Source organism: Nitratireductor sp. GZWM139 (assembly GCF_030068685.1).
GTDB classification, from domain to species: domain Bacteria; phylum Pseudomonadota; class Alphaproteobacteria; order Rhizobiales; family Rhizobiaceae; genus Nitratireductor; species Nitratireductor aquimarinus.
Genome location: NZ_JAMQML010000008.1, coordinates 1 through 113,613 on the forward strand (window position 1 = coordinate 1; position 113,613 = coordinate 113,613).

Here is a 113,613-nt window from a genome sequence, read left to right on the forward strand (position 1 = left end):
TTAGCAAAGCTGCAGAACTGTCCGAAAAAGTGGGACCACTTCAGGCTAATCATGTCCGTCCGCAAGCGCACATGGACCAACGGGAAGGGCGAAGAGAAAACCGCTTGGGTCGTTGACTATGTGGACACCAAGGGCAAGCGCCGGCTGAAGACCTTCAAGCTGAAGAAGGAGGCCGACCAGTTCGCGAGTACCGCCGCAGTTGAGGTGCGAGAGGGCGTGCATATTGCAGACAGCGACAGCGCCACGGTGAAGCAAGCCGGCGACCTCTGGATCAAAAGCGCATCACGCAGGGTCGAGCGCGGCACACTGGTGCAGTACCGGCAGCATCTTGATTTACATATCGTCCCCTTCATCGGAGAGACCCTGCTTTCCCGCCTGACCGTTCCGGCCGTACGCGATTTTGAGGACAGCTTGCTTGACGCAGGGCGCTCGCCCTCGATGGTGCGCAAGGTGCTCGTCAGTCTTGGATCGCTGCTCGCAGACGCGCAGGAGCGAGGATTGGTCATTCGCAATGCGGTTAGGGAAAAGAGCCGCGCGAGGCACAAAGGGCGCGACAGGCGTCACGAACGCCGTCAGCGGGGCAAGGTACAAGTGGGAAGAGACATTCCCACGAGAGAAGAGATCAAAGCCATCATTGGCGCGCTGCATGGGCGTTGGCGCCCTATGCTGCTGACCGCGATCTTTACCGGCCTTAGAGCTTCGGAGCTTCGCGGCCTGCGCTGGCAGGATGTCGATTTCGAACAGGGGGAAATTCAAGTTCACCAGCGGGCCGACAAGTTCAACAGCATCGGCAGGCCGAAGTCAGAAGCTGGCGAGCGAAGAGTGCCTATCCCGCCGCTGGTGGCGAACACACTCAGGGAATGGCGCTTGGCCTGCCCACGGCCCAAGACAACCCAGAGGGACCAAGACGGCAATGCCATCATGGAGGAAATCGCGCCGCATCAGCTGGTGTTCCCGAACGGCCAGGGGAAGGTCGAGGCGCTGTCCAACATTGTGAAGAGAGGGTTCCTGCCAGCACAGGTCGCAGCGGGTGTTTCGCTTCCGACTGAGGAAGTCGGCAAGGATGGGAAACCCATCATGAAAGGCAAGTACACCGGCCTGCATTCCCTCCGCCATTTCTATGCGTCCTGGTGCATCAACCGGAAAGAGGACGGCGGCTTGGGATTACCGCCGAAGATGGTTCAGGAACGCCTTGGCCATTCATCAATCACACTGACGATGGACACCTACGGGCACCTGTTCCCCCGAGCGGACGATGCAACGGAGTTGGCCTCTGCCGAAGCCAGCCTGCTCGGATAACCCCAGAATGAACGCAACACGGACGCAACATGAAGATCTCAAACCCTTTTAACAAAAGGCATAGAGGAAGCTTCATAATCTGAGGGTCACAGGTTCGAATCCTGTCGGGATCGCCAAAAAACCTCAAGACTGTACGCTACACAGATCTGCAACTTTATGTTGCGCTTTATTGCTTCTGACGATCATTGATTCCCGGGGAATCTCGTACAACTCAGCAATTCTATGCAACATGGAATGAAGATTTGCCTGATCGCAAATTAACGCCGGGTGTCAGATTTATAGTGCAGGTCACCACAGGGCGGGTTAGCACCGCGCGGCACTTCAGGCGCGATAGATCAATCGCATGCCGCCTTCCAGGCCGGCCTTTCCTCCCAATTGGATGGGACCCCCATTGCCGCCGGATCGGCGAGCGCGCAGGAATGCATAAGCTCTACGACCTGCTGCCGCCAATGATTGCCCGGCGCAACAATGCCCATCAGATACCCGAGAACGGCCAGCGTATTGTAGATACGCCCTGGCGCTGCCGAATTCATAGCGAGCTTCAGACTTGCCGGATAGCTAGGCATCTTCATTTTTACAGTGATTTGCTTATTCCAAAGACGCCCATGATGCGCGCAGATATTCCGGATGTACGTGAGGTGATGGGCGAGAGAGACAAGGATTTTTTCGTCGATGCCATAGGGCTTGGCAATAGCCTGCCGATCGGATCGATGCTTCAGGTTGCTGAGCCACATTGAGAGCTGCCCGAGGGAAATAACTTCGGCGGTCATCCAAACTGGCGGGTGCTCTGGATCATCGTACTTATTTTTGTAATGAAGGATAAATGTATCTTTTGATTTCTGGATTTCTTCTATGAGTCTGGTGAAAGACTGAGCATATCGATCAGCTCGATAATATAGGGTCGGATCAAGGTAGCCGTGCGCACCGTATTTCATCGCCAAGTGATGCGCCCAGCCCCCACGCAATGACACCTCGATGCGCTCAATAGCGTCCATAATTAGAAGCCGGAGACGCCGATCAAAAACATAGAGCTCCAGAACATCGTCGAAACAGACCCCGTCTTTAAACTTGTGCTCGCCATCCGCAGGAGCATCGACTTCGAAGGGTAGCCAATAAGCGCGAAGCCTGTAGTAGCTGATGTGGTAGAGGGACCTGGTTGCAAGTGCATGGTCGGCGACGGCCATGCCTCGTCCTTCAATGCGTGCAATCTGATCAGCGACGGAAAGCGGTGGTTTAGCAAACTTCATACCGTCTCATAGACGAATACTCGATCGCCAAAAAGAAAAAACCCGCCGGGGTGCGCATCGTTGAGAGGCGTGGCGGGTGTTGTTGGTGGGAGATATGACCCATTCGAATTAAGAAGGCAATAACGTGAGCGCTTAAAAAACGATCCAAAATGCCGCATTCGAAGGCAACCCATTGATATGGATTCAGATTTTTTTGCTGGCCGCTGCCAGCCCCCCCTTTTTCCCTTTTAGCGGCCCAGCCCGTCGCGCAGCCGCGCCCAGGCCACGGCCGCCGCGACCGCGTAGCGGCGCATGAAGTAAAACGGGATGGGCTTTACCTGCGTCACGGGGAAATCGAGCTCCGCCTCCGGCACGCCGCGCGCGGCATCCGCGATCACCTTGCCCAGCGCCGTTGCCATCGCCACACCGCGCCCATTGAAGCCGCAGGCCGCCCAGACATTGTCGTCCATGCGCAGAAGCTGCGGGTAATGGCTCACGGTCATGGCGACATAGCCACCCCAGTGATGCACCCAGCGCGCCTGCGCCAGCTGGGGGTAGAGCCTGACGCTCGCCTTGCGCAGCACCTCGAACTGATGCTCCGTTCCGCCCTGCGAATAGTCGCCGCGTCCGCCCATCACGAAGCAGTCGCCCGGACCTTTGCGGAAATAATGAAGGAGCCGCCGCGTGTCGGAAGCCGAATGCCCCTGCGGGAAGATCGAACCGGCGATTTCCGCCGGCAGCGGCTCTGTCGCCACCTGGATGGAGCGGATCGGCACCACCGTCCGGCCAATCGCGCCGGAAAACCCATCGGCATAGCCATTGGTGCAGACGAGAATTTTGCCGGCGCGCACCTGCCCCTTTGCGGTGTGAATGCGCACACCGCCGCCTTCATGCTCCCAGCGCTCCGCGCGGCTGTGACCGTGGATGCGTGCACCGGCACGCGCCGCAGCCTCTGCAAGACCAAGCGCATAATTCAGCGGATGCAGATTGCCGCCGCGCTGATCCAGCATACCGCCAAGATAGGCGTCGGTTCCAAGAAGTGCGGCGGTTTCCTCACGGTCGAGCATGCGCATGGCGGCATCGCGCCGCTGCCACTGGTCGAAGCGCTTGCGCACGGTGGTGCGGGCTGCCTCGCTGTGGATCGGCTGGATCCAGCCGGCGCGCGATGCACCGCAATCAATGCCCAGACGCTCGATCAGGTCGAAGACGAAATATCCTGCATTGCCAGACAGCCGCACCATGCGCCCGCCGAGTTCGGAACCGAAGCGCCGCTCGATCTCATCGGGGTCTTCCTTGAGGCCCGGAACAACCTGTCCGCCATTGCGGCCCGATGCGCCCCAACCGGGCGTCTTGGCCTCCAGAAGACAGACGCTTACCCCCGCCTCCGCCAGGTGGAGCGCTGCGGAAAGCCCGGCAAACCCGCCGCCGATCACAGCCACATCGCATTCCTGCTCGCCGACAAGCGCCGGATAGTCTTGCGACGGATTTGCCGTCGCATTCCAGAGCGAGCGTGAAATGAAACCCTGTTCGTTGGCGATCACGGCTTCGGTCATGAACTTCCCCTCCTCAACCTTTCCGCAGCATCTCGCGAAAACCGCCGCTGCATCATTAATGTGGATTACCCATGTGCATCCGGACGGACGCCTGGCGATCCAGAGCGTTTTTGCGCAATTCCGGACGGAAAACCGGTTTCCACTTTTCCTGGAATTGCTCTAGTAAACCGCTGGCGTGACGATCCAGAACGCTTCGGTTTCCTCCTGCCCCTCACACCAGAACCGGATCAATGCGCTTGCCGGAAAGGCGAAGCTGTCGCCCGGCTTCAGAAGCACGGTGCGGCCGTCAATCTCCAGTCCCAGCGTTCCGTTCAGCACCGTTCCGCATTTGGCGCCCGTCTCGTGGCAATAGGGCGTGTCCCCCGTCGAGCCGCCCGGCTGGATGATCAGCCGCATCATCTGGATGCCGGTGATGTCGTCCGGCGTCATCAATTCCTTGCGCATGCCCTTTGCGCCAAGATCGAGCACACGGCGCTGGTGCGCGCGCACGACATATCGCTCCTGCGGATTGCCACCCGGATCGAACAGCCAGCTGACGGGCATTTCGAGCGCATTGCAGATCGCGCTCAGGGAATGCACCGAGGGCATGGTGAGGCCGCGCTCGATCTGGCTGAGAAGACCGATGGAGACATCGGCGCGTCCGGCCACGACCTGCAGGGAGAGACCACGCACCTTGCGCCTTTGCCGCAAACGAGCGCCGATCGCATCGCTGCTCCATTCGGTCGTTTCCGCTCCGCCCACGGGCTTCTCCCCTCTTTGCTTATCGTCTGAAACTCTCGACTGAGCCGCCGCGCGATCTCCGACTTTATCGATCATGCCGTTGACAAGCCTCCGTTTCTTCAAGCATCATGAAATAATGATCCAAAAATTTCAATCCGAGAGTAAAAAAATAACGACTGCCCTCGGATTGGCGCTTCAGGAGAGGAGAGTAGCATGAGCTTGAATGGCTTTTTCACCAACCGTCGCGGCCTTATCGGTCTGGGCGCGGCCGCCCTTATCGCGGCATCGGCAGCATGGGCGCCGGCCAGCGCAGAAACCCCGACCTACAAGGTGGGCTCGACCCCGACGGGCGTTCCCTTCACCTTTCTCGACGTGAAATCCAACAAGATCTCGGGCGTGATGGTCGACATCATCACCGCCATCGGTGAGGAGGAAGGTTTCACGCCGGATGTGAAGGCAACCCAGTGGTCGGCGCTGATCCCGTCGCTGACCAGCGACAAGATCGACATCATCGCCGCCGCGATGTACGCGACCGAGGAACGCGCCAAGGTCGTCGATTTCACCGACACGGTCTATTCCTACGGCGAGGGCCTGTTCGTCTCCAAGGATGACGAAACCGAATACAAGACCCCGCAGGATCTTGAAGGAAAAACGGTCGGCGTGCAGGTCGGCACCGCCTATATCGAGCCGATGAAGGCGCTGGGCGTTTTCAAGGAAGTGAAGATTTACGACAGCATCCCCGACATCATGCGCGACGTGCAGCTCGGCCGCATCGATGCGGGCTTCGGCGACCGGCCCATCGTCGCCTACCAGCTCTCGCAGGGGGCTGCGAATGTGCGGCTGGTGAAGAGCTACGACTCCACCATCACCGGCGATGTGGCGATGTCGGTGAAACCGGGCAATGACGAACTGCGCGCCTCGCTCAATGAGGGGCTCAAGAAGATCAAGGCTTCGGGCAAGCTCGACGAGATCCTCACCAAATGGGGCCTGAACTGATTTCAGGGCAATTGATCTGAACGGCGCGGGAGCCCGTCTCCCGCGCCATCCGTTTCTTCGAACATTACGCAGGAAATACCATGTCCGAGGCTCTCTCACGTGCCGCTGACTATCTGCCAGTCCTGATGGAAGGTGTCTGGGTCACCATTGCGGTCACCGTTCTGTCCCTGCTCGTCAGCACGGTTCTGGGGCTCTTCTGGGCCATTCTGGGCTGGACCAAGGTGCGCGCATTCCAGATGATCAGCCGGACCTTCATCACGGTCATTCGCGGCATTCCGATCATCGTCCAGCTTTTCTACATCTATTTCGTGATGCCCGATATCGGCATCAACCTGACGGCCTTTCAGGCCGGCGTGATCGGCATGGGCATCGCCTATTCCGCCTATCAGGCAGAGAATTTCCGGGCCGGCATCGAAGCCATCGACCGGGGGCAGATCGAGGCCGCCCAGTCCATCGGCATGAGCGACAATCTGATCATGCGCCGCGTGATCCTTCCGCAGGCCTTCCGCATCGCCCTGCCGCCCTATGGCAACACGATGATCATGATGCTGAAGGACAGCTCGCTGGTGTCGACGATCACCGTGGCCGAACTGACCCGCCAGGGCCAGCTCATCGCCTCGTCCACCTTCGACAACATGACTGTCTTTACGCTGGTTGCGCTCATATATCTGGTGATGGCGCTGCCCCTCACCTACCTCGCCCGCCAGCTTGAGAAGAGGTACAAAAACGCATGATTGAGGTCAGGGACATCCACAAGAGCTACGGCCCGGTCGAGGTCATCCGCGGCATCAGCTTCGATGTCGAGCCGGGTGAAGTCGTCTGCATCATCGGTCCGTCGGGTTCTGGCAAATCCACCATCCTGCGCTGCCTCAACGGGCTGGAGACCTATCAGAAAGGCGACATCCGGATCGACGGGCAACGCGTCGACCCGGAGGACAAATCCATCAAGGCGATCCGCCAGCGGGTCTCCATGGTGTTTCAGCGCTTCAATCTCTTCCCCCACCGCACGGCCATCGAGAACGTGATGGAAGGGCCGGTCTACGTGAAGGGCATGTCCCGCGCGGAAGCCCGGGAGATGGCCGCCGGCTATCTGAAGAAGGTCGGCCTCGAAGACAAGATGGAGAGCTATCCCGGCAATCTTTCGGGCGGACAGCAGCAGCGTGTAGCCATTGCCCGGGCGCTCGCCATGCAGCCCGAGGCGATCCTGTTCGATGAACCGACATCGGCGCTCGACCCCGAACTGGTGGGCGACGTGCTCAGCGTGATGCGCCAGGTGGCCGAGGAAGGCATGACGATGGTTGTCGTCACCCATGAGATGGGCTTCGCCCGCGAGGTGGCGGACCGGGTGCTGTTCCTTGAGGGCGGCGTAATCGTCGAACAGGGCTCTGCGGAAGAGGTGCTGCGCAATCCGCAGGAGCCGCGCACCCAGAGCTTCCTCAAGCGGGTGCTCAATCCGCTGATCTGACGACAGCTATCCTGAGCGGATGGGAGACATTTTTCCCATCCGCGCCACGATCCGATCCATTTGCGTTGCTATCGAGATCTCGTTTTGAGACCTTCCCTGACAAAATCAGGCAGCGTGGAGACGGACCGTGACATCGAAGAAATCCCAGAATGTGACCCGCGAGATCGCACGCGCCGCCCTGTTCGGCGCGTGTTTCGCCTTTGCATCAGCCGCTCAGCCGGCCTTTGCCCAGGTGGCCGACAGCGGGCGAATCGAAGCGATCACGCTCTCCTCCGGCGGTCTGGCCGAAATCCGGCGCACGGCCCGGATTGATGGCAACGGCACGCTGCGCATCGAAATCCCGCTCGACCAGGTGGACGATTTTCTGAAAAGCCTCGTGGTCCGTGACCCGTCGGGCACAATCGATGCGGTGACGCTGGACGGTCTCTCCCCCGTCGAGGAAACATTCCGTCGCCTCCCCTTCAGCGCCAGCGAAATGGGCTCCGTGCCGGCGCTGGCAGCCGCGCTTCAGGGCGTTGCCGTGCGCGCCACATCCGGCGGGCGCACGGTGGAAGGCATGATCCTGGGCGTCGACACGCAACAGGCCGGCAGCGAAGCAGCACCACGCACCGAGCGCGTTCTCTCTGTCATGACGGAAGCCGGCACGGTGGAGATGCTGAAGCTTGGCGCCGACACCGAGCTCGACATTCGCGACGAGGCCATGCGCGAGAAGCTGCGCCAGGCCGCAAAGGTGAGCGGGCGCGGGCGCACCGACACGATCCGCTCCGTGGCAATTGATCTTACGGGAACCGGCGCGCGCGACATCACGCTTTCCTATGTGGTGCCCGCACCGGTCTGGAAATCCGCCTATCGGCTTGTTTCAGGCGAAGGTGAAAAGGCGCGCCTGCAGGCCTGGGCGGTGATCGAAAACGCCACTGGCGAAGACTGGAGAGGCATCGGCCTGACGCTCTCGTCCGGCGCTCCCGTGACGCTCGCACAGCGCCTGCACCAGCGTTACTGGAACGAGCGACCGGAGATCCCCGTCGCCGTGGGCAACGCCGCGCCACCCCGCCCGGACGAGGCCAGCGCCATCGAAATGTCCGAGATGGACGTGATGCCGCTGCGCAAGCGCGCCTTTGGCGCAGCACCCGCGCCTGCCATGATGGCCGACATGGCAATGCCCATGCCCTCGGAGCCGACCGACCGAAGCCTGCCGCGCGAGGGCGAAACCAGCGCCACCTATCGCCTGCCGAACGCCATTGACCTTGCCGCAGGAAAAAGCCTCTCCGTGCCCTTCGTGGATGCGGAAATCCGCGCCGAGCGCGTCTCGCTCTTCCAACCGGAGAGCCGCAGAATCCACCCCGTTGCGGCGGTCTTCCTGAGCAATGATACGGAAGCGAGCCTGCCGCCCGGCATCGTCACCGTCTACGACACGGCGAGCGGCTATGTGGGCGATGCGCAGCTCACGGGCATTCCTGCCGGTGAAAGCCGCATGGCGAGCTTTGCCAGCGACCGCAAGGTCGAGATCGCAACGGAGACCAATCCGGACGAACGCGTGAGCGAGGTCTCCATCGTCGATGGCACGCTGCACACGACCACCGTATCGCGGATCACCACCAGCTATGCGATCAAGGGCGCACCGGACGCGCCGCGCACGATCCTGATCGAGCATCCGCGCCGCGACGGCTGGAAGATGGCCTCGACCGCCCTCGACAGCGCCACGCCGTCGCATTATCGCCTGCGCGCCAAGGTGGACGCCGGCGGCAAGGCCAGCGTGAAAGCCGTGATGGAACGCAGCCATACGGAGAGCTTTGCCCTGTTCGACGCCAGCGCGGACGCCGTCTATGTCTGGGCGGGAACGGCAGCCGACACGACGACGACAGAGCGGCTCAGGACGCTTGCAGCCATGAAGCGTGAGGCCGCAACGGCGGAGCGCAAGGTGGAGAGCATCCAGCGCGAGCTGGAGCGCACGACCGGCGATCAGGCCCGCATCCGCGACAATCTCGGCTCGGTTCCCGGCGAAAGCGCGCTCGGCCAGCGCTACATGCGCATGCTGGAAGAGCAGGAAAACCGCATCGCCGGACTTTCCGACAGGAGAAGCGACGCGGAAGCAGAACTCCAGCGCCTTGAAAAAGACATGCGGGATTTCATCGCCAAGCTTTGATTGGGCGGCTGAATTATACGTCTTCCACGGAGCCGGCTCCAAACGCCACGCCGGCTCCAACGGGAACCAGAAGATTGCTCTCACCATTGCGATCAACAAGACGCGCAATCAGGAAGCGACGCAATCCGAAAAGCGCCATGACCGGCAGTGCTATCGTCGTGAGCGGCCCGCCATCCACCACGAAGAATGACCAGACTATCGCCAGCGCAGACGCAAACAAAAGCGCGAACGAGTAGGGTCGAAGGCCTTTTGACACCCCGTCGACACCAATGAAGCCCGCACGTGTGAACGTCAGCACAAACCCGGTCAAAAAGACCGTGATCAAGACGCCACGATACGCAACTTCCAGAATAGCGTCACTCCAGACCGGCAGCCCGATCTCGTAAAGACCGATAATGAGCGGCGTGATTATGAGAAGGTGGATATTGATGCCGAGGAGAACAGGGTGAAAGCGAAGACGACAGGCGCGAAACCCGATAAGTACACAGGCAGCTAGCGCCACGCCGATCCAACCGGTCAGTTCCTGATCGAAACCGCTACGCCAGAGCGTAATGAAAATGAGAGACGGCAGACTTTCGAGGATGTCCGACACCCATTCGCGCTGCATTGAACCTCCAGTCATGTCACTTCCTCTATTTGCGATCCACCGCCCCGACATCCAGCAGCGGCGCGGCGTCCAGCGCGCCAGCGTTGAGCATTGCGCCGACGCGTTCCAGCGCGGCGACGATCATGCCCTGCTCCCAGTCAGGCAGGGCCTGAAACTGCTCGGAAAAAGTCTTCTGGAGCGGGTCGGGCGCGGCTGAAAGAAGAGCCTTGCCCTCCTCCGTCGGCGCCACCCATACGACCCGCTTGTCGCGCTCGCTGCGCGTGCGCGTCACCAGCTTGCGGGCCTCCAGCTTGTCCACCAGCGATGTGGCGGTGGCCTGCCCGACACCGGCCTTGCCGGCAATGTCCTTGGGCGTGGCGCGACCGGCGGCCACGACGATTTCAAGAACGATGAGCTGCGGCGTGGTCAGCCCGGTGGCGCGCGCCAGCGTGCGCGCGTTCAGCTCGGTTGCGCGCAGGATGCGCCGCAGCGCGATCAGGCTTGTTTCCGTACGATCTTCCATGCCGCCATTCCCCAAAAAACGCGGTGGCCACTCGGCGATTCTCTGTCGCCCTCCCCATCGGCACATGGATAGCAGAGAAAATATAATTTGATTAGCGAATAAAACTTCGCCGAAAATTCCCATGCAATTCAATTATTTGCGGATCACACGGAACCATTTTTGATTCCGACGGTTGAAATATCCTTCGATAGTCATAATATCCGGCGCGCTATGAGGAGACCAATGGCCATCACTGACATCAAGCTTGTACGCAAGCGATCGCCCGAAATTGTCTATCGTCCGCCTGCCAAGGAAGACGGCGCGGATGTGTGGCGGCTCATCCAGTCCTGCGAGCCGCTCGACGAGAATTCCCTCTACTGCAACCTTTTGCAGTGCGACCATTTCGGCGACACATGCATCGCCGCCGAAAGAACCAGCGACGGAGCGCTGGTTGGCTGGGTATCCGGCTATCTGCTGCCTGACGAAGACAACACTCTGTTCGTCTGGCAGGTCGCCGTGGACCAGAGCGTCCAGGGTCAGGGCGTCGGCAAGAAGCTGCTCGCCGCGCTGCTCCAGCGCGATGCCTGCGAGAATGTGCGGGCGCTGAAAACCACGATCACCTCCGACAACAAGGCGAGCTGGGGACTTTTCAACTCGCTTGCGCGTTCCCGGGGCGGCGAACTCAGCCACGAGCCCTACTTCCGCAAGGATGCGCACTTCGACGGCAAACACGCCACCGAACATATGGTGACGATTGCATTCGCGGACGACGCGTCTGCGGGCATGCGCGGAAACTGGGTTTCCCTGCGCAACGCCGACGAGGCTCGGAGCGACGATGCCGCCTGATGGCGGCATCACAATCTGCCTCCCCCGATTCGCCCCTTGCTAATTCGCACGACCGAACAAAAATCCGAAGGAAAACAGATGACGACCGTTACGACGGACGACAAGCAGATTTTCACGCGACGCGAATCCGAAGCGCGCAGCTATTGCCGCAGCTTCCCCAGCGTGTTCGCCAAGGCCCAGGGCGCGACCCTGACCGACGCCGAAGGGCGCGACTATATCGATTTTCTGGCCGGCTGTTCGACCCTGAACTACGGCCACAACGACCCGGACATGAAGGCCGCGCTGATCGAGCATATCGAGCGCGACGGCGTGACCCACGGGCTCGACATGCACACCGACGCCAAGGCCGACTTCCTGAAGGCCTTCGAGCGCATCATCCTGCGTCCGCGCGACATGGACCACCGCGTCATGTTCACCGGCCCGACCGGCGCGAACGCCATTGAGGCGGCGCTGAAGATCGCCCGCAAGGCGACCGGCCGCCAGAACGTGATCTCTTTCACCAACGGCTTCCATGGCGTCACGCTCGGCGCGCTGGCAGCAACCGGCAATGGCTACCATCGCGGTGGTGCCGGCGTGCCGCTGAACCACGTCACGCGCATCCCCTATGACGGCGCGATGGGCGGCGACATCGACACGGCGGATCTTCTGAACCGCATGCTCTCGGAGCCCTCCAGCGGCGTCGACAAGCCGGCGGCCATCATGTTCGAGACCGTGCAGGGCGAAGGCGGGCTGAACGCCGCGTCGCGCGAATGGGTGCGTCGCGTCAGCGAGATCGCCAGGGCGCATGGCGCGCTGCTCATCATCGATGACATTCAGGCGGGCTGCGGCCGCACCGGCCACTTCTTCTCCTTCGAGGAGATGGGCATCTCGCCGGACATCGTCACCATGGCGAAGTCGCTGTCGGGTTATGGCCTGCCCTTCGCAGCGCTGCTCGTGAAGCCGAAATACGACGTGTTCGGCCCGGCCGAGCACAACGGCACGTTCCGCGGCAACAACCACGCTTTCGTCACCGCGCGCGTTGCGCTGGAGAAGTTCTGGGCAGACGACGCGTTCCGCGCCACCATCGCCGAGCGCAGCGCCTATCTGGAAAAGCGCCTCAACGAGATCGCAGCGCTCCTGCCGGAGGCCCGTGTGAAGGGCCGCGGCATGATGATGGGCGTCGATGCGGGCTCGGGCGAAACGGCAAGCGACATCTGCAAGCGCTGTTTCCGTGACGGCCTCATCATCGAGACCTCCGGCGCCTATGACGAGGTCGTGAAGATCCTCTGCCCGCTCACCATCGAGCAGGACACATTTGCGCGCGGACTGGACATCCTCCAGTCTGCCGTCGCTGAGACAACTCAGAATACGAAAATTGCAGCGGAGTAACGAACATGATCGTGCGCGACCTTAACGAAGCGAAGAACACCGAACGTCACGTCCATTCGGAAGGCTGGGACAGTGTCCGCCTTCTCCTGAAGTCGGATGAGATGGGTTTCTCCTTCCACATCACGACCATCCATGCCGGCGCTGACCTGACCATGCATTACAAGAACCATCTTGAGTGCGTCTATTGCGTCGACGGCACCGGCTCGATCAAGGATCTGGCCACCGGCGAAACGCACCAGATCAAGCCCGGCGTCATGTATGCGCTCGACAAGCACGACAAGCACATTCTGCGCGCCGACGCCGACAAGCCGATGATCATGGCCTGCGTCTTCAACCCGCCGGTCACCGGCAATGAAGTGCACCAGGCTGACGGCTCTTACGCGCTGGAGGACGCCTGATCCAATACGGACGAAGCGCCGCGCCCGCTCATGAGGCGCGGCGCTTCGGAAGCTGCATCCGCCGGCGAAAACCCTGAAAACAGAAGGAGACCGACCATGACAGCGATGTCAAAGGAACGTGACCCGAAGGGCGAGCGACGACAGGATCCCTATCCAAGCAGGCTGCCGAAAGAGCATTGGCTGCCGCGCCAGGACAGAACCGTGTGGAGCCAGTGGCGACCCGACGCGCCGCTCACCGCACAGCAGGCCGACCAGTTCGACCGTGACGGCTTTCTTGTTCTGAAGGACCTCTTCACGCCGCAGGAAGTGGAGGCGCTGAAAGCCGAATCCGCAGCCCTGCGCGGTGGCGAGCGCGCGCTGATGGATGACAGCGTCATTACCGAACCCGGCTCCAGCGAAGTGCGCACCATCTTCAAGCTTCCGGAGCAGAGCCCTCTTTTTCACCGTCTCGCCAGCGACCGCCGCATTGCCGGCATCGCGCGCTTTCTTCTCGGTGACGAGGTCTACATTCACCAGTCGCGCCTGAACTACAAACCGGGTTTCACCGGCAAGGAATTCTACTGGCATTCGGATTTCGAGACCTGGCATGCGGAAGACGGCATGCCGCGCATGCGCGCCGTGTCCGCCTCGCTTCTCCTGACCGACAACGACGCCCTCAACGGCCCGCTCATGCTGATGCCGGGCTCGCACAAACATTTCATCGCCTGCGCCGGCGAGACGCCGAAAGACAACCACAAATCCTCGCTGAAAAAGCAGGAAGTGGGCGTCCCTTCGCATGAGGCGCTGACCAGCCTCGCCAAAGAGCATGGCGTAACCGCAGCCACCGGCAAGGCCGGCACGCTGGTTCTGTTCGATTGCAACACGATGCATGGCTCCAACGGCAACATCACGCCGTTTGCCCGCTCCAACGCGTTCTTCGTGTTCAACGCCATGTCGAACCGGCTGCAACGGCCCTTCGGAGCCGGCAAGGCGCGACCAGACTTCCTCGCCGACCGTGGCGAACCCAACCCCGTGGCCATTCAGACCGGGAAACTGGCGTAAGCCAAAGAAACATTGGACATCATGACTGACCGACAAAACGAGGGTGCGGCCGATAACGGCCGTACCAACCAGCAACCGCTTGGCGACCACACCGTAGAGAAGATCGGCGGCACCTCCATGAGCCGTGCCCGCGAACTGCTCGACACGATCCTTATCGGCAAACGCCGCGAGGACGCGCTCTACAACCGCGTGTTCGTGGTGTCCGCCTTCGGCGGCATCACCGACAAGCTGCTGGAGCACAAGAAGTCGGGCGAGCCCGGCGTCTACGCGCTGTTCTCCCATGCCGACAATGAACATGGCTGGATGGAGGCGCTGAGCGCGGTGAGCCGCGCCATGTACGCCATCAACGAGAAGATGTTCGACGAGGCCGCCGACCGCCACGCATCCGACGACTTCGTGCGCGAGCGCATCGAAGGCGCACGCGGCTGCCTGATCGACCTGCAGCGTCTCTGCTCCTACGGGCACTTCCAGCTCGGCGAGCACATGCAGACGATCCGCGAGCTTCTGTCCGCCCTCGGCGAGGCGCACTCGGCCAACAATCTGGCCCTGCTTCTGCGCCGCGAGGGCGTCAATGCGCGCTTCATCGACCTGACCGGCTGGCGTGACGAAACGCAGCCAAGCCTCAATGAGCGCATCGAGCAGGCTTTCGACGAAATCGACCTGACGCGCGAACTGCCCATCGTCACCGGCTACGCCCAGTGCCGCGAGGGCCTGATGCGCGAGTTCGACCGGGGCTATTCGGAAGTGACATTCGCCACAATCGCCGCGCTGACCAGCGCGCGTGAGGCGATCATTCACAAGGAATTCCACCTTTCGAGCGCCGACCCGCGCCTTGTCGGCACGGAGAATGTGCGCAAAATCGGCCGCACCAATTATGACGTCGCCGACCAGCTCTCCAATATGGGCATGGAAGCGATCCACCCGAAGGCCGCGAAGAAGCTGCGCCAGGCCGGCGTACCACTGCGCGTCGCCAACGCCTTCGAGCCGGAGGATCCCGGCACGCTGATCGACGCGGAACCGGCCACCGCCGCCGGCGTCGAGATGGTCACCGGCCTGCCCGTCACCTCGCTCGAACTGTTCGAGCAGGACATGGTGGGCGTGAAGGGCTACGACGCGGCGATCCTCGAATCGCTGACGCGCCACAAGGTGCGCATCGTGTCGAAAAGCTCGAACGCCAATTCCATCGTGCACCATCTGGAAGCGACGCTGAAATCGGTTCGTCGCGTCGAGCGCGATCTTGCAGAGCGTTATCCGGCCGCCCGCATCACGGCGCGCCGCGCTGGCATGGTGTCCGTGATCGGCCGCGACCTGACCGGGCTTGGCGTTATGCTGGAGGGCCTCAAGGCGCTGGATGAAACGGGCGTCGAACCACTCGCCTCGCAGGAGACGGGACGCGGTGTGGATGTGCAGTTCCTCGTGCGCAGTGAAGACCTGGAAAAAGCCGTCAAGACGCTGCACCGGGCCTTCATCGAAGAGGGGGAGGAGACGTTGAAGGCAGCGGCCTGAGCGTCGCTTCCTTCAACGTCACCCAAGCACGCCTCACCCATCCCGCCCTACCGGGCCAGAACGTCGCTCCATTCGGGATGCCGGCGAAACTGGGCCGCTGCGAAGGGGCAGAGCGGTCTCACCTTCACGCCATTGCGGCGCGCGTCCTCAACGGCGCGCGTCACCAGCGCGAGCCCCACACCCTGCCCGCGAAAAGCGTCGGGAACGCCGGTGTGATCGATGATGATCTGGCTCGTTCCGACCTTCGAAAAGGTCATCTCGGCCTCATGGCCTTCCGCACGATAGACATAGCGTCCCTTGCTGCCTTCTTCCTCCAGCATGATCGGCCCGATGTCGCTCATGCCTCATCCTTTCCACGCGCGAGGAACAGCGCAAGAAACCGACCTGCCGCCGTGACTTCGCCGGGCCGCAACTCGTGCCCGCCCGTGTGCCATTCGATCTGCGTGTCAGCGCCAGCCGCCTCCAGATAGCTCAACAGGCGCGCCGTAAGCTTTTCCGGGCAGATGGGATCATGCCGCCCGGCGGTAACGAGAAAACGCGTCATCACCGCGCCCTCGCCCCAGTCGGGCTCGAAGGGGATGAGCGGATGCATGAGTACCGCCGCATCGAAAAGCTGCGGTGCAGCGAAAGCGACCGACGCCAGAATGTTTGCGCCATTGGAATAACCGAGCCCCAGAACGGCGCTCGGCTTTTCGCGCTCCACATGGGCCGCCACGAAATCCCGCATGCGTCCGGTGGCGCGGGCGAGGTCGTCCATGTCGTAGACGCCCTCGCCGGTGCGGCGAAAGAAGCGCGCCGCGCCCTGTTCGTTCACATCGCCACGCGGCGACACCAGACCGGCGCCGGGCGCCAGCTCCGCACCCAGCTGCAGGAGCTGACGCTCGTCGCCGCCTGTTCCATGAAACAGGAACAGGAGCGGCTTGCCCGGCCCCACAGAGGCCAGGTGATGCACATAATTGTCGACTGCCATCGATCAGCCTCCGATTTCCGGCAATGCCTTTTCGAGCTGTGCGCGCAGATGCGCATGCTGTTTTGGCAGCTTCAGCGCTTCGCCCAGATGCGCCATGTCCTCGTCATTGTCGAAGCCCGGCACATTGGTCGCGATCTCAAACAGGACGCCGCCCGGCGCACGGAAATAGATCGAATGAAAATAGTCGCGGTCGATCACCGGCGTGACCCGGAAGCCCTCGGCCTCCAGCGCCGCGCGCACGGCCAGCTCGGCCGGATCGTCTGCGACGGCAAAGGCGATGTGATGCACGGAGCCCGCGCCCTGTCGCGCCACCGGCGCATCGGGGCTGGTTTCCAGATCGATTAGATCCGCACCATTGCCGCCCTCGCGCTTCATGCGCAGGATGCCGCCATCTTCGGCAACCGGCGTGTAGCCCATCAGCGACAGAAGCGCCTTCGAGCCGCCGTTATCGCGCAGGACGAGCGATGCCGAGTGAAAACCGCGGATCGCGACATCCGCGTCAATGCCCGCACCGTCCCATGGCGCGCGCGCATCATCCTTCGTCTCCACCAGGGCGAAGCCATCGCCATCGATGCCGTCGAAGCGCAGGCGCGTTTCGCCGAAGCGGGTTTCGCGCGCAACGCCGGTGACATTGTGCTCATCGAAACGTTTCGTCCAGTAATCGAGACTGCCCTCGGGCACGGCGTAGACGGTTGTTCCCACCTCGCCAGCGCCGCGGCTGCCCGCCACGATGTTGGGGAACGGGAAATAGGTCATCACGGTGCCCGGCGCACCAACGCCATTGGCGTAATAGAGATGATAGACATCCGGCGCGTCGAAATTGACCGTCTTCTTGACGCGGCGCAGGCCGAGCGTTCCGGTGATGAAGCGGTCGGTTTCTTGCGCATCCCGCGCCATGGATGTGATGTGGTGAATGCCTTCGACCTGGGTAAGCATGACAAATCCCTTTTTGAGTTTGCCGCAACGTCTCCACGGCTGAGTGTAGCACCAAGATGGCGATGCGTGAGCGTCCATGAAAGCGATGACGGGAAGACGCATTGTCAACGCTGCATAAACAAAGAGCCCCGCGCTTGGCGCGGGGCTCCTTCATCGATGCGGTACGCGCAGATTACTGAACCTGCATCCGCATATCGTCACGCTGCTCGCCATAGACCGCCTCGTCATAGGCCGGCTGCTGCTCGAGCTCTTCCTGCGTGAACTCGGTGTAGAGATAGAACGAGCCGCTGCCGTCGGTCATGAAGGCGAGATTGTCCATGCCAATGGCAACCTCTTTCTCGCCAATGCCCAGGAAGCCGCCGACATCGACGATGATGGCGTCGACCTGACCATCCTGCGTGACGATCACGTCACCGATCTCGCCAATGTTCTCCTCATTCGCGCCGTAGACCGTGGTGCCGGTCAGCTGCTCGGTGCTGATCTGGTCGGTCGGCATCTCGTCAAGGCTCGAACGGTCGATGGCCGAGGTCATCGTGTCGTCGGTCATCGGCGCTTCAGCGTCCGGAGCCTGTGCGGTCTCGTCCATACCGGCGGCCGGGGCTTCCGTGCCTGCCATCTGGTCGTCAGAGCCGGAAGCATCCGGCGCGGGGGCAGCCGCCATGCCGTCGCCGCTCGCCGCATCGCCCATAGCGTCTGTAGTCGTGTCGGACGCCGGAGCCATGGCGGTCTCGCCAGCGCCTTCCTCGCTCTCGACCGGCGCATTGGCCAGATCATCCTTGGAGGCAGGCTTGGTAATCGACACATCGGCGTCTGCCGGCATCGGACGATAGGCCGAACGGTCAAACTCTTCCTGCGCCTTCAGAGCGTCGGCGCTGGTTTCGATCACCAGCCAGCGGTCGCCATCCTGCTCGGCCCACTCGGCCATCTCATATTCGAGCGCAACTTCCTTCTGGCCAATGCCCAGGAAGCCGCCAACGCCGACAACCAGCGTGGTGACGTCGCCATTCTCATCGAGAACCAGATCGGTCACCTTGCCGATGTTCTCGGCATCTTCGCCGGCGCCGTTATAGACCGACTTGCCGATCAGATCGGTGGCCAGATGGCCATCGGCGCGCACCACCATTTCAGTGGGCTGCTCGGTGGGGGCCGCAGCCGGTGCGCCGGTTGCGGGGGCCGTGGATGTCTGAGCGACCGCACCGGTCGCGACAAGCGTTGCAATTGCAGTGGTCGCCAAAAGGTTGCGGAACATGATAAGCTCTCCGTGTGCAGTGTTTCTGTACAGGCCGCGCTCCGAACCGAACTTGCCAGGGAGGATCGGTGCGTGGCCGTTTGCACCCTTAAAACGCACCGCCCTCATTCTTGTTCCGCGTTTTTCCGAACGCATTGCCAAACTTTGCCCGGGAACCTTTCGACCAGCCGCTCCTTAACGGTCGAGCACAACACAATCGCGCAGCAAAACCTCAGGGAACCCTCCAATGCATGTTCTGGCTGTCCTAAACTGCAATGGGGGAACCCTGCGCAGCCTTGATACCGAAGCGCTGGCGCGCGAGATGAAGGGCATCTTCGAGGCGGCTGGCCATACCATGGACATCAGCCTTTGCAGGGGCGACGAACTCGTCGCAACCATGGAAGATGCCGCGCGCGACGAGACGGCGGACATCATTCTGGCCGGCGGCGGTGATGGCACCATCTCGCTGGCGGCGGGCCTGCTTGCCCATTCCGACAAGGCGCTCGCCATTCTTCCCGCAGGCACGATGAACCTCTTTGCGCGCAGCCTCGCCATACCGCAGGATCTGCGCATGGCGATGGAAGCGCTCGCCCATGGCGACATCAAAAATGTCGACATTGCCGATGCCGACGGACACTATTTCGTGCATCAACTTTCCATCGGCATGCATCCGAAACTGATCCGGCTGCGCGAACGGATGACCTTTCGCTCGCGGATCGGCAAGATATTTGCCTCGGTGCGCGCCGCGATGGCGACGATGATCCGGCCGCCCAAACTGGACGTGGAGCTGGAGCTCTCGGAAACGAAAGTCCGCACCACCACGTCAAACCTGGCGATCACCAACAATCTCTATGCAGAAGGCCAGCGCCTTCCCTTCACCGACCAGCCCGATGGCGGGCAGCTGGGCGTCTACATCACCCATGCCCGCACCCGCAGCGAACTGATCCTCTGGCTTCTGAACATGGGGATCGGTCGCTGGCGGCAGAACGAACAGATGGAAATTCACGAGGCGACGGAAGTGACCGTGCGCATCTGCTCGCGAAGGCGACGCTTCAAATGCGCCATCGATGGCGAGTTGCGGCCTTTGCAGCGCGAGACCCGCATCAGGCTGCATCCGGGCGCGCTCCGCGTGGTGATGCCCCGGCCGGCCGACCAGAGCCTTTGGCCCTTCTAGGCGCAATTCCAGAAACACGCAGGCGCAGAACGACAAAAGCCCCGACCAATCTGGCCGGGGCTTTTTTTGATGCCGCGCGTTTCTCACACGTTAGTCGGCGATGATCGAGCGCAGCATCCACAGCGCCTTCTCGTGGAAGGTCAGGCGCTCGGTCAGCATGTCGGCGGTGACCATGTCACCCTTTTCATCTGCGGCAGCGCCGATGTCGCGCATCTTGCGAACGGCTTCCTCATGGTCCTCAACCAGATCCTGCACCATCTCAAGGGCCGAGCGGCCCGAGGCGCGAAGCTCGATGGACGTGTCGACACCCTTGCCCGCCAGAATGGGCGCGTGATGGCCCAGCGCACGAACCCGCTCGGCGATGATGTCCGTCGCTTCAAACAGGGCGTTGTACTGCTCCTCGGTCAGAACATGGATCGAATGGAACAGCGGGCCGACGACATTCCAGTGATAGATGTGGGTCTTGATCAGGAGCCTGTAGGTGTCGACGAGGATCTCCGAAAGCCCTGCGGCAATTTCCCTGCGGTCCGCATCGGAAATGCCAATGTCCATCTTGTCGGCATGGGTCTTGGGTTTGAGAACTTCAGCTGCATCGCTCATTGGTCTCTCCTTTCATTGAGTATCTTGAATACGGGAATCTCATGAAGCCGGTGAAACAAGCTGGTGAAACAATTGCGCGGTAAGCCGCGTCATCCAGTCGGCCCGTCCTCGGCGGCGGGCAGCTCTATGGCCTGTTCTTCATCGAGCATCAGGCCATAGACCTCGACACCCCACCAGACGACAGCCGCCAGCAGAAGACCGAACACCAGAACCATGAGAACCGGGAAGCCGCGCCGTCCCTGGCGCGCCTCCTGAGAAGTCGTCTTGTTTTCAGGCATGATCACTGCTCCTGTCTTCTTCCCTCGACCAATGCCGTGGCCGAGGGAGAGTTCCATTGCAGTGCAAAAAAGTGAGCCGGATTGGCTGGCTCAAACCCGGCTGGAGCGGCTTATCGTTTCGTGGAAACGCTGCCCCACGCCAACCGCCTTTGGTCCGCATTCATGCGGACGTCAGGTGTTCCCACCCGACTAACCGGCGTCGCCATCCGGATCTCCACCGCTGTTCTCGCGGTAGATTGCGTAGCCAACGGCCACGAGCACGGGAAGGGCGAGCGCACCGAACTTGCCGGTGCGCGAGAGGAGCGAGGGAAGCAGCGTCAGTGCCGCCGTTCCAGCCAGAACGCCCGCATCGGAAACGCGGCGCTCACGCGCGCGGCGCTGTTCGGCACGGGTCCAGATCCTGAGGCTGACAAGCACGACAAGCGCCATGGCCACGAAACCAAGGCCGAAGCCAAGCGCGGCCTCGAGCGTACCCCATTCGTCCGCAGCGGCAATGAACCCCGCCAGAACGAGAAAGCCAATGCCGAACAGACCCAGAAACGCGGCGAGCGCATAGAACATGGATGCGACCCGCGCGCGCTTGAGCGAGGCCGACACTTCTCCGGTCGCAACGGAGGCAAGCAGTCTTGCCAGCATCACAGCGACCTAGCGGCGCGTGGCGAGAGCCAGCAGGAAGCCGGCTCCAACGGCCAGCGCCAGCGAGGTGAACGGGCGCTCGCGAACGGTGCGGGCCAGCTCTTTCTCCAGTTCCTGCGAGCTGTCCTTCACGCTGTTGAAGGCCGCCTCGCCCTGGCCGCGCAGCTGCTCGATGCGCTCGCCGGCCGCCTTGCGCGCCGCTTCGCCGGACTGGCCACCCATGTCCTTGAGATGGCTAATCAGTTGAGCCATGTCGGAGCGCAGCTGCTGGATGTCCTTTTCCAGATCGCCGGTGGTCACTTCGTCGTTTTTCTCGGTGCGTGCGGATTTCGCTGCCGTGGTTGCCATCTCAGCATTCTCCAATGTTTCAGTTCCAAGCCAACGCCAAACAATATGTGAAGTTCCATTTAGCACGGAACCAATTACCCGGCGGTCTATTTTCTAATGAAACATTTCTGGAAAAGTTGCATGGATCAATCACAAAGCAGCCCGGGGGGCAAACGCTCCCACATCATGACACTGGAAACCGCACTCACCGCGAGCGCGCAGACTTCGGTCATCCTTCTGGGGCTCATCGCCTTTGTCGTGATGCTGCATTACGGGCGCTTTCTGCTTGCTCCCATGACCCTTGCCATCTTCATCGGCCTGATGCTCGGCCCCATCGCAACGCGGCTTGAGCGCATGGGCGTCTGGCCTTCGATTTCTGCTGTCGCGGTGGTGCTGATCTTCATTGCGCTGGTGGGGGGCTTTCTCGTCGCCATCGCCACCCCCCTGACCGCATGGGCCGACCGGCTGCCGCAGATATGGAGCCAGTTGCAGCTTCAGCTCTCCAGCCTCCGGCAACCGCTCGACACGATCAAGGGGCTGCAGGAGCAGATCCGTTCAGTGACCGGCGGTTCCAGCGTGACGGTGTCGGTGGAAGAAGGCTCCACGGTCGAAAGCGTTGCCGTGCTTGCGCCATCGCTTCTGGCGCAGCTGCTCATCTTCTTCGCCAGCCTCTACTTTTTCGTGGCGACGCGCCATGAAACCCGCGCGACGATCCTGCGCCTGTGCTTTGGCCGGCGTCTGCGCTGGCGCGTGGCGCACATCTTCCGCGACGTGGAGAATGCGGTGTCCGACTATCTCCTGTCGATCACCATCATCAATATCGGGCTGGGCGTCGCCGTCACCGTGGCGATGTGGCTTCTGGGCGTTCCCTCCCCCGCGCTCTGGGGCGCAATGGCGACCCTGCTCAACTTCGTGATCTATATCGGCCCGGCAGTGATGGCCATCATTCTGCTGGGCGTCGGACTTGCGACCTTCGACACGCTGACGGCAAGTTTCCTGCCGCCGCTCATCTATCTGGCCGTCAACGCCACGGAAGCCCAGTTCGTGACGCCGACCGTCATTGGCCGGCGAATGACGCTCAACCCGTTCATCGTGTTTCTGTCGATCGCATTCTGGCTGTGGATGTGGGGGCCGATCGGAGGCTTCATCGCCATTCCCGTACTCCTGACGATTTACGCCATGGCCGGCAACATCATCCCCGGCATCGAACCGCCGACACCCGCCAAAGCCCATCGCCACAGGGCGAAGGCGATACCGCCAACGCCTATAGAAAAGGCCGCTTCCCCCCTGAGCCGGGAGTCCAGCCCGCCAGTTCGGCCAAGGCCTCCTGATTGAGGATCTTGCAGCCGCCATCCTCCCATTTCAGGTGATTGCGGCTGGCAAGGCGGGCGATCGTCTTGTTGGTGTGCACCAGAGAAATGCCCAACGTGTCGGCCACGTGCTGCTGGGTCAGGGCGAGTGTGCCATTCTTCGAAAGGCCGCTCTGCCGGGCGCGATCCAGAATGAAGACGAGCAGATAGGCGACTTTCTCCAGCGCCGTTCGCCGGCCAACGGTCAGGAGATGGTCGTCGAGCATGCATTCCTCACGCGAAGCGATCCAGGTGATGTCGTAGGCGAGTTCGGGAAACTTCTTGTAGAGCGAAAACAGCTCGGCCTTCTCGAACACGCATAAGGACATCTGCGAGAGCGCCTCGACCGAGTGCTTCATCTCGCCCATCAGACTGCCCTGCAGCCCTACGAGATCGCCCGGCATCACATAATTGACGATCTGGCGACGTCCGTCTTCCAGGAGCTTGTAGCGAAAGCCCCAGCCGGAAAGTACCGTATAGAGATGCGGATTGTGCGCGCCTTCCACCAGAACGGTCGCCCCCTTCTTCACCGCCAGATCGCCCTTCTTGAAACGACCGACGAACTCCAGTTCATCCCCCTCGAAATCGCGAAAGACCTCGCGCTTTCTCAAGGGACATTGCTGGCAGGGCAGACTCTTGTGGGTGAATTCCTGTTCTTTTGTCACTGACTGGCCCCCGGTTCATTGCTGAATAGGAAAGCCGCATCCAGTGCGAGCGGTTCCCGCAAATCGTACAGACACGTCTTTTTTTAATGACAATCTACACGGGTAATGAGATGGCAAAGAGGAACGAATTCTCTGGCGTCGGAAGGATGTCTGCTTGAAGAAACCTCTGGAGGGCGCCCGCGTCCTGCTCGTCGAAGACGAAGCCATGATCGCCATGAGCATCGAAGAACTGTGCAAGGAGCACGGCGCAACGGACGTGTTCACTGTCGGCACCTTCGATGACCTGGGACCCGACGTTCTGGAAAGCCGGGGAATTTCGACAGCGATCCTCGACATCAAGCTGTCCGACAACTGGACAGACGAGTTCGCCCGCCTGCTTCAGGCGCGGCGCATCCCCTTCATCTTCGCCACCGGCTACGCCTCAAGCCACCAGGTGTTCGAGGCGTTCGGTGGTATCAGGATCGTTGAAAAGCCTTACAGGGACAGCGACCTTATCGACGCGCTGTCCCAGGCAATTGTCGGCTCAAGCGCCGGGAAGGACTGAGAGCGGTCAGACCCGATTGCCCTATGTGCGCCCTAAGGGACGCACGGCAATCCTGGCTCAGGACCTAGGCGATGAAGGCCGTATTGGTGATCTGGGTCGAGATGGCGTCCGGCCCGAAATCGCCCTCACCTGAAATCTCGAGGATTTCCTGCAGGCGCGTTCTGGCGCGGCTCACGCGGCTCTTGATCGTGCCGACCGCGCAATCGCAGATCTCCGCCGCTTCCTCATAGGAAAAGCCGGACGCGCCGATCAGGATGATCGCTTCACGCTGGTCTTCGGGCAATTGCTCGAGAGCGCGCCGGAAGTCCTTCAGATCGACCGAACCCTCCTGCGCCGGGTGCACCGACAGACGTCCGGTGATCGCACCGTCCGCGTCTTCGACCTCGCGCTTGCGCTTGCGCATCTGCGAGTAGAACTCGTTGCGAAGGATAGTGAAGAGCCAGGCTTTCAGATTGGTGCCCGGCTGATAACTGTTCTGTTTGTCCCACGCCTTGACCAGCGATTCCTGCACAAGATCGTCCGCCCGGTCCGCACTTTTTGAAAGCGAAACGGCGAAGGCGCGCAGACTTGGCACAGCGGCCAGTAGATCGTCACGAAAGCCCGGATAAACACTCATATATATCAGTCCTTGTTTCCGGCCGTTTCAGCGCCGCTTTTCTGCTCAAGCTGGTTGAGAAGGTCGCTGAACCGATCCGGAATATCTTCCGTTACCAGGTCGTCGTAATATTGCCTGAGCTTGCGTCCGATCTCTGAGTTTGCGCCGAGCGGGTCTTCATCCTTGCCGCGCCGGGTCAAGCTTCCTCGGGTGTTTGGTTTGCCGTAATTCATGCCCTGTCTTTTTCCATCAAATCTGGTCTCCCAATGACCCGAAACCGTCCGCATCGCCCGGGCCACAACTGTCTCGTCTGCTTTCAAACGCCATTGAGCGGAATTCGTTCCCTCCGACGGGAACATTTTCGCATATGGGGCGTTTCACCCGTCACAAATGCACTAATTCTCATTGCCATGTCTTGAGGGAGACTTGAAATCCATGACCCTGTCAGCGCGTATCGCTCCGCACCTTCCTTACCTGCGGCGCTTTTCCCGGGCCGTTTCCGGCTCCCAGTCCAGCGGTGACGCACTGGTGGCTGCGACGCTTGAAGCGTTGATCGCCGATACGAGCATCTTTCCCGAGGCATCGACCGACAAGATCGCCCTCTTCAGGCTCTTCACATCGCTGTTCGAAACGCTGGACGTTCCGGTCCCCGAAGGCACGCCGAGCTCGGCATGGGAAAAGCGGGCCATGAGCAACCTTTCTTCGCTCGCGCCCCGTCCGCGTCAGGCCTTCCTGCTGGTGGCCGTAGAGAATTTCCGGCCGGAAGAGGCTGCGGAAATTCTCGAGACGGATATGAAAGGCATCAACACGATGCTGCGCGAAGCCAGCGAGGAGATTTCCCGTCAGGTGGCGACAGACATCCTCATCATCGAGGACGAGCCCCTGATCGCCATGGACATCGAGGAAATGGTCGAAAGCCTCGGGCATCGCGTGGTCGGCACGGCCCGCACCCACAAGCAGGCGGTCGAAATGTTTGCCAAGACGCAGCCGAAAATGGTGCTGGCCGACATTCAGCTTGCCGATGGCAGTTCAGGCCTTGATGCGGTGAACGAGATCCTCGACGCGGCCACCGTACCGGTCATCTTCATCACCGCCTTCCCCGAGCGGCTTCTGACGGGCGAGCGCCCGGAACCGACCTTCCTTGTGACCAAGCCGTTCAGCCCGGAAATGGTCAAGGCGCTCATCAGCCAGGCGCTCTTCTTCGATCAGCAGGCGCACGCGGCGGCCTGACAGGCCCCCGCTTCTTCACGCGTTTCTCAAAAAAGCCGCCTCCGGGCGGCTTTTCTTTTGCCCAAAATCTCTCCGGCGGAACCAAATCCGAATGCCAGACGTTTAACCGGCATAACTAAACGGAGAGACAGAATGCTATACTGGGCCCTGATATTCCTTGTCGTCGCGATCATCGCCGGCGCACTCGGTTTCGGCGGAATTGCCGGCGCTTCGGCAGGCATTGCGCAGATCCTCTTCTACATCTTCCTCGCCCTGCTCGCGATCTCGCTGATCATGGGCCTTCTGAAACGCGGTCGCTAAACGGCGACGCACACATAAACGAATGCGGCATAAGCGAACCGGACCATCCATGGCTTCCGTTTCGTGAAGACAATGAAAGGAGAAAGCCATGGAACACATCGCTGCACTTCTTTTGATTGTCGGCTGCTCAGGCAATGTGGGGGCCGGCGACACGCGCGAATGCCAGGAACTGCCCGCCCCCACCCCGGTCTACGAGACGTTTGAGGAGTGCGAGGCGGAGAAGCCGGTTGCAATGCGCGAGCTGGAAACCGAAGCGCCGCAGGTTCTCGCCACCTGCGTCTATGTGGATCCCGCACTTGTCTATGACGATGCGATCCTGGAGTGGGACATCACCAGCAATGGCGAGCTGACAGCTTCCATCGAGCCGGTGACGAGCTTTGCCGTGGCGCAGAACGAGCATGCCCGCCCCGGACACGCCGCCACGAAATAACGGGCCACGAAATAACGCGCGAAGAGCTTCAACGAAAAAGCCCCGGTCGAACCGGGGCTTTTTTTAATGGCTGTATCGCGTCTGTCAGGCTTCGCGGATCGCATAGCCCGCGCCGCGAATGGTGCGGATCACATCGGGCAGACGCCCGTGGTTCACGGCCTTGCGCAGCCGGCCCACATGCACGTCCACGGTGCGCTCGTCGATATAGATCGTCTCGCCCCAGACATTGTCGAGCAGCTGGCTTCGCGAGAAGACGCGGCCGGGATGCTGCATCATGAATTCCAGGAGGCGGAACTCTGTCGGCCCGAGACGGATCTCGTTCTTGCGGCGGTAGACACGGTGCGATTCACGGTCGAGCACGATGTCCCCGACCGAGAGAACCGTCGAGAGCACTTCCGGCTTCGCGCGCCGCAGAAGCGCGCGAACACGCGCCACGAATTCCGGCGTCGAGAAAGGCTTCACCAGATAGTCGTCCGCGCCGGTTGAAAGGCCGCGCACACGGTCGCTTTCCTCGCCACGGGCGGTGAGCATGATGATCGGCAGGCGCTCCGTTTCGGGGCGCATGCGCAGCCGGCGGCACAGCTCGATGCCGGAAACGGCCGGAACCATCCAGTCCAGAACGAGCAGATCGGGTACGTTTTCCTGCAGGCGCACTTCGGCTTCATCGCCGCGAGAGATCATCTCGACCTGATAGCCTTCGGCTTCCAGATTGTACTTGAGCAAGACGCAAAGCGGTTCGTCGTCTTCAACGACCATGACCTTGGGGGCAATCATGGCAGGCATTCTCCTCGGGCAGTCTACGGCCGGTTAGACATCGGATTCGACCGTCATCTGTGTTTCGTCAAGCTTCGGCCGCTGGACCGGAAGCTGGGACCCCGTCACCACATAATAGGCATTTTCGGCGATATTGGTCACATGGTCGCCGATACGCTCAAGATTTTTCGCACAGAACAGGAGGTGCGTGCAGGCCGTGATGTTGCGCGGGTCTTCCATCATGTAGGTGAGGAGTTCGCGGAAAACCGACGTGTACTGAATGTCGATTTCCTCATCCTCGTCGCGCAGCCGGATTAACGCCTCGGCATTGCGCGCCACATAGTGCTCGACCACCGAATTGACCTGTTTCAGCACGAGGCCGGCCATCGCGTCGATGGAATGCGCAAGCGTGCGCGGCGTGGCGCTTTCGCCCACGGCGCCGACGCGCTTGGCAATGTTCTTGGCCAGATCGCCGATGCGCTCGAGATCAGCCGCCATGCGGATGGCGCCCACGACGCTGCGCAGATCCTGCGCCATCGGCTGGCGCTTTGCGATGAGCGTGATGGCGCGCTCATCAAGGTCGCGCTGCTTGGCGTCCATGATCGTGTCATCGGAGATGATGCGCTGTGCAAGCGCCGTATCGGAGTGCAGCAGCGCCCTGGTGGAAGCGCGCGTCATCTCGCCGGAGAGATCGCCCATGTCGCGGATGAGGCGGTCGATTTCACCGAGTTCCTCATCGAAGGAGCTGACTGTGTGCTCGCCCATGGTCTGGTTCCTTATCTGTGCGTTTGCCGCGCCGTCAGCCGAAGCGTCCGGTGATGTAATCCTGGGTGCGCTTGTCATCCGGATTGGTGAACATCTTGTCCGTCGGGCCTTCCTCGACCAGATTGCCGAGGTGGAACATCGCCGTGCGCTGCGAGACGCGGGCCGCCTGCTGCATGGAGTGCGTGACGATCACGATCGTGTAGTTCTCGCGCAGTTCGTCAATCAGCTCTTCCACCTTGGCGGTGGCGATGGGATCGAGCGCCGAGCAGGGCTCGTCCATCAGGATCACTTCCGGCGACACGGCAATGGCGCGCGCGATGCATAAGCGCTGCTGCTGACCACCGGAAAGACCGGTGCCGGGCTCATGCAGGCGGTCCTTCACCTCATTGAAGAGGCCAGCCTTCTGGAGGCTCGCTTCCACGACCTCGTCGAACTCCGACTTCTTCGTCGCCAGACCGTGAATGCGCGGACCGTAGGCGATGTTCTCGTAGATCGACTTGGGGAACGGATTGGGCTTCTGGAAGACCATGCCGACCCGGGCGCGCAGCTCCACCACATCGATGCGGGGATCGTAGATATCCTCGCCATCGAGCGTGATCTTGCCGGTGATCCGGGCAATGTCGATCGTGTCGTTCATGCGGTTCAGGCAGCGCAGGAACGTGGATTTGCCACAGCCCGAGGGGCCGATCAGCGCGGTCACCTGGTTTTCGCGCACGTCGAGATTGACGCCGAACAGCGCCTGTTTCTCGCCGTAGAAGACGCAGACGTCTTCACCGCGCATCTTGAGGGTGTCCGAGTTCTGGCTCGCATCCAGTGCTTCTTCAACAGCAGCATCAGTGAGCATGTTCATGTCCTTCCACTCCGTTACCAGCGACGCTCGACGCGCCGCCGCAGAATAATGGCGGTAATGTTCATCACGGCGAGGAACAGCAACAACACCATGATAGCGCCCGAGGTGCGCTCGACAAACGCGCGTTCGGCCTCGTTCGCCCACATGTAGATCTGAACCGGCAGCGCCGTAGCGGGATCGAGCGGCGTGGTCGGGTAATCAGCCACGAAGGCCACCATGCCGATCAGAAGCAGCGGTGCGGTTTCGCCAAGCGCCTGCGCCAGACCGATAATCGTGCCCGTGAGAATGCCGGGCGCGGCCAGCGGCAGCACATGATGAAACACCGTCTGGGTGCGCGAAGCGCCAAGGCCGAGAGCTGCCGCACGGATGGAGGGCGGCACGGCCCGCAGCGCTGCGCGCGTTGCGATGATGATCGTCGGCAGGGTCATCAGCGTCAGCACGAGGCCGCCCACCAGAGAGGCGGAGCGCGGCAGATGCATGAAGTTGATGAACACGGCCAGGCCCAGAAGACCGAAGACGATGGACGGCACGGCCGCCAGATTGTTGATGTTGACCTCGATAAGATCGGTCAGCTTGTTCTGCGGTGCGAACTCTTCAAGATAGATCGAAGCGGCAACGCCAATGGGCAGCGCCAGAAGCAGCACGATCATCATCATGTAGAGCGAACCGACGATGGCCACGCCCATGCCGGCCGTTTCAGGACGGCTTGATGCGCCACGGGTGAAGAGACCGGTGTTGAAGCGCTGCTCCAGAACCCCGTCCGCTTCCATCGTGCGGATCCATGTGAGCTGCTGGTCGGAAACCTTTCGGCGGCTTTCGTCCACCTCGAGATTGACCTGCCCCTTCACGGCGGAATCGACATCGCCGCTCGCCAGCACCCACACATTCCGTGTCGTGCCGATGATCGCGGGATCGGACACCACCATGTCGCGCAGCTGCGTGCGCACGCCATTGGAGATGAGCCCGCCCACTTCGCGAACCAGTTTGCGGTTTTCGGGATCAACCCCGAGTTTCGCCACAAGCGCTTCGGTCGCAAGCTTGGGATAATTGGCCGTCAGGAGCTTGTTCGGATCGGTCGCGCGCTCGCCATTCGGGTCGATCACGCTCTCGGCGAAGTTGACGTCCAGATTGATCGAGGTCTGCCAGAAGGCGGTGTAGCCATTGGAAACCACCGACCACAGGAGCGCAGCCAGGAAGAAGAGGCCGACGGCGATGGCCGCCACGCCATACATCCTGAAGCGCTGCTCTGCCGCATAACGCTTCTTGATGCCGATGTCGCGCCGCGCGGCGGCTGCGCGGGGGGCATTGCCCCCTTTGTAGACAGCGTCGCTCATTCGTATTGCTCCCGGTATTTGCGCACGATGTAGAGCGCGAAGACATTCATGCCGAGCGTGAGCACGAACAGGGTCATGCCCAGTGCGAAGGCCACCAGCGTCTGCGGAGAGGTGAACTCCAGGTCGCCGGTAAGCTGGTTGACGATCTTGACGGTGATCGTCGTCATCGCTTCGAACGGGTTGAGCGTGAGATTTGCGGCAACGCCGGCGGCCAGAACCACGATCATGGTCTCACCGATGGCGCGTGACGCCGTAAGCAGAAGCGCACCGACAATGCCCGGCAGAGCCGCCGGCAGGATGACGCGCTTGATCGTCTCGGACCGCGTTGCGCCAAGGCCGAGCGAACCGTCGCGCATGGCGCGCGGAACAGCGGTGATGATGTCATCGGACAGCGAGGACACGAACGGGATGAGCATGATGCCCATCACGAGGCCGGCCGTCAGAACGCTCTGCGCCTGAATGAAGCCCGGACCGCCGGCAATCGCCGCGCTGATGTCGCGCAGGAACGGGCCGACCGTGACCATGGCGAAGAAGCCGTAGACGATGGTCGGGATGCCGGCCAGAACCTCAAGCAGCGGCTTGACCACCGAACGCACCCGCTTGGACGCATATTCGGCCATGTAAATCGCCGCCATGAGACCGACGGGCACGGCAAACAGCATGGCCACGAAGGCGATGTAGACCGTGCCGGCAAGAAGCGGGATGAGGCCGAACTGGCCTTCCTGCGCCTCTGCGCCTGCGGCCGCAAAGCGCGGGTCCCAGACCGTTCCGAGGAAGAAGTTGCTCAGCGAAACCGAGCGGAAGAAATGGATCGTCTCGAACAGCATCGAGAACACGATGCCCACCGTCGTCAGAATGGCGATGGTGGATGCAGCCAGAAGGCCCCAGGTAATGACGCGCTCGACATTGTTGCGGGCGCGGCTGCGCGGGCGAACGCTTCTCAGGCCGAGATAGGCGCCACCCAGTGCGATGAGGATCGCCAGCACGGTGCCGATCATCGCCGCATTGTCCTGCATCGCATTCAGATCGAGCGCGATGGGGATCATGTAGTCCTGCGTGTCGGAGGCAAGCGCCACGCCGCGTTCGGCAAGGATCGGACGCAGCTCTTCAAAGCTCTGCGGCACCTGGGCGAAAGCGGGGTCGCCTTCAATCCGGCGCAGGCCTTCGGCAAGATTGTGCACCATGCCCAGCGCCAGCGAACGGCTCGCAATCGCGCTGTCTTCGGTCTGCGCAGGCAGTTGTTCGCTTACCGCGCGGTCCACATAGGCATAGCTGCCAGCCGACCAGGCCGCCATGAAGAACAGCGCCGGCAGAACCGCAAGAAGAAACACCCACCAGCCATGGTAGTGCGCCCGCGAATGCGGCTTTTCAGTCGCGGTTGCGATCTGGTTCTTCGCGCGCGCATTGCCGAGCACATAACCGACAACGCCAATGAACACGATGATCGTAAGGAGAAGTCCCCAGGACACAAAGCCTCCTCGCCGGCAGGAACCGGCAGCGTCATTCAGACCAATTTCGCAGAGACGAAAACGCAGGCGGCCAATGAGCCGCCTGCGTCGTCATGCGAAAACCGGATTACATGGTCTCGCCAGCGGAGAAAGCTTCGCGCTGTGCGTCGCGCTCTGCATCCGGAGCCGGAACCAGGCCGTAATCGGCAAGCGGGCTCTCCGGGCCGACCATCTGGTCGTCGAGGAAGAACTCAACATATTCCTTGAGGCCCGGAACAACGCCGATGTGCGCCTTCTTCACGTAGAACTGAAGCGGACGCGACACCGGATACTCACCGGTCGAGATGGTCTCGACGGTCGGCGTGACACCGTTGATCGTTGCGACCTTCAGCTTGTCGGCATTGTTCTCGTAGAAGGAGAGGCCGAACACGCCAACGCCGGTCTTGTTGGCGTCGATGCGAGCGAGGGTCTCGGTGTAGTCGCCGTCGATGTCGACCGCGCCGCCATCCTTGCGGACCGCGATGCAGGCGTCTTCAGCGGCGTCTTCGTCCAGGCCAGCCTCTTCAGCAGCCTTCAGACCGCCAGCAGCTTCACAGCCAGCAGCGAGAACCTTCTCTTCGAAGACTTCGCGGGTGCCGTGCTTCTCACCCGGGATGTAGGCAGCAATGTCCCACTCCGGCAGGTCCGGATTGACTTCGTTCCACTTCTTGTAGGGGTTGTCGACGAGCTTGCCGTCAACAGCAACCTTGGCAGCCAGCGCCTTGTAGACGTCGATCGGCTCGAGCGCCCAGTCCTGGCCCTGGATGTCGGTAGCGAAGACGATGCCGTCATAGCCGAACTGGACTTCCTGGATTTCCTTCACGCCGTTTTCGGCGCAGGCAGCAACTTCCTTTTCGCGGATTTTGCGCGAAGCGTTGGCGATGTCGATCGTGTCTTCACCGACGCCCTTGCAGAACTCCTTCAGGCCAGCGGAGGAACCGCCGGACTCGACAACAGGCGTCTTGAAGCTCGGGAAGGTCTCGCCGAAGTTCTCGGCAACGATCTTCGCGTAGGGGAGAACGGTCGACGAACCGGCAATCTGGACCTGATCGCGGGCCGCAGCCGCACCGACCGCACCGACAAGGGCGATCGTGGCCGCCGAAGCGGTGAGGAGGAATTTGTTCATTGGAGACAGCTCCCTGTTCGGAATTCGGTCAGACGCCCTCTCGGCGTCGGGGAGCGGAATAACAACTCTGTGTAACAGTTCCATGACACTTACATGTCAGCCCGATTACGTATGAGAAAACCGTTGTTTCTCAGACTATTCGCCCATCAGGACGACAGAAGGCGCAGATCGGACAAGACAGACGCCGTCGCATGGAAACTGTCATATGAAGGGAAGAAACGGGTTCTGGCCGAGGGGCCTGGTCCAGACCTGGCCGAAAGCCTGTTGGACCCACTTAAAAAGCCGGGCGGGGGAAAGCCTGAGAAAGGCAAATCACACTTGGCTGGGTTAAAAACCCGGATAGATCCTGTTGGGGCTCGTTTGGACCACCCATGGCCCTGTGGATCTCCGCCCGCCCGGAAGCCTGATAGGTCAACCAGCGACCAATCATTTCAACTTTAATGAGAGGTTTAAGTTTATTATATGGCGCGATCACGCCAGTCGGCGTCGCTTTCAGAAAATTTGAATAAAAATGTTACCCTACAGGCAGTTAGCAATCAAAGCCGGCTCATTTCAAGATTGAATTTCTGCGCGGATGCTTCACCCAGGAGTTGATCTTATCCATCAGCGCGCGCGGACTGATCGGCTTGGAAAGATAATCGTCCATCCCGGATTCCAGGCACAGATCGCGATCACCTTTCAGGGCGTGCGCAGTCACACCGATAATGGGAACGCGCGTTCGCGCGACCTTCTCAAGCCGGCGGATCTCCCACGTTGCCTCCAGCCCGTTCATCTCCGGCATTGAGACATCCATCAAAACCAGGTGCGGCTGGCTGTGCTCCCACGCCTCAACCGCCAGCCGGCCATTGTCGACAATCTCGAAGGAAAGCCCCGCTTCGCTCAGGATCTGGCGGAAGACAAGCTGGTTCACCTCATTGTCTTCAGCAACGAGCACATCGATGCCGCCCATTGCGGCAACCGGCGGTTCCGGCTCGGAGATGACGTTTGCGGGCTCCACCGCCTCGGTCCGGACTTCCGGCTCCGCAGCGACTTCCACGCCGTCATCCCCCTCTTCTTCTCGACCGCCATGGATGGCCTTGACCACGGCATCCAGAAGCGCCGAGGCGCGCGCCGGCTTGATGAGATGCGAGGCGATGGACAGGTCGCGCGCGCCAAAACCGGACAGAGACTGATCAACGGAGGTGAGCAGCACCACCGGCGTGTGCGCAATTTCGGGTTCGGCGCGGATGGCCTCCACCATATCGAGCCCGTTCATGCCCGGCATCTGATAATCCACGACCACACAGTCGACCCGCAGCCCGAGCTCCGTGGACACTCTCAGAACGTTCAGCGCCTCCACTGCCCCTTCGGCAACGCAGGCATCGAAGCCCCAATGGGCCATCTGCTCGCCGAGGATCATACGGTTGACGGCATTGTCATCGACCACGAGGACACGGGCGTGGGAAACGTCGCCGGGGGCCGAGGGCTGGGGCGCCGCATCCGTGGCCTTCGGCAGCGTCAGGGTGAACCAGAAGGTCGAGCCGCGCCCTTCGACGCTCTCGACGCCGACTTCGCCGCCCATGAGATCCACAAGCCGCGAGGTGATCGCGAGCCCCAGACCCGTGCCTTCGTGACGGCGGGTGGAAGACGCATCCACCTGGCTGAATTTCTCGAACACCAGTGCGAGCTTTTCCCTCGGAATGCCGATGCCCGTGTCCGTCACCGAGAATTGCAGTTCGACCCTGCCGTCCTCCGTCTCCTGACCGCTGACATTGACGAGAACATGCCCCTTCTCGGTGAATTTCACGGCATTGCCGACGAGATTGGTCAGGATCTGCCGGATGCGACCGACATCGCCCACGACCGCGCGCGACAGCCCCGGCGCCACACGCACGATCAGCTCCAGATCCTTTTCCTTGGCCCGTGACGACATCAGGGTCACCACATCGCCGACGGCCTCCCCCAGATGGAACGGACCTGCATCCAGAACAATGTGCCCGGCATCGATCTTCGAGAAGTCGAGAATGTCATTGATGATGTTGAGCAGCGCATTGCCCGACTTCAGGATAATGTCGGCGAATGTCTTCTGCTTCGCCGAAAGGTCCGTCTTGGCAAGCAGTTCGGCCATGCCGAGAACGCCATTCATGGGCGTGCGGATTTCATGGCTCATATTGGCCAGGAACTCAGACTTCGCCCGGTCCGCGATGATCGCTTCCTCACGGGCGCTGCGGAGTTCTTCCTCGCGCTGCTTGAGTTCGCTGATATCGACGCGCACGCCGACAAATGTGCCGTCTTCCGTGCGGGTATCGATCGCCTTGAACCAGCGGCCATTGGCATGGCTGCGCTCAAACACCCGGTGACGAACCTGATAGGACTGGAGATAGCCTTCGATCCAGGCTTCGGGATCAACATCGTAAAGCGCATCGAGGTCCGGATCGCCGCTCTGGCGGAAATATCCCGCCTCATGTGCAAGCAACACCGCATCGCGCAGGGTCTTGCCGGGCTGCATGGCCGGGATCATCGCCGGCAGGGCCTCATGCAGCTTGCGATTGGCCAGCACATAATGATCATCACGGTCATAAATGACGACGCCTGCCGGCAGGGATTCAAGCACTTCTGCAAGCTGCCGCCGCGCGTCTTCAGCGTCATTCTCGCGCTTGCGGATATCAGAGATGTCGAACAGCGCGCCGACCACATAGGGCTTGCCGCTCTGCGTTTCGACACGATGCTTCCGCACGATGCGGTAATTGCCGATGCCCGGCTGCTCGAAATCTTCTTCGACTTCGTAATCTTCGCTCGTGTCGAGAACGCGCTGCTCGCTTTCCTCGAACGCACTTGCCAGTTCCGGGGAGACGAAATCGATCGCCCGTTTGCCCAGAATGTCCGGCACATCATCGCCGAGCGTCCGCTTGAACGCGCGGTTCACCAGAACGAAACGCAGGTCCTGATCCTTGGCGAAAACCGGATTGGGCAACTCGTTGAGAATGGCCTCGGCGAGTTTCGCCTTCTCAAGGGCGTCGGCGAGGGCATCTTCATGCCGCTTGAGCCTTGTGATGTCTGTGCAGATGCCGATCCTGCCACCATCCACCAGCCGCTTCTCGCGGTGCATGATCCAGCGGCCGTCATGGAAGCGGAGCACGCTTTCGAAGGCCTCTTCGCTCTGCCGCAGGTCAAGAACCTGCCGTATCCAGGAATCCGCCCCCAGCCCTTCGGTTGACCAGATCTCCCGCGTGACGCCAGCCCACAAAAGCGCCTCGAACGAGGTTCCGGGCCGGATCACATCTTCCAGCCCGGCATACATCTCGATCATCGCCCGGTTGCTGAGCACCAGACAGTCATCGGCATCGTAATAGCAGAAGGCGTCATGAGTAACGTCAAGCGCCGCCATCAGCCGGGTCAGATGCCCATCCGCGCCGCTGAAGCGAAATGGCAGCGACGCCCCGTCGCCCTCATCATCATTCGCCCCGTTTCGCAGGCAATCCATGGTCGACGTCACATTGTGCGCGACGCCCCGGTAACCCAGAAATTCTCCCCGCTCATCGAAGCGCGGAAAACCGGAAACGGAGATCCAGCGGCACTGCTCCGCGCCGCCCACGAGATCGTAGATGAACTGGCTGAAGGGTTTACGCGCGGCCAGCAGGGCTTCATGCGCCTCAACATCGCTGACCGGATGGAAGGCATTGCGGGCAAGCGTGATGCGCGAGCGGCCGAGAAAGCGCTCCGGTTTCAGCCCCGTGACGCTTTCGAATTCCCCGGAGATCCAGACAAGCCGGTGCTGCCGGTCGGTTTCCCAAACCCAGCCGGCAGCCGACCGAAGCAGTTCGGTCAGCTCATCACCGGAAAATCTCTGCGCGAAACCTGCGCCTTCGCCGGTCTCCAAACTCAGTTGCTCCCTTCAGAAGCACATAGCGATAGATATGCGCATGCACCACGTATGCTCAGCCTGACGGTCAAGCCCTGACGATATGCTAACCATAAAGTCGATTCGCACCAATATGACAGGCGGAGCTTGCCTCTCGCTGGAGTGTGCGCCCACCAGATCATGTCTTGAGCTGGATCTGAACCGGGAGTGAATAGCGATTACAGTACAGGTTCAGGTGAATTCGGCTTTTCTACCTGCAGGGGCATAAAACTTCTGGAGGACTTCATGAAAAGCGTAATGCAAAAACTCGCTATGGCGCTGGTCGCCATCGGCGCAATGGCCACCACCGCACAGGCTGCCACCGGCACCAAGCATTATGGAAAATGCTACGTGAAGGAAATGTACGGCGGGCGTGAAGTAACCAATGCCTATAGCTGTCAGGCTGCAAATGTCAGTTGCCCGAACCCCGAATGGGGCGGCGAATGTACCGTCGACGGCAAGCTGGGCACGTTCAGCGATGGCGAACGCGCGCGCCGCAACGACAAGGCACTATAGAGCTTGCACCGGCGCAATACGTCTCCGCTTCCTGAGGAGCGGAGACGACACGCCAGATTGCCCCTGCGTTTCGCTCACCCAGCCGGGCCGCATTCGGCAGAGACAGCTTCCCTTCCGGGCCTTACGCCCAGATCGCAAGCAGTAGAGACACCGCTACACCAATGCCCAGATTGAAGATCCAGAACATCTTGCTGGAGACTGCCTCGCGAAAGGGCGTCCCCCTGGTCATTCGCCAGCCGATCCAGCCACCGGCCAGAAAAGCCTGCAGCATCAGATAAACGACCAGCACAAAGGCTCGAAGATCCAGCCAGCCTCTGGAAGGAACCAGTTCGGTCAGCAGCGGAAAACTCACGAGCATGGTGGCGAACGACCAGCCCGCGCCCATCAACAGCACGATCAAAAGCGCCTTGACCCAGCCAAGCACCGCCACCCCGTATTGCCCCGCACTCATCCGCCCACCTGTTCAATGCTGCATGCTCGCCTGCAAACGCAATCGCGCATCCGCCGGCGATTCGCCCTGAGGGGCAAGATGTATTGATGGTTTTCAGGCAATTGTGCTGGAAATGCGGTGTGATGTTCTTTCGCCCGCAACACAAAATACGGGCCGGAAAGGATCAAAGCCGACACGCGCGCCGGGAAACCCTGACGTTGCTTCGGTCAGCCCGGGATCTGCGCCCTCAGCGCCCGATCATAACCTCCGACTTCCTCAGCCCCGGGCGAAGCACCCGCATTTCCGGCACGGTTCTTTTCGCTGAGTTGCGCGGGCGATTGATCGTCTTTCACCGTCTGATCATCTCCGGACGCCACCTGATTGTGGGCACAGCCCGCAAGAAGAGCGAGAACAGGCAAGGCGACGCATAAGCGGATCATGGCAATGTCCTTCGGCTTCCACCCAATGACGCAGCGTAAGACGAACGCACGGTTTGGGTAAATGGCTGAAGCATCAGACGGACAACTGCCCGGCCGCACCGTTAATGAAAGGTTATGCTGAAGAGGAGAAGTGGCACTCCCAAGGGGACTCGAACCCCTGTTTCCGCCGTGAGAGGGCGGCGTCCTAGACCGCTAGACGATGGGAGCGCAGCGATTGCGGCGATATAGGCGCGTTCGCGGCCGAATGCAACAGCCGTTTTGCGATCTTTGTGAATTCGGCCAAGTTTTTTTGGCCGACCCCGATCATCAGGGCTGCAACGTAAACCGTGCGGCCATGTTACCGTTCGAAAGATCGTAAAGACGAAGCTCTTCACCGCCATCGGCCAGACGCACATGCAGGGAGATCCGCGCGCCGTCGAGCGACTGCGAAAGAACCCGTGCGCCCTCAGGCAGATCGATCACGCCTTCCATGGCGTCACCCGGCAGGGCAATCGCGGCCGCCGGCTCCTCCGGCTTCTCGCTCAGCGTCTTGTAGACAAAGGCGAGCACGACCGCCATAACCGCGGTGAACAGAATGGCCAGATTGATGCCCATGAAGCGGACCATCTTGCGGCGCACTCGCTCGGCTGCCGGATCGAGCGTCTCCTGCTCCGGGGTTTCCTGTTCTTCTGGCGTGGCCATGTCTCACCGTTTTGAAAGCAATCTCAATGCGCGATCCTGATACCGAAGACCACAACGAATGGGAAGACGCAGACGCAAGCAAAGCGTTCACCGTTGACCCCGAAGACGCCGGAGAGCGGCTGGATCGCTGGCTTTCGGGCCGGCTGGGCGCGGCGGTTTCACGCAGCCGCCTACAGTCGCTCATTCGCGCAGGCGCCGTACGCTGCGACGAAGTCCCTGTCACCGAGACCAAGCACAAGGTCGCGGAAGGCGAGGTCTACGCCCTCATCGTGCCCGAGGCGGAGCCGGCGGAACCGGAACCCGAGCCCATCCCGCTCGACGTTCTCTATGAAGACGCCTCGCTGATCGTCATCAACAAACCCGCTGGCCTCGTGGTGCACCCCGCCCCCGGCAACTGGTCGGGCACTCTGGTCAATGCGCTGCTTCACCATTGCGGCGACAGTCTTGCCGGCATTGGCGGCGTGCGCCGCCCCGGCATTGTTCATCGCCTCGACCGCGACACGACAGGCGTGATGGTCGTCGCCAAGACCGACAATGCCCACCGCATCCTGTCGGAAGCCTTTGCCGATCACGGTCGCAGCGGCGACCTGGAACGCGCCTACACCGCCCTTGTCTGGGGCGCGCCGGAGCGCATGGCAGGCACGATCGACGCACCGCTTGGCCGCCATGCGCAGAGCCGCACGCTGCGCGCCGTGGTGCCCGCCGGTCGCAGCGACGCACGCCACGCCGTCACCCGCTACAGGGTGCAGAAGCGCTATGGAACCGACGGCGCGGGCAATGCATTTGCTGCACGGGTGGAATGCCGGCTGGAAACCGGACGCACGCACCAGATCCGCGTGCACATGGCGCATATCGGCCATCCGCTCATCGGCGACCGGGATTACGCCCGCGCCTTCCGCACCAAGGCCAACAGGTTACCCGAGGAGATACGCCCCACAGTCGCCGCTTTTCCGCGTCAGGCTCTGCATGCTCACCTCCTCGCCTTCCGGCATCCGGAAACCGAAGAACTGATGCGTTTCGAGGCCAATCTGCCCGCCGATCTGCTGGCATTGACAAAGGCACTTGATATTTTGTAATAGTCGGTACAATAATAGTGTCCACCATCTGGTGACACAATGTTGACAGCAGAGTGAGACTTTAACTGTCGGGAATCGTTCCTATATGGGATATGGTGCGGTGCATCAAAGATGATCGCGCTGTTTCCCATCCCAGCAAACGCCAAGACATAAGGCGTCCCCGCATGAGGGCGGATCCGGCAAAGGAGGGTGCTTAATGGCCCAGACATTACCCAGCGTCGCCACGGGCGAAGGCGGTCTGACCCGCTACCTGGAGGAAATTCGCCGTTTCCCCATGCTGCAGCCCGAAGAAGAGTACATGCTTGCGAAGCGCTATTCGGAGCATGACGACACGGCGGCTGCGCACAGGCTCGTGACAAGCCATCTGCGCCTCGTGGCCAAGATCGCCATGGGGTATCGCGGTTATGGCCTGCCGATCGGCGAAGTCATTTCCGAAGGCAATGTCGGCCTCATGCAGGCCGTCAAGAAATTCGAACCGGAGCGCGGCTTCCGCCTCGCCACCTATGCGATGTGGTGGATCAAGGCCTCGATCCAGGAATATATCCTGCGCTCGTGGAGCCTCGTGAAGATGGGCACCACGGCCAACCAGAAACGGCTGTTCTTCAACCTGCGCAAGGTGAAGAGCAAGATTCAGGCGCTTGATGACGGCGACCTGAACCCCGAGCAGGTTTCCGAAATCGCCACCCGCCTCAAAGTGAGCGAGGAAGAAGTCGTGTCGATGAACCGTCGCCTGTCGGGCGATGCGTCCCTCAACGCGCCGATCCGCGCCACGGAAGGCGAGTCCGGCGAGTGGCAGGACTGGCTGGTGGATGACGGCGAGAGCCAGGAAGACATGCTGGCCGAACAGGATGAGCTGGAAACACGCCGCCAGATGCTTGGCGACGCCATGTCCGTGCTCAACGACCGCGAGAAGCGCATCTTCCAGGCACGGCGTCTTTCCGAAGACCCGCTGACGCTGGAAGAACTGTCGGGCGAGTTTGACATCAGCCGCGAGCGCGTTCGCCAGATCGAGGTCCGCGCCTTCGAGAAGGTGCAGGAAGCGGTGCAGAATTCGGCCCGCCAGCAGGCGCTGGCTGCGAAGACACTGGCCGCCGAGGCCCATCGGCAGGCAGGTGCCTGAACGCCCCTTCCGCAATTGAGAATGAAAAAAGCCGGCGGTGACCCCGCCGGCTTTTTTGTTTCATGAAATTTCAGCCAGCCGTCAGACAGACCGCCTGACCTGCAAGTGGCTCTAGCCGCTCGTCGCGTTCTGCCAGGCTGCCAGAACATCGTTGAAGACCTTCTCGCCTGGAATGCCCTTCTCAAGGGTGATGAGCGCACGCCGTCCGGACTTGTAGACGATGGGAATGTCGATCCAGCGCTGGCGACGCAGCAGCAGAAGATTGGTCTCGATATCGGCCGCGCTGTCGCTGAGCGCCACGAGGAAGAAGCCATCTGCAATCTTGGCCGGAATGCCAAGCAGCGGATTGCCCGTATCCTGCTCGGAGCGCTTCAGGGAAACGCGCAGGACATTGTCGATGCTGCCGCCCTCGAATTCGTCGGGCGTCAGGAAAATCACTTCCATGATGTGGCTTGCCGGCAGTGATTCATCCGCATTGCGGCGGATCGTCATTTTCAGCTGCAGGTTCTTCTGGGGAATGGTCGCCTCGGCGCGAATGGCCGGCTCCGGCGGAAGATCATTGCCCGGCGATTCCTGCACCACGGACCAGACCACGGCGCCGACATCGGCAGAGCCCTGCGAAACGCTGGTGCGCTCTTCATAGAAGATCGCCTTCTGGCCAACCGGAAGCGCCTGATCGGCACCCGCATCGCTATTCTGGGCAGGTGCGCCCTGCGAAGCCCCGTCACCAGTCTGGGTCGCCTGCGCGACCGAAGTCCCCTCGCCCACTCCCGACTGCCCGCCAGCCGGCCCGTCATCCACCTCGCGGCCATCGGGCAGGAGGCGCTGCGTAAACTTGCGCGCCGGTTCGGGCGCTGCCGGCTCGGCAGTGGCGTCTTCGCCACCTGCGGCCGCAGTGTTTGCGCCGTCGTCTCCGGAACTCTCACCGGCGGCAGGCGTGGCCGCCTCACCGCTGTCGGTCGCGACCTGCTCCCCGCCGCCACCGACGAGACCTGCAAGATCGTCCTTGTAGAACCATGCACCCGCGGCAATCGCCACGAGCAGCAGAAGCGCCGCGATCAGACCGCCGGAAACACCCTTGCGCCCCTTGGCGCGCGGCGGCGGGGGCGGCGTTTCCAGCCCCGCTTCCGGTCCATCGACGCCACGATCCCTGTCGGACGCCTGCTCTTCCACACCGGCAACGACAGGGTCTTTCGCACCGTCATCCGCCTTTGCGGCATCGCCGGTTTCAACAGGGGCGGGAGCCTTCTCGTCAGGCCGTGCGGCGAAATTGCCGTAGAGCGGGTCGGCCGGTTTTACCGGGTCGACATCAAGCTCGGCAAAAATCTGGTCCAGCTCATCCTGATCAGGCTCTTCGGGCGCAGGTGGCGGTGCGTATTCAGCCTCGACCTTGGCGATGGCGTCTTCGAGCAGCTTGCGCTGACGTTCCACCACCGCCGCAGAGGGCGCCGGCTTCACGCTGGCAAGCTTGTTCTCGATTGTCATTCGGGCTTTCTGATAAACGCGCTCACGCGCTTCCGGAGAATTCTCCGAAAGCGCATCGATCGTTTTCTTCAGAACCGCAGAAAAATCCGCCATGCCTTATCAAACCTGTTTTACTTTTTTGATCGCGCAGCCGCCCCACGGACACGCAAAGCAGTTCTGCCCGCGAAACTAGTCCTGAAAAGGATCGGTCACAAGTATGGCGTCTTCGCGTTCGGGGCTGGTGGAAAGAATAGCCACCGGCGCGCCGATCAGCTCCTCGACGTGACGCACATATTTGACAGCCTGCGCCGGCAGGTCCGTCCACTTGCGCGCGCCCTTGGTCGTGCCCTTCCAGCCTTCCAGCGTTTCATAGACCGGCTCGAGGCGCGCCTGTGCGCCCTGGCCCGCCGGCAGATAATCGATCAGTTCGCCATCGAGCTTGTAGCCCGTGCAGATCTTGATCTCGTCCATGCCGTCCAGAACGTCGAGCTTGGTCAGCGCGATGCCGTTCATGCCGTTTGCGACAACGGCCTGGCGCACGAGAACCGCATCGAACCAGCCGCAGCGACGCTTGCGGCCCGTGACGGTGCCGAACTCATGACCGCGCGTTCCGAGGAACTCGCCGACTTCGTTGTCCTGCTCGGTCGGGAACGGACCTTCGCCAACACGGGTCGTGTAGGCCTTGGTGATGCCGAGCACATAATCGATGGAGCCCGGCCCGAGACCGGAGCCCGTGGCTGCCTGACCGGCAATCGTGTTGGAGGAGGTCACGAAGGGATAGGTGCCATGATCGATGTCGAGCATGGTGCCCTGCGCGCCCTCGAACAGGATGCGCTGGCCGGCGCGGCGCGCGTCCTCGAGGATCTTCCAGACGCGATCCACATAGGGAAGGATCTTGTCGGCCACGGACGTCAGCTCTTCCATGATCGCCTCATGCGTCACTTCTTCATGGCCGAGGCCACGGCGCAGCGCATTGTGGTGCGTGAGCAGACGGTCGATCTTCATCGGCAGCGTGTCGGTGTTGGCCAGATCCATGACGCGGATCGCACGACGGCCGACCTTGTCTTCATAAGCCGGGCCGATGCCGCGGCGGGTGGTGCCGATCTTCGTGCCGGAATTGGATGCGGCGTCCTCACGGAAACCGTCGAGTTCACGATGCAGCGAGAGAATGAGCGCCGTGTTCTCGGCGATCTTCAGGCGGTCGGGGGTGACATTCACGCCCTGCTCTGCCAGACGGCCCATCTCGGCGACAAATGCATGCGGGTCGAAGACCACGCCATTGCCGATGACCGAAAGCTTGCCGGGACGCACGACGCCGGAGGGCAGCAGCGAAAGCTTGTAGCTCACACCATCGATGACCAGCGTGTGGCCGGCATTGTGGCCGCCCTGAAAACGCGCGACCACATCAGCGCGTTCCGACAGCCAGTCAACGATCTTGCCCTTGCCTTCGTCGCCCCACTGCGAGCCGACAACCACCACATTTGCCATGAAAAAGTCCTTCCCGGCGCAACGTCCGGCGGGTCCCCCGCCTGGATGATTAAGAAAACGAATGGCCTCTATAGAGCCTCAAGGCTCCCATGGAAACCATGCTGGCATTGTGGCTGCATGTTTTAACGCCGCATCGGGCGATCATGCCGCACTTGACTGGAAAAACGGATCGGCGTAACTCCGTCCGTGGGCCACCTCTCCCCACCGAGAGGCGTGCTATCTGTAAGGATAGGATATATCATGAGCGCACTCCCCACGCCGGACAACCGTCCGGCCAATACCCATTTTTCTTCAGGTCCCTGCACCAAACGTCCCGGCTGGTCGCTTGACGCGCTTGCCGACGCTCCCCTTGGCCGGTCGCACCGTTCGTCCGTCGGCAAGGCGAAACTGGCAGAGGCCATCGACCTTACCCGTGAAATTCTGCAGGTGCCCGCGGATTACCGCATCGGCATCGTGCCCGCATCCGACACCGGCGCCGTCGAAATGGCGCTCTGGTCGCTTCTCGGCGAACGCGGCGTCGACATGGTTGCATGGGAATCCTTCGGCGCCGGCTGGGTGACGGATGTCGTCAAGCAGCTCAGGCTCGAAGACGTGCGCCGCATCGAAGCCGACTACGGCGACCTGCCCGATCTCGGCACAATCGATTTTGACCGCGATGTCGTCTTCACCTGGAACGGCACCACTTCGGGTGTCCGCGTTCCCGATGGCAATTTCATTCCCGCCGACCGTGCGGGCCTGACGATCTGCGACGCCACCTCGGCTGCATTCGCCCAGCGCCTGCCCTTCGACAAGCTCGATGTCGTCACCTTCTCCTGGCAGAAGGTTCTGGGCGGAGAAGGCGCGCATGGCGTCATCATCCTGTCCCCGCGCGCCGTCGAGCGTCTGGAAAACTACGCACCGGCATGGCCGCTGCCGAAGATCTTCCGCCTCGCCAAGGGCGGCAAGCTGATTGAAGGCATCTTCCGCGGCGAGACCATCAACACGCCGTCCATGCTTTGCGTGGAAGACTATATCGACGCGCTGAACTGGGCGAAGTCCGTCGGCGGCCTCGACGGTCTTGTCGACCGCGCCAATGCGAACTTCGCCGTGATCGACGAGTTCGTGCGCAAGAGCGACTGGCTCGATCATCTGGCCAAAGTGCCTGCCACGCGCTCCAACACTTCGGTCTGCCTGTCGATCGTCGATCCCGAGATCGCCGCACTCGATGCGGCCGATCAGGCGGCCTTCGCCAAGGGCATGGTTTCGGCTCTCGCCAAGCAGGGTGTCGCCTACGATATCGGCCATTACCGCGATGCGCCTTCGGGTCTGCGGATCTGGGCCGGCGCGACTGTCGAGGCATCCGATCTGGAAGCCCTGATGCCGTGGCTCGACTGGGCATTCCAGTCGCAGAAGGCCGGCCTCAAGGCCGCAGCCTGACAGGCTCACGCTGAATTTGCGGCTCCGCGCGCGGAGCCGCCACCCCTGATTTCATTGCAAAGCAACAGGAGGCCCTGATGGCGCCCCGCGTACTCGTATCCGATAAACTTTCGCCCACCGCCGTTGAAATCTTCAAGGATCGCGGCATCGAGGTGGATTACCTGCCCGACCTCGGCAAGGACAAGGAAAAGCTCCTCTCCGTCATCGACCAGTATGATGGCCTCGCCATCCGCTCGGCGACCAAGGTCACCGAAAAGCTGATCAACAACGCCACCAATCTCAAGGTTGTCGGCCGCGCCGGCATCGGCGTCGATAATGTCGACATTCCGGCTGCCTCGCGCCGTGGTATCATCGTGATGAACACGCCTTTCGGCAACTCCATCACCACCGCCGAGCATGCCGTCGCCATGATCTTCGCCGTTGCGCGCCAGATCCCGGAGGCCAACACCTCGACCCACGAAGGCAAGTGGGAAAAGAACCGCTTCATGGGTGTCGAGATCACCGGCAAGACGCTGGGCGTGATCGGCTGCGGCAATATCGGTTCCGTGGTCGCCATGCGCGCCATCGGGCTCCGGATGCACGTCGTTGCCTTCGATCCGTTCCTTTCGGCAGAGCGCGCGGCAGAGCTGGGCGTCGAGAAGGTCGAGCTTGAAGACCTCTTCAAGCGCGCCGATTTCATCACGCTGCATACGCCGCTAACCGACAAGACGCGCGGCATTATCGACAAGGACGCCATCGCCAAGATGAAGAAGGGCGTGCGCATCATCAACTGCGCGCGTGGCGGTCTGGTCAACGAAGCCGATCTGGTGGAAGCACTCAAATCGGGCAAGGTCGCAGGCGCCGGCATCGACGTGTTTGAGACGGAGCCGGCAACGGAAAACCCGCTCTTCAACATGCCCAACGTGGTCTGCACCCCGCATCTGGGCGCATCGACCAGCGAGGCTCAGGAGAACGTGGCCATCCAGGTGGCCGAACAGATGTCGGATTACCTGACGAAGGGCGCGGTCACCAACGCGATCAACATGCCCTCGATCAGCGCCGAAGAGGCGCCGCGCCTGAAACCCTTCATCAAGCTCGCTGAAGTGCTCGGTGCGTTTGTCGGCCAGGTGACCGACGAAGCCATCGAAGAAGTCGAGATCCTGTTCGACGGCTCCACCACGGAGATGAACCGCCGCGCGCTGATCAGCGCCGCCCTTGCCGGTCTGATCCGTCCGCAGGTGGCCGACGTCAACATGGTGTCCGCACCGGTGATGGCCAAGGAACGCGGCATCATCCTGTCGGAAGTCAAGCGCGACAAGTCGGGCGTGTTCGACGGCTACATCAAGCTGACCGTCAAGTCCTCGAAGAAGACGCGCACCATTGCCGGCACGGTGTTCTCCGACGGCAAGCCGCGCTTCATCCAGATCAAGGGCATCAACCTCGACGCCGAGGTCGGCCAGCACATGCTCTACACGACCAATTACGACGTGCCGGGCATCATTGGTCTGCTGGGCTCGATCTGCGCCAAGCATCAGGTCAACATCGCCAACTTCCAGCTGGGCCGCAACCGGCCGGGCGGCGATGCGATCGCTCTCCTCTATCTCGACGCGCCGTTCCCGGCAGATGTCCTGAAAGAGCTGCGCGCAACCGATGTCATCCTGTCCGCCAAGCCGCTCTCGTTCGACGTGGCCGGATAAGCGACCGGTTTCAGAATCGGGAAGACAGAATGCCGGCGCTATGCGCCGGCATTTTTGCGTCCGCTGTGTTCTGCCAGCCAGATGCCGCCGAGCACCAGCGTCAGCGCAACGGCGTGATAGGCAAAGAAGTCCTCGCCAAGAATGACGATGGAAAGAAGCGTCCCGAAGATCGGCACGAGATTGATGAACAGCCCGGCACGGTTGCCGCCGATCAGTTCATTGCCGCGAATATAGAGGCTCTGGGCGAGGAGCGACGGGAACACGACCACATAGCCCACCACCATCCAGCCCTGTGCATCCGGCACGATCAACCGGTCCGTCGCCGCCTCCCAGGCGACCAGCGGGAACGAGGCGAGAAGGGCAAACAGCGACAGCACGAACATCAGGCTCAGCCAATGGATGTCGGGCTTGAGGCGCAGGCCGACCGTATAGGCCGCATAAAGCAGGACCGCGACAAGCATCAGCGCATCGCCGAAATTCACATCCAGATCGAGCAGACGCGCGAACTCGCCGTGGCTCGCAACAATCGCCACGCCCACAAGGGACAGCATGAACCCGGCAACCTGCAGAGCGGTCACGCGGAGCCGGAAAAGAAGGAAATTCACGACGAAAATCACCATCGGGATCGCCCCCTGCTCGATGGCGATGTTGATTGCCGAGGTGAATTGGGCGGAGCTGTAGAACAGCGCGTTGAACCCGGTGAAGCCCATCATGCCAAGAAACGCCAGCAGCGGAAGCTTGGCGCGAATGGCTGGCCAGTCACGCTTGAGATGCGGCCACGCGAAATAAACCAGCAGTGAGGAGCTGAGGATCCAGCGCAGCGTTGTCAGCATCATGGGCGAAACATGGCCGACAGCAAGGCGACTGGCCACGGCATTGCCGCCCCAGAACAGGGTTGTCAGACACAGAAAAATATAGGCTTGGCGATACATGAGACGAAACAACCTGCTGAAACGCGGGCTTGATAGGACCTCAGTGGCCAAACGTAAATGCCAGTGTCACAATTTGACAGCCGCACCATTGCATAAGGGGCGTTGCTGAGTTCAGAAACCGGGGCAAAGCGAATCGGCGTTTTTCATGAATTACTTGCTTCCAACTGGTTGTAAATAAAACATAACCAACTGAAGATTGCGAAGGTGATCAACATATGGCAAAGCGCAATGATGGTAGCTTGTGCATGCTGGACAGGAACAAGATTTGAACGACGCCTCCAAACCAACGGGAAAAAAGTCCGCTCCCGTTGAAGACAAGGCCAGACGCGCTGCGAAGCGCAGCCCGTCTTTGGAGGCAACGCCCGATCTTGAAGATGTTCTCGATCGCGGAGCATCCCTGCGCAAGCGCCGCCTGCTGCGCAATCTGCGCCCCATGCTGCCGGAAATCCTCGCTGCGGGCGTTCTTCAATGCCTTGTCTATACGGCCTTCATCCTGAATGCCTCGCGCAGCGACTGGGGCAATCTCGCCATCGTCTGCGCGATCCTGTTGGCGCTGCCTTTCGTCATAGCGCTCGCCTTGCTTGGTTTCCGCCGGCAACGAAACACGTTCACGATCGCCATCTTCATCACATTCGTGGTCTTCACAACGGCCGTTGCCTTTCTCTCGGGCCTGCGCATTCGGATCAGTTATTCTGCTTTGCTGGTCGCCTATCTGGTCGCGAACGTGTTGATGTCGATAGCCAATCTGCGTCTTCACCGCTCGCTGGAAGATCACATCGCGCTTCTGGATTTTCCAGGCGCAAGGCAGGTGGCCTCCCGCCTTTCAGGCAAGGTCGCGGTCATCACCGACAAGAATGCCGATATCGGCGCTTACGACCGCATCCTGATCGACAGCAAGACCCATCACAATCCCGAGTGGTCCGGCTTTCTGACCAAGGCCTACATGGTCGGCGTCGACGTCACGCCCTGGTTCAATTTCCTCGAACTGCGCGATGGCCGTGTCGATGTGGATGCATTCGACGTCTCGCATCTCGCATACACGCCCAGCCAGATCTATTATTCCAAGGCCAAGCGGGCTCTGGACCTCATCGCTGTCATCATTACAGCGCCAATTACGGTGCCCCTCGGCGTCCTGACTGGGCTCTACATCCGCATACTGGATGGCGGCCCCGCCATTTTCGTGCAGACCCGCCGGGGCTATGGCGGCCGCTCCTTCAACATGCTGAAGTTCCGCAGCATGTATCATGGGCGTCAGGGCGGCTCGACGCAGGTTAATGACGATCGCATCATCAAGGGCTGCCGTTTCCTGCGGCGGACGCGGCTTGATGAACTCCCGCAGCTATTGAATGTCTGGCGCGGCGAGATGAGCCTTGTGGGCCCACGCCCCGTGGCCGAATACGTGGCGCAGGCGAGCGAGGCGGAAGAGCCCAAATTCATTCACCGCACCATGGTTCTTCCGGGCATCACCGGCTGGGCACAGGTGAATTCCGGCTATGCAAGCACGACCCGGGAAGAGATCACCAAGCTCTCCTACGACCTCTACTACATCAAACACCTGTCGTTTGATCTGGACATGCTGATCATTCTCTCGACGATCAGAACGGTCCTGTTCGGGCGCGGCGCACGCTGAAGCGCCCCCGTACACGGCACAACATTCCACCCGCAATAAAAATGCTCTAAAGAGAAGCCCGCGCACGCTGCGACAACAGGAGGAGACTGCCGATATGAGCCATCCGAAGATCATCTGCATGGGCGAACCGCTGATCGAGTTCAACCAGGTGGACGACACGGGCCGTTACCTCTTCGGCCATGGCGGCGACACCTCCAACTGCGCCATCGCAGCCGCGCGCGCCGGCGCATCGGTCGGGTTCTTCACCGCGCTCGGCGCAGACGAGTTCGGCGACAGCCTGATGCAGCTCTGGGCAGACAATGGCGTGGACGCCCGCCATGTCCTGCGCAATCCGGATGCCCATACGGGTGTCTACTTCGTCAGCCATGGCGAGAACGGCCACGTCTTCTCCTATCTGCGCAAGGGTTCGGCGGCGAGCCGCGTCGCCCCGCGCGACCTGCCCCGCAGCGCCATCGAGAATGCCGACATCCTGCATGTCTCGGGCATCTCCATGGCCATCAGCGCCGATGCGAGCGATGCGGTTCTCGAAGCGATCGACATTGCCCGCGCCGCCGGCGCCAAAGTCTCCTTCGACACCAATCTGCGCCTGAAGCTGTGGCCGCTCGAGCGCGCCCGTGCGCTGACCGAAGCCGCCATGCGCAAGGCCGACATCGCGCTTCCCGGTCTGGAAGACGCCGAACAGCTCGTCGGCATCAGCGACCCGGACGCCATCGCCGATCATTATCTGGGTCTTGGCGCAGGCATCGTCGCGCTGACGCTCGGCAAGGATGGCTGCCTCGTCGCCACGCCCGACGAGCGCCGCCGCGTGCCCGGCATCAGGGTCAGCGCCGTAGACGCCACGGGTGCGGGCGACACGTTCGATGGCAATTTCCTCGCCGAGCTCAATCGCCATGGCGACCCGTTCGAGGCAGCGCGCTACGCCAATGCGGCCGCTGCCCTTTCCACTCAGGGCTTTGGCGCAGTCGCTCCCATGCCCATGCGCGAAACGGTTTTGAAGGCGCTCGCGGAAGCCGCCTGATCTATTCCAGGAAAACATCGACGCTGGCGGAACGTCCGGCCGCGTCGATCACCGTCAGGGTCGATGCGCCGCCGCCATCGGGCACCCAGCTTGCCCTGCGCCGCCGATAGGCGTCCGGCAGCGGCTCGCCATTGGCCAGCCAGCGGAACGGCGCGCGCCCGCCATTGATCTTGAGCGCAAGCGGCATGACCCGCGCCCCACGCGCAAGCCCCACATCGATGCGCGCACCCTGCGGCGGAAACACGATTTCCGGCGCGGGCTCCACCGGTGCACCGGCGCGAAACCCGCCGCCCGAGACGGAGAATCGCCGCATGGGAAACGGAAGATCGGACGCGGCAAGCCGGATCGCACCTGCCGGTGCAGGCGGGAACGGAACGATGCCCACGCCCGAGCGTGAAAACGCCTCGAACAGGATGGGAGCGGCAGCCAGATAGCCGGTCAGCCCCGGCACCGCGCCGCCATCGGGCCGTCCGGCCCACACGCCCAGCACATGCCGCCCGTCATAGCCCACCGACCACGCATCGCGGTAGCCATAGGACGTGCCCGTCTTGTATGCGATGCCGAGACGCGGCGCGTCGCTGGGCGGCGCGACACCGGACAGGATGTCCGCGACCTGCCATGTGGCCTGTGGCGTCAGCACGGAAGGGGGATGCGCGGCAATCTCTGCATCGTCCAGATAATGCAGCGGGCGCACCCGCCCCCGATTGGCGAGCCCGCCATAAAGCTGCACCAGCCCTTCAAGCGTCAGCCCCGCACCGCCAAGCCCGATGGCAAGGCCCGGCGTCTCGCCGGGCGGAAGCGCGGGCGGCACGCCAGCACGTCGCATGCGCGCCACCAGCCGCACCGGCCCCACTGCATCGAGCAGCCGGATCGTCGGCACGTTGAGCGACATCTGCAAGGCCGTGCGCACCGAAACGTCGCCCTGATAGGCCATGTCGAAATTGCGCGGGCGATAGCCCGAGAAATTGCCAGGCCGGTCTTCGATCATGGTTTCCTGCATCACCAGCCCCTCCTCGAAGGCAAGGCCATAGATGAAGGGTTTGAGCGTGGAGCCCGGCGAGCGCTCTGCCACGCTCATGTCGATCCAGCCGGCGCGCGCGGCGTTGAAATAGCCTGCCGACCCGACCCGCGCGAGCACCGCGCCGGTCTGCGCATCCGCCAGAACCATCGCCACGGAAACGCGCGGCCCCAGCCCGCGCGCCGCTCTGGCGGCAACTTCCTCAAGGCCCGCCTGCGCGCGCCGGCTGATGGTCAGGTGATGCACACGCTCATCCGGCTCCGCCTGCACCACCGCATCGGCCAGATGCGCGGCATAGGCGGGCATGGGCAGACGACGCCCGGCAAGCTTCGCCTCAGACGCGCGCGCGACCTCGCTTTCGATGATGACGCCGGCGCCCGCCATGCGCGCAAGCACGCGGTCGCGCGCGGCTTTTGCCGTCTGCGGATGCCGGTCGGGCCGGCGCGCTTCCGGCGATTGCGGCAGGGCGACCAGAAGAGCGGCCTCTTCCAGCCCCAGCTTGTGCGGCTCCTTGCCGAACCAGGCGAGGCTTGCCGCGCGCACCCCTTCAAGATTGCCGCCATAGGGCGCGAGCGTCAGATAGCGCTCCAGGATCTCCCGCTTGGAAAGCCTGCGCTCGATCTGAAGCGCCCGCGCGATCTGCCGGAACTTGGCGCTGAAGCTGCGCGCCCCGCGCGGCTCGGTGAGGCGGGCAAGCTGCATCGACAGCGTTGACCCGCCCGAGACGATGCGCCCGTTCCACAAAAGCTGCAATGCGGCGCGGCCAAGCGCGCGCATGTCGACGCCCGGATGCGACCAGAAGCGCTTGTCCTCATAGGCGACCAGCATCTTGAGAAACTGCGGGTCGAGCGTGTCGATATCCGCCGGAAGACGCCAGCGCCCGTCAGACGCCGCATAGGCCCGCAGCAGCGCCCCGTCTCGGTCGAGCACCTCCACCGAAAGCGGGGCGGGATCAAGCGGCGGCGGATAGGCGGCGTCCAGCCGGTCGAGCGTCACCGCCCCGCCAATGGCGAGCAGGGCCGCAAGGCCAGCGGCCATGGAAACCCGGCGCATATGTCGACGCGTTTTCATCGCCGCCGCCTACTGCCCCACGATCTCCATGAAGCCCGTGGCCGTGCGGGCGGAGAGCTGCGGACGGTACATGTCTTCCACGCTCGCCGCCGGATGCGTGTAGACGCCCGGAGTCACCGCACGCACCACATAGGCGAGCCGGAACTTGCCGCCGCCATTGCGGTCGAAGGCGGCGATGAAGCGGTCGTCACGGAACTCGGTGTGAACCGCATCCGTCTCGCCAAGCCACTCGAAATTCGCCAGTTCGGCGCTGCCCACCAGGCGCGGATTGTCGATCTCGAAGCCCGCCGGCAACAGGTCGGAGACCAGAACGCGTGAAGGCCAGGCGTTCTGTTCCATCATCTCCAGAACCACCACATAGCGCTCGTTCTGGCGCGCGTCGGAGACATTCGCCTCTTCACCGTCCAGCGTGTAGTAGCGCCGCTCGATGGTGAAGCCCTCGCCGCCCGCCGGCAGCGGCTGCTGCGGCGCGGCCACGGTGGTGATCACTGCATCGACCGGCTCGTTGCCCTGATTGGCCACCGTCAGCGGCGCGGCCTCGATCTCCAGTCCCGAAAGCCGCCGCGAGAACGCGCCCGCATGGGCGTTGCCGTCCACGGTCAGGCGCAAATCGTCGCTCGACTGGCTCAGCGCACGGGCGGCCAAAAGCATCCACGCCTCGTCCTGCGTGCTCATGTAACGCGTGTCACCGCGCACATCGGCCACCAGATCGATCATCTGCGGCACCAGCGCCGGTTCGGGCCGGCTTTCCGCCGCCAGCGCCAGCATCGCCGCACCGTCGCGCAGACGCGATCCGTAATCGGAGCGCGCCGTGTAACGCCCGCTCATGCCCTGAGCGAGACGGAAGGCGGAGGCAAAGCCCCGTTCCGCACGTTGCGCATCGCCGTAGAGCGCGAGACCCGCGGCAAGCTGCGCACGGGCCAGCGGCGTGGAGAACTCATCGAGCCGCGTGTCGAGATAGTAGCGCAGGTCACCGGCCGAAGCCTTGCGGTTGCGCGCCAGCACATAAAGCGCATAGGCGATCTCGCTGCCGCGCGAGGAGACATCCGTGTCATAGGCGAGCGTGTTCGAGAGGTTCTGCAGCGCCTGGCCCATCGCCGCCTCTGGCACGGCAAAGCCCTGCTCGCCGGCGCGGGTGAGGAAGTCCGTCACATAGGCGTCGAGCCACAGATCGCCCGATCCCGGTCCCCAGAGACCGAAGCCGCCAGACGAAGACTGTGCGGCAAGCACGCTTGTGATGGCGTCTTCAATGCGCCCCTTCAGCGCCGGATCCTCTTCCAGCCCCGCAGCCTTTGAAAGCTCGCTCACATAGAGCAGCGGCAGGGCGCGGCTCGTGGTCTGCTCCGTGCATCCATAAGGATAGCGGTCGAGCGACATCAAAAGTGCCGGAATGTCGAACCCGTCGGCCCGCGAGATGTTGAGGCTCACCGACGCGTTCTCGGCAAAGCTGTCTTCCAGAAGCGCGCCGTCCAGCGTGACACTGCCGCCATTGGCTGCAAGCGTGACCACGCTGCGGCTGGCAACCGGCATCACGCCAGGCCGCACCGGCAGGGGCACGCTTTTCTCCACGGCAAGCCCGCTCTCATGCGCAAGCGCCACCGTCAGCGCGCCCTCGCCCGACTGGTTCGTCGCCGAAACAGGCACGGAGAGCGTGGCCTTGCCGCCCGCCTCAAGCGTCACCGTATCGGAGAGCGACCGCAGATCGGCGTCCACCGGCCCTTCGGCCATCACCGTGAGGCGATAGTCACCGGCCGGGCCATCCGTGTTGGCGATTTCAAGCAGAAGCCGCGCCTCGTCGCCCGGCGCCAGGAAGCGCGGGAGGCTGGTGGTCAGCACAACGGGATCGCGGATGATCACATCCTGCTGCGCGCTGCCCACGCCCTTCTTCGACCAGGCGACCGCCATGATGCGGGCCGTGCCGTTGAACTGCGGAATCTCGAAGGAGACCTCCGCTTTCCCGTCATCGTCCACCTTAACGATGCCGGAGAAGAAGGCGACCAGCTTCTGCGTCGGCGCGCTGCCGGTGGGCGCCATGCCCCCGCCATCGCCACCGGTGCGCAGCCGGCCCATCGCGCCGAGCGAACCATCGATCAGCCGCCCGTAAATGTCGCGCATCTCGATGCCCAGCATGCGCTGGCCGAAATACCAGGCGTCCGGCTGTGGCGGCTCGTAGCGCGTCAGATTGAGAATGCCCACATCGACCGCCGCAACGGTCACATAGGCTTCTTCACCCGGTTCCAGCCCGCCAACGCTGACGGGAATTGAAAGGGCAGCATCGGGGCGCGCCTGTTCCTCCACGCCGAGTTCAACCGAAAGGTCGCGCGCACCCGGATCAACCTTGAGCCAGCGCACGCCGATGGCGCGCATGGGCAGGCGGTTTTCGGCATCGTCGCCGGGGCGGAACAGCGTTGCGGTCACATAGGCCCCGGCCCCCAGTGCGTCGGTCACCGGAATGTCCACGGTCGCGCCGGCTTCCGGCACGTTTGCGGTAAAGGTTTCAAGCAGGCTCTCGGACCCCACCGTCACCAGAACCTCGCCGGCAAAGCGTGGCGAAATCTTCAGCTTCGCCGTCTCGCCCACCGTATAGGCGTCGCGGTCGAGCGCCACTTCCAGCCCGTCCGGCGTCTCGGTGGAACCGGCCTCCACATACCAGCCGGAATCGAACGCCGCGCTGGTGATCGACCCGCCCGCATCCGGGCTTTCCACCTCAAGGCGATAGCGCCCCCAGTCCACGGAAACGCCGATCTGCGGCTCGCTGTCGGCCTTCGCATCCACCGTTCCCTCGCGCACGAGGCTCGTCGTGGTGATCGGCTCATAGTTCCAGGAACCGCCATCGCGATACCACTGATAGTGCCGCTCCACCTTCAGCAGTTTCCATTCGAGGCCGTCCATGGCGATGCGCTCGCCCTTCGGATCGACCGCGATCACGCGGAAATTCGCCGTCGCTCCCTCGGCAACGCGACCGCCGGTGAATTCCGGCTTCAGGCCGATCATCGCGCTTTCCGGCTCGACACCGATCTCCAGCGCGCGCTCCACGGCGCGGCCGCCGGCCTCGCGCATGCGCACGCTGACATCCGCCTTCAGGAGACGCGTGGTGGATGGCGCGCCATCCAGCGCCACCGGGAACCGCGCCTGCCCTTCCGCATCGGTCTCGGGCAGACCGGGCAGCGAAACGCGCAGCGCCTCCACATCCTCCTCGTCATCAAGGCCGAAGACATAGCCGGGGAAGGCTTTCCATTCGCGCGTCGGCGCGACCGTCAGTTCGCCTTCAAGCGCAAGCCCCGCCGCCGGTGCGCCATAGAGATAGCGGCCATCGACGGTCACATCCGTCACACCACCGACCGGCACGGTCTCATCGGCGCTCGCAAGCTCGAACTCGGTGCGGTCGGGCACGAAATCCTCGACCAGAAAGTTCTTCTCGGCCAGCGCCGGCTTTTTCGGATCGGCATAAATGCCGAGCACCCAGGTGCCCCGCATAGCGCTTCCGGGCAGATCAAGCGCCACCGCATGACCGCCAAGCGCCGCGCCATCGGAAACGACGCGCCGGTCCTCCACGCCGTCGGGGCGGCGGAAGATGAAGGTCAGCGGCAGATCCTCCACCGCATCCGAAGCGGGATTGCGCGTGAGCGCGCTCGCATGCACCGTCTCGCCGGCGCGATAGATGCCACGCTCCGTCCAGGCGAACACGTCGAGCGGTCCGGGCGAAGGACGCCCCGTCACGCCACGATCCGAAAGATCGAAGCCCGCGCGCGTCATGTCGAGGAAGACGAAATCCTCAGTCCCGTTTTCAGCGATGATCGCCGCCGGCGCGAGACCGGAAGAACCGCGCGCCAGACCGGGATCGAAGCGCGCATGGCCATCGCCATCGGTCTCCGCCTCGCCAAGCACCTCATTGTTGCGCGCCACCAGCCTGAGCTTCAGACCGTCGAGCGGCTTCGCACTCGCAAGCGAACGCGCGAAAACCGAAAGCCCGTCCTCGCCGGCAAAGGTGGAAAGCCCGATATCGGAGACAAGGAACCACTGCGTGGCGCGGTTGTCCCAGTTCTGGCTCCGGTCGCCCTCCGGCACCGCCGTCATCATGTAGACGCCGGGTTTGCGCTCCGGCACCGCCTCATCGACGGGAATGCTGGTGACGACATCCTTGTTCAGTTCGGCGTCCACCTCGATCGTGCCTTCGAAGACGGGCGCGCCCATCTGGTCGGCCACCTCGTCCACCGCATATTCGTTGAGCTGGCGCAGGAACTGCCCCTCGCTCAGAAGACGCGCCAGCGCGCGGTCACCGACGCGATAAACGGACAGCGTCGCGCTGTCGGCATTCACGGAAACGAACGGGATGCCCCGGCGCGCCGAGGACGGCAGCACGAAATTGTCGCCGGTAAAGCGCAGCGAAGGCGCACGGTCCCGCACGTAGATTTCGAGCGGCACCGGCTCGGCAATCACCTCGCCAATGGCCGCCGGCAGGCCCTGCCGGATGACGATGCGGTACTGTTCGCCATGCTTCAGACCGCTGACGCAAAGCTCCTTGTCGCTGCGGTCAACGGCGAAGGAGCGCAGATTGTCGACGGTCACGAACTGGGCGTAGTCGACGCCGCTCTTCACCAGCTCCTCGGAAAACTGCACGCAGGCGCGCGGCGTGGCGCTGTCGGAATCGACCGAATGATCGATCACGCGGAACCCCTTGCGGCGCTTGAGATCGGCATAAGCCTCCTGCACATCGCGCGCGGTCCTGAGCGCCAGGCTCGCCTCATAGGCGCTGAGTGCGGGGCGGAAGAGATTGCGCCGCTCAAGAGCCGGCGCAAGAACGGCCAGCGCTTCGGCGCGGTCATCGGTGCTGCGCGACAGATTGTAGGCGTTCACCGCTGCACCCGTGCCAGCGCGCTGCAGACGATAGAGGTTCATCTCGCCGGCTGGCTGCGCCACCGTCGCGGCGCGCGCAAGCCGAGACCACAGGCCCGCATTGTCAGGCTCAACCACAAGGGCTGCGGTATAGGCCCGGATCGCATTGAGCGGATCATTGTTCGCAAGCGCCTGCCCGCCTGCGGCGGTCAGGGCAGCGAAACCGGCATTGACGGCATTCTGCGTGCGCAGCACCTCGTCACGATATTGATCCGCCTCGCGCAGCACATGTTCGGGCACGAAGCGCAGCGCCGGCGGCGCGCCAAGATCGGCAGCAGCGCCGCTCACCACCACCTTGCCGGCCACCGCGCCCTCGAACGGATCGAGGCGGTTGAAATCCGACTTCAGGAAGCACCATTGCGCGCTGGTGTTGTAGGTGAAGGCCCGGCACTGCGGATCGGCAAGGCACACTGCCTTGCACTGGTCGAGCGTCACATCCTTTTCGGTGCGCAGGTCGAAGCCGAAATAATCGGCATTCTCGCTGGTCACGATCCGGCGCGCATCCTGCGCGGCAGCCATTGCTGCAAACCCGAAAACAAAAATGAAAAACAGGGAGAGTCCGCGTGCCGCACGCATAGCAATCCTCCAGGCGCTGCCGATATCGTCCCCTTGATATTGGGACAGCTTTGCAAAAGCCAGTCAACAGGCCCGGAGAATTATTGCCCAAAGGCGCGAAGACGCCCTCTTATGCTTACAGACCCTTTGGATGGGTCATGAACTCTTCGATGATCTCTTCCGGCGGTTTGACGAAATCCGAAGTGCGGCTGACGCCAAGGCCGGTCAGCCCCTTCAGCTTCACGGCCATTTCCGCCAGCTTCACGACAATCGGAATGCCGTTGATCACCGGCGCGCCATCCACCCGGTGCGCCTGCAATTGCGAGAACAGAAGCATGGGAATGCCGCCGCCGGGAATGAGCACGTCCACGCCCTCATCCACCAGCGGCCGGGCCTGCTCCTCAAACAGGGCGCGCACGGTTTCAAGCCGCTCATCGGAACCGAAGGCGGCAAGGATCTGCCCCGGCTCGAAATCCATGGCGTGCACGCCGGTCACGCGTTCGCCGAGACCGTATTTGCCGATCTGGTGGTGAAACCAGGGAATGTAACGCCGGTTGATGGTGACGATGCCCGAGCGCTGGCCAAGCTGGCAGGCATGCAGCATGGACGCCTCCCCCATGCCCAGCACCGGAATGTCGACCACCGACCGCGCCTCATAGAGGCCGGCATCCTGAAAATGCCCGATGATGAAGGCGTCATAGCCCTCGCGCTCGGCCCGCACCGCATTGCAGATCACCTCACGCGCGCAGCGAAACTCCACGATGGCGTGGGCGTAGCTGTCATGCGGGGTGATACCCTTGATGTCGATCTCAGTGCCGGGGTCCACAATGGCGTCGAGATGCTTCCTCAGTTCATCCCAGTAGCCCGCGCCATTCTCGTAATCGACATAGCTTTGATACCAGATCTTCATGACGTCAGCTCCTGATGAGGCCCGGCAGCCAGAGGGCCAGCTGCGGGAAAAGCGCAAGCAGCACGACCAAAAGCAGCGTGCAGGCGATGTAGGGCAGCGCGGCCCGCGCCACCTGCCCGATGGTCGTCCCCCTCGGGCTCACGCCAACCATGACGAAGAGCAGGAGACCGAAGGGCGGGGTCGCAAGGCTGAGTTCCAGCGCCAGCAGCATCACCACGCCGAACCAGATCTGGTCGAACCCGTAGAGCCCGACCAGCGGCATGAAAATCGGCAGGGTCAGCATCATGATAGAAAGCTGATCCATGAACATGCCGAGAAGCAGAAGCACGAGGAACATGACCGCGAGCACCACATAGGCGTTGAGCTCGAAACTGGTGGCAAACGAGATCAGGCCCGAAGACGCGCCGGAGAAGGCGAGGATCTGCGAGAAGGTGGTCGAGCCGACGATGATCATCAACATCATGGCCGACACTTTGAGCGTGCCGGTCAGCGAGCGCACCACGGCCTGCCAGCTCAGCGTGCGATAGCACGCCGCCAGCACGACGACGGACAGCGCACCGAAGGCTGCGGATTCGGTCGGCGTCGCCCAGCCGAGCAGGATCAGCCCGACCACCGCGAACACGACGATGCCCATGGGCATGACGTCCACCAGAACCGCCCGCATGATCTCGGAAAGGCTCGCCCGTTCCGCCGCATAGCCGGGGGCGGCATCCGGATCGAGCGCGATCTGTATGCGGATCGTCGCGATGAACAGCGCCGCCAGAAGCAGCCCCGGCACCAGCCCCGCGATCAGCAGCGCACCCACATCGATGCGCGCCAGCGAACCAAGCAGCACGGCCAGCGAGGATGGCGGAATGATCATGGCCAGGCCGCCGGTCGCCAGGATCGGCCCCATGATCATATGCGGCTTGTATCCGCGCTTGATCATGTCGGGCATCAGCGTCGTGCCGAGCATCGCCGTGTTGGCCATGGACGATCCCGACAGTGTGGCGAAGATCGTGCCGCCGCCCACGGTCAGATAGGAAAGCCGCCCCTTGATGCCGCCAAAACACTTGTCGAGCGCATCGAACACGCGAATGGCAAGCCCCGTGTGGAACAGAAGCTCGCCCATGATGAGAAACAGCGGCACCGGCACCAGTGCGAAACTGGTGACGGATGTGGAGGCATTGGCGACAAGCTGGTCGATGCCGATCATGCCGCCCATGAAGATGTAGACGCCGACAATGTTGATCGCCAGAAACGCGATGGCCACCGGCATGCCGAAGAACATCAGGAACAGGAGCCCCCCGATCATCAGGAGGGCGGATTCGTACCAGACCATCAGTGTGCTCCCCCGCTGCCGGTATAGGTTTCGCCGCGAAGCAGCATACGCAGGAACTCCAGCGCCATCAGGCCGAAGCCCATGGACAGCATGGCGTAAAGAACCCAGGAGGGAATGTTGATGGAGCGCATGTCGACCGCGCGCGACTGCACCATTTCCAGCCCCACCGCCGCCGAGCGCCAGCACAGGAGGCCAAGCGTCAGGATGGCGAGAACCAGCACGACCCGCCCCGCCAGAAGGCGCGCGCCGTCAGGCATCGCCCCCACGAAGGAGGAGATCGCCACATGCCCGTTGTTGCGCACCAGCCAGGGCGCGGCCGCCATGGTGGAGAACAGCATCACATATTCGACGATGGCGCTGGTCGACTGGAACGGCCGGAAACCGGTGTTGCGCAGCACGACGTCGACAATGATGGCGGCAGAAATGAAAACGAGACTGGCTGCGCCCAGCACAGCCAGTCCGTTGATGATCCAGTTGTAGATGCGTAGCAGAAACATGGCGCGCGGCTTTTCAAAAGTGGTGCGGGGGAATGCCCTGCGGGCAACCCCGGAGCGATGTGAAACGCCTCTCCGGGATCGCCCGTCAGGGGAAGCTCAAGGCTTCCGCCGGCACGGGATCAGCGGTCGTAATACGCTTCGCGCAGTGCGTCGTAATATTCCGACCCGGAATCCTTCATGCGCTTCCAGGCGCTGTCATAGGCAAGGTCCAGGAACGTCGCCTGCGCATCGCCCTCCAGCTCGATGACCTCCATGCCGTTCTCGCGAACCGCCTTGTCGGTGTCCTCAATCACCTTCTGGAAATTGTCGTAGGACGTCTGCTCATATTCGGCAGCGGCGTCGTTCAGGATCTTCTTTGCCTCATCGCTCAGGCCATCCCATTTGGCCGGGTTCACCACCACGGCGAGATCCGTCTGGAAGAAGCCCGGATCGATGCGATAGCGCAGGAACTTGTCCCACGAGAGATCCTGAATGCCGACAATGGGCCAGCCCGAACCATCGAACGTGCTGCGCTCAAGGCCGGTATAGACATCCGGCACCGGCACGGAGACGGGAATGGCCCCCAGCGCCTCGAAGAAGGCGTTGTAGATCGGCTGCGAGCGGATGCGCTGGCCATCGAGATCGATGCCGCCATCCTCGGTCCGCTTGGGCTCGTTGATCGTGTAGATGTAGAATTTGACGCCGGTGTCGAGGTGGGCCAGCAGGTTCACGCCCAGCTTCTTGGTGAACGCCTCCTGCATGATGCCGAAGCCGCCATTCTCGCGCGCCTCGGCGGCCGTGACGGTGGACGCCACCCATGCATCCGCCTCCGGCATCGTGCCCAGATAATAGGATGCCGGGCCATACTGCATGTCGACCACGCCTCGGCGCACCGCGTCTACCTGCTGGTTCGGCGGAAACATCTCCGGCCCGCCCGCATAGTTGATCTGGATGACGCCCTTGCCGCGCTCGTTCACGAGATCGACAAAGCCCTTGAAGCTCTGCGAGAAGGCAAGTGACTGCGGGAAGGCGGAAATCGCCTTCAGCGTTTCTTCCGCACTGGCCTGCCCGGCAAAGGCAACGCTGGTCAGCGCCGTTGCAAGAAGGCCGCGTCTGATGGTCCTGGCGATCGATCTGGTCGTTGCTTGGTTCATGTCATCGTCCTCTCTGGTTTTCCGGACTTGTTCCGTCCGGTCTGGTTTCACACCCTGTTTCAGGCACCGGGCCTAAAGCACGGGTGGCCGCACGAGCCCCGCATTGTCGAGCGCCTTCAGGAAAGCCGCCATGCGGCGCTGGCGGTAAGCGTCGACGTCCACATCGGCGTAATCGAAGAAGCCGGAACCCGTCTTCAGGCCGATACGCCCTTCCTCCATGTTGCGACTGATGATGCCGGGAGCCGCATAGCGCTCATCATCGAAAGCCCCGGCGAGATAGCGGCTCGCATAGTAGAGAATGTCGCCGCCGCCCCAGTCGATGAATTCCAGAAGGCCCAGCACGCCGAAGCGCAGGCCGAACCCATAGGTAACCGCCTTGTCGACATCCTCGGCGCTCGCAACGCCTTCCTCCACGATCCGCGCCGCTTCATTCATGGCGAGCGCCTGAATGCGCGGCACGATGTAGCCGGGCGAAGCCTTGCAGACGATCGGTACCTTGCCGATGCCTTCAAGATAGGCGCGCACGAAAGCGGTGGTTTCCGCATCCGTCTCGTCGGCCGGGCTGAGTTCCACCAGCGGCATCAGAAAGGCCGGGTTCAGCCAGTGCGCATTGAGAAAGCGCTCGGGCGCAGAGGTGAAGCCCGCCAGCTCCGTCGACAGCATGGTCGAGGTAGTCGAGGCCAGAATGGCGTCGCCATCGGCATGGGCGTCGAACAGCGCAAACGCATCGCGCTTGGCGTCCGTCACCTCGGGCACACCCTCGAACACGATGCGCGCCCCGGCAAGACCTGCCGCCGCCTCGCCGCGCGGCACGATGCTCACCCGGTCCATGATCTGTGGAACGGCGTCCACCCTGAATGCGCCAAGCGCGGCGATGGAGGCCAGCGCCGTGCGGATCTCGTCCAGCGCCTCATCGCGCAGTTTTGCAAAGGCGTCGGCGTCACGCTCTTTCGCATCGATCAGCCGCACCGCGTGGCCGGCATAGGCGACGCATTGCGCAATGCCCCGCCCCATGCGACCGGCGCCGATGCAGGCGATGGTCACCTCGCCCGTCATCACAGGCCCTCACGCAGCATGGTCTGCACCGCCTCGCGGCTTTCACCGGCAAGACCGATCTGCTCCATCGTGCGGCCCTCGGCGCGGAAATCACGCTCGGCCACCGCGCCGGCAATCGCCAGGAGGCCGGTCGCCACCGGACAGGGCACGCCGGCCCAGTCGCCCACCGACACCATGAAGGCGAGGCCCATGCCCACATCCTCCAGCATGTAGCGGTGCGACTTCAGGTCCAGCTTCTCGTGCCAGTCGCCTGAATCCACCAGCTTGTCATGCGCGAGATTGCCGTACATCCAGTCGCTGGTCTCGTAGTGATCGGCCAGCGGAAAGTGTGGCGCGCCATAGCCCAGCGCCTCGCGGATCGCCATGCGCTCATTGTCGAGCGCGGTGTGCGTGCGGCGGATGGAAGCCTGCGTGCCCTCATTGTGAATGTCCCAGCGGTCGAAATGCTCGATGGGACCGGCATTCATGAGGATCAGCGGCGGGTGAATGATCGGGCCGGCGTTCATCAGCGCGCCCGAAAGCGCATCCTCCACCGGCTCGATGGAGGCCGGGAACACCGCCGCAATGGCCTTGATCGCATGATCCGTGTGCCGCGCCGGCAGCACGCCGGTCGGCAGCCGCGAGGCCCGCGTCGTCACGCGCACTTCGAGCGGCCCCTGCTTGCGCGTCAGCCATGGCAGCGTGCCCGTTTCGGCAATCGCGATGTCGGCCTTCGAGCCCGCTTCACGAATGCGCTTCATCATCAGGTAGGAACCGAACGTGCCCGGCGGCAGGTAGATCACCTGCCCGTCTTCCAGATGCGGCGCGAGGCGGGTGGCGATGTCCTCCTGCGCGAAGGCCGGCGTCGGCGCGACGATCAGCTCCGCGCCTTTCAGCGCCGCAGCAAGATCGTCGGTCGGCACGACCGCGATCTTCCGGCTGCCCTCGTGGTCGGTCAGGGTGATGCCGCCGGCCTCCTCGACATCGGCGAAACTGGCGCGGTCGCGCCGCCACCAGCGAACGTCATGGCCCGCCTCGGCGAAATCCGCCGCAGCCGCGTATGACCCGTTGCCTCCACCCAGAACAGCTACTTTCATGTCTGCACTCTCCTCCTCGCCCGCACACAGTCACGGGCATTTATGTCACTCACATTGGTTCAACCCCGGGGCAGAACCGCCGTCGCCTCGATTTCCACGACCGCCTCCGGCTCCACCAGACGCGTCACCTCCACCGTGGCCATGGCCGGGAAACAGCGGCCGAACACATCGCGATAGGCTCTCCCCAGCCCTTTCGGATCGGCCAGATAGTCCTCGACACTCGTCACGTACCAGGTGAGGCGCGTCAGATGTTCCGGCCCTGCGCCCGCCGCTTCGAGCACGTCGCGGATGTTGCGAAACGTCTGGTGCGCCTGGGCGACGAACCCTTCCGGGAAGCGGCCCTCGCGATCCCAGCCGACCAGCCCGCCCGTGTAGATGATGCCGCCATCGGTCATCACGGCATTGGCGTAGCCCTTCGGCTGCGGCCAGCCCTGCGGGCACACCGCCTCGTGCAGGAGCCGCGGCTCGTCGGGTTTCGGGGTTTTCTCCAGATCGCTCATGTCGGTCTCGTCTCCAGTTTCACGGGCTCGCGAACCGGCGCAGGCGTGATGCCGCTGCCGGCGCGATAAAGCGCGTGAACATGCTTGAGGGCGTTCTTCAGAAGCGCTGCTTCGCCGGGGCGCAGCCGCGCGATGATCTCTTCTTCATGCGCCTGCGCTTCATCAACGAGGCGTGCGCCAAGCGCGCGGCCTGCAGCAGTAAGGAACACGCGCACACGACGCCGGTCGCGCTCGTCACTCCGGCGTTTCACCAGTCCTTTCGACGCCATGTGATCGATGATCTTGGTCAGATGCGACTGTTCCATCAGCGCAAGCTGGGCGAGCTGCGTCACCATCTGACCGTCCTCATCGCTCAGGCAGGCGAGGATGCGCCATTCCGGCACGCGCAGCCCCTGCTCGCGCACATGGGCATGAAAGTCCGTGCTGGCCGCATCGCTGGCGGCAGCGAGCAGATAGAGCAGGTAGTCGCCGACAAACCCGGCATTGCGGTCGATCTCGATCCTTTCTTCGTCTTTCGCCATCATCTCTTCCGGTCACATGGAATTGGGTATCAGAAGCGCCATCGCCGGCAGCGCGATCAGAAGCGCGAGCCGCAACACATCCATGGCCACGAAAGGCAGGATGCCGGCGAAGATGCGCTCCAGCGGAATGTCGGGGGCCACCGTGCGCATGACGAAAACATTCATGCCGATGGGCGGCGTGATGAAGCTCAGCTCGGTCGCGATCACCACGAAGATGCCGAACCAGATCGGATCAAAGCCAAGGCCCGTCACGATCGGGAACAGGATCGGCACGGTCAGCGTGATCATCGAGATGCTTTCAAGCAGGCAGCCCAGCACCAGATAGATCAGCACGATCATGAAGATGACCTGGTACGGGCCGGCACCAAGCGCATTGATCCAGGTGCGCAGATCACCCGTCAGGCCGGAGAAATTCACATAGTTCAGGAAATAGAGCGCCCCGAACAGAATGAAGAACATCACCGCCGTCGTCTTCGCCGTGTCGAACAGCGTGGACAGCGTGGCGCGCAGAGTCAGCCGACCGCGCATGAAGGTCAGAAGAAACGCACCGCCCGCGCCCATGCCTGCCGCCTCGGTGGCGGTGAAGACGCCCATATAAATGCCGCCCAGAACGAACACGAACAGCGCCAGCGCCCAGACCACGCCACGCAGCGCCCGCACACGGTCGATCAGCGGCAGTTTGGGCTGCGTCTCCAGATGTTCGCGATAGACGACGAGCGACAGGCGCACGGCGATGATGTAGCCGATCACACCGATCAGCCCCGGCAGAAGGCCGGCCAGAAACAGCTTGCCGATGTTCTGCTGTGTCAGGATGCCATAGATGACGAGAATGACCGATGGCGGAATGAGAATGCCGAGCGTTCCGCCCGCCGCAATGGACGAAGCGGCCAGCCGGTCGGAATAGCCATATTTGCGCATGGCCGGCAGCGAGATGCGCGCCATGGTCGCCGTGGTGGCGAGCGACGAGCCGCATACCGACGAAAACCCGCCGCAGGCCACGATGGTGGCCATGGCGAGCCCGCCCTTGCGGTGACGCAGCCAGGCATTCGCCGCCGCATAAAGATCGCCGGCCACGCCGGACTGCACCACGAGATTGCCCATCAGCAGGAACAGCGGCACGACGGAAAGCGTATAGCTGCGGCCGCTGTCGAAAAAGACCTGCCCGAGCATGGCCAGCGCCGGGTGCCAGCCAACGATGGACACCACACCGACAAGCCCCACGGCCGTCATGGCGAAGGCGATGGGCACGCCGGCAAAGATCAGCGCCAGAAGCAGCGCCATTCCGATTGGCCAGGCCATTACACGCCCCCGCCATCGCTTTTGGGCAGTCTGAGCACCGCCATGACAAAGGTGATGATGGCGCTGATGCCGGCAATCACCGCCGTCGCCTTGGCGAACGGCCCGAGCGGCGTACGCAGATAGACCGTCACCTCGTTATAGCTTTCAAGCTGGGCTCCGTGCTTCCACAGCTGCCAGGAAACGAGCCCCAGAACCACGGAAACCAGAAGCCGACCAAGGTTGAGCTGCACCTTCGCAGCCATGCCCTTGAGGCTCGCCGTAAGCAGATCGACGCTGATATGCCCGTCATCCAGACACACGGCCGGCAATCCCATGAACACAATCGCCATAAGCAGGATTTCGGTGTATTCGGCTGCGCCCGGAAGCGGCGACGAGAGGAGATAGCGGCCAATCACATCGGCCACCGTCACCAGTGTCAGCGCAACCAGAAACGCTCCGCAGAGCACGGCGGTCGCAAGTCGTAACCACCGCCGAGCCCGCATTGCGATCCGCTCGGAGGGGGCGGCCATTATTCAGCCGCCACCGCTTTGATTTCGTCCTTGAGCTTGCCCAGCACCACGTCGAAGTCGAGCGCCTTGGCCTCATAGGCCTTGGCGAGTTCGTCGAACATCGGCCCGGTCTTCTCACGCAGTTCGGTGAGTTCGTCCTCGGTGGCGTCATGGAACTCGACGGTCGACTGGATGACCTCCATGCCCGCCGCGTCGGCCGCGTCCCAGGCCTGACCGGCCATGCGCGAGAACGCCTCGCCGGAAACCTTCTCGATGGCCGCCTTGTCTTCATCCGACAGGCTGTCGAACTTCGCCTTGTTCATCACGAAGAAGAACGAGACATTGTAAAGCCCACCGGGAACCCTCAGCGCCTTGTCGACCAGAGATTCCAGCTTGAAGAAGGGCACGGATTCAACGGGGAAGAAGATGCCGTCGGCGATGCCGCCCGACAGGATTTCATAAGACTGTGGCGACGGGGCCTGGATCGACACCATGTCCATCGCTTCGGCAAGCTTGTTGGTGATATTGCCCGCCACACGGATCTTCGCGCCCGACAGGTCCGACAGTGGCGAAACCGGCTTGCCCTTGGTGAACAGAAGCCCCGGCCCGTGCCCGAACACGCCCAGCACCTTGGTGCCGCGATGCTCATCGGCCTGCGCCAGATCGCTTTCGTACACCCGCCAGAAGGCAACCGAGAGGCTCTCGGACGTATCGGCCAGGAACGGCATTTCGGCGATTTCCGTCAGGGTGAAGCGGCCCGGCGTATAACCATGCACGCCGAATGTCAGGTCCACCGCGCCATTGGCAGCCAGATCGAAATGCGCCGGCGGCGGCCCGAGCGGCGCGTCGAGGATCTGCACTTCAATCCGTCCGTCACTCGCCTCTTTCAGCTGTTCCGCCCAGGGAACCATCATGTCCTTGACGATGGGGTGAGACGGCGGCAGCCAGTTGGACATGCGCAGAACCGTCTCCTGCGCCATGGCGCTCAGGCTCATGGCAGCCGAGAAAATAGATGCAGATACAAGCGTTTTAAAAATGCGCGTCATCGTTTTCCTCCCGTGACGGCCTCCTCCAACTACGAAGGCTTCCACAAGTTTCAACGCGCTTCAAGCTTAAAAAGATGAAATTTCACTTTTTGAGGCTTGAAGCTTGACAGGCAAAAATATGCGAATTCATATTATTCGGACACTGCGGATGACAGCTCGCCTGCCGATGAGCTGATGGAGGCGCCGCAGAGGGAGGAGATATCGGCGATGAGCGAACTGAAGCTCAGGGTGCGCGCCAGCGAGGCGCTGACCCCGAACATCCGCACACTCGAACTGGAGGCCGCGGACGGCTCGGCCCTGCCCGGCTTTTCCGCCGGTGCGCATATCCGCGTCGTCCTGCCCGATGGCAGCGACCGGCACTATTCGCTCGTCAACGCCGAAACCGATCCCGGCGCCACCGACGCGCCCGATCATTACCGTCTCGGCGTACGCCTCGAAGAGGACAGCAAGGGCGGCTCCCGCTTCATGCATGGGCTGAAAGCAGGCGACGTCATTGAAACATCCGCCCCGCGCAACGACTTCGCGCTGGTCGACGCGGAAGCCCCGGTGCTTCTCATCGCCGGCGGCATCGGCGTCACGCCGCTCATCTCCATGGCCGCCGAACGCAAGGCGAAAGACCGCCCCTTCTCGTTTCACTATGCCGGCCGGTCGCGCACGCTTCTGGCCTTCGTCGACGCGCTTGAGGCCATCGAGACCACCGCACTCACCATTCATTGCGACGACGAGCCCGAAACCTGCATCGACCTGAAGGCGCTGATCGGCAAGGCCCCGGCTGACGGCCACATCTATGTGTGCGGCCCGCGCGGCATGATCGAGGCAGTGCGCGAAATCGCCCATGCCCGCGGCATCGCGAAAGACCATGTGCACTTCGAACTTTTCGAGGCGCATGAAGCCGATGCGGGCGACAAATCCTTCGAGGTCGAGATCAGCTCCACGGGACAGGTCTTCACCATCCCGCCGGGCAAGTCCATCATCGAGGTGCTCGAAGAAGAAGGCGTCGACCTGATCTATGATTGCCAGCGCGGCGATTGCGGCATCTGCCAGACCAGCGTTCTGTCCGGCATTCCCGACCATCGCGACGTCATCCTCACCGATGACGAACGCGCAGCAAACGACGTCATGCAGATCTGCGTGTCACGCGCAAAATCCGACCGGCTCGTCCTCGACCTGTAGGAGGCAGGGCGGCGGCCAGCAAGGGAGTAGCAAGCCATGAGCCGTTACGCGAACAACCCGCAAGCCATCAGCAACCTGATCCGGCCAACGGAAGTCCACCGCGACGTCTACATCGATCAGGAAGTGTTCGAGCTGGAGATGAAACATCTCTTCGCCAACACCTGGGTCTTTGTCGGCCACGAAAGCCAGACACCCAACAAGGGCGACTACTTCACCACCGAGATCGGCACCAAGCCGGTCATCATGGTGCGCCACTCCGACAACGAGATCTACGTCCTGCACAATCGCTGCCCGCACAAGGGCACGAAGATCGCCATCGACCGTTCGGGCAACACCGGCAAGTTCTTCCGCTGCCCCTATCACGCCTGGTCGTTCAAGACGAATGGCTGCCTGCTCGCGATCCCGCTGCGCAAGGGCTACAAGGATACCGGCCTCGAAGAGAGCGAATCCGTGCACGGCCTTGCCTCTGTCGGCGCGGTGAAAAACTATCGCGGCTTCATCTTCGCCCGCCTCAATGCGGAAGGGCCGGACTTCGAGAGCTTCTTCGGCGAGGCGCTGAGTTCCTTCGACAACATGGTCGACCGCTCTCCCGAGGGCCGTCTGGAAGTGGCCGGTCCGCCGCTGCGCTACATGCATCGCTGCAACTGGAAAATGCTGGTCGAGAACCAGACCGACACCTGCCATCCCATGGTCGCGCATGAAAGCTCCGCCGGCACGGCCATCGATCTGTGGGAGAAGATGGACAAGCCCGAGGGCACGCAAAAGCCCATGGCCATGGAAGTGATCGCCCCCTTCATGAGCCCCTATGAGTTCTTCGAGAACATGGGCATCCGCACCTGGCCGAACGGCCACGGCCACACCGGCGTGCATCACTCGATCCACTCCGATTATTCGGCCATTCCCGGTTATTACGAGCAGATGGTCGAGGCCTATGGCGAGGAGCGCGCAAAGGCCATCCTCGGCGAGAACCGGCACAACACGGTCTATTTCCCCAACATCATGATCAAGGGGCCGATCCAGCAATTGCGGCTGTTCACCCCGATCGCCGCCGACAAAACCCTGGTCGAAAGCTACATTTACCGGCTGGTGGGCGCGCCCGACATGCTTCTGGAGCGCACCGCCATGTACAACCGCATGATCAACGCGCCCACGTCCATGGTCGGCCATGACGATCTGGAAATGTATGAGCGCGCGCAGGAAGGCCTGCACTCCGATGGCCTCGAATGGGTCAACGTCCAGCGCCTTTATCAGGAAGGCGAGAATTTCGACGAGATCGCCGTCGAGAACGGCACCACGGAACGGCAGATGCGCAACCAGTTCCACGCGTGGGAAAAATACATGACGATGACGATGGAAGGAGACGCGTGATGAAGGCCCCCACCCGCGATGACCTGATCGATTTCGTCTATGAAGAAGCCCGCATGCTGGACGATGGCCGGTTCGACGAATGGCTCGATCTGTGGACCCATGACAGCTTCTACTGGATGCCGCTCGACTACAATCAGCAGGACGAGAAACACGTTACCTCCCTGCTGCATGAAGACGCCTTCATGCGCAAGCTGCGCGTCGAGCGTTTCAAGGGCGAGCGCACCTTTTCGCAGAAGCCGAAGACCCGCTGCCACCACGTTCTGAACCGCCCCTTCATCGACCTCATGGACGAGGAGAAAGGCGAATACGCGACCCACACCGCGTTTCACTATGTGGAGACGCGGCTCGACGACCAGATCCTGCTCGCCGCCACCGCGCGCCACGAGCTGAAGCTCATCGACGGCAGGCTGAAGATCACCCACAAGCGCGTCGATCTGCTCAATTCCGACGCCGCCTTCGGCAATATCCAGATGTTCCTTTAAAGGCGCAGCAGATGAAATCGCAGATCCCGCCGTTCGACACCGTGTTCGCGGCCTTTGCCGACACCGCCGGGCGCTGGCCGGACCGCCCGTTCCTGCACGTGCTGGAGGAAACGGCCACGGTCTACGACATTCCCGCCGGCGAACTCTCCTATGGCGCAGCCCTCGCCGAGATCGAGCGGTTGAGGAACGCCTATGCTGCCGGGGGTTATCGCGCCGGCATGCGCGTCATGCTCCTGATGGAAAACCGGCCGGGCTTCTTCCTGCACTGGTTCGCCCTCAATGCGCTCGGGCTCTCGGTCGTGCCGGTCAATCCCGACCTGCAATCAGCGGAACTGGAATACATGGCCGGGCACGCGCGCCCGGTTCTGGCGGTGGCGATCGCCAGCCGCGTAGCGGATCTCGAACAGGCGGCTGCCGCCTCCGGCGTCGGCTTTCCGGTCGTCACGCCCGAGGCGGACACCCCGCCGCTCGATCCACGCTTTGCCGGCATGGAGACGCCGCAGAGCGCGCCGCTCACCCGCGAAGCGGCCATGCTCTACACCTCCGGCACCACGGGCAAGCCCAAGGGATGCGTCCTGTCGAACCTCTATTTCCTGCATTCGGGCCGCTGGTACGCGAAATCGGGCGGCCTTTGCGCCATGAACGAAGACGGCGAGCGCATGATCACGCCGCTGCCGATCTTCCACATGAACGCCATGGCCTATTCGCTGATGGCGATGGTCACGGTCGGCGGCTGCCTCATCGCGCTCGACCGTTTCCACCCGCGCAGCTGGTGGCAGAGCGTGCGTGACAGCCGCGCCACCTGCCTGCATTATCTGGGCGTCATGCCGTCCATTCTCATGAAGGCCGAACCCACGGAACAGGACAGGGCGCACAATGTGCGCTTCGGCTTCGGTGCGGGCATCGATCCCAAGCTGCACGGCCCCTTCGAGGAGCGCTTCGGCATTCCCCTGATCGAGGGCTGGGCGATGACGGAGACGGGGGCCGGCGCGGTCATCGTCGCCAATCACGAGCCCCGCAAGCGCGGCACAAACTGCCTCGGCCAGCCCGGCCCGGACATCGAGGCCCGCGTGGTCGCGGACGATGGCAGCGAGGCAGCCCCCGGCGCGCCCGGCGAACTTCTGGTGCGCCATGCGGGCGAGGATCCGCGTTTCGGCTTCTTCTCCGAATATTACGCCAACCCCGAGGCCACCGCCGAAGCGTGGGAAGGCGGCTGGTTCCACACCGGCGACATCGTCATGCGCGACGCCGATGGCGATTTCTTCTTCGTCGACCGCAAGAAGAACGTGATCCGCCGTTCCGGCGAGAACATCGCCGCCGTGGAAGTGGAATCCTTCCTCATGCAGCATCCCGACATCAAGGCGGCAGCGGTTGCCGCAGCACCTGACGAACTGCGCGGCGACGAGGTCTTCGCCTGTCTCGTGGTCGAGAGCGGCGCGCGCGATGAGGCCCGCGCCCGCGAGATCGCCGAATGGTGTCTGGATCGCGTGGCCTATTACAAGGTTCCGGGCTACATCGCCTTTGTCGACGCCCTGCCCCTGACCTCGACGCAGAAGATCCAGCGCGGCGAACTGAAAACGCTGGTCGCCCGGCTTCTCACCGATCCTGGAACGGTCGACACGCGCTCCATGAAGAAAAGGCGCGCGGCCTGATGGCGGGCCGCACCTCAAGACGGATGGGCTATGAGGGCGTGGTGCTCGCCGCGCCCGCCACCGCACCCTATCAGCGCTTTTCCAAGGAAACGGCGCATTGGTGGATCGCCCGCGCGCTGCGCCAGTCGCTTCAAAGCGCCGGCCTCAGCCCCCGCGATGTCGACGGCTTCTCGGTGGCAAGCTTCACGCTCTTTCCCGATACGGCGGTGGGCCTGACCCAGCATCTCGGCCTCACGCCACGCTGGCTAGATCACATCCCCATGGGCGGGGCAAGCGGCGTCGTGGCGCTCAGGCGCGCAGCCCGCGCGGTGCAGGCGGGCGACGCCGACATCGTCGCCTGCGTTGCCGGCGACACCAACCATGTGGACAGTTTCCGGCGCATGCTCTCAAGCTTCAGCCGCTTCGCGCAGGATGCCTCATACCCTTACGGAGCAGGCGGACCGAATGCCTGTTTCGCGCTCCTGACCGACCACTATATGAGCGCCTATGGTGCGACCCGTGAGGATTTCGGCCGCATCTGCGTCGCCCAGCGCGACAATGCGCTCCGGAACCCGCATGCGGTGATGAAGAAGCCGCTCACCATGGATCAGTATCTCGGCGCGCGCATGATCTCCGATCCCATCGCGCTGTTCGATTGCGTCATGCCCGTCAGCGGCGCAGAAGCGTTTCTCGTGATGCGGGAGGAGGACGCCCGCGCCGCCGGCCTTCCTTACGCACATATTCGCGGCAGCATCGAACGCCACAACGCCTTCCCCGAAGACCCGATCCAGATGCGCGGCGGCTGGGCCATGGATATCGACGAGCTTTACGCCATGGCAGACGCCACGCCCGACGACATGGACCTGTTGCAGACCTATGACGACTACCCGGTCATCTCCATGATGCAGTTCGAGGATCTGGGGTTCTGCGGGAAAGGCGAGGGCCCGGCCTTCGTGCGCGAGCGCGATCTCACCATCACCGGCGATTGTCCGCACAACACGTCGGGCGGTCAGCTTTCAGCCGGACAGGCAGGAGCCGCCGGCGGCTTCATCGGCATGGTCGAGGCCATCCGCCAGGTCACCGGCGCAGCCGGCCCCACCCAGGTGAAAGGGGCGACGACCGCCATGGTCTCGGGCTTCGGCATGATCAATTACGACCGTGGCGTCTGCTCCAGCGCCGCCATCATTTCGGGAGCGGGCACATGACCGACGCCATCCTGCCACCGCCGAAGAAAGACCCGCAGAAGCGCACCCGCACACAGACACTGCCTTCGGGCCTCAGGAGCCGCGCAGCGCTGGGGCTCACGGCGGCTGCCGCCGAGGGGCGCTTCATGCTGCAGGTCTGCGGCGAATGCGGCGCGCTGCAATATCCGCCGCGCGACGCCTGTTCCACCTGCCTGTCGACCGACCTGCCATGGCGCGACATCGACCCGGCGGGCGAACTCATCGCCGAAACCACCGTGCGCACCAGCACCAACACCTATTTCCGCGAACGCACCCCCTGGCGTGTCGGCACCGTCCGGCTCGACGCCGGCCCCTCCGTCATGTGCCACGTCCATGGCGACGCGCCACGCGGCGGCCGGGTGCGCATCATCAACCGGCTCGACAAGTCGGGCCAGGGCGTTCTCTACGCCCTGCCTCCCGAAGGGACGCCCAACATGGAAGACGATCCGCAACTGCGCGAAATCACCGCCGATCCGAAATTCCGCCGCGTGCTCATCACCGACGCACGCAGCGAAAACGCGCCGGCGCTGGCCGAGGCCTTCGCGAAGGCCGGCGCGTCGATCATCTTCATCGGCGAGCCCGAAGGCTGGCGACCCTATCCGCACCGCGCCACGCTCGAAGCGATCCCCAATGTCCAGATCGTGCCGCTCGACGTCACCGACACCGCGTCGGTCGCCGAGCTTGCCGGCGAGATCGGCGGCAAGACGGATATTCTCGTCAACAATGCCCGCTTCGTGCGCCCCGGCGGCATCATGGACCGTGGAGACACCGTGTTCGCCCGCGACGAGATGGAAGTGAATTATCTCGGCCTGATGCGGCTTGCCCAGTCCTTCGGCCCGGCCATGCGCGGGCGCGGCGCAGACGGCGACAACAGCGCCGCCGCTTGGGTCAACATCCTGTCGGTCTACGCTTATTCCAACATGCCGGCCTTTGGCGCGTTCTCCGCTTCCAATGCCGCCGCCTACTCGCTGTCGCAGTGCCTGCGCGCGGAGATGCGGCCCGGCGGCGTGCGCGTGATGAACGTCTATACGGGCCCGACAGACGACGCATGGCACCAGCCCCTGCCGCCACCCAAGGTCGCGCCCGCAGCACTTGCCCGGGCCATCGTCTCCGGCCTCAAAGACGGGCTGGAAGACGTGTTCGTCGGCGATGTGGCCAAAGACCTGATCGAGCGCTGGCGCGCCGGCGCAAAAGTGCTGGAGCGCGAGATGAGCGAAACCGACGGAGGCGGCGCATGAACGTCCACGCAACCGACCCATCCGCCCTTCTGGGCAATCTCGCGGAGGCGCTCGCCACCGGCGCCATCGAGGTGGTGGACCTCACCCACACGCTCGATCAGGATTTTCCGGTCATCGTGCTGCCGCCCGAGTTCGGCCAGTGCGCCCGCTTCCGCATGGAAGAAGTGTCCGCCTATGACCATCGCGGCCCGGCGTGGAAATGGCACAACTTCACCTGCAGCGAGCACACCGGCACCCATTTCGATGCGCCCTCGCACTGGATCTCCGGCCGCGACGTGCCCAATGGCAGCGTCGACGAGATTCCCGCCGAGCGCTTTATCGGCCCGGTCTGCGTGATCGACTGTTCTGACGGCGCTGCCGCCGATGAGGATTTCGAGCTGACGCCGGAAATCATCGAGGCGTGGGAGGCCGAGCACGGCTGCATTCCCGCCGAGAGCTGGGTTCTGATGCGCACCGACTGGTCGAAGCGCCGGGGCGCGGCCTATCTCAACATGCGCGAGGACGGCGCACATTCCCCCGGCCCCACACCGGCGGCGATCCGGCTTCTGGTGGAGAAACGCAGCATTCGTGGTTTCGGCACAGAAACGGTCGGCACCGATGCCGGTCAGGGATCGCACTACACGCCGCCCTACCCGGCCCATTTCTATCTTCACGGCGCAGGCCGCTACGGGCTGCAATGCCTCAACAATCTCGACCGGCTGCCGCCCACCGGGGCCATGCTGATCGCAACCCCGCTCAAGATCAAGAACGGCACCGGCAGCCCGCTGCGCGTGGTGGCGCTCGTGCCCGGCAGGAACTGACACGATGGACAAAGAGCTGACAGCCGTCATCACCGGCGGCAACAAGGGCATCGGCGCGGACCTCGCCCGGACCATGCTGGATGCGGGCTACCGCGTCGTCTCGGTTGCGCGCCGCGCGCCGGAGTTCTCGCATGAACGTCTGAGCTCGGTCGAAGCCGACCTGCTGGACGACACAGCCGTCAGCGCAGCCGCAGCCGAGATCGCCGGCAGGCACGACGTCACCCATTTCGTGCAGAATGCAGGCCTCATCTGGCCGAACCTCATCGAAGACGCCAGCGCCGAAGACATTACCGGCCTCGCCCAGCTTCACCTGGGTTCCGCCCTCACGCTCCTGAAAGCCTTCCTGCCTGCCATGAAGGAACGCCGCTTCGGCCGTGTTCTCTTCAACGGCTCGCGCGCAGCACTGGGCGCACAGACCCGCACCGCCTATGGCGCATCCAAGGCCGGTATGGTGGGTATGGCGCGCACCTGGGCGCTGGAGCTCGCCCCCCACGGCATCACCGTCAATGTGGTGGCGCCCGGCCCGATCCAGACCGACAATTTCTGGGGCATCATCCCGAAGGGCAGCGAGCGGGAGGCAGAGCTTGCCAAACGCATTCCCGTTGGCCGGCTCGGCGCGGTGGAAGACGTCACCAACGCCTTCATGTTCTTCGCCGATCCGAAGGCAAGCTTCGTCACCGGGCAGACGCTCTATGTCTGCGGCGGCGCAAGCGTTGGCAGCATGCAGCTCTGACGCACCCTGTCGTCAGAGCGTGGCGATGACGATGGCGTTGGCCGCGCGCAGAAGCGGGTCGTCCACGCGCTCCCCGAGGCAGGCGAAAAGAAGCCGCGTCGCAGCCTGCGCCTCGCAGATCAGCTCCACCTCGCCAGCCGCCTCGGCCTCGCGCGCGGCATCCGCATGCAGGAGCCCGCCCCCCACCCCGCCGGCGATCAGCGTCCGCGTGACCTGCTCCCGGTCAACGCTGATGATGCGCTCGGGGCGAAAATTGTACCGGCAAAAGAGCGCTTCCGCCGCCTCGCCGCAACATGTGTCCGGGGCCGGGCAGATCCACGGAAAATCCGCCAGCCTGCGCCAGTCGGGACCGTCTTTCGCCACCGCCATTCCCGGCGGGCCCGCAAGATAGATGGCGAACCGCGAAATCTCGACAACGCTCAGATCTTCTTCCGGCTCACCCGTCTCATTGTAGAACCCGGCATCGAGGCTGCCATTGCGAACGCCCTCGGCAATCGAGCGCGACGTACCATGCCGCAGCACCACATCCACCTGCGGATAGCGCTCGGCAAACCCCGTCATCAGATGGCCAAGCGCTTCCGTGCCGGAATTGCACCCCATGCCAAGCCGCAGACGCCCGGTCAGCGTGCTCTTGATCCGCGCCGCCTCCTCGAGAAGCGCACGATGCGCGGCCAGCGTCTGCTCGGCCCTTTCCAGCAGGCGTTCGCCGTCGCGCGTCAGATCCATGCCGCGCGGGGTCCGCTCGAACAGCGCAAGCCCCAGCGTATCCTCCATCGCCTTGATGTGAGCGCTGACGGCAGGCTGGCTGAGATGAACCCGCTCCGAGGCGCGCGTGATGCTCCCCTCGCGGGCAACGGCGACAAATGTTCTCAGCTGCTGGATGTCCATCACCGCGCTCCGCGCCAGATTGGTCTGCATTCATTCCTATACCAGCCCGAGCACATGCCACCACACAAGATCAAGCGGCAGGAGCACGACAAGGCCGATGACGAACAGGGCAAGACACAGGCGCGCGACAGCACCCGCTGGCAGATTGCCCAGCTGCATCGCCATGATCAATGGCGGGGCCTGATAGGGCAGGAACACATTGGAGAAGGCGAGAACCTGCGTCATCAAAACCGTCGTCAGCGGCAGTCCCGTCAGCACGGCCAGTTTCTCCGCCATCGGCGTCATGACTGCGGGAACCCCCGGCAGATTGGTGATCATCGCCACCACCGTCGAGATGCCGGTGAGCATCACCACATTCCAGACCGGCCGGTCGACCGAGAAATCCGCATGCCCGCTCAGCCCCGCCACCACCGCCTCGCCAAGCCCGGTGGACGAGATCACCGCGCCAAGTCCCAGAATGCCGGCAACGAAGAAGAGCGATGCGTAATTCACCTCTTCGTTGATGCACTTTTTCGATGTCAGCCCTGAAGCAGGCCACAGGCAATAAAGCGCCGCCGCCAGCGCAATCCAGCCCGGCGATATCTGATGAAGCGCATCCGTCAGCCACAGCGCGAGGCACAGCGCCAAAACCAGCGCAAGCCGCTTTTCCGCAGGCGTCATGGCCGTCGCCCGGTCATGCGCCGCCGGCTGACGTTGCGGATCGCCATCGGGAAACATCTTCAGGATCAGCACGACCAGCACCCCGGTCTTGAGCAGGCCAAGCACTGGAAAATGCGCCAGCAGGTAGCCCCAATAGGAAAAGCGCGCGCCATAAAGCGTTTCCGCCATGCCGGCCATGATCATGTTCGGCGCGTTTGCAGGCAGGATCGTGAAGGCCGGCAGAAACGTGCCGAAGGCCGCAGCCGCAATCATCCCCGTGCGCCCGTTCGCGCCCGCGCCATAGCCCATGTGATCGGCAAGCCCGATGACGATGGGCAGAAGCAGCACGATCCGGCCAATGGAAGACGGCATCACGAAGGCCAGCGCCAGGCTGAACGCCGTCACCCCCATGATCACCGTGGAATAGCGCGTTCCAAGCATGCCCGAGAGCGCCGCCGCCATGCGCGCGCCAAGCCCCGTGTAACGGATCGAGGCGCCCAGAATGATCCCGCCGAACAGCAGCCAGAAGGTCGATGAATTAAACCCGGAAAACACCGTCTGTGGCGGCGCGATGCCCGACAGCACCGCCACCAGAAAGAACGCCAATGCGGTCCAGTATTCCGGCGCAGCCGCCGTCGCCCACATGCCGATGCAGAAGACGGCGAGCGCCGCCGCAAGCGCCATCGGAACCGGCAGGGAAGAAGCGGCCAGCAGTCCCACAGCGCCCGCTGCAACCGCGATGCCGATTGATTTCAGCGTGTTCCGCGCGGGTCCGCCACCCGGCTGCGCCGCTGCGGGTGATCGCCCGCTCGCCCGCGATAAAGTCTGCTCCGACATGGAATGAACGTGCCTCGTGAAAATACAACGCGGCGACACTGCTCATTTCCGGCCCGCTCAATCCAATCGATTGTTCGGAGGGCCGCCCTCACGAAAACCGAACGCCCGGCCTCAGCCTATCCGGCAACCCGGCGCATCAGCGTCTCCACCGGCCCGTGTTTGAAGGCGCGCGACCAGACAAAGGCGAACACCGCCGAGGCCGCGCAGAAGATCAGCGCCGCCAGAACCGCCGCCTCCGGCGTCTGCCCGCCCAGCATGCCAAGCGCCTCCAGCGCGCCCATGCCCACCACGATATGTGCGATGTAGAGCGTCAGCGTTTGCCGCCCCGCAGGCATCACCGCCCGCATCACCGGAGCCATTGCCGGCCGCTCGGCCAGCGAGAGGCAAAGCCCGATGACCAGGGACGCCACGCCCATCCCCGCCAGCGTGTAGAGCGGCATGGGCGGCACCGGCCCCGTGGTGACCAGATAGGCAAGCTCCGGGTCGATTGCGCCCAGAAGCGGCTGAAGCCGCGCCGCCAGCACTTCCGCCAGAAGAAACGCCGCAAGCCCGCCCAGCGCAAGCGCATTGCGGACGCGCCTTTCGCCAAGATCAAGCCGGCTCAGGATCACGCCGAACAACAGAAAACCAAGCCACGGAATGACCGGATGCCAGCCATTGAAGAAGAGGTTTCGTACAAAGCCCGCCGGCGTCCAGAAATCGGCATAGCTGTAATCCACCCAGTCGCGCCCGGTATCGAAATCCAGCACAAAGTTCATCACCACAAAGGCGATGTTGAGCGCCACGATCACCCAGATCAGCGTCCATGTGCGCAATGGAAGAAGGAAAACGCCGAACAGGAAGTAGAACGCGTAGTAATGCAGAATGTCCGCATCGAAGATGAGGCTGTTCAAGAGGCCGACGACCAGCAGAAACAGCGCCCGCCTGATCGTGTCGGAAACCGTGCGCTCCATGCCCCGCGATGCGGCGAGCCCCAGTCCCAGCCCGGCGAGCACCACGAAGGTGGCCGCCGCCCGCCCTTCCAGCAGCAGCGTCATTCCGGCCAGAAGACCGCCACCGCCTTCAACACCGGCCTCAGCCCCAGCCCCAGCTCCGGCCCCAGCCCCGATCACAATCGTGAAATTCACGATCACCATGCCGACAAAGGCCAGAAAGCGCGCAAGGTCGAGCCCTTCGAAACGGACGCGCGACCGCACATTCCCCATCACAACAGCGTCAGCCATGCCCCGCCACCCCTGCGCCCCGCCACCCCTGCGCCCCGCCGCCACAAACCCAGAAGACCCATCACCGCTTTCTCCAGCCTGCCTGAAACCGATGCACCGCCGGAATCCTGTGGCTATCGCCCCGAATCCCTTGCCGGATCCCTTGCCTCGCCCCACGTCATCCACCAGTATATGAACGGTCGTTCGTTCATTTAGAGATCAAAAGCCGGGACTGCAAGATGGCAGAGAAGACAAAACCCGCCGCACATCCGCGCAAGCTGCAGATCGTGGAGGCCGCGCTGGCCTGTTTTCTGGAAGCTGGCCATCACCAGACGGGCGTGCGCGACATTGCCCGCCGCGCCGGCATCAGCCTTGGCAATCTCTACAATCACTTTTCGGGAAAAGAGGCCGTTCTGGCCGAGATCGCGCGGCTCGAAGCCGATGAGCTTCGGCCATTCTGCACGATTTTGACCGAAGGGCGCGATCCGCATGCAACGCTCAGGCGCTTCGTCAGCGACTACGCCGCCTATGCGTCACGCCCGGAGAATGCGGTGCTTGGTCTGGAAATACTGTCAGAAGCCATCCGCGCCCCCCGGATCGCCGCTCTTTTCTCCGACAACCGCGCAGCGCTGGTAACGGCCCTGGCCGACCTGCTCACCCGCGGCTCAAAGAGCGGCGCGTTCCGCCCATTCGACCACCCAAAAGAAACCGCCCGCCTCCTTCTGGATGTCATCGAAGGCCGCGCGCTCAGAACCCTGCTGGAAGAAAAGCCACAAGCCGGACAGGACGCGCTCTGGAGTTTTGTCGAGGGGGCGGTGGGCGTTTAGCGCCCCCTCAACCACGACTTAACGAGATATAAGTGAAGCTGGCGACGTCACACTTTTTGCTTTTTCTCTTCTATGAGAAGAAGGAGTGAATCGGCCACCTTGTCGATAAAAGCAGACTCCGCCGCAACTTCTTGCGGCCATTTTTCGTATAGAGTTTCATTAAGAAGTGGATAATTCTCCTCAACAGAAAAATCACTATCTATAATAGGAAGTATACGCCCTTTTCTTCCAATATTCAAAGAAATCGCACTATTAAGCTCCTTATTCGTCCAGCCTTTCCTAGAGAAGGTTTCTGACAAAAATGGCACGAAATATGTAGATTTAAGAAGACCGTGATTTATACTATCAACTATCGAATCCCCCCAACCTATACTCGTCTCGTCAAAAAAGACTGAAACCCCGAGCCCCTCAAGCCTATCCTTAAGTCGCCTAACCTTTTCCTTATCTTCGCTAGCATGAGACAAAAATACATCAAACTCACGCACCATTTCAGCAACCTTTATTACCCACTCAGGCCCCTTCAAGCCCGCGATTACCGCAGCCTTGCATAACTTGGCCAAGACCGGATCATCCGCTCCGCGAACTTGTCGTATGAAGGAGAGTTGGCCAGAGACATGGCGCCACATTTGAGCACCATCCGCACCACCCCCAAGCCAAACACCCGAAGCCGCACTCGCCCCATATCGCTTGATGGAATGCAACTTCATCCTTAACCGCGAGACGTCGCGACGCCAGACATTCGCCCTTCGATTAACAACAAGCCCCGTAACTTCCTGACGCTCGTATGGGAAAAGGATTCTAGATTTAGAGTGATTTATCTCAAAACCCGAATGCCTAAAAGCCTCGGTAACTGCCCGCCCCAGATGGACAACCCGATTACCAAATTCAGGCTCCCAACTCTGCACTATATCTGCAGGAACCGCCCTCTTACTAGATGAAATTGTAATATCATCAGCATATCTAGTATACCTAAGCTGAGACCTTGAAGCCACCTCCAATAGCCTTTTATCCAAATTATTAGCGATAATATTTGCCAACAAAGGAGATGTTTTAGCCCCCTGCGGGAGCTGGTCTTTATACGTCGTTATTCGAGCAAGAATTGTTGCAACTCGCCCATTAAAACCAAAATAAGACGATAGAAAAAGCCCGCGGACACGCGCAAAGCCTATCGAAGGATAAAAATCCTTAACATCAATATTCAAGACCCATTTTTGTCTCTCATGATATCTGGCATTTGTCAGAAAAGACTCACCCTTTACAAAACCTTTAACATGCTTCTTGGGGACATAACGAGCCGCTATAACCGCAGCCAGACGATCTTGAGAAAGCGCAAGACCTTTCCGCGGCGACGATATATTTCGAACACCCCCTCGCTTCTTACTTATTTCAAACTCGCGGTAGTAGGTTCCATCTGAGGCATGCTGCACCACGTAAAAAAACTTCTCAGGATCCAGCCCGAGCGCATAGGCTACATCCTTAACAGAGTGGGCGATCTGCAGCCGGAAAAGCGGATCGCTGAAGCTATCTAGCATCTCGGTATTTAAGGCTTGGCCCTCGCTCTTTACCTCTCAACGGATTGCCCGCTGGATCACCCCCAGCCGGCGCGGCGTTGTGTACTGACGTTTCTGCGAGTAGCCGTGGATTCAACGGCTCCAACTAGAAGACCAAGCCTCGATCAAATTATACTTCCACACAAAGAAAATTGTCAACCAACAAGCACGCCATCAGCAAACGTTCTCAGCACAATACAATAAATACCGCCCCATCAAATTATAGACTACACCCCAACTTAACCACTATCATAAAACTAAAAGACCGAGCGAGCATAAGTCCCGCTGGCCGCGCAAGACGCATTTCAAGCGAAAGCTATCCAGACTCAAGGAGACGCGCTTAATGCCTTGGAGAAACAAGCCACTCCGAGCAAAGGGCTGGGATTTATGATGATTTAAATGGCGGAGAGGGAGGGATTCGAACCCCCGATACCCTTGCGAGTATGCCGCATTTCGAGTGCGGTGCTTTCAACCACTCAGCCACCTCTCCGCGAGATGCTGGTCTGCTGTTGCCAGCGCGGCGCACTAGATAACCGGTCACCGCCTCCGACACAAGAGCCAATCTGCGGCATTTTCAACCCGTCAACTTGACCTTGTGGCAAGCTTCCGTTATGGACACGCGTCCTGCGACGTGGGAAAGCCCTGCGCCGCATGGCGTTTAACCCTCAGGACTGACAAAAAGACGGCAGGCCACAAAGTCGTGGACCAAAGCCGGACCGGACACCGAAAGGAAAAAAGATGTTCGCAGTCATTAAAACCGGCGGCAAGCAGTACCGCGTTTCCGCCAACGACCTGCTTCAGGTCGAACTCATCGCCGGCGAGCCCGGTGAGATCATTCAGTTTGCAGACGTTCTCGCCGTTGGCGAGGGCGAAGACGTCGCGTTCGGCGCGCCGCTCGTTGAAGGCGCCAGCGTGGCTGCCGAAGTGGTCGAGCAGGGCCGCGGCAAGAAGGTCATCGCGTTCAAGAAGCGTCGCCGCCAGAATTCGCGCCGCAAGCGCGGTCATCGTCAGCTTCTGACCACCGTGCGGATCTCCGAGATCCTGACGGGCGGTGCGAAGCCGTCGAAGAAGGCAGCCGCCAAGAAAGAAGCCGCGCCGAAGAAGGCCGAAGCAAAGACGGAAGCGCCCGCAGCGGCAGCGCCGCTCTTCACCGCTCCGGCAGGCGAGCCCGACGATCTGACGAAGATCAAGGGCATCGGCCCGGTCGCAGCCGGCCAGCTCGCCGAGCAGGGCATCACCACCTACGCTCAGGTGGCCGCCCTCACCGACGAGGACGTGGTGCGCATCGATGAGGCCATGCCGTTCAGCGCCGACCAGATCAAGGACTGGCGCGAGCAGGCCGCAGAACTGGCGAAATAATCGCCGCAGGGTTGAAATCGGGCGCCTGACGGCGCAATAGGAATACGAGCGCTCTCAAGGGCGCAAAGGAGCAAGCGAAATGGCACACAAAAAAGCTGGTGGTTCGTCGCGCAACGGTCGCGATTCCGAGTCCAAACGCCTTGGTGTGAAGAAGTTCGGCGGCGAGCAGGTTCGCGCCGGCAACATCATCATCCGTCAGCGCGGCACGAAATGGCATCCCGGCACCAATGTCGGCATGGGCAAAGATCATACGATTTTTGCGCTTGAGGCTGGTTCCGTGTCCTTTGCCAAGAAGGCAAACGGCCGAACGTACGTATCTGTAAACCCAATTCTGGAAGCCGCGGAATAGCCGGTCCGCGCACCAAACACCGGCGACCCATCTCGGGGACCGGTGTCTGGACATTCCGGAAATAGGTTCAAAAAGGGGAGATGGGTCGCCATCTCCCCTTTTCTATTGTCCGGAGGAAAAAATGGTCGCCGAAAGTGAAGACATCGAGGGTGAAAGTCCCAGCGTCAGCATAGATTGTCCCGTTCTGGTCACGGAACGCCTCGTCCTGCGCATCCCGCGCGATGACGATGTGACCGAGCTGGTGGAACTCGCCAACAACCGGCATCTGGCCGAAATGCTCGGCCGTCTGCCCAATCCCTATCGCGTTGCCGACGCACACAGTTTTCTGTCCAGCATCCGCGCCGGCGCGATCAGCGGCTGCACCTATGCCATCACCCTGTCCGAAAGCGGCGCCTTCATCGGCTGCGCGGGGCTGGAAAACCGCGCCCACGGTCTTGAGATGGGATACTGGATCGGCGAACCCTACTGGGGGCGCGGCTACGCAACGGAGGCGGCCCACGCCCTGGTGGACCTCGCCTTCCGCGCCACGGATATCGACCGGCTCAATGTTTCCTGCCGCGTCACCAACACCGCCTCGCGCCGCGTCATTCACAAATGCGGTTTCCAGTTTGCCGGTCAGGGCATGATGGATTCCGTGGTGGCCGGCCGGGTGCCCGTCGAGCGCTACCAGCTCGACCGCCGCACCTGGGTCAGCCTCAGGAGCTGGGGCGCATAAGAAATTGATACGAGAGCAGGCAGGCACGCGCGCCCTGTCTGCTCTCGCACTTCAGCGCGCAATGCTGTAGACGGTTCAGCGCAACGTTACGGAAAGACGGTCCAAAACCATGAAATTTCTCGATCAGGCCAAAGTCTATATCCGCTCCGGCGATGGCGGCGCGGGTTCCGTTTCGTTCCGACGCGAGAAATATATCGAGTTCGGCGGTCCCGATGGCGGCGATGGCGGGCGTGGCGGCGATGTCTGGGTGGAGGCCGTTCAGGGTCTCAACACGCTCATCGACTATCGCTACCAGCAGCATTTCAAGGCCCAGACCGGCGTGCACGGCATGGGCCGCAACCGCACCGGCGCGAAGGGCGGCGACGCCATTCTCAAAGTGCCGGCCGGCACCCAGGTCTTCGAGGAAGACAATGAAACGCTGATCTGCGATCTGACCGAGATCGGCCAGCGCTTCAGGCTGGCCAGCGGCGGCAATGGCGGCTTCGGCAACCAGCACTTCAAATCCTCCACCAACCAGGCGCCGCGCCGGGCCAATCCCGGCCTGCCAGGTGAGGAAGCGTGGATCTGGCTTCGCCTCAAGCTCATTGCCGATGCCGGGCTCGTCGGCCTGCCCAATGCCGGCAAGTCCACCTTCCTGGCCACCGTCACGGCAGCCAAACCGAAGATCGCCGACTATCCGTTCACGACGCTGCACCCCAATCTCGGCGTGGTGCGCATCGACGCGCGCGAATTCGTCATGGCCGACATTCCCGGCCTGATCGAGGGCGCGCATGCGGGCGTCGGCATTGGCGACCGCTTCCTCGGCCATGTGGAGCGCACCCGCGTTCTGCTGCATCTCGTTTCCGCACGCGAGGAAGACCCGGCCGCCGTCTACAAGACCATTCGCGGCGAGCTTTCCGCCTATGGCCACGGCCTCACCGACAAGACCGAAGTGGTCGCACTCAGCCAGGTAGATCTTCTGGACGAGGACGCCCGCGCCGAGAAGCAGGCCGCCCTTGCAGAGGCCTGCGGAAAGACGCCCCTCCTCCTGTCTTCCGCCACCGGCGAAGGCGTGCAGGAGGTGCTGCGCGCCCTGATGAAGATCATCCAGGACGCCCGCGCCGAAGAAGAAAACGCCGATGCGGTTGATGAGCGCTGGCAGAAATAGGCAGACCATGACCCGCCCCGCGCTCAACAGTCACCGTCGCATCACGGTCAAAATCGGCTCCGCCCTTCTGGTGGACCGCAAAAAGGGTTTGAAGCGCGAATGGCTTTCCGCGCTTGTCGATGACATCGCCGATCTCAATGCCGATGGCGTCGAGGTTCTGGTGGTGTCGTCCGGCGCCATCGCGCTTGGCCGCACCATCCTCGGCATCGAGCGGCGCACGCTGAAGCTGGAAGAAAGCCAGGCCGCGGCTTCCGTGGGACAGATCGCGCTCGCCGGCGCATGGGACGAGGAGCTGCGCAAGCGCGGGCTCAAATCGGGCCAGATCCTCGTCACGCTCGGCGATACGGAAGAGCGTCGCCGCTATCTCAATGTGCGCGCCACCGTCTCCACCCTTCTCAAGATGGGCGTCGTACCCGTCATCAACGAAAACGACACGGTCGCCACCAGCGAAATCCGCTATGGCGACAATGATCGCCTCGCCGCCCGCGTCGCCACCATGCTCGGCGCTGACCTTCTGGTTCTGCTCTCCGATGTGGACGGGCTCTACACCGCGCCGCCGGCCAGCGATCCCGATGCGCAGTTCATCCGCGTGGTCGACGCCATCACGCCGCAGATCGAGGCCATGGCCGGCGCTGCTGCTTCCGAGCTTTCGCGCGGCGGCATGCGCACCAAGCTCGACGCCGGGCGCATCGCCACGGCGGCTGGCACGTCCATGATCATCGCCTCGGGCACACGGCTCAATCCGCTGGCCGCGATCGACAGCGACGCCCGCTCCACCCTCTTCAGGGCAAGCACGACACCCGTGCGCGCCTACAAGACATGGATCGCCGGCCAGCTTGAGCCCGCCGGCACAATCGGCGTGGATGCCGGCGCGGTTCTGGCGCTTGCTGCCGGAAACTCGCTTCTGCCAGCGGGCGTCACACAGGTTTCGGGCAGTTTCGCCCGTGGCGACACGGTTGCCATTCACGGCCCCGACGGGCGCGAGGTCGCCCGTGGACTGGTTGCCTATGATGCCGCCGATGCCGTAAAAATCGCCGGCCTGAAAACTAGCGAAATCGGCAAGGCTCTGGGCTACGAAGCACGCAGCTCCCTGATTCACCGGGACGACTTGGTATTGGGGAGGGGATAGCTAGGATGTATCGGCGACCTTCATCAAACGTGGAGCAGAGCGAGCAAGCCGATGCAAAAGCTCTTCGGAAGATCACTGCAGCCATAGTATTTTCTACGGCAATTATTTTTTTTAAAAAACTCAAAAACGACAAAGATTCAATATCTTTTTTGGGATTTAGCTTCGAATCAATAGAGCATAGCCACGTTATAGGACTTATATATGCAATTATATTAATAAATATATTGATGTTTATGCATTATACAATGACAATATTTGCCTTTGGTCCATACAAATTACAATTAAAACTCTCAGAGAGATTAATATACGGAATAAGAAATCTGTTAAGCGCAAAATACAAACCAAGAGCAGCAAAAAAAAATTGTACGCTTCATAATAACGCTTGCAATGCTCCCCTCAGTCATAGCTGCAATATTGGGGTTATACGTTATATCACTCGGCCTATATCTCGGATTTAGCGACTTCATAAAATTGATCGAAGCAGTATGGACATGACCCCCTCTAACTCTCAAATTGAAGCACAGATGCCTAGAACACCGGACATCGCCGCGCTGATGAACGATCTCGGTGCGCGCGCCCGCGCCGCCGCCGGCCCGTTGTCCATCGCCACGCCAGACGAGAAGAACGCCGCGCTGGAAGCCATGGCCGATGCGCTCACGCGCAATGAGGCGGCGATCCTTGAGGCCAACCGCGAAGACATGGCGCGCGGCGAGGAAGCCGGCCTGTCGCCTGCCCTCCTCGACCGGCTGAAGCTTGATCCCGCGCGCATCGCCGCCATTGCAGAGGGCATGCGCGCCATCGCCGCGCTGAAAGACCCGGTCGGCAGCGTGATCGCCGCATGGGATCGCCCCAACGGTCTTCAGATCGAGCGCGTGCGCACGCCGCTCGGCGTCATCGGCGTCATCTATGAAAGCCGCCCCAACGTGACCGCCGATGCCGGCGCGCTGTGCCTCAAGGCCGGCAATGCGGTGATCCTGCGCGGCGGTTCCGATTCCGCGCGCTCGTCCGCCGCCATCCATGCCTGCCTCGTCGAAGGACTTGAGAAGGCCGGCCTGCCCGCCGACGCCATCCAGCGCGTGCCGGTCACCGACCGCGCCGCCGTTGGCGAGATGCTGAAAGGCCTCGGCGGCAATGTCGACGTCATCGTGCCCCGCGGCGGGCGCAGCCTCGTCGAGCGCGTCCAGAGCGATGCGCGTGTCCCCGTTTTCTCCCATCTGGAAGGCATCTGCCACCTTTACCTCGACCGCTCGGCCGACACCGACATGGCGGTCTCCATCGCCGTCAACGCCAAGATGCGGCGCACCGGCATCTGCGGCGCGGCTGAAACGCTGCTGTTGGATCGCGCTGCGGCCGACCGCCTTCTCACGCCCGTTCTGACCGCGCTGCAAGAAGCCGGCTGCGCCATTCGCGGCGATGAAGAGGTCTGCGCCCGCTTTGCTTCGGCAACACCCGCGACCGAAGAGGACTGGGGCACGGAATATCTCGACGCCATCATTTCGGTGAAGCTGGTCGACGGGGTCGATGAAGCCATCCGCCATATCGGCACATGGTCCTCGCACCATACCGAGGCCGTCGTCGCGGAAGATGCGGCAGCCGTTGAGCGCTTCTTCAACGAGATCGATTCCGCCATTCTGCTGCACAACGCCTCCACCCAGTTCGCCGATGGCGGCGAGTTCGGCATGGGCGCGGAGATCGGCATTGCCACCGGCAAGATGCATGCGCGCGGGCCGGTGGGCGTCGAACAGCTCACCTCGTTCAAATATCGCGTTCGCGGCTCCGGCCAGACCCGGCCCTGAGCGGCCGCTTCGCGATGCAGCAGTCCGACGAGAACAGCACGATCAGCACGCCGACGCCATCGGTGCCGGCGCGCTATCTGCGCATGCCGCATGTGGAACGCGGCATGGCGGTCGGCCTGTTTGGCGGCTCGTTCAACCCGCCCCATGCCGGTCATGCGCTGGTGGCTGAGATCGCCATGCGGCGGTTACGGCTCGACCAGCTCTGGTGGATCGTCACCCCCGGCAATCCGCTGAAGAGCCATCGCGAACTCGCACCTCTTGCCGAACGGATCGCCCTTTCGGAGAAATGCACCACCGACCCGCGCGTGAAGGTCACCGCATTCGAGGCCGGCCACCGCGTCCGCTTCACGGCGGATACGATCAAGCTGGTTCAGGCGCGCAATCACGGCGTGAACTTCGTCTGGATCATGGGGGCGGACAGCCTGCGCGACTTCCATCGCTGGGAGCGCTGGCGCGATATCGCGCAGTCCATGCCCATCGCCGTGATCGACCGTCCGGGCGCAACGCTCGCCTTTCTCTCATCCACCATGGCGAAGACATTCGACCATGCCCGCATAGACGAGGACGACGCGCCGATCCTCGCCAGAAGCAAGCCGCCGGCCTGGACATTCATCCACGGTCCGCGCTCCCCGCTCTCCTCGACCGCAATCAGAAATGCGGCAAAAGGGGCGCAATAACCGCTAAAGCTCGCAAAACATGTGATCGGCGGATGTCTTGAAACTGTAAGGAGACTCTGCCTATCTATTGGATACCGTAGGACATGCGTCCACGGTGAGCTTGTTCTTATTGGAAAGGAAAGACACTGAGAACAGCAACCACGAAGAAGGCCGACACCGTGCCTTCGCCGGCCGAGGCCAGCCGAAACCTGGTTTCCCAGGCCGTTGAAACAGCCCTCACGAGTCTTGAAGACTCGAAGGCGGAAAACATCGTCTCCATCGACATCCAGGGCAAGTCCCCGCTCGCCGATCACATGATCATCGCGTCGGGACGCTCGCATCGACACGTCGCTGCGGTCGCGGATCACCTGATCCGTGCCTTGAAGGAAGCCGGCTGCGGCAATGCAAAGGTCGAAGGCCTTGCAAGCGCCGACTGGGTTCTGGTCGATACGGGCGACATCGTCGTTCATGTCTTCCGTCCGGAAGTTCGGGAATTCTACAACATCGAAAAGATGTGGCAGACGCCCGATCTTGAGCCCGGTCTTGAGCCCGGTCTTGAGGATGAAACGGTTCACTGACCGCCGTCTTTTTTGACGGCGTTTGTGGGCTCCTCCGCCCACCGGGCAGAGAGGCTGGAATGCATATTGGGATTTGCGCCGTGGGCCGGATGAAAGCCGGCCCCGAGAGGGATCTGGCGGACCGTTATCTGGACCGCTTCTCCAAGGGCGGCCCGGCCATCGGGCTTGAATTCTCCGGCGTCAGCGAGATCGCTGAAAGCCGCGCCAAATCCACCGACGAAAGACGGCGCGAAGAGAGCCGCAAGATCGCGCAGATGCGCCCGGAAGGCTCGGCGCTCTTCCTGCTCGACGAACGCGGCAAGAACCTCACCTCCCGGGAACTGAGCCAGGCCATCGCGGATCTGCGTGATGAAGGCCGGCGGCATCTTTCCATCGTCATTGGCGGGCCGGACGGGCACGATCCCGAGTTGCGGCGCATGGCAGACCGGACCATCGCGTTCGGCGCGCAGACATGGCCGCACCAGATCGTTCGGGTGATGCTGGCCGAACAGATCTACCGTGTTTCCACCATTCTTTCAGGCCATCCCTATCATCGGGACTGAACGGCTCCACGAACAGTTCGGTGCGCCCGGATGGGCGCTCAGACGGACGCACGGCGATCAGGCAAGCCGGCGCAACCCGCCTGCATTGACAACGGGGAAAACACAACCAAAAATTGCGCGGCAATTCCCGTATGGTTGATGCTTCCTTAAGAAAGCGACGCCTATACTGCCCGAATGCGATTTCCCGACCGCGCGAAAACAGCAGACCAAGGATGATGAAAGCGCACATGCCGCGCCCGCCCTTTTCCAGGATCAGGACAGCAGCAGCCGCTGCGACCTGCCTTTGCGTCCTGACCGCCTACGCCGCGGCGCAGGACGGCATAGAGGTTCTGGAAACGCAGCATGGCAAGACGCAGACCGAATTTCAGGACATCAACCGCGAGATGGCGCTGACCGAGCAGCGCCTCGCCGAAATCGCATCCGAGATCGACGCCATCAAGGATGACAATGCGGCCATCACCGCAGCCCTCATCCAGGCCGCCAAGACCGAGCGCAAGCTTAGCGAAGACATCGACGCCATTTCGCTGCGTCTCACGGAACTGCGCCATCAGGAAGGCTATCTGCGCGAATCGCTGCAATCGCGCCGCGGCGTTCTGGCCGAGGTTCTCGCAGCGCTCCAGCGCATGGGCCTGAACCCGCCACCGGCAATTCTCGTGCGCCCGGAAGACGCGCTCGCCTCCGTGCGCAGCGCCATTCTGCTCGGCGCGGTCGTGCCGGAGCTGCGGGTCGAGACGGAAATCCTCATCGGCGACCTGAAAGACCTCTCGCGCATCGTCACATCCATCGAAAGCGAGCGCGACAAACTTCAAAAAACCGTGACCGAACAGGTCGAGGAAAAGAAACGCCTGTCGCTTCTGCTTGATGAAAAGAAGCGCCTGCAGCAGGATGCCGAAAGCCGCATGGCCACCGAGCAGCGCGAAGCCGAGGCGCTGGCCGCCCGCGCCACCAGCCTGCAGGAGCTGATCGGCTCGCTGGAAACCGAGATCGCATCCCTGCGCAAGGCCGAGGCAGAGCGCGCAAGGCGCCTTAATCAGCCGACTTCGCCGGAACACCGGCTAAGTGCCGGCGCATCCTTCGCCAAGCGCACGGGCGGCGTGGCCCTGCCCGTGTCCGGCCAGTTCGGAGCGCGATTCGGTGAAGATGACGACACCGGGGCGCGCCTTCAGGGCGACATTCTAAGAACACAATCGGGCGCAATCGTTACCGCGCCTGCGGGGGCGACGGTTCTGTACGCGGGACCGTTCCGTTCCTATGGTCAGCTATTGATACTCAACGCCGGCGACGGTTATCATATCGTGCTTGCCGGCTTAGAGAAGGTAAGCGTGACGCTGGGGCAATCCGTTTTGGCGGGCGAACCAATCGGCATGATGGGGGATGCTCGCCTGGCAAGCATCGCAGGACCGGGGACTGAGAACGTCACACCGGAGCTGTATGTGGAGTTCAGGAAGAACGGAAAACCGATCAATCCTAAACCCTGGTGGGCTCCGGGACACTCTGGAAGGACAGGAAATGAAACGTAACTTGTCGCTATTGTTTGCCGGCGCCCTGATGGGCGCCTCTGCGGTCTCGCTCCTTCACGGTACGAGTGGCTTCTCTGCGAACGCCGCCGGTTCCGAGACCTACCGGCAACTCGCGATCTTCGGCGACATCTTCGAGCGTGTGCGCGCCCAGTATGTGACCCCGCCGGATGACAAGAAGCTGGTGGAGAGCGCCATCAACGGCATGCTCACCTCGCTCGACCCGCATTCGTCCTATCTCGACGCGGACGCCGCCAAGGACATGCGCGTGCAGACCAAGGGCGAGTTCGGCGGCCTCGGCATCGAAGTCACCATGGACAGCGAGCTGGTCAAGGTGGTTGCGCCCATCGACGACACGCCCGCCGCACGCGCCGGCGTTCTGGCCGGTGACCTGATCTCCGCCATCGATGGCGAGGAAGTGCGCGGCATGTCGCTCAACGACGCCGTCGACAAGATGCGCGGCGCGGTCAACACGCCCATCGAACTCACCATCATTCGCGAAGGTGCGGACAAGCCCATCGATCTCACCATCGTGCGCGACATCATCAAGGTGAAGGCGGTCAAATACCGCGTCGAAGAGGATGTCGGCTATCTGAAGATCACCTCCTTCACGGAGAAGACCTTCGATGACCTGATGACCGCCATCGACACGATCAGCGAAGAAGTGCCGGACGATCAGCTCAAGGGCTATGTGCTCGACCTGCGCCTCAATCCGGGCGGCCTGCTTGATCAGGCAGTCAGCGTCTCCGACGCCTTCCTGGATCGCGGCGAGATCGTCTCCACCCGCGGCCGCGAGGCCAATGAGATTGCCCGCTTTGATTCGCGGCCCGGCGATGTTCTGAACGGCAAACCGGTCATCGTGCTCATCAATGGCGGCTCGGCCAGTGCTTCGGAAATCGTTGCCGGCGCGCTGCAGGACCACCGCCGTGCGACGGTTCTGGGTACCCAGTCCTTTGGCAAGGGCTCGGTCCAGACGATCATCCCGCTCGGCGAGAACGGCGCTCTGCGCCTCACCACCGCGCTCTACTACACGCCGTCCGGCGAATCGATCCAGGGCAAGGGCATCACGCCCGACATCAAGGTCGATCAGCCCCTGCCCGAGGAATTACAGGGCCGGGATCTGCGCCGGGGCGAGTCCGACCTGCGCGGTCACATCAAGGGTGAGGAAGAAAGCGACGAGGGTTCCGGCTCCATCGCCTATGTGCCGCCGGAGCCCAAGGACGACATGCAGCTCAAGGCAGCGCTTGAACTGCTGCGCGGCGAGAAAACCGATCCCGCTTTCCCGCCAAATCCCGACAAGGCGGTCATGAACCGCTAGAGCCATTTCAGGAAAAGGGGAAACCGGATTCCACTTTTCGGTCCGATGCTCTAAACATCTTTTGTCACCGCCGGTTTCTCGCAAACCGGCGGTGACATTCTGGCGACACAGACCGCCAGTAACACGAATTTTGCGCATGGCTGCCTTCTGGCCGCCCTACGTTTGGAAAGACAGAATTTTGACGCCGCGTCCGCCTTCTTAGAAGACGAGGACCGGTCTGGTTTCTGGCCTCGGCCATCGTGACGGGTGGGTATGACTTCCGGGAAAAAAGACATCGATCGCCCGCTGGGCCACGACAAGCGCCCGAACAAGCGCCCAGACAAGCCTAAGCGCCGGGGCGCCTTCACCACCGGCCGCATCGTCACCGCTCTCGCCGCCATTGCGGTTCTCGGCACGTCCACGGCTGTCGCCCTGCGCGATCGCCCTTTCCGCAGCCCTTCTCCTGTCTCCGTCACGTCACCCGTGGAAGAGACCGTCGTGCGGTCCTCCGGGTCTGACACGGCAACGGCCACGCCCGCATCCGGCGCGCCCGATGCATCGATCACCCGTCTTCAGCCGGAAGAAACGTCCGAAAACGGCGTCATCATCATTCGCGATCCTTCGGCCATGGGCCAGCATCCGCGTCTGGCGCATCTGCCCGACCGGGCGCTGATCGAGGAGTCCGAGACAGGCCCCCTGCCCGTGCGCGATGCCGGCGGCCGGCGGCCCTTCGATGTTTATGCCCGCTCCTGGTCGGGCACGCGGGGCGCGCGCATCGCCATCATCATCGGCGGGCTGGGCCTTTCGCAGACAACCACGGAATACGCCATCGAGACGCTCCGCCCGGAGATCACCCTGGCGTTCGCACCGGCGGGCAACAGCCTGTCACGCTGGATGCAGCAGGCCCGCAAGGAAGGCCATGAGGTCATTCTGCAGGTGCCCATGGAGCCCTTCGGTTATCCGACGCAGAACCCGGGCCGCAACACGCTCACGCTGGATGCATCCCCCAGCCAGAACATGTCGCGCATGCGCTGGGCGCTTTCCCGCCTCACCAACTATACGGGCGTGATGAACTATATGGGCGGACGCTTCACGGCCGATGACGAAGCCATGGGCGATGTCATGGCGGAGCTTGGCCAGCGCGGTCTGATGTATATTGATGATGGCACATCCGCGCGCAGCGTCGCGCAGGATCTCGCCCTTCAGGAGGGCGTTCCTTTTGCCGCGTCCGACGCACTCATCGACCCGACCGGCAAGAACCGTCGCCCCGAGCGCGCCGAAATCCTCAAGAAACTTGATGAACTCGAGCGCATCGCACGCGCCAGAGGCTACGCCATCGGCACAGGCTCTGCATTCGACGAGACCATCGACGCCGTAGCGTCATGGTCCAATGAAGTCACCGGACGCGGAATCGAGCTCGTTCCCGTCTCGGCCGTCGCCGCCGATCCTCAACCACGATAGAAACGGAAATCGTCCGCATGGCCGAGAACACAAAGAACGCAGCCGATCTGCCCTATCGCCCCTGCGTGGGCATCATGGTGCTCAACGACAGGGGCCTTGCCTGGGCGGGCCGCCGCATCGTTCAGCCCGAAACGGATGAGTTATCCGGCGCAACACAACTCTGGCAGATGCCCCAGGGCGGCGTCGACAAAGGCGAAGAGCCCCGCGAGGCGGCCTATCGCGAACTCTATGAAGAGACCGGCATGAAGTCCGTGTCGCTTCTCGCCGAAACGCCCGACTGGATCACCTACGAACTGCCCGAACATCTCCTTGGCATAGCCCTCAAGGGAAAATATCGCGGGCAGAAGCAGAAGTGGTTCGCCTTCCGCTTTGAAGGCCCCGATTCGGAGATCGCCATCAACCCGCCGCCCGGCGGACATGAAGCCGAGTTCGACATGTGGGAATGGAAGCCGATGACCGATCTGCCGGGTCTGATCGTTCCCTTCAAGCGTAAGGTCTATGAGAGCGTCGTCTCCGCCTTCCGCCACCTCGCACCCTGAGGCGTCCCGGCACTTTCGCCAGCTACTTCTGGATAGCTTCAACGGCGATCACGGTCTGCCCGCGGACCGGTTCGCCGCGCAGCTTCAATGCTCCATTGGCGCGATAGTTCTGAAACTGCGCCGGCAAACCCTTTCCCGCACCCAATTCCGGTGTCGTCTGCATATGCACGTGAAGGTGGGGCTCTGACGAGTTCCCGCTGTTGCCACAGCGGCCGATCTCCTGCCCCTCATCGACATGCTCCCCGCCGCTCACGGCAACCGAGCCGTTGCGCAGATGCGCCAGGAAGATGAACTCTTCATTGCCCAGATCAAGCACCACATGGTTGCCCGCCGGCCGGTCTGCATCCATCTCGCCCAGAGGCTGGTCCGGCAGCCCGTCAACACGGGCAACGACCGTGCCCTCTGCCGGCGCCAGAATGGGCTCGTCCCAGCAGTAATAGTCCGTGAGCGCCGTACCATCCCCCGTGTGGGTTTTGCCCGCGCGCTGGATTACGAAGTCATAGGCAAAGCGCTGGCCCTCATCTGCGGCATGGTAGTTTTCTTCCACCGAGCGCCCACCCCAGAAGACCTTCCAGTAGCCGGCGAAGGGCAGACGCAGCGCAGCCTGTGTCTGATAGTCGAGATAGGCGGAATCCGCCTCCACGGGCACACGCCGCACGTAAAAGCCCTCGATCCCGTCATCCTGACCGAAGCTCCATTGCCAGATGAGATCCGAACCGTTCTCGTGCCCGGCACGGCGGCGGTAGGTCCGCAGTCCGTCTTTCTCTTCCGTCAGCTCTTCATGAACCGACACTTCGGGGCCGTAGGCGCTGTTGATGGACGCCTGAAACCCTTTCAGATGATAGAGATCGCCAAGCGCCGACTGCATTCGCTCCGACATGTGCTGCCAGACCTCTTCAGCGGACCCTTTCTGGAAGATGTCGGTAAATTGCCGGCCAAGCGTGGCCGTTTTCGGATCAAGTTCCTCCGCCACGCCCGGGCTCGCAGCCACAACGACCATGAGCCAGCAAAGAAACCGCACCACCCTGCGCAATGCCATGAAGTATACCCCTGCCTTTCACAATAGAAAGCAGGCTAACAAAAAAGCCGGGCATTGGCCCGGCTGTTTTCGCACCATATACGCCTGCCGATCAGGCAGGCAGAATGGCACCCTCAAGGGTCGTCAGCTGATGCAGGAAGTCTTCGGCACGCAGACGCGCCTCGTGATCCCCGGCATCTTCCAGATCCTCGCGGGCCTCCTGAATGCGGCGCGCGATATCTTCGCGGTTGATGTCATCCACATGCACAGCCGATTCGGCGAGAACCGTGCAGCCATCGGGCAGAATGTCGGCAAAGCCGCCAAACACCACATAGCGTTCGGTCTTGCCGCCAGCCGTCACTGCAACGACGCCCGGCTTGATGCTGGTCATCGTCGGCGCATGTGTGGCCATCACGGTCAGTTCGCCCTCAGTGCCGGGAATGACAACCGATTCGACGTCCTGGGAAACCAGGAGCCGCTCGGGCGAGACCAGATCGAATTTGAAGGATTGAGCCATCGTGTCCTACCGGTTTGGCATGAAGGCGGGAGGCCCGAACGGACCTCCCGGTCATTGCCTTGATCAGGCCGCTTCGGCGGCCAGCTTCTGGGCCTTCTCGACGGCCTGCTCGATGGTGCCGACCATGTAGAAGGCAGCTTCCGGCAGGTGATCGTACTCACCGTCACACAGACCCTTGAACGAACGGATCGTGTCTTCCAGGTCCACGAACAGACCCGGCGCGCCGGTGAAGACCTCGGCCACGTGGAACGGCTGCGACAGGAAGCGCTCGATCTTACGGGCGCGGGCAACCGTGAGCTTGTCCTCTTCGGAAAGCTCGTCCATGCCGAGAATGGCGATGATGTCCTGAAGCGACTTGTAGCGCTGGAGGATCTCCTGGACCTGACGGGCCACGCGGTAGTGCTCCTCACCGACGATCATCGGGTCAAGCATGCGCGAGGTGGAGTCCAGCGGATCCACGGCCGGGTAGATACCCTTTTCCGAGATGGCGCGGTTCAACACGGTCGTTGCGTCCAGGTGGGCGAACGAAGCTGCCGGCGCCGGGTCGGTCAAGTCATCGGCGGGCACGTAAATGGCCTGCACCGAGGTAATCGAGCCCTTGGTGGTCGTGGTGATGCGTTCCTGCAGGGCGCCCATGTCGGTCGCCAGCGTCGGCTGGTAACCGACAGCCGAAGGAATACGGCCGAGAAGAGCCGACACCTCGGAGCCCGCCTGCGTGAAGCGGAAGATGTTGTCCACGAAGAACAGAACGTCCTGGCCCTGGTCGCGGAAATGCTCGGCAACCGTCAGACCGGTCAGAGCAACACGGGCGCGTGCGCCGGGCGGCTCGTTCATCTGGCCGAACACGAGGGCGCACTTGGAGCCTTCGGTGGAGCCGTTGTTCTTTGCCGGGTCCTGGTTCACGCCGGACTCGATCATCTCGTGGTAGAGATCGTTGCCCTCACGGGTACGCTCGCCAACGCCTGCGAACACGGAGTAACCGCCGTGCGCCTTTGCGACGTTGTTGATCAGTTCCTGAATGAGAACGGTCTTGCCAACGCCGGCGCCGCCGAACAGGCCGATCTTGCCGCCCTTCGCGTACGGTGCGAGCAGGTCAACGACCTTGATGCCCGTGACCAGGATCTCGGCTTCCGTGGACTGATCCACATATTCCGGAGCCGGCTGGTGAATTGCGCGAACGCCGTCGCCCTTGACCGGGCCGGCTTCGTCGATGTCTTCGCCAACCACGTTCATGATGCGGCCGAGCGTTGCGTCGCCAACCGGCACCGAGATCGGGCTGCCCGTGTCACGGACTTCCATGCCGCGCACCAGACCCTCGGTGGAGTCCATGGCGATGCAGCGAACCGTGTTCTCGCCGAGATGCTGAGCCACCTCAAGCACGAGGCGCGTGCCGTTGTTCTCGGTCTCAATTGCGTTCAGGATCGCCGGCAGGTGATCTTCGAACTGCACGTCGACAACGGCGCCGATAACCTGGCGGATCGTGCCGGCCGAGCCGGTTGCTTTCGTTGCTGCGCTGGACGATGCCGAGCGGGTGGAAGCCGCCTTGCGCGCCGGGGCCGCCTTCTTGGCGGCGGTCGCGGACGCCGTCTTCGGGGTCGCTGCTTTGGCCATTTTCGTTTAACCTCTTCGGTCCGTTAGAGCGCTTCCGCGCCCGAAATGATTTCGATGAGTTCCTTGGTGATCTGCGCCTGGCGCTGGCGGTTGTAGGTGATCGAAAGCTTGTCGATCATCTCGCCTGCGTTGCGCGTCGCGCTGTCCATGGCGGTCATCTTGGCACCCATCTCGCCGGCCGCGTTCTCCAGGAGCGCGCGGAAGATCTGAACCGCGATATTGCGCGGGATCAGATCGGCAAGAATGGCGGGCGCGTCAGGCTCGTACTCGTAGACTGCGTCAGAACCCTGGCCCTCGTCCCCGGCGGGAACGGCAGCCGGGATGATCTGCAGTGCGGTCGGCACCTGCGACATCACCGATACGAACTCGGAATAGAACAGCGTGCAGACGTCGAACTCGCCCTTTTCGAACAGGCCGATGACCTGACGGGCGACGTCGTTCGCGTTGTCGAAACCGATCTTCTTGACCTCGCGGAGATCCACGCGGTCCATGATCAGATCGCCATGATCGCGACGCAGGACATCATAGCCCTTCTTGCCGACGCACAGCACTTTCACCGTCTTGCCTTCGCCAAGCAGCGCGCGGATATGCTCGCGCGCCTTCTTGGCGATCTGGCTGTTAAAGCCACCGCAAAGACCACGCTCGGCGGTGCAGACCACCAGAAGATGCGTTTCGTCCTTGCCGGTACCTGCCATCAGCGGCGGCGCGTCGTTGCCCGACACGGCGCCGGCGATGTTGGTGAGCACGGCCCCCATGCGTTCCGCATAGGGCCGCGCAGCCTCGGCCGCCTCCTGGGCGCGCTTCAGTTTCGCCGCGGCGACCATCTGCATCGCCTTGGTGATTTTCTGCGTCGCCTTGACCGAGGCGATTCGGTTGCGAAGTTCCTTAAGGGAAGCCATGCTCGCTTAGCCTCAGGCGAAGTTCTTGGCGAATGCGTCGATCTGTGCCTTGAGCTTCTCACGCAGATCGTCGGAAAGCGCCTTTTCCTTACGGATCGCATCAAGCACGTCCTTGCCGTCCGCACGCATGTGCGAAAGCAGGCCCTGCTCGAAACGGGTGACATCGGCAAGCGGAAGCTTGTCGAGGTAGCCATTCACACCGGCAAAGATCACGGCAACCTGCTCTTCCGTCTTCAGCGGCGAGAACTGCGGCTGCTTCAGGAGTTCGGTCAGGCGTGCACCGCGGTTGAGCAGGCGCTGGGTCGAGGCGTCGAGGTCAGAACCGAACTGCGCGAACGCAGCCATTTCACGGTACTGGGCGAGCTCACCCTTAATGGAGCCGGCAACCTGCTTCATCGCCTTGATCTGGGCTGCGGAGCCGACGCGCGACACCGACAGACCGACGTTCACGGCCGGGCGGATGCCCTGGAAGAACAGGTTGGTCTCGAGGAAGATCTGACCGTCGGTGATCGAGATCACGTTGGTCGGAATGTAGGCCGACACGTCGTTCGCCTGCGTCTCGATGACCGGCAGAGCCGTGAGCGAGCCGGAGCCCTGCTCGTCGTTCATCTTCGCCGCGCGCTCGAGCAGGCGGGAGTGCAGGTAGAAAACGTCGCCCGGGTAAGCTTCACGGCCCGGCGGGCGGCGCAGCAGGAGCGACATCTGACGGTAAGCAACGGCCTGCTTGGACAGATCGTCATAGGCGATCACGGCGTGCTTGCCGTTGTCGCGGAAGTACTCGCCCATGGCGCAGCCGGCGAACGGAGCCAGGAACTGCATCGGAGCGGCGTCGGAAGCGGTGGCGGCGACGATGATCGAGTATTCGAGAGCGCCGCGCTCTTCCAGAACCTTCACCAGCTGTGCAACCGTGGAGCGCTTCTGGCCAACGGCAACATAGACGCAGTAGAGCTTCTGGCTCTCGTCGTCACCGTCGTTGAGCGGCTTCTGGTTGAGGAAGGTGTCGAGAACGATGGCGGTCTTGCCGGTCTGGCGGTCGCCAATGATCAGCTCGCGCTGGCCGCGGCCAATCGGGATCAGGGCGTCAACGGACTTCAGACCGGTCGACATCGGCTCGTGAACCGATTTGCGGGGAATGATGCCCGGCGCCTTCACGTCAACGCGGGCGCGCGCTTTTGTCTTGATCGGGCCCTTGCCGTCGATCGGGTTGCCAAGCGCGTCAACAACGCGGCCGAGCAGCTCCGGACCGACCGGAACGTCCACGATGGCGCCCGTGCGCTTCACCGTGTCGCCTTCTTTAATGTCACGGTCGCTACCGAAGATAACGACGCCGACATTGTCGACTTCCAGGTTGAGCGCCATGCCGCGGATGCCGCCTGGGAACTCCACCATCTCACCGGCCTGGACATTGTCCAGACCATAGACGCGGGCAATGCCGTCGCCCACGGAGAGCACCTGGCCAACTTCTGAAACTTCGGCTTCCTTGCCGAAGTTCTTTATCTGATCCTTCAGAATTGCGGAAATTTCCGCCGCACGGATGTCCATCAGCCGACCTCTTTCAGTGCAAGCTTGAGCGAATTAAGTTTGGTTTTGAGCGATGTGTCGATCTGGCGCGAGCCCATCTTGACCACCAGCCCGCCGAGAATGGAGGGATCAACGGAAACGTTGATCGAAACGTCCTTGCCAGCCACTGCCTTGAGGGCGGCCTTCAGTTCCTTCTCCTGCGTCGCGTTGAGCGCGTGCGCCGCAACCACGTCCGCCGTCGTCTCACCGCGATCTTCTGCGGCGATATGGCGGAATGCGCGGATCATCTGCGGAACGGCGAACAAACGCCGGTTCTGCGCAACGACACGCAGGAAATTGCCGACCAGGCCCGAAATCCCGGCCTTGTCGAGAACGGCGCTGATCGCCTTCAGCTGGTCGTCAGCCGAGAACACGGGGCTCTCGACGAGACGCTGCAGGTCGTCGCTGCCTTCAAGAAGTTTCTCGAAGCGGTCGAGGTCAGCCTCGACTGTGGAAATCGCCTTGGCTTCCTTCGCCAGTTCAAAAAGCGAACCAGCGTAGCGCCCTGCCATTCCGGAAATCATGGAGCCAGATTGTGCCACGGGATGGTCTTCTCTCACGCCTAGAAGGCCACAAGATTTTATGCTGGAGCTACCTGCTCGGGCTAAATCTCTGACCTGATTGAATTTTTCCCCTCGCAAAAAGACATAGGACATGCCTTCCTGCTGAAAGCCGATTGCCGTCTAGCACAGGCTTCCGAGAGTCGCAACACGCATAGACCCCGCCATAACGGTTGCTTTGTCGCAGTTTCGACGCATTTTTATTCCGTCAGGCCACGAATCCCATGACAAATGCCAGCGGAAGCACCGCCAGAACGAGCGACAGAACAAGAAACACCCAGCTGTAGAGAGCCTTCGCTCCATCCGACAACATCGAGATCACGCAGCCGAAGACCGACACGGTCCAGGCCGCGCCAAGCGCCAGATAGATGAAGGGCTGCGCCAGCATCATCGCCGCCAGTCCGAAGCCGATATAGAAACCGCCAATGATGGCGCGCGGCACCACAAGCATCTCGGTGCGTTCCGCCGCCGGCTGCAGCCTGAAAAGCTTCAGCGCCAGCCGCGGCATGAACATCACGAACAGGCCGATGAGAATCGTCACCGCCGCTGCGGACCATGCCAGCCATTCGCCCTGGGTTACCGGCCAGGGAAAGGACAACGCCATCAGAACCTCCTTGGTTGTGTTGCAGGCAAACATGCCCGCGTCGCGCTTTCGGCCCTCTTAAACCGTATTGCGGTCACAGCGGCATAGCAGCGATGCCACACTTCACAGGAAACTCTGCTCACAGGAAACTCTGCGGATCGATGTCCACCTGCACACGCACGGAGCCGCGCGGCTTCGGGCCGGCCTTCAAAAGATCACGCAGAAAACCCTGAATGTCCGAGCGGCGCGCGCCGTGCACAAGAAGCCGGAACCGATGCCGCCCGGCCACCACGGCAAGCGGCGCTTCGGCCGGTCCCAGCACATCGATTTCCGGGGCCTGTGGCGCTGCGCGGCGCAGACCCCGTGCGTGGCCTTCGGCCTCCATGCGCGTGGCCGCGCTCACGATAATGGCGGCCAGACGCCCGAAAGGCGGCAGGCCCGCACGCTCGCGCTCGGCGATCTCGCGGTCGTAAAACGCCTCCGCATCCCCCGTCACGATGGCCCGCATCACCGGGTGTTCCGGCTGATAGGTCTGGAGAAGACCAAGGCTCTTTCGCCCCGTGCGCCCGGCGCGGCCTGTCACCTGCGCCAGAAGCTGGAATGTGCGCTCGGCCGCACGCGGATCGCCATTGGCAAGCCCCAGATCCGCATCCACCACGCCCACCAGCGTCATGCCGGGGAAGTTGTGCCCCTTGGCCACGAGCTGCGTGCCGATGATGATGTCCGCCTCGCCCTTCTCGATGGCCTCCAGCTCCAGCCGCAGCCGCTTCACCCCGCCCATCATGTCCGACGACAGCATGATGGTGCGCGCATCCGGGAACAGCCGGTCCACCTCTTCGGTAATGCGCTCCACGCCCGGCCCGCAGGCAACCAGATGATCGAGCGTTCCGCATTCCGGACAGGCTTCCGGGCGCGGTTCGTTATAGCCGCAGTGGTGACAGACGAGCTGCCCGCGAAAACGGTGCTCCACCAGCCAGCTCGAACAGTCGGGACACTGGAAGCGATGGCCGCACACCCGGCAAAGGGTCAGCGGCGCATAACCGCGCCGGTTCAAAAACAGCAGGGACTGCTCGCCGCGCGCCAGCGTCTTCTTCATCTCCTCGATGAGAACCGGCGAAAGAAAGCCGCCACGCTCGGGCGCGGCCTTGCGCATGTCCACGGTGGCGAGGTCCGGCAGGGCCGCATCTGCAAAGCGCGACGACAGAACGATGCGCTCATAACGCCCCTGATTGGCGTTAACCCGGCTTTCCAGCGATGGCGTTGCCGAGGCCAGCACCACGGGAAACCCGCCGATATGCCCGCGCACCACGCCCATGTCGCGCGCATTGTAGAAGACCCGGTCTTCCTGCTTGTAGGCCGGGTCGTGCTCTTCATCGATCACGATCAGGCCGAGCTCGCGAAACGGCAGGAAAAGCGCCGAACGCGCCCCCGCCACCACCCGCAGCTGCCCTTCGGCCACCTGCCGCCAGACGCGCTCGCGTTTCTTTGGCGCAAGATCGGAGTGCCATTCGGCGGGCTTGGCGCCGAATCGGTTGTGGAAGCGTTCCAGAAAGGCCTGCGTAAGCGCGATCTCGGGAATGAGGATCAGCACCTGCTTGCCGCGCTCCAGCGCCGCCGCCACCGCCTCGAAATAGACTTCCGTCTTGCCCGAGCCCGTCACACCGTCGATCAGCGTCACGCTGAAAGCGTCGGTCCCGGCCTTTTCCCGCAGGCGCGCGGCGGCTTCCGCCTGGCCGTCGGTCAGGGTCGCCTGCCCGAAGGTTGGGTCAGGTGCAGCCACCAGCGGGCGCGGCGGGATCGAAACCGTCTCGAACACGCCCTGCGAACGCAAGCCTTCGATCACGCTGGAGGAAACGCCTGCCGCATGGGCAAGCCCGGCCCGCGTCCAGGCCTGGCCGTCGCCGGCCATTTCCATCACGCGTTCGCGCGCCGCCGTCAGCCGGTCAGGCCCCATCCCGTCGACGAGCCGCAGCCCCTCGGTCGGCGGCTCGGGGTCGAACGCCGCCGGCGCGCGCAACAGCATGCGCGCCACCATGCCGGGCGGCGAAAGCGTGTAGCTTGCCACCCAGTCGACGAAACGGCGCATCTCTTCGGAGATCGGCGGGCAGTCGAAAACCGCGCTGATGGCCCTCAACCGCTTGGCGGCCACCGCCTCGCCCGGCCCATCCCATACGATGCCGGCCACCTCGCGCGGCCCCAGCGGCACGCGCACGATGGAGCCCGGCTCCACGCGCATGTCTTCCGGCACCGCATAGGAGTAAGGCCGCTCGGCGGGCATCGGCACCATGACCGGCACGACGGTGCTCATTGGCGAATCTTTTGTCATCGGGCGTGACCTTGCCCTGTTCTTGCATTAGAGCAAAGACCGAACATGTGGAGGATGTCGTCGCATCCTCTCAATCCCGGCCTTCCGACTGCCTTAAGGAGTTTGCCATGAAGTTCTTCGTCGACACCGCCGACGTAAACGAAATCCGTGAGTTGAGCGAAACGGGTCTGCTCGACGGCGTCACCACCAACCCGTCGCTGATCATGAAGTCGGGCCGCGACATCATGGAAGTGACCAAGGAAATCTGCGACATCGTCGATGGCCCGGTTTCCGCCGAAGTCACCGCGACGGACTTCGAAGGCATGATGAAAGAGGCCGAAATCCTCTCCAGGATCGCAGACAATATCTGCATCAAGGTGCCGCTCACCATGGACGGCCTCAAGGCCTGTAAGGCGATCACCTCTTCGGGCCGCCTCGTCAATGTCACGCTCTGCTTCTCGGCAAACCAGGCGCTGCTCGCCGCCAAGGCCGGCGCAACCTTCATCTCGCCCTTCATCGGTCGTCTCGACGACATGGGCATCGATGGCATGGACCTGATCGCCGAGATCCGCACGATCTACGATAATTACGGCTTCAACACCGAGATCCTCGCTGCATCGATCCGCACCGTGAACCACGTGAAGCAGGCCGCTCTGATCGGCTCCGACGTGGCAACCGTGCCGCCGTCCGTTCTCAAGGCGCTGGTCAAGCACCCGCTCACCGACAAGGGCCTCGAAGCCTTCCTCGCCGACTGGGCGAAGACCGGCCAGAAGATCGGCTGAGGCTTCTCACGCTCAAAACATCGGTGCAGGAAAATCACCGGCATCGAAGCCCCTTCTCCCCGCAAGCGGGGAGAAGGTGAGGATGAGGGGCGAGCGCCAGCAACAACAGCGTGCGCGCCCTTCTTCCCCGAAAACGGATTTCTACCATCGCACGCCCCTCATCCCCCTGCCGGGACCTTCTCCCCGTTCACGGGGAGAAGGGGGCTGTCACGATGTTCAGCACGCCCCTCGGCATGCGTCTCGCCAACTGTGGCCGCTAACCTTCAAAGGTCGCTTGCGGGTCTTCGCGAAGCCGGTGCACGGTGTGCTCCTGAAGGCGCACGACCATATCCGCCGGCTCCCCCTCACCCAGCGCATCCGGCCCTTCTTGTTCAGAAGCTCATGGAACAGCGTCATGTCGCGCAGTTCAGTGGAATAGCGCGGCAGTAGATGGAACCTAAAGTACCCCCCCGGTGCAAGTCTTGTACCGACACAGGCGCCCCCTTCTCCCCGCCCGCGGGGAGAAGGTGAGGATGAGGGGCGAGCGCCAGCGCCAGCAGCAGGCGCGCCCTTCCTCTCCGAAAACTGATTTCTACCATCGCACGCCCCTCGGCATGCGTCTCGCCAACCTTCGGCCACTAACCTTCAAAGGTCGCGTGCGGATCTTCGCGCAGCCGGTGCACCGTGTGCTCCTGAAGGCGCGCGGCCATATCCGCCGGCTCCCCCTCACCCAGCGCATCCGGCATGATCGGCTTGCCGATCACCATGTTGATCGCCCGGCCCTTCTTGTTCAGAAGCTCATGGAACAGCGTCATGTCGCGCAGTTCGGTGGAATAGCGCGACAGAAGATAGAACAGGCCCGAATTGCGCGCCGTCATGTTCATCGGCACAACCGGCACCTGATAGCGGCGCGCCAGCGCAACGACTGAAGGCTGCCAGGGGCGCTCGGTGAGCTTGTCCCTGTTCCAGTAGGCAATGCGCCCGGACGGGAACAGAACGATGGCCTTGCCGCCGGTGAAGGCCTTGGCCGTCATCTCCAGCGTGTCGCGGCTCTTGGCGTGGGATTTTTCGCCCGCGCGCCATTCCACCGGAATGATGAGATCGCGGAACCGCGTGTTGACCCGCAGCGCATCGCGGTTGGCGAAGATTGCGAGATCCGGCCGCACGCCCTTCATCAGATCGTAGACGGCGATGCCGTCAGCGATGCCGGTCGGGTGATTCGGCGCGAGAATGAAACCGCCCTTTTCGGGGATGTTCTCCATCCCGCTCGCCGAAATCTCCAGCGACAGGAGCCTGCTGATGTAATCGAAGGACTCCCAGCCGGAGAGTTCCGCCACTTCGTCAGCCATCACCACCGCCTGGCGGTAGTGCAGGAAGCGGTAGAGGAATGGCTGCGCCAGCGGCCACAGCATGTTCTGCGAAAGATGGGTGGTGCGCTCGGCGATCAGCTGATCGACCACATGCGGGTCTTCGGGCGCGTGGACATCACGGCCCAGAACGCGGTTCCCCAGAACCGCGGCCACAGACGTCAGCGTCGTGTGCAGAGCCATGGACGAAGCGCTCCCTGAAGCATCTCGGTTCCTGTCATGACCGTCATCCCGCTCCTTCGTCTTACCCGAAGAGGATCTCTTACGGAAACTGGGCAACATTCAGAGATCACGCCTCGCAGGCTGTTTCACCGAATACTGTGACGACGCAATGACACGAACGCAAGAATGGGCTCCGTGGTTGCAACGATACCGCGAACATGCCGCCGGGTCGCGTTTACGATCCGGCCCCGGCGCGCGCCAGGTCCTGCCCGAGCGCCAGACGCAGCTGCTCGGCCAGTTCGCGGGCCGCACGGTCCTCGGCATTGCGCGCAGCGCGCAGCGCCGCAAACTCCTGACGCGGCACGTCATAGGCGGAAGAAATCTCACGCTTTCCGGTCGCGACAACCTGGCCGGTCTCGCCATCGGTCAGCTTGTAGACGGCGGTCATGGTGAGAAGGCTGGCGGTGGGCTCGTTGTCGGTGCGCACCTGAACGCGGGCCGCTGCGGAGCTCGAACGCGTGATCTTGAGATCAAGCGCGTAGCGCGCACTGGCCGGCTGCCCGGCTCCGCCGTTAAGCAGGAAAATCAGATGGTTGCGGACCTGCTGCCCGTAGCGCGTGTCCACCGGCGCGATGGCGATGGACGACATCGCCGGCGATGAGGCAACGCCGCTCGACGTTACGTCCGGCGTCGCCATAAGGGGGCGCACCGTGCAGCCAGACGCCACGGCTAAAGACAAAGCCAGGCCGGCCAGAAGCGAAACACGAAACGTCGGGTTCAAGGTTTCCCCCTGTTTTCCAAACAGCATAAATCCGGGTTCCGCAGCATCAGGCAACGATGTTGACGATGCGCTGCGGAACGACAATCACCTTGCGCGGCTGCGAACCGTTCAGCACCTTCTGGACGAAATCGAGTTTGAGCACCGCATCTTCGACCGCAGATTGATCTGCGTCGCGCGCAATTGTCAAATCGCCGCGCTTCTTTCCGTTGATCTGCACGGGCAGAACGATTTCATTGTCCACGAGCAGCGCCGGATCGAATTCCGGCCAGGCGCTCGCGGCAACCATGCCTTCGCCGCCAATCTGCGCCCAGCACTCTTCGGCCAGATGCGGCATGAAGGGGGCAACCAGATGGATCAGGATGTCGACAGCCTCGCGCGCTGCGGCCTTCGCGGCCTCGTCGGCGCCGGCGTCAAGCGCGGAAAGCGGCTCCTGCAGATCGTTGACGAGCTGGTGGACACGCGCGATGGCGCGGTTGAAGGCCAGCTTCTCGATGTCCTCGCCCACGGCCTTGAGCGCCTTGTGCGCCGCCTTGGAAGCAGCAAGAACCGGTCCGTCGGTTGCCGCCTTCGGCGTCACGCCGCGCACATGTTCCGCCGTTTCGCAGACCAGACGCCAGACGCGCTGCACGAAGCGGTGTGCGCCCGTCGCGCCGTCGTCGGTCCATTCCACGTCGCGCTCGGGCGGCGAATCCGACAGCATGAACCAGCGCGCCGTGTCCGCGCCGAAGGACTCGATGATGTCCTCGGGGCTCACCGTGTTCTTCTTGGACTTCGACATCTTTTCCAGCGCGCCGATCGTCGCCGGCTCGCCGGTGGAGATCTCGACAGCCGAACGCGCATCGCCCGAACCGGAGAATTCGATCTCGTTGGGAGCCAGCCAGCGGCCATCAGCGGCGCGATAGGTCTCGTGCACCACCATGCCCTGCGTGAACAGGCCCTTGAAGGGCTCCGCCAGGCTCAGATGACCGGTGTCGCGCATGGCGCGGGTGAAGAAGCGCGAATAGAGCAGATGCAGGATCGCGTGCTCGATGCCGCCGATATACTGATCGACCGGCAGCCATTCATTGGCCGCTTCCGGGTTGGTCGGGTCATTCTCCCACGGCGCGGTGAAGCGCGCGAAGTACCAGGACGAATCGACGAACGTGTCCATCGTGTCCGTCTCGCGCCGCGCGTCCGAGCCGCATTTCGGGCATTTGACATGCTTCCAGGTCGGGTGACGATCAAGCGGGTTGCCGGGACGGTCGAACTCGATGTCGTCGGGCAGCTTGACCGGCATGTCGGCCTTCGGCACCGGCACCACACCGCAATCGTCGCAGTGGATCATCGGGATCGGGCAGCCCCAGTAACGCTGGCGCGAAACGCCCCAGTCGCGCAGGCGGAAGTTCACCTTGCGCTCGCCCACCGGGCGGCCATTGATCGTCTCGGAGGAGAGGCGGTTGGCCACTTCCTCGAACGCCGCCTTCGGCTTCATGCCGTCGAGGAAGCGCGAATTGATCATCACGCCGTCGTCGGTGAAGGCTTCCTCGGTGATCTGGAAGGTCGCGGCATCCGCGCCGTCCGGCATCACCACCGGCGTCACCGGCAGGCCGTATTTGTTGGCGAAGTCCAGGTCGCGCTGGTCGCCCGACGGACAGCCGAAGATCGCGCCCGTGCCGTAGTCCATCAGCACGAAATTGGCGACATAGACCGGCAGCGTCCATTCCGGATCGAAGGGATGACGCACGCGCACGCCCGTGTCGAAGCCCTTCTTCTCGGCCGTTTCCAGCGCCGCTGCCGAAGTGCCCATGCGGCGGCACTCTTCGCAGAATGCGGCGAGCTCGGCATTGTCGGCGGAAAGCGTCTTTGCAAGCGGGTGATCGGCGGCAATCGCCATGAAGGATGCGCCAAACAGCGTGTCGGGCCGGGTCGTGTAGACCTCCAGCTCGTTCGTGCCCTCGTTCGTGCCCTCGGGCGCGCTCTCTTCCGTCAGCGCCCAGCGGACCAGCATGCCCTCGGAACGGCCGATCCAGTTGCGCTGCATCAGGCGCACCTTCTCCGGCCACTGGTCCAGATCGTCGATGGCGTCGACCAGATCCTGCGCGTAATCGGTGATCTTGAAGAACCACTGCGCCAGCTCGCGCTGCTCGACTTCCGCGCCCGAACGCCAGCCGCGACCGTCGATCACCTGCTCATTGGCGAGCACGGTCTGATCCACCGGGTCCCAGTTGACCTTGGAGGTCTTGCGCGTCACCAGCCCCTTTTCGAAGAAATCGACGAACAGCATCTGCTGGCGATGGTAGTAGTCCACGTCGCAGGTGGCGAACTCACGGCTCCAGTCCAGCGACAGGCCGAAGGTCTTGAGCTGATCACGCATCACCGCGATGTTCTGATAGGTCCACTCCTTGGGGTGCACCTTGTTCTGCATCGCGGCGTTTTCCGCCGGCATGCCGAAGGCGTCCCAGCCCATCGGGTGCAGAACGTTGTAGCCCTTGGCGCGCTTGTAGCGCGCAACCACGTCGCCCATCGTGTAGTTGCGGGTATGACCGATGTGAATGCGGCCCGAGGGATAGGGAAACATCTCGAGCACGTAGTATTTCGGACGCCCGTCATCATTGCTGGCCTCGAACAGCTTGGCCTCGTCCCAGGCCTTCTGCCAGCGGGGTTCTGCTACGCGGGGGTTATAACGTTCGGTTGCCATGGCCGGATTTTCACAAGATAAGAGCGGAAATTATGTTGGCGGACCTTCACCATGGTTTCGGCGAACCGTCAACTCCAAGAGGCCTTTTTGAAAGAGGGATCAGCGACAGGATGAGCCACGCCGTCGAAAATCTGCAGGACGTCAAAGCGAAGATCGCCGCCGCCGAAAAGGCCGCAGACCGCGCTCCGGGCGCGGTCACGCTGGTCGCCGTTTCCAAGACTTTCGAGGCCGATCAGGTGCGTCCGGTCATCGAAGCCGGCCAGCGCGTTTTCGGCGAAAACCGTGTTCAGGAAGCCCAGGGCAAATGGCCCGCGCTGAAGGAAGCCTTCCCCGATATCGAGCTTCGCCTGATCGGCCCGCTCCAGTCCAACAAGGCCGCCGACGCCGTCGCCCTGTTCGACGTGATCGAGAGCGTCGATCGCGAGAAGATCGCCCGCGCGCTTGCCGCCGAGATCAAGAAGCAGGGCAAAGCCCCGCGTCTTTATGTCCAGGTCAATACGGGGCTTGAAGAACAGAAGGCCGGCATCGATCCGCGCCAGACCGTCACCTTCGTCAAACATTGCCGCGAGGAATACGGCCTCGCCATCGAAGGGCTCATGTGCATTCCGCCCTTTGACGAGCACCCCGGCCCGCATTTCGCGCTGCTCAGGAAGCTCGCGGCCGAAGCCGGCGTCGAGAAATGCTCCATGGGCATGTCCGGCGATTACGAGAAGGCCGTCGCCTTCGGCGCGACCAGCGTGCGCGTGGGATCGGCGATCTTCGGCGCACGCTAAAGCAATTCCAGGAAAAGTGGGAACCGGTTTTCCGTCCGGAATTGCGCAAGCACAGTGAACTGGAACGTTCTCGCAATTCCAGGAAAAGTGGGAACCGGTTTTCCGTCCGGAATTGCGCAAGAACAGTGAACTGGAACGTTCTCGCAATTCCAGGAAAAGTGAGAACGCTCTAGACCTGCGTCTTCCGCCCATCACCCGCCGGAGGTCGCACGGCCCGTCGAGCGCGCCACGATTATCAGGAACAGAAGCGCGGAAAGCAGAACGAGGGTCGCGCCTGCCTTGGCGAGGCCTTCGCCGGCATTCATGATCGCCATCGCAATGCCCGGCACCATGATGATCACGCCCACTTCAGCGAGGATCACCTGCACCCCGGCCAGCCGGCTTTCGGCCGCCGTCGGCACGAGCGTGTAGAACGTTCCGTAAAGCGCGATGCTCGCCCAGCCCACCAGGTTGAGGTGCCCATGGGCCGGCGACAGGGTGTGATCCCCGGACGCCGCCATGTAGATGCCGAAACTCATTCCGAGCACGGCGTAAAGAGCCGCCGTCACCCAGCAGATTCTTGCAAGTGTTTTCATGTCTTTGCCCAATCTGCGCCCAATCTGCGCAGGCCGCGACACTGTTCGCGCCCTGCGCGTTTCCCCCCGCGTTTTTTGCGGATCACAAATTTACGCCCCACGGGAGGTGGGTGAAAAGATCATCAAAAAGGCGTAGTTCCTTCAGACCCGGCACCTCAGCCATGGGCCTTACGCCTCAGTGCAGAACCAGCTCTCCCGCCAGGCTGCGCCATTCGCTCGGCGAAATCAGCTTCCTGTGCGTGTAGGTCACCGAGTGAAGCGGCCCGTCGAGGGTCTCGTTCCAGAAGTCGATGAACCGGTAGAGCGCGGGAAAGTCCGGCGCGGTGTCGTAGTGTTGCCAGATGAAACTCTGCAATATCGTCGGGTGGTCCGGCAGGTGGTAGAGAAATTCCGCCGTCGTCAGCCCATAGCCCCGGAGCATCAGCTCCATTTCGCCCGTTTGCTGCATGTGCTGCCTTTCCGAATCAGGTTCCGGATCAAAAAAGTGTCGGGCTAAAACCGGCGACCGTCCAGTTGAAAGCGCTCACGCAGACGTAAATTTATCGTGTTATTACATATTGTTAGCAGCCTTTCGGAATCGGTGCTAACGGTCTGGACCATGCGTTCTTTCGCCGCCGCACCCGTGCCGCCAAATGTCTAATGTTGTAGCAACAGGCAGAATGGTAATAATGCGCGCGAGCCAGGAGCCTCCGCGTCGCATGACGCGATTCCAGTCCCAGCAAGTGCCTACCCGGAGGAGGAAAAATGTCCGAAGTGCATGTTCACCGCGTCCAGCCAGCGTGGAAGGAAAACGCGCTCATCGACAATGAGACGTATCTCGAATGGTATGAGAACAGCATCAAGGACCCGGAGAAGTTCTGGGAAAAGCACGGCAAGCGCATCGACTGGTTCACGCCTTACACCAAGGTGAAGAACACCTCGTTCGAGGGCGACGTGTCGATCAAGTGGTTCGAGGACGGCGTCACCAACGTCTCCTACAACTGCATCGACCGCCATCTGGAGAAGCGCGGCGACCAGACCGCCATTATCTGGGAAGGCGACAACCCCTACGACGACAGGAAGATCACCTATCGCGACCTGCACGACAGGGTCTGCCGGCTCGCCAATGTGATGAAGTCGAACGGCGTCAAGAAGGGTGACCGCGTCACCATCTACATGCCGATGATCCCGGAAGCGGCCTATGCGATGCTCGCCTGCACGCGCATCGGCGCGGTTCACTCGGTGGTGTTCGGCGGCTTCTCGCCCGATTCGCTCGCCGGCCGCATCGAGGACTGCAAGTCCGATTTCGTCATCACCGCCGATGAGGGCCTGCGCGGCGGCCGCAAGGTTCCGCTGAAGGAAAACACCGACAAGGCCATCGCGCTTGCCGAAGCAGCCGGAGCGAAGGTGCGTCACGTGCTGGTCGTGC

General features: G+C 62.4%; 107 protein-coding genes and 2 tRNA genes (1 of these 109 only partly in view). 48 read left to right on the forward strand and 61 right to left on the reverse strand.

The window, feature by feature from the left end; translation table 11 throughout:
• The first annotated feature begins 51 nt into the window (after positions 1-51).
• Positions 52-1,299, forward strand: a complete 1,248-nt coding sequence (locus NDI72_RS11245) for a tyrosine-type recombinase/integrase (protein ID WP_283800583.1) — start codon at positions 52-54, stop codon at positions 1,297-1,299.
• A gap of 335 nt (positions 1,300-1,634) precedes the next feature.
• On the opposite strand, the gene NDI72_RS11250 is transcribed toward NDI72_RS11245, so the two are convergent.
• The 3 genes from NDI72_RS11250 to NDI72_RS11260 form a co-directional block, all read right to left on the reverse strand.
• The gene (locus NDI72_RS11250) at positions 1,635-2,546 is read right to left on the reverse strand and encodes an Abi family protein (RefSeq protein ID WP_283800511.1); all 912 of its coding nucleotides are present in this window, start codon (positions 2,544-2,546) and stop codon (positions 1,635-1,637) included.
• A 227-nt stretch (positions 2,547-2,773) separates the two neighbouring features.
• A complete protein-coding gene (locus tag NDI72_RS11255) occupies positions 2,774-4,078 on the reverse strand; it encodes an NAD(P)/FAD-dependent oxidoreductase (protein WP_283800512.1) in 1,305 nt (434 codons plus the stop codon).
• Between the two features lie 159 nt (positions 4,079-4,237).
• Positions 4,238-4,819 carry a helix-turn-helix domain-containing protein gene (locus NDI72_RS11260; RefSeq protein WP_224873555.1) on the reverse strand — a complete coding sequence of 194 codons (582 nt, stop codon included), beginning with the start codon at positions 4,817-4,819 and terminating at the stop codon, positions 4,238-4,240.
• A gap of 192 nt (positions 4,820-5,011) precedes the next feature.
• Here NDI72_RS11260 and NDI72_RS11265 point away from each other — a divergent pair, with 192 nt between their 5' ends.
• The 4 genes from NDI72_RS11265 to NDI72_RS11280 all read left to right on the forward strand — a co-directional run bounded on the left by NDI72_RS11265 (position 5,012) and on the right by NDI72_RS11280 (position 9,402).
• Positions 5,012-5,794, forward strand: a complete 783-nt coding sequence (locus tag NDI72_RS11265; RefSeq protein ID WP_113153348.1) for an ABC transporter substrate-binding protein — start codon at positions 5,012-5,014, stop codon at positions 5,792-5,794.
• A gap of 80 nt (positions 5,795-5,874) precedes the next feature.
• Positions 5,875-6,528, forward strand: coding sequence for an amino acid ABC transporter permease (locus tag NDI72_RS11270; RefSeq protein WP_283800513.1), 654 nt, complete (start codon positions 5,875-5,877; stop codon positions 6,526-6,528).
• A complete protein-coding gene (locus NDI72_RS11275; protein WP_206994967.1) occupies positions 6,525-7,259 on the forward strand; it encodes an amino acid ABC transporter ATP-binding protein in 735 nt (244 codons plus the stop codon). Before NDI72_RS11270 ends, NDI72_RS11275 begins: the two co-directional genes overlap by 4 nt.
• A 127-nt stretch (positions 7,260-7,386) precedes the next feature.
• Complete coding sequence (locus tag NDI72_RS11280) at positions 7,387-9,402, forward strand: DUF4139 domain-containing protein (protein WP_283800514.1); 2,016 nt, start codon at positions 7,387-7,389, stop codon at positions 9,400-9,402.
• Positions 9,403-9,415: 13 nt separating this feature from the next.
• On the opposite strand, the gene NDI72_RS11285 is transcribed toward NDI72_RS11280, so the two are convergent.
• Both NDI72_RS11285 and NDI72_RS11290 read right to left on the reverse strand, forming a co-directional pair.
• Positions 9,416-10,009 (reverse strand): hypothetical protein, encoded by a 594-nt coding sequence (locus NDI72_RS11285; protein WP_283800515.1) that lies wholly within the window; start codon positions 10,007-10,009, stop codon positions 9,416-9,418.
• Between the two features lie 25 nt (positions 10,010-10,034).
• The gene (locus tag NDI72_RS11290; RefSeq protein WP_113153351.1) at positions 10,035-10,511 is read right to left on the reverse strand and encodes a MarR family winged helix-turn-helix transcriptional regulator; all 477 of its coding nucleotides are present in this window, start codon (positions 10,509-10,511) and stop codon (positions 10,035-10,037) included.
• 222 nt (positions 10,512-10,733) lie between these two features.
• Between NDI72_RS11290 and ectA the strand changes: the two genes are divergently transcribed.
• From ectA to NDI72_RS11315, 5 genes are all read left to right on the forward strand, one after another.
• Positions 10,734-11,336 (forward strand): diaminobutyrate acetyltransferase, encoded by a 603-nt coding sequence (ectA, locus tag NDI72_RS11295; protein WP_113153352.1) that lies wholly within the window; start codon positions 10,734-10,736, stop codon positions 11,334-11,336.
• Positions 11,337-11,414: 78 nt separating this feature from the next.
• Positions 11,415-12,704 carry a diaminobutyrate--2-oxoglutarate transaminase gene (gene ectB, locus NDI72_RS11300; protein ID WP_283800516.1) on the forward strand — a complete coding sequence of 430 codons (1,290 nt, stop codon included), beginning with the start codon at positions 11,415-11,417 and terminating at the stop codon, positions 12,702-12,704.
• Between the two features lie 5 nt (positions 12,705-12,709).
• The gene (locus NDI72_RS11305) at positions 12,710-13,102 is read left to right on the forward strand and encodes an ectoine synthase (protein ID WP_113153354.1); all 393 of its coding nucleotides are present in this window, start codon (positions 12,710-12,712) and stop codon (positions 13,100-13,102) included.
• 96 nt (positions 13,103-13,198) lie between these two features.
• Entirely contained in the window at positions 13,199-14,143 is a 945-nt protein-coding gene (gene thpD / locus NDI72_RS11310; protein ID WP_283800517.1) for an ectoine hydroxylase, read from the forward strand.
• Positions 14,144-14,164: 21 nt separating this feature from the next.
• Entirely contained in the window at positions 14,165-15,649 is a 1,485-nt protein-coding gene (locus NDI72_RS11315) for an aspartate kinase (RefSeq protein ID WP_206546063.1), read from the forward strand.
• A gap of 47 nt (positions 15,650-15,696) precedes the next feature.
• Here NDI72_RS11315 and NDI72_RS11320 read toward each other — a convergent pair whose 3' ends face one another.
• The 4 genes from NDI72_RS11320 to NDI72_RS11335 form a co-directional block, all read right to left on the reverse strand.
• Positions 15,697-15,990, reverse strand: coding sequence for a GNAT family N-acetyltransferase (locus NDI72_RS11320; RefSeq protein ID WP_113153356.1), 294 nt, complete (start codon positions 15,988-15,990; stop codon positions 15,697-15,699).
• Positions 15,987-16,619: an alpha/beta hydrolase gene (locus NDI72_RS11325; protein ID WP_283800518.1), complete on the reverse strand. Its 633-nt coding sequence runs from the start codon at positions 16,617-16,619 to the stop codon at positions 15,987-15,989. The genes NDI72_RS11320 and NDI72_RS11325 overlap by 4 nt, the downstream gene beginning before the upstream one ends.
• A 3-nt stretch (positions 16,620-16,622) precedes the next feature.
• On the reverse strand, positions 16,623-17,555 hold the full coding sequence (locus NDI72_RS11330) for a ring-cleaving dioxygenase (protein ID WP_283800519.1): 933 nt from the start codon (positions 17,553-17,555) through the stop codon (positions 16,623-16,625).
• A 172-nt stretch (positions 17,556-17,727) separates the two neighbouring features.
• The gene (locus NDI72_RS11335) at positions 17,728-18,804 is read right to left on the reverse strand and encodes a PRC-barrel domain-containing protein (protein WP_283800520.1); all 1,077 of its coding nucleotides are present in this window, start codon (positions 18,802-18,804) and stop codon (positions 17,728-17,730) included.
• A gap of 226 nt (positions 18,805-19,030) precedes the next feature.
• On the opposite strand from NDI72_RS11335, the gene NDI72_RS11340 reads away from it, so the two are divergent.
• Complete coding sequence (locus tag NDI72_RS11340; RefSeq protein ID WP_206548450.1) at positions 19,031-19,957, forward strand: diacylglycerol/lipid kinase family protein; 927 nt, start codon at positions 19,031-19,033, stop codon at positions 19,955-19,957.
• 90 nt (positions 19,958-20,047) lie between these two features.
• Here NDI72_RS11340 and NDI72_RS11345 read toward each other — a convergent pair whose 3' ends face one another.
• From NDI72_RS11345 to NDI72_RS11360, 4 genes are all read right to left on the reverse strand, one after another.
• Complete coding sequence (locus NDI72_RS11345) at positions 20,048-20,557, reverse strand: Dps family protein (RefSeq protein ID WP_113153361.1); 510 nt, start codon at positions 20,555-20,557, stop codon at positions 20,048-20,050.
• A gap of 89 nt (positions 20,558-20,646) precedes the next feature.
• Positions 20,647-20,835: a hypothetical protein gene (locus tag NDI72_RS11350; protein WP_206546057.1), complete on the reverse strand. Its 189-nt coding sequence runs from the start codon at positions 20,833-20,835 to the stop codon at positions 20,647-20,649.
• Positions 20,836-21,024: 189 nt separating this feature from the next.
• Positions 21,025-21,471 carry a hypothetical protein gene (locus tag NDI72_RS11355; RefSeq protein WP_113153362.1) on the reverse strand — a complete coding sequence of 149 codons (447 nt, stop codon included), beginning with the start codon at positions 21,469-21,471 and terminating at the stop codon, positions 21,025-21,027.
• A 9-nt stretch (positions 21,472-21,480) separates the two neighbouring features.
• Positions 21,481-21,819, reverse strand: a complete 339-nt coding sequence (locus tag NDI72_RS11360) for an ElaB/YgaM/YqjD family protein (RefSeq protein ID WP_206546056.1) — start codon at positions 21,817-21,819, stop codon at positions 21,481-21,483.
• A 165-nt stretch (positions 21,820-21,984) separates the two neighbouring features.
• Here NDI72_RS11360 and NDI72_RS11365 point away from each other — a divergent pair, with 165 nt between their 5' ends.
• Complete coding sequence (locus NDI72_RS11365) at positions 21,985-23,133, forward strand: AI-2E family transporter (protein ID WP_222474129.1); 1,149 nt, start codon at positions 21,985-21,987, stop codon at positions 23,131-23,133.
• On the opposite strand, the gene NDI72_RS11370 is transcribed toward NDI72_RS11365, so the two are convergent.
• The gene (locus NDI72_RS11370; protein WP_206994975.1) at positions 23,063-23,812 is read right to left on the reverse strand and encodes a Crp/Fnr family transcriptional regulator; all 750 of its coding nucleotides are present in this window, start codon (positions 23,810-23,812) and stop codon (positions 23,063-23,065) included. The genes NDI72_RS11365 and NDI72_RS11370 overlap by 71 nt on opposite strands.
• Positions 23,813-23,966: 154 nt before the next feature.
• Here NDI72_RS11370 and NDI72_RS11375 point away from each other — a divergent pair, with 154 nt between their 5' ends.
• On the forward strand, positions 23,967-24,356 hold the full coding sequence (locus tag NDI72_RS11375) for a response regulator (protein ID WP_113153366.1): 390 nt from the start codon (positions 23,967-23,969) through the stop codon (positions 24,354-24,356).
• Between the two features lie 64 nt (positions 24,357-24,420).
• Here the strand turns inward: NDI72_RS11375 and NDI72_RS11380 are convergent, their stop codons facing one another.
• Complete coding sequence (locus NDI72_RS11380; RefSeq protein ID WP_113153367.1) at positions 24,421-24,972, reverse strand: sigma-70 family RNA polymerase sigma factor; 552 nt, start codon at positions 24,970-24,972, stop codon at positions 24,421-24,423.
• Between the two features lie 5 nt (positions 24,973-24,977).
• Positions 24,978-25,184, reverse strand: a complete 207-nt coding sequence (locus tag NDI72_RS11385) for a NepR family anti-sigma factor (protein ID WP_113153368.1) — start codon at positions 25,182-25,184, stop codon at positions 24,978-24,980.
• Positions 25,185-25,386: 202 nt separating this feature from the next.
• Here NDI72_RS11385 and NDI72_RS11390 point away from each other — a divergent pair, with 202 nt between their 5' ends.
• The 3 genes from NDI72_RS11390 to NDI72_RS11400 all read left to right on the forward strand — a co-directional run bounded on the left by NDI72_RS11390 (position 25,387) and on the right by NDI72_RS11400 (position 26,911).
• Positions 25,387-26,181 (forward strand): response regulator, encoded by a 795-nt coding sequence (locus NDI72_RS11390; RefSeq protein ID WP_206546055.1) that lies wholly within the window; start codon positions 25,387-25,389, stop codon positions 26,179-26,181.
• Positions 26,182-26,313: 132 nt separating this feature from the next.
• Positions 26,314-26,481: a DUF1328 domain-containing protein gene (locus tag NDI72_RS11395; RefSeq protein WP_113153370.1), complete on the forward strand. Its 168-nt coding sequence runs from the start codon at positions 26,314-26,316 to the stop codon at positions 26,479-26,481.
• A gap of 88 nt (positions 26,482-26,569) precedes the next feature.
• Positions 26,570-26,911, forward strand: coding sequence for a hypothetical protein (locus tag NDI72_RS11400; RefSeq protein ID WP_113153371.1), 342 nt, complete (start codon positions 26,570-26,572; stop codon positions 26,909-26,911).
• An 84-nt stretch (positions 26,912-26,995) separates the two neighbouring features.
• Here NDI72_RS11400 and phoB read toward each other — a convergent pair whose 3' ends face one another.
• From phoB to NDI72_RS11435, 7 genes are all read right to left on the reverse strand, one after another.
• Positions 26,996-27,682: a phosphate regulon transcriptional regulator PhoB gene (gene phoB, locus NDI72_RS11405; protein ID WP_204360881.1), complete on the reverse strand. Its 687-nt coding sequence runs from the start codon at positions 27,680-27,682 to the stop codon at positions 26,996-26,998.
• Positions 27,683-27,718: 36 nt separating this feature from the next.
• Positions 27,719-28,429: a phosphate signaling complex protein PhoU gene (gene phoU / locus NDI72_RS11410; RefSeq protein WP_113153373.1), complete on the reverse strand. Its 711-nt coding sequence runs from the start codon at positions 28,427-28,429 to the stop codon at positions 27,719-27,721.
• Between the two features lie 34 nt (positions 28,430-28,463).
• On the reverse strand, positions 28,464-29,279 hold the full coding sequence (gene pstB, locus NDI72_RS11415) for a phosphate ABC transporter ATP-binding protein PstB (protein ID WP_113153374.1): 816 nt from the start codon (positions 29,277-29,279) through the stop codon (positions 28,464-28,466).
• A gap of 14 nt (positions 29,280-29,293) precedes the next feature.
• Complete coding sequence (gene pstA, locus NDI72_RS11420; protein WP_113153375.1) at positions 29,294-30,613, reverse strand: phosphate ABC transporter permease PstA; 1,320 nt, start codon at positions 30,611-30,613, stop codon at positions 29,294-29,296.
• The gene (gene pstC / locus NDI72_RS11425) at positions 30,610-32,082 is read right to left on the reverse strand and encodes a phosphate ABC transporter permease subunit PstC (RefSeq protein ID WP_206548452.1); all 1,473 of its coding nucleotides are present in this window, start codon (positions 32,080-32,082) and stop codon (positions 30,610-30,612) included. Before pstC ends, pstA begins: the two co-directional genes overlap by 4 nt.
• Positions 32,083-32,188: 106 nt before the next feature.
• Positions 32,189-33,226: a substrate-binding domain-containing protein gene (locus NDI72_RS11430; RefSeq protein ID WP_113153377.1), complete on the reverse strand. Its 1,038-nt coding sequence runs from the start codon at positions 33,224-33,226 to the stop codon at positions 32,189-32,191.
• Between the two features lie 547 nt (positions 33,227-33,773).
• Complete coding sequence (locus tag NDI72_RS11435; protein ID WP_283800521.1) at positions 33,774-37,085, reverse strand: response regulator; 3,312 nt, start codon at positions 37,083-37,085, stop codon at positions 33,774-33,776.
• Between the two features lie 267 nt (positions 37,086-37,352).
• On the opposite strand from NDI72_RS11435, the gene NDI72_RS11440 reads away from it, so the two are divergent.
• Positions 37,353-37,622: a hypothetical protein gene (locus NDI72_RS11440; RefSeq protein ID WP_162742210.1), complete on the forward strand. Its 270-nt coding sequence runs from the start codon at positions 37,353-37,355 to the stop codon at positions 37,620-37,622.
• Between the two features lie 121 nt (positions 37,623-37,743).
• On the opposite strand, the gene NDI72_RS11445 is transcribed toward NDI72_RS11440, so the two are convergent.
• From NDI72_RS11445 to NDI72_RS11460, 4 genes are all read right to left on the reverse strand, one after another.
• Complete coding sequence (locus NDI72_RS11445) at positions 37,744-38,073, reverse strand: hypothetical protein (protein WP_162742211.1); 330 nt, start codon at positions 38,071-38,073, stop codon at positions 37,744-37,746.
• A gap of 206 nt (positions 38,074-38,279) precedes the next feature.
• Positions 38,280-38,492 carry a hypothetical protein gene (locus tag NDI72_RS11450; RefSeq protein ID WP_222582498.1) on the reverse strand — a complete coding sequence of 71 codons (213 nt, stop codon included), beginning with the start codon at positions 38,490-38,492 and terminating at the stop codon, positions 38,280-38,282.
• Positions 38,493-38,623: 131 nt separating this feature from the next.
• A tRNA-Glu gene (locus NDI72_RS11455) sits at positions 38,624-38,699 on the reverse strand.
• 99 nt (positions 38,700-38,798) lie between these two features.
• On the reverse strand, positions 38,799-39,173 hold the full coding sequence (locus tag NDI72_RS11460; protein WP_113153382.1) for a fimbrial protein: 375 nt from the start codon (positions 39,171-39,173) through the stop codon (positions 38,799-38,801).
• A gap of 26 nt (positions 39,174-39,199) precedes the next feature.
• Here NDI72_RS11460 and NDI72_RS11465 point away from each other — a divergent pair, with 26 nt between their 5' ends.
• Positions 39,200-40,249 (forward strand): RluA family pseudouridine synthase, encoded by a 1,050-nt coding sequence (locus tag NDI72_RS11465; RefSeq protein WP_283800522.1) that lies wholly within the window; start codon positions 39,200-39,202, stop codon positions 40,247-40,249.
• A gap of 196 nt (positions 40,250-40,445) precedes the next feature.
• Positions 40,446-41,369, forward strand: a complete 924-nt coding sequence (rpoH, locus tag NDI72_RS11470) for an RNA polymerase sigma factor RpoH (protein WP_113153384.1) — start codon at positions 40,446-40,448, stop codon at positions 41,367-41,369.
• Positions 41,370-41,480: 111 nt separating this feature from the next.
• On the opposite strand, the gene NDI72_RS11475 is transcribed toward rpoH, so the two are convergent.
• Together NDI72_RS11475 and NDI72_RS11480 are read right to left on the reverse strand one after the other, a co-directional pair.
• Complete coding sequence (locus NDI72_RS11475) at positions 41,481-42,947, reverse strand: hypothetical protein (protein ID WP_283800523.1); 1,467 nt, start codon at positions 42,945-42,947, stop codon at positions 41,481-41,483.
• A gap of 75 nt (positions 42,948-43,022) precedes the next feature.
• Positions 43,023-44,321, reverse strand: a complete 1,299-nt coding sequence (locus NDI72_RS11480) for an adenylosuccinate synthase (RefSeq protein ID WP_206547968.1) — start codon at positions 44,319-44,321, stop codon at positions 43,023-43,025.
• 240 nt (positions 44,322-44,561) lie between these two features.
• Between NDI72_RS11480 and NDI72_RS11485 the strand changes: the two genes are divergently transcribed.
• Positions 44,562-45,737 carry a phosphoserine transaminase gene (locus NDI72_RS11485; protein ID WP_283800524.1) on the forward strand — a complete coding sequence of 392 codons (1,176 nt, stop codon included), beginning with the start codon at positions 44,562-44,564 and terminating at the stop codon, positions 45,735-45,737.
• Between the two features lie 77 nt (positions 45,738-45,814).
• Positions 45,815-47,413 carry a phosphoglycerate dehydrogenase gene (serA, locus tag NDI72_RS11490; RefSeq protein WP_206545739.1) on the forward strand — a complete coding sequence of 533 codons (1,599 nt, stop codon included), beginning with the start codon at positions 45,815-45,817 and terminating at the stop codon, positions 47,411-47,413.
• A 38-nt stretch (positions 47,414-47,451) separates the two neighbouring features.
• Here serA and NDI72_RS11495 read toward each other — a convergent pair whose 3' ends face one another.
• A complete protein-coding gene (locus tag NDI72_RS11495; RefSeq protein ID WP_206545738.1) occupies positions 47,452-48,345 on the reverse strand; it encodes a DMT family transporter in 894 nt (297 codons plus the stop codon).
• Between the two features lie 265 nt (positions 48,346-48,610).
• Here NDI72_RS11495 and NDI72_RS11500 point away from each other — a divergent pair, with 265 nt between their 5' ends.
• Both NDI72_RS11500 and NDI72_RS11505 read left to right on the forward strand, forming a co-directional pair.
• Positions 48,611-49,975, forward strand: a complete 1,365-nt coding sequence (locus NDI72_RS11500; RefSeq protein WP_283800525.1) for a sugar transferase — start codon at positions 48,611-48,613, stop codon at positions 49,973-49,975.
• A gap of 94 nt (positions 49,976-50,069) precedes the next feature.
• On the forward strand, positions 50,070-50,993 hold the full coding sequence (locus NDI72_RS11505) for a sugar kinase (RefSeq protein WP_206547971.1): 924 nt from the start codon (positions 50,070-50,072) through the stop codon (positions 50,991-50,993).
• A 1-nt stretch (position 50,994) separates the two neighbouring features.
• Here the strand turns inward: NDI72_RS11505 and pbpC are convergent, their stop codons facing one another.
• From pbpC to NDI72_RS11570, 13 genes are all read right to left on the reverse strand, one after another.
• On the reverse strand, positions 50,995-53,064 hold the full coding sequence (gene pbpC, locus NDI72_RS11510) for a penicillin-binding protein 1C (RefSeq protein WP_502888401.1): 2,070 nt from the start codon (positions 53,062-53,064) through the stop codon (positions 50,995-50,997).
• Positions 53,065-53,091: 27 nt separating this feature from the next.
• Positions 53,092-58,554, reverse strand: a complete 5,463-nt coding sequence (locus NDI72_RS11515) for an alpha-2-macroglobulin family protein (RefSeq protein ID WP_283800526.1) — start codon at positions 58,552-58,554, stop codon at positions 53,092-53,094.
• Between the two features lie 115 nt (positions 58,555-58,669).
• A complete protein-coding gene (locus tag NDI72_RS11520) occupies positions 58,670-59,443 on the reverse strand; it encodes an aspartate/glutamate racemase family protein (RefSeq protein WP_206545735.1) in 774 nt (257 codons plus the stop codon).
• 4 nt (positions 59,444-59,447) lie between these two features.
• Complete coding sequence (locus tag NDI72_RS11525; protein ID WP_113153394.1) at positions 59,448-60,764, reverse strand: TRAP transporter large permease; 1,317 nt, start codon at positions 60,762-60,764, stop codon at positions 59,448-59,450.
• Complete coding sequence (locus NDI72_RS11530) at positions 60,764-61,261, reverse strand: TRAP transporter small permease (protein WP_113153395.1); 498 nt, start codon at positions 61,259-61,261, stop codon at positions 60,764-60,766. The genes NDI72_RS11525 and NDI72_RS11530 overlap by 1 nt, the downstream gene beginning before the upstream one ends.
• 119 nt (positions 61,262-61,380) lie before the next feature.
• Positions 61,381-62,394, reverse strand: a complete 1,014-nt coding sequence (gene dctP / locus NDI72_RS11535) for a TRAP transporter substrate-binding protein DctP (protein WP_283800527.1) — start codon at positions 62,392-62,394, stop codon at positions 61,381-61,383.
• Between the two features lie 72 nt (positions 62,395-62,466).
• Positions 62,467-63,450, reverse strand: coding sequence for a 3-hydroxybutyryl-CoA dehydrogenase (locus tag NDI72_RS11540; RefSeq protein ID WP_113153397.1), 984 nt, complete (start codon positions 63,448-63,450; stop codon positions 62,467-62,469).
• Positions 63,450-64,526, reverse strand: a complete 1,077-nt coding sequence (locus NDI72_RS11545) for an NAD/NADP-dependent octopine/nopaline dehydrogenase family protein (RefSeq protein WP_283800528.1) — start codon at positions 64,524-64,526, stop codon at positions 63,450-63,452. Before NDI72_RS11545 ends, NDI72_RS11540 begins: the two co-directional genes overlap by 1 nt.
• Before the next feature lie 59 nt (positions 64,527-64,585).
• Positions 64,586-65,026, reverse strand: a complete 441-nt coding sequence (locus NDI72_RS11550; RefSeq protein ID WP_206995297.1) for a RidA family protein — start codon at positions 65,024-65,026, stop codon at positions 64,586-64,588.
• On the reverse strand, positions 65,023-65,547 hold the full coding sequence (locus tag NDI72_RS11555) for a MarR family winged helix-turn-helix transcriptional regulator (RefSeq protein WP_283800529.1): 525 nt from the start codon (positions 65,545-65,547) through the stop codon (positions 65,023-65,025). Before NDI72_RS11555 ends, NDI72_RS11550 begins: the two co-directional genes overlap by 4 nt.
• Positions 65,548-65,559: 12 nt before the next feature.
• Positions 65,560-66,846 carry a TRAP transporter large permease gene (locus NDI72_RS11560; RefSeq protein WP_113153401.1) on the reverse strand — a complete coding sequence of 429 codons (1,287 nt, stop codon included), beginning with the start codon at positions 66,844-66,846 and terminating at the stop codon, positions 65,560-65,562.
• Positions 66,846-67,355, reverse strand: a complete 510-nt coding sequence (locus NDI72_RS11565; RefSeq protein WP_206545728.1) for a TRAP transporter small permease — start codon at positions 67,353-67,355, stop codon at positions 66,846-66,848. The genes NDI72_RS11560 and NDI72_RS11565 overlap by 1 nt, the downstream gene beginning before the upstream one ends.
• The gene (locus NDI72_RS11570) at positions 67,355-68,380 is read right to left on the reverse strand and encodes a TRAP transporter substrate-binding protein (RefSeq protein WP_206545727.1); all 1,026 of its coding nucleotides are present in this window, start codon (positions 68,378-68,380) and stop codon (positions 67,355-67,357) included. The genes NDI72_RS11565 and NDI72_RS11570 overlap by 1 nt, the downstream gene beginning before the upstream one ends.
• Positions 68,381-68,587: 207 nt before the next feature.
• On the opposite strand from NDI72_RS11570, the gene NDI72_RS11575 reads away from it, so the two are divergent.
• Genes NDI72_RS11575 through NDI72_RS11610 form a run of 8 tightly spaced genes read left to right on the forward strand, consistent with a single transcriptional unit; the run spans position 68,588 to position 77,028 of the window.
• The gene (locus NDI72_RS11575) at positions 68,588-69,553 is read left to right on the forward strand and encodes a PDR/VanB family oxidoreductase (protein WP_283800530.1); all 966 of its coding nucleotides are present in this window, start codon (positions 68,588-68,590) and stop codon (positions 69,551-69,553) included.
• Between the two features lie 36 nt (positions 69,554-69,589).
• A complete protein-coding gene (locus NDI72_RS11580) occupies positions 69,590-70,921 on the forward strand; it encodes an aromatic ring-hydroxylating dioxygenase subunit alpha (RefSeq protein ID WP_206547975.1) in 1,332 nt (443 codons plus the stop codon).
• Positions 70,921-71,403, forward strand: a complete 483-nt coding sequence (locus NDI72_RS11585; protein WP_206545725.1) for an aromatic-ring-hydroxylating dioxygenase subunit beta — start codon at positions 70,921-70,923, stop codon at positions 71,401-71,403. Before NDI72_RS11580 ends, NDI72_RS11585 begins: the two co-directional genes overlap by 1 nt.
• A gap of 11 nt (positions 71,404-71,414) precedes the next feature.
• Positions 71,415-73,055 carry an AMP-binding protein gene (locus NDI72_RS11590; protein ID WP_283800531.1) on the forward strand — a complete coding sequence of 547 codons (1,641 nt, stop codon included), beginning with the start codon at positions 71,415-71,417 and terminating at the stop codon, positions 73,053-73,055.
• The gene (locus NDI72_RS11595) at positions 73,055-74,239 is read left to right on the forward strand and encodes a thiolase family protein (protein ID WP_283800532.1); all 1,185 of its coding nucleotides are present in this window, start codon (positions 73,055-73,057) and stop codon (positions 74,237-74,239) included. Before NDI72_RS11590 ends, NDI72_RS11595 begins: the two co-directional genes overlap by 1 nt.
• Complete coding sequence (locus NDI72_RS11600) at positions 74,236-75,495, forward strand: SDR family NAD(P)-dependent oxidoreductase (protein ID WP_283800533.1); 1,260 nt, start codon at positions 74,236-74,238, stop codon at positions 75,493-75,495. The genes NDI72_RS11595 and NDI72_RS11600 overlap by 4 nt, the downstream gene beginning before the upstream one ends.
• Complete coding sequence (locus NDI72_RS11605) at positions 75,492-76,295, forward strand: cyclase family protein (protein WP_283800534.1); 804 nt, start codon at positions 75,492-75,494, stop codon at positions 76,293-76,295. The genes NDI72_RS11600 and NDI72_RS11605 overlap by 4 nt, the downstream gene beginning before the upstream one ends.
• Positions 76,296-76,299: 4 nt before the next feature.
• The gene (locus tag NDI72_RS11610) at positions 76,300-77,028 is read left to right on the forward strand and encodes an SDR family NAD(P)-dependent oxidoreductase (protein ID WP_113153410.1); all 729 of its coding nucleotides are present in this window, start codon (positions 76,300-76,302) and stop codon (positions 77,026-77,028) included.
• Positions 77,029-77,040: 12 nt separating this feature from the next.
• Here the strand turns inward: NDI72_RS11610 and NDI72_RS11615 are convergent, their stop codons facing one another.
• The 3 genes from NDI72_RS11615 to NDI72_RS11625 all read right to left on the reverse strand — a co-directional run bounded on the left by NDI72_RS11615 (position 77,041) and on the right by NDI72_RS11625 (position 80,615).
• Positions 77,041-77,946 carry a LysR family transcriptional regulator gene (locus NDI72_RS11615; protein WP_283800535.1) on the reverse strand — a complete coding sequence of 302 codons (906 nt, stop codon included), beginning with the start codon at positions 77,944-77,946 and terminating at the stop codon, positions 77,041-77,043.
• A gap of 6 nt (positions 77,947-77,952) precedes the next feature.
• Positions 77,953-79,392, reverse strand: a complete 1,440-nt coding sequence (locus NDI72_RS11620) for an SLC13 family permease (RefSeq protein WP_283800536.1) — start codon at positions 79,390-79,392, stop codon at positions 77,953-77,955.
• Positions 79,393-79,508: 116 nt separating this feature from the next.
• Positions 79,509-80,615 carry a DUF418 domain-containing protein gene (locus NDI72_RS11625; protein WP_283800537.1) on the reverse strand — a complete coding sequence of 369 codons (1,107 nt, stop codon included), beginning with the start codon at positions 80,613-80,615 and terminating at the stop codon, positions 79,509-79,511.
• Between the two features lie 218 nt (positions 80,616-80,833).
• Between NDI72_RS11625 and NDI72_RS11630 the strand changes: the two genes are divergently transcribed.
• Positions 80,834-81,421: a TetR/AcrR family transcriptional regulator gene (locus NDI72_RS11630; RefSeq protein WP_283800538.1), complete on the forward strand. Its 588-nt coding sequence runs from the start codon at positions 80,834-80,836 to the stop codon at positions 81,419-81,421.
• Positions 81,422-81,468: 47 nt separating this feature from the next.
• Here the strand turns inward: NDI72_RS11630 and NDI72_RS11635 are convergent, their stop codons facing one another.
• Complete coding sequence (locus NDI72_RS11635; protein ID WP_283800539.1) at positions 81,469-82,953, reverse strand: TIR domain-containing anti-phage reverse transcriptase; 1,485 nt, start codon at positions 82,951-82,953, stop codon at positions 81,469-81,471.
• 418 nt (positions 82,954-83,371) lie between these two features.
• Positions 83,372-83,461: transfer RNA gene (locus tag NDI72_RS11640), tRNA-Ser, on the reverse strand.
• Positions 83,462-83,709: 248 nt separating this feature from the next.
• On the opposite strand from NDI72_RS11640, the gene rplU reads away from it, so the two are divergent.
• From rplU to NDI72_RS11705, 13 genes are all read left to right on the forward strand, one after another.
• Complete coding sequence (gene rplU, locus NDI72_RS11645) at positions 83,710-84,330, forward strand: 50S ribosomal protein L21 (protein ID WP_113153416.1); 621 nt, start codon at positions 83,710-83,712, stop codon at positions 84,328-84,330.
• A gap of 79 nt (positions 84,331-84,409) precedes the next feature.
• Positions 84,410-84,679, forward strand: coding sequence for a 50S ribosomal protein L27 (gene rpmA / locus NDI72_RS11650; RefSeq protein ID WP_113153417.1), 270 nt, complete (start codon positions 84,410-84,412; stop codon positions 84,677-84,679).
• A gap of 121 nt (positions 84,680-84,800) precedes the next feature.
• Positions 84,801-85,394 (forward strand): GNAT family N-acetyltransferase, encoded by a 594-nt coding sequence (locus tag NDI72_RS11655; protein WP_206545716.1) that lies wholly within the window; start codon positions 84,801-84,803, stop codon positions 85,392-85,394.
• Between the two features lie 109 nt (positions 85,395-85,503).
• Complete coding sequence (obgE, locus tag NDI72_RS11660; RefSeq protein WP_206545715.1) at positions 85,504-86,541, forward strand: GTPase ObgE; 1,038 nt, start codon at positions 85,504-85,506, stop codon at positions 86,539-86,541.
• Between the two features lie 7 nt (positions 86,542-86,548).
• The gene (proB, locus tag NDI72_RS11665; protein WP_283800540.1) at positions 86,549-87,670 is read left to right on the forward strand and encodes a glutamate 5-kinase; all 1,122 of its coding nucleotides are present in this window, start codon (positions 86,549-86,551) and stop codon (positions 87,668-87,670) included.
• Positions 87,671-88,194: 524 nt separating this feature from the next.
• Positions 88,195-89,466 (forward strand): glutamate-5-semialdehyde dehydrogenase, encoded by a 1,272-nt coding sequence (locus NDI72_RS11670; protein ID WP_283800541.1) that lies wholly within the window; start codon positions 88,195-88,197, stop codon positions 89,464-89,466.
• Positions 89,467-89,549: 83 nt separating this feature from the next.
• On the forward strand, positions 89,550-90,143 hold the full coding sequence (locus NDI72_RS11675) for a nicotinate-nucleotide adenylyltransferase (protein WP_206545763.1): 594 nt from the start codon (positions 89,550-89,552) through the stop codon (positions 90,141-90,143).
• Positions 90,144-90,301: 158 nt separating this feature from the next.
• Entirely contained in the window at positions 90,302-90,700 is a 399-nt protein-coding gene (gene rsfS / locus NDI72_RS11680; protein ID WP_206545711.1) for a ribosome silencing factor, read from the forward strand.
• Positions 90,701-90,759: 59 nt separating this feature from the next.
• Complete coding sequence (gene rlmH / locus NDI72_RS11685) at positions 90,760-91,242, forward strand: 23S rRNA (pseudouridine(1915)-N(3))-methyltransferase RlmH (protein ID WP_113153423.1); 483 nt, start codon at positions 90,760-90,762, stop codon at positions 91,240-91,242.
• A gap of 212 nt (positions 91,243-91,454) precedes the next feature.
• Positions 91,455-92,762, forward strand: coding sequence for a murein hydrolase activator EnvC family protein (locus NDI72_RS11690; RefSeq protein ID WP_206545709.1), 1,308 nt, complete (start codon positions 91,455-91,457; stop codon positions 92,760-92,762).
• Entirely contained in the window at positions 92,752-94,077 is a 1,326-nt protein-coding gene (locus tag NDI72_RS11695; RefSeq protein ID WP_113153425.1) for a S41 family peptidase, read from the forward strand. The genes NDI72_RS11690 and NDI72_RS11695 overlap by 11 nt, the downstream gene beginning before the upstream one ends.
• Positions 94,078-94,329: 252 nt before the next feature.
• A complete protein-coding gene (locus NDI72_RS11700; RefSeq protein WP_283800542.1) occupies positions 94,330-95,517 on the forward strand; it encodes a divergent polysaccharide deacetylase family protein in 1,188 nt (395 codons plus the stop codon).
• A gap of 17 nt (positions 95,518-95,534) precedes the next feature.
• The gene (locus NDI72_RS11705) at positions 95,535-96,056 is read left to right on the forward strand and encodes an RNA pyrophosphohydrolase (RefSeq protein ID WP_113153427.1); all 522 of its coding nucleotides are present in this window, start codon (positions 95,535-95,537) and stop codon (positions 96,054-96,056) included.
• Between the two features lie 22 nt (positions 96,057-96,078).
• On the opposite strand, the gene NDI72_RS11710 is transcribed toward NDI72_RS11705, so the two are convergent.
• The 8 genes from NDI72_RS11710 to NDI72_RS11745 form a co-directional block, all read right to left on the reverse strand.
• Complete coding sequence (locus tag NDI72_RS11710; RefSeq protein ID WP_283800543.1) at positions 96,079-97,095, reverse strand: M23 family metallopeptidase; 1,017 nt, start codon at positions 97,093-97,095, stop codon at positions 96,079-96,081.
• 91 nt (positions 97,096-97,186) lie between these two features.
• Positions 97,187-97,591, reverse strand: coding sequence for a F0F1 ATP synthase subunit epsilon (locus NDI72_RS11715; protein WP_113153429.1), 405 nt, complete (start codon positions 97,589-97,591; stop codon positions 97,187-97,189).
• Positions 97,592-97,654: 63 nt separating this feature from the next.
• The gene (gene atpD / locus NDI72_RS11720; RefSeq protein WP_113153430.1) at positions 97,655-99,202 is read right to left on the reverse strand and encodes a F0F1 ATP synthase subunit beta; all 1,548 of its coding nucleotides are present in this window, start codon (positions 99,200-99,202) and stop codon (positions 97,655-97,657) included.
• A 23-nt stretch (positions 99,203-99,225) separates the two neighbouring features.
• Positions 99,226-100,101, reverse strand: coding sequence for a F0F1 ATP synthase subunit gamma (locus tag NDI72_RS11725; RefSeq protein ID WP_113153431.1), 876 nt, complete (start codon positions 100,099-100,101; stop codon positions 99,226-99,228).
• Between the two features lie 12 nt (positions 100,102-100,113).
• Positions 100,114-101,643: a F0F1 ATP synthase subunit alpha gene (gene atpA / locus NDI72_RS11730; RefSeq protein ID WP_113153432.1), complete on the reverse strand. Its 1,530-nt coding sequence runs from the start codon at positions 101,641-101,643 to the stop codon at positions 100,114-100,116.
• Positions 101,643-102,203, reverse strand: a complete 561-nt coding sequence (locus NDI72_RS11735) for a F0F1 ATP synthase subunit delta (protein ID WP_113153433.1) — start codon at positions 102,201-102,203, stop codon at positions 101,643-101,645. The genes atpA and NDI72_RS11735 overlap by 1 nt, the downstream gene beginning before the upstream one ends.
• Positions 102,204-102,429: 226 nt before the next feature.
• On the reverse strand, positions 102,430-102,825 hold the full coding sequence (locus NDI72_RS11740) for an AGROH133_08824 family phage infection protein (protein ID WP_113156064.1): 396 nt from the start codon (positions 102,823-102,825) through the stop codon (positions 102,430-102,432).
• Positions 102,826-102,943: 118 nt separating this feature from the next.
• Entirely contained in the window at positions 102,944-105,130 is a 2,187-nt protein-coding gene (locus NDI72_RS11745) for a primosomal protein N' (RefSeq protein ID WP_283800544.1), read from the reverse strand.
• Positions 105,131-105,237: 107 nt separating this feature from the next.
• Between NDI72_RS11745 and fsa the strand changes: the two genes are divergently transcribed.
• Positions 105,238-105,891: a fructose-6-phosphate aldolase gene (fsa, locus tag NDI72_RS11750; RefSeq protein ID WP_206545703.1), complete on the forward strand. Its 654-nt coding sequence runs from the start codon at positions 105,238-105,240 to the stop codon at positions 105,889-105,891.
• A 617-nt stretch (positions 105,892-106,508) separates the two neighbouring features.
• Here the strand turns inward: fsa and NDI72_RS11755 are convergent.
• From NDI72_RS11755 to leuS, 3 genes are all read right to left on the reverse strand, one after another.
• Entirely contained in the window at positions 106,509-107,420 is a 912-nt protein-coding gene (locus NDI72_RS11755) for a 1-acyl-sn-glycerol-3-phosphate acyltransferase (protein ID WP_283800545.1), read from the reverse strand.
• A 214-nt stretch (positions 107,421-107,634) separates the two neighbouring features.
• Positions 107,635-108,180 (reverse strand): LPS assembly lipoprotein LptE, encoded by a 546-nt coding sequence (gene lptE / locus NDI72_RS11760; RefSeq protein ID WP_224924892.1) that lies wholly within the window; start codon positions 108,178-108,180, stop codon positions 107,635-107,637.
• A 46-nt stretch (positions 108,181-108,226) separates the two neighbouring features.
• Complete coding sequence (leuS, locus tag NDI72_RS11765) at positions 108,227-110,857, reverse strand: leucine--tRNA ligase (RefSeq protein WP_283800546.1); 2,631 nt, start codon at positions 110,855-110,857, stop codon at positions 108,227-108,229.
• A 110-nt stretch (positions 110,858-110,967) separates the two neighbouring features.
• Here leuS and NDI72_RS11770 point away from each other — a divergent pair, with 110 nt between their 5' ends.
• On the forward strand, positions 110,968-111,630 hold the full coding sequence (locus NDI72_RS11770; protein WP_206545699.1) for a YggS family pyridoxal phosphate-dependent enzyme: 663 nt from the start codon (positions 110,968-110,970) through the stop codon (positions 111,628-111,630).
• A 191-nt stretch (positions 111,631-111,821) separates the two neighbouring features.
• Here NDI72_RS11770 and NDI72_RS11775 read toward each other — a convergent pair whose 3' ends face one another.
• The gene (locus tag NDI72_RS11775) at positions 111,822-112,205 is read right to left on the reverse strand and encodes a hypothetical protein (RefSeq protein ID WP_113153440.1); all 384 of its coding nucleotides are present in this window, start codon (positions 112,203-112,205) and stop codon (positions 111,822-111,824) included.
• A 175-nt stretch (positions 112,206-112,380) separates the two neighbouring features.
• Complete coding sequence (locus NDI72_RS11780) at positions 112,381-112,653, reverse strand: usg protein (protein WP_113153441.1); 273 nt, start codon at positions 112,651-112,653, stop codon at positions 112,381-112,383.
• Between the two features lie 296 nt (positions 112,654-112,949).
• On the opposite strand from NDI72_RS11780, the gene acs reads away from it, so the two are divergent.
• Positions 112,950-113,613 carry the start of an acetate--CoA ligase gene (acs, locus tag NDI72_RS11785; protein ID WP_283800547.1) on the forward strand. Its footprint extends 1,292 nt past the window's final position, so 664 of the gene's 1,956 nt are visible here — the first part of the coding sequence; it begins with the start codon at positions 112,950-112,952; the stop codon falls past the right edge of the window.

What these genes read in the sequence shown, in the direction of transcription:
- proB (WP_283800540.1), top strand. Translation starts at nt 86,549, where the DNA reads ATGACCCGCCCCGCGCTCAACAGTCACCGTCGCATCACGGTCAAAATC.
- NDI72_RS11550 (WP_206995297.1), bottom strand. Translation starts at nt 65,026, where the DNA reads ATGAGCGATCTGGAGAAAACCCCGAAACCCGACGAGCCGCGGCTCCTG.
- NDI72_RS11560 (WP_113153401.1), bottom strand. Translation starts at nt 66,846, where the DNA reads ATGGCCTGGCCAATCGGAATGGCGCTGCTTCTGGCGCTGATCTTTGCC.
- NDI72_RS11740 (WP_113156064.1), bottom strand. Translation starts at nt 102,825, where the DNA reads ATGGCGTTGTCCTTTCCCTGGCCGGTAACCCAGGGCGAATGGCTGGCA.
- NDI72_RS11670 (WP_283800541.1), top strand. Translation starts at nt 88,195, where the DNA reads ATGCCTAGAACACCGGACATCGCCGCGCTGATGAACGATCTCGGTGCG.
- NDI72_RS11330 (WP_283800519.1), bottom strand. Translation starts at nt 17,555, where the DNA reads ATGCTTACCCAGGTCGAAGGCATTCACCACATCACATCCATGGCGCGG.
- NDI72_RS11780 (WP_113153441.1), bottom strand. Translation starts at nt 112,653, where the DNA reads ATGCAGCAAACGGGCGAAATGGAGCTGATGCTCCGGGGCTATGGGCTG.
- NDI72_RS11705 (WP_113153427.1), top strand. Translation starts at nt 95,535, where the DNA reads ATGGCCGAGAACACAAAGAACGCAGCCGATCTGCCCTATCGCCCCTGC.
- NDI72_RS11590 (WP_283800531.1), top strand. Translation starts at nt 71,415, where the DNA reads ATGAAATCGCAGATCCCGCCGTTCGACACCGTGTTCGCGGCCTTTGCC.
- NDI72_RS11625 (WP_283800537.1), bottom strand. Translation starts at nt 80,615, where the DNA reads ATGGCTGACGCTGTTGTGATGGGGAATGTGCGGTCGCGCGTCCGTTTC.
- NDI72_RS11545 (WP_283800528.1), bottom strand. Translation starts at nt 64,526, where the DNA reads ATGAAAGTAGCTGTTCTGGGTGGAGGCAACGGGTCATACGCGGCTGCG.
- phoU (WP_113153373.1), bottom strand. Translation starts at nt 28,429, where the DNA reads ATGGGCGAGCACACAGTCAGCTCCTTCGATGAGGAACTCGGTGAAATC.
- atpD (WP_113153430.1), bottom strand. Translation starts at nt 99,202, where the DNA reads ATGGCCAAAGCAGCGACCCCGAAGACGGCGTCCGCGACCGCCGCCAAG.
- NDI72_RS11525 (WP_113153394.1), bottom strand. Translation starts at nt 60,764, where the DNA reads ATGGTCTGGTACGAATCCGCCCTCCTGATGATCGGGGGGCTCCTGTTC.
- NDI72_RS11530 (WP_113153395.1), bottom strand. Translation starts at nt 61,261, where the DNA reads ATGTTTCTGCTACGCATCTACAACTGGATCATCAACGGACTGGCTGTG.
- NDI72_RS11265 (WP_113153348.1), top strand. Translation starts at nt 5,012, where the DNA reads ATGAGCTTGAATGGCTTTTTCACCAACCGTCGCGGCCTTATCGGTCTG.
- NDI72_RS11745 (WP_283800544.1), bottom strand. Translation starts at nt 105,130, where the DNA reads ATGACAAAAGATTCGCCAATGAGCACCGTCGTGCCGGTCATGGTGCCG.
- NDI72_RS11315 (WP_206546063.1), top strand. Translation starts at nt 14,165, where the DNA reads ATGACTGACCGACAAAACGAGGGTGCGGCCGATAACGGCCGTACCAAC.
- NDI72_RS11570 (WP_206545727.1), bottom strand. Translation starts at nt 68,380, where the DNA reads ATGACGCGCATTTTTAAAACGCTTGTATCTGCATCTATTTTCTCGGCT.
- pstB (WP_113153374.1), bottom strand. Translation starts at nt 29,279, where the DNA reads ATGAACATGCTCACTGATGCTGCTGTTGAAGAAGCACTGGATGCGAGC.
- NDI72_RS11380 (WP_113153367.1), bottom strand. Translation starts at nt 24,972, where the DNA reads ATGAGTGTTTATCCGGGCTTTCGTGACGATCTACTGGCCGCTGTGCCA.
- NDI72_RS11475 (WP_283800523.1), bottom strand. Translation starts at nt 42,947, where the DNA reads ATGGCGGATTTTTCTGCGGTTCTGAAGAAAACGATCGATGCGCTTTCG.
- NDI72_RS11445 (WP_162742211.1), bottom strand. Translation starts at nt 38,073, where the DNA reads ATGAGTGCGGGGCAATACGGGGTGGCGGTGCTTGGCTGGGTCAAGGCG.
- NDI72_RS11345 (WP_113153361.1), bottom strand. Translation starts at nt 20,557, where the DNA reads ATGAGCGATGCAGCTGAAGTTCTCAAACCCAAGACCCATGCCGACAAG.
- NDI72_RS11255 (WP_283800512.1), bottom strand. Translation starts at nt 4,078, where the DNA reads ATGACCGAAGCCGTGATCGCCAACGAACAGGGTTTCATTTCACGCTCG.
- ectB (WP_283800516.1), top strand. Translation starts at nt 11,415, where the DNA reads ATGACGACCGTTACGACGGACGACAAGCAGATTTTCACGCGACGCGAA.
- NDI72_RS11655 (WP_206545716.1), top strand. Translation starts at nt 84,801, where the DNA reads ATGGTCGCCGAAAGTGAAGACATCGAGGGTGAAAGTCCCAGCGTCAGC.
- NDI72_RS11285 (WP_283800515.1), bottom strand. Translation starts at nt 10,009, where the DNA reads ATGCAGCGCGAATGGGTGTCGGACATCCTCGAAAGTCTGCCGTCTCTC.
- NDI72_RS11715 (WP_113153429.1), bottom strand. Translation starts at nt 97,591, where the DNA reads ATGGCTCAATCCTTCAAATTCGATCTGGTCTCGCCCGAGCGGCTCCTG.
- rlmH (WP_113153423.1), top strand. Translation starts at nt 90,760, where the DNA reads ATGCATATTGGGATTTGCGCCGTGGGCCGGATGAAAGCCGGCCCCGAG.
- NDI72_RS11460 (WP_113153382.1), bottom strand. Translation starts at nt 39,173, where the DNA reads ATGGCCACGCCAGAAGAACAGGAAACCCCGGAGCAGGAGACGCTCGAT.
- NDI72_RS11620 (WP_283800536.1), bottom strand. Translation starts at nt 79,392, where the DNA reads ATGTCGGAGCAGACTTTATCGCGGGCGAGCGGGCGATCACCCGCAGCG.
- leuS (WP_283800546.1), bottom strand. Translation starts at nt 110,857, where the DNA reads ATGGCAACCGAACGTTATAACCCCCGCGTAGCAGAACCCCGCTGGCAG.
- NDI72_RS11675 (WP_206545763.1), top strand. Translation starts at nt 89,550, where the DNA reads ATGCCGCATGTGGAACGCGGCATGGCGGTCGGCCTGTTTGGCGGCTCG.
- NDI72_RS11335 (WP_283800520.1), bottom strand. Translation starts at nt 18,804, where the DNA reads ATGTTCCGCAACCTTTTGGCGACCACTGCAATTGCAACGCTTGTCGCG.
- NDI72_RS11605 (WP_283800534.1), top strand. Translation starts at nt 75,492, where the DNA reads ATGAACGTCCACGCAACCGACCCATCCGCCCTTCTGGGCAATCTCGCG.
- NDI72_RS11775 (WP_113153440.1), bottom strand. Translation starts at nt 112,205, where the DNA reads ATGAAAACACTTGCAAGAATCTGCTGGGTGACGGCGGCTCTTTACGCC.
- NDI72_RS11290 (WP_113153351.1), bottom strand. Translation starts at nt 10,511, where the DNA reads ATGGAAGATCGTACGGAAACAAGCCTGATCGCGCTGCGGCGCATCCTG.
- NDI72_RS11595 (WP_283800532.1), top strand. Translation starts at nt 73,055, where the DNA reads ATGGCGGGCCGCACCTCAAGACGGATGGGCTATGAGGGCGTGGTGCTC.
- pbpC (WP_502888401.1), bottom strand. Translation starts at nt 53,064, where the DNA reads ATGCGCCGGGTTTCCATGGCCGCTGGCCTTGCGGCCCTGCTCGCCATT.
- fsa (WP_206545703.1), top strand. Translation starts at nt 105,238, where the DNA reads ATGAAGTTCTTCGTCGACACCGCCGACGTAAACGAAATCCGTGAGTTG.
- obgE (WP_206545715.1), top strand. Translation starts at nt 85,504, where the DNA reads ATGAAATTTCTCGATCAGGCCAAAGTCTATATCCGCTCCGGCGATGGC.
- ectA (WP_113153352.1), top strand. Translation starts at nt 10,734, where the DNA reads ATGGCCATCACTGACATCAAGCTTGTACGCAAGCGATCGCCCGAAATT.
- NDI72_RS11540 (WP_113153397.1), bottom strand. Translation starts at nt 63,450, where the DNA reads ATGACGGGCGAGGTGACCATCGCCTGCATCGGCGCCGGTCGCATGGGG.
- NDI72_RS11580 (WP_206547975.1), top strand. Translation starts at nt 69,590, where the DNA reads ATGAGCCGTTACGCGAACAACCCGCAAGCCATCAGCAACCTGATCCGG.
- serA (WP_206545739.1), top strand. Translation starts at nt 45,815, where the DNA reads ATGGCGCCCCGCGTACTCGTATCCGATAAACTTTCGCCCACCGCCGTT.
- NDI72_RS11245 (WP_283800583.1), top strand. Translation starts at nt 52, where the DNA reads ATGTCCGTCCGCAAGCGCACATGGACCAACGGGAAGGGCGAAGAGAAA.
- NDI72_RS11565 (WP_206545728.1), bottom strand. Translation starts at nt 67,355, where the DNA reads ATGGCCGCCCCCTCCGAGCGGATCGCAATGCGGGCTCGGCGGTGGTTA.
- NDI72_RS11725 (WP_113153431.1), bottom strand. Translation starts at nt 100,101, where the DNA reads ATGGCTTCCCTTAAGGAACTTCGCAACCGAATCGCCTCGGTCAAGGCG.
- NDI72_RS11275 (WP_206994967.1), top strand. Translation starts at nt 6,525, where the DNA reads ATGATTGAGGTCAGGGACATCCACAAGAGCTACGGCCCGGTCGAGGTC.
- NDI72_RS11270 (WP_283800513.1), top strand. Translation starts at nt 5,875, where the DNA reads ATGTCCGAGGCTCTCTCACGTGCCGCTGACTATCTGCCAGTCCTGATG.
- dctP (WP_283800527.1), bottom strand. Translation starts at nt 62,394, where the DNA reads ATGAACCAAGCAACGACCAGATCGATCGCCAGGACCATCAGACGCGGC.
- NDI72_RS11430 (WP_113153377.1), bottom strand. Translation starts at nt 33,226, where the DNA reads ATGAACAAATTCCTCCTCACCGCTTCGGCGGCCACGATCGCCCTTGTC.
- NDI72_RS11450 (WP_222582498.1), bottom strand. Translation starts at nt 38,492, where the DNA reads ATGATCCGCTTATGCGTCGCCTTGCCTGTTCTCGCTCTTCTTGCGGGC.
- NDI72_RS11635 (WP_283800539.1), bottom strand. Translation starts at nt 82,953, where the DNA reads ATGCTAGATAGCTTCAGCGATCCGCTTTTCCGGCTGCAGATCGCCCAC.
- NDI72_RS11320 (WP_113153356.1), bottom strand. Translation starts at nt 15,990, where the DNA reads ATGAGCGACATCGGGCCGATCATGCTGGAGGAAGAAGGCAGCAAGGGA.
- NDI72_RS11610 (WP_113153410.1), top strand. Translation starts at nt 76,300, where the DNA reads ATGGACAAAGAGCTGACAGCCGTCATCACCGGCGGCAACAAGGGCATC.
- atpA (WP_113153432.1), bottom strand. Translation starts at nt 101,643, where the DNA reads ATGGACATCCGTGCGGCGGAAATTTCCGCAATTCTGAAGGATCAGATA.
- NDI72_RS11555 (WP_283800529.1), bottom strand. Translation starts at nt 65,547, where the DNA reads ATGGCGAAAGACGAAGAAAGGATCGAGATCGACCGCAATGCCGGGTTT.
- NDI72_RS11390 (WP_206546055.1), top strand. Translation starts at nt 25,387, where the DNA reads ATGACCCTGTCAGCGCGTATCGCTCCGCACCTTCCTTACCTGCGGCGC.
- NDI72_RS11305 (WP_113153354.1), top strand. Translation starts at nt 12,710, where the DNA reads ATGATCGTGCGCGACCTTAACGAAGCGAAGAACACCGAACGTCACGTC.
- NDI72_RS11495 (WP_206545738.1), bottom strand. Translation starts at nt 48,345, where the DNA reads ATGTATCGCCAAGCCTATATTTTTCTGTGTCTGACAACCCTGTTCTGG.
- NDI72_RS11520 (WP_206545735.1), bottom strand. Translation starts at nt 59,443, where the DNA reads ATGAAGATCTGGTATCAAAGCTATGTCGATTACGAGAATGGCGCGGGC.
- NDI72_RS11600 (WP_283800533.1), top strand. Translation starts at nt 74,236, where the DNA reads ATGACCGACGCCATCCTGCCACCGCCGAAGAAAGACCCGCAGAAGCGC.
- NDI72_RS11770 (WP_206545699.1), top strand. Translation starts at nt 110,968, where the DNA reads ATGAGCCACGCCGTCGAAAATCTGCAGGACGTCAAAGCGAAGATCGCC.
- thpD (WP_283800517.1), top strand. Translation starts at nt 13,199, where the DNA reads ATGACAGCGATGTCAAAGGAACGTGACCCGAAGGGCGAGCGACGACAG.
- NDI72_RS11515 (WP_283800526.1), bottom strand. Translation starts at nt 58,554, where the DNA reads ATGCGTGCGGCACGCGGACTCTCCCTGTTTTTCATTTTTGTTTTCGGG.
- NDI72_RS11700 (WP_283800542.1), top strand. Translation starts at nt 94,330, where the DNA reads ATGACTTCCGGGAAAAAAGACATCGATCGCCCGCTGGGCCACGACAAG.
- NDI72_RS11585 (WP_206545725.1), top strand. Translation starts at nt 70,921, where the DNA reads ATGAAGGCCCCCACCCGCGATGACCTGATCGATTTCGTCTATGAAGAA.
- NDI72_RS11485 (WP_283800524.1), top strand. Translation starts at nt 44,562, where the DNA reads ATGAGCGCACTCCCCACGCCGGACAACCGTCCGGCCAATACCCATTTT.
- NDI72_RS11480 (WP_206547968.1), bottom strand. Translation starts at nt 44,321, where the DNA reads ATGGCAAATGTGGTGGTTGTCGGCTCGCAGTGGGGCGACGAAGGCAAG.
- NDI72_RS11365 (WP_222474129.1), top strand. Translation starts at nt 21,985, where the DNA reads ATGACACTGGAAACCGCACTCACCGCGAGCGCGCAGACTTCGGTCATC.
- NDI72_RS11505 (WP_206547971.1), top strand. Translation starts at nt 50,070, where the DNA reads ATGAGCCATCCGAAGATCATCTGCATGGGCGAACCGCTGATCGAGTTC.
- NDI72_RS11325 (WP_283800518.1), bottom strand. Translation starts at nt 16,619, where the DNA reads ATGGCAGTCGACAATTATGTGCATCACCTGGCCTCTGTGGGGCCGGGC.
- NDI72_RS11690 (WP_206545709.1), top strand. Translation starts at nt 91,455, where the DNA reads ATGATGAAAGCGCACATGCCGCGCCCGCCCTTTTCCAGGATCAGGACA.
- pstA (WP_113153375.1), bottom strand. Translation starts at nt 30,613, where the DNA reads ATGAGCGACGCTGTCTACAAAGGGGGCAATGCCCCCCGCGCAGCCGCC.
- NDI72_RS11695 (WP_113153425.1), top strand. Translation starts at nt 92,752, where the DNA reads ATGAAACGTAACTTGTCGCTATTGTTTGCCGGCGCCCTGATGGGCGCC.
- NDI72_RS11465 (WP_283800522.1), top strand. Translation starts at nt 39,200, where the DNA reads ATGCGCGATCCTGATACCGAAGACCACAACGAATGGGAAGACGCAGAC.
- rplU (WP_113153416.1), top strand. Translation starts at nt 83,710, where the DNA reads ATGTTCGCAGTCATTAAAACCGGCGGCAAGCAGTACCGCGTTTCCGCC.
- NDI72_RS11440 (WP_162742210.1), top strand. Translation starts at nt 37,353, where the DNA reads ATGAAAAGCGTAATGCAAAAACTCGCTATGGCGCTGGTCGCCATCGGC.
- NDI72_RS11355 (WP_113153362.1), bottom strand. Translation starts at nt 21,471, where the DNA reads ATGCTGGCAAGACTGCTTGCCTCCGTTGCGACCGGAGAAGTGTCGGCC.
- NDI72_RS11755 (WP_283800545.1), bottom strand. Translation starts at nt 107,420, where the DNA reads ATGGCTCTGCACACGACGCTGACGTCTGTGGCCGCGGTTCTGGGGAAC.
- NDI72_RS11575 (WP_283800530.1), top strand. Translation starts at nt 68,588, where the DNA reads ATGAGCGAACTGAAGCTCAGGGTGCGCGCCAGCGAGGCGCTGACCCCG.
- NDI72_RS11340 (WP_206548450.1), top strand. Translation starts at nt 19,031, where the DNA reads ATGCATGTTCTGGCTGTCCTAAACTGCAATGGGGGAACCCTGCGCAGC.
- rpoH (WP_113153384.1), top strand. Translation starts at nt 40,446, where the DNA reads ATGGCCCAGACATTACCCAGCGTCGCCACGGGCGAAGGCGGTCTGACC.
- NDI72_RS11630 (WP_283800538.1), top strand. Translation starts at nt 80,834, where the DNA reads ATGGCAGAGAAGACAAAACCCGCCGCACATCCGCGCAAGCTGCAGATC.
- NDI72_RS11250 (WP_283800511.1), bottom strand. Translation starts at nt 2,546, where the DNA reads ATGAAGTTTGCTAAACCACCGCTTTCCGTCGCTGATCAGATTGCACGC.
- NDI72_RS11400 (WP_113153371.1), top strand. Translation starts at nt 26,570, where the DNA reads ATGGAACACATCGCTGCACTTCTTTTGATTGTCGGCTGCTCAGGCAAT.
- NDI72_RS11350 (WP_206546057.1), bottom strand. Translation starts at nt 20,835, where the DNA reads ATGCCTGAAAACAAGACGACTTCTCAGGAGGCGCGCCAGGGACGGCGC.
- NDI72_RS11385 (WP_113153368.1), bottom strand. Translation starts at nt 25,184, where the DNA reads ATGAATTACGGCAAACCAAACACCCGAGGAAGCTTGACCCGGCGCGGC.
- rpmA (WP_113153417.1), top strand. Translation starts at nt 84,410, where the DNA reads ATGGCACACAAAAAAGCTGGTGGTTCGTCGCGCAACGGTCGCGATTCC.
- NDI72_RS11615 (WP_283800535.1), bottom strand. Translation starts at nt 77,946, where the DNA reads ATGCAGACCAATCTGGCGCGGAGCGCGGTGATGGACATCCAGCAGCTG.
- NDI72_RS11360 (WP_206546056.1), bottom strand. Translation starts at nt 21,819, where the DNA reads ATGGCAACCACGGCAGCGAAATCCGCACGCACCGAGAAAAACGACGAA.
- NDI72_RS11710 (WP_283800543.1), bottom strand. Translation starts at nt 97,095, where the DNA reads ATGGCATTGCGCAGGGTGGTGCGGTTTCTTTGCTGGCTCATGGTCGTT.
- NDI72_RS11395 (WP_113153370.1), top strand. Translation starts at nt 26,314, where the DNA reads ATGCTATACTGGGCCCTGATATTCCTTGTCGTCGCGATCATCGCCGGC.